The organism is Marinobacter sp. M-5 (assembly GCF_032911545.1).
GTDB classification, from domain to species: Bacteria; Pseudomonadota; Gammaproteobacteria; order Pseudomonadales; family Oleiphilaceae; genus Marinobacter; species Marinobacter goseongensis.
The window spans coordinates 1-115343 of record NZ_JAWJEK010000003.1; the positions used below are offsets into that span (position 1 = coordinate 1).

The following is a 115343-nucleotide window of genomic DNA, read 5'->3' on the forward strand; positions in this document are numbered from 1 at the left end:
CAGGTCGGACAGGTGTTCCGTCAGCTGGAAGCCGACAACGGAAAAATGATCAGAGGAAAATTCGCCAATGGTGGCGGTGAACTGCAGTCCGCTTGCCTGGGGCATGTCTTCGGTCCCTGAAGAGAGGTATGTATTTCCGGGGCTCATCCTGAGCGAAACCGATTATAACGATCAGGCCATGGAATGTAACCCCGCGGTCCACAGGTTGAGAGGTTGACCTCAAACCCGATCTGCTGCACTCTCTGCCCCACACAATCTGGTTTCATTATGCAACCGATAACCCGAACAGGCAACAATGGAGAATGTCAGTGAGCGACGTTAAAAACCACGCAGTTGTGCTAAAGCAGCGTCCGCAGGGCGAAATTCAGAACGGTGATCTGGTGATGGAAGAGCGCCCCGTTCGCGCACCGGGAGAAGGCGAAGTGGTCGCCCAGGTGCTTTGGCTGTCCCTGGATCCCTACATGCGCCCACGCATGAACGATGCCAAGGGTTATATGGATCCCATCGCCATTGATGAAGTTATCGTCGGTGAAAGCGTGGCGCGCATCGTGGAATCCCGCTCCGATACACTCAAGGTGGGTGACCTGGTGACCTGTTATTCCGGCTGGCAGGAATACGTCACCTTCCCGGCGAATGCGCCGATGGTCTACAAGATTGAGCAGAAAGAGCATGTGCCGCTGCAGACCTACCTCGGCGTGGCCGGCATGCCGGGTCGCACCGGGTACTGCGGCCTGGTGTATGTGGGCAAGCCCAAAGCTGGTGAAACCGTGGTGGTGTCTGCGGCATCCGGTCCGGTTGGCACCGTGGTTGGCCAGACAGCGAAAAAAGAGGGCTGCCGCGTTGTGGGCGTGGCCGGTGGTCCGGAAAAATGTCGGTTTGTGGTGGACGAACTCGGGTTTGATGCCTGTGTGGATTACAAAGCGGGGAATCTGGAGGGCGACCTGAAAGCCGCCTGCCCGGATGGTATCGACATCTATTTCGAGAACGTCGGCGGCGCGGTCACCCGGGCGGTTGCGCCATTACTCAATCCGGGCGCGCGCGTGCCCATCTGTGGTTATGTGTCCGCCTACAACGCCACCGATATGGCCGAAGTGGAGACGCCGTTCCACGTGCTGAAAGCCCTGGATCCGGTTCCGGAGCACCGTTTCTTTCTGGTGACCGAATGGCAGGACAAGCATCAGGAAATTACCAACATTCTTGCAGACCGTATCGCCAGCGGCGAACTGAAGTACCAGGAAACGGTGGCTGAAGGGTTGGAAAACGCGGTTGAGGCGTTTAAAGGTATGCTGAAAGGCAGGAACTTTGGTAAGCAATTGGTGCACATTGCTGATTGAGGGGATTGGTCGGATTGCGCTTCGCTAATCCGACCTGCACTCTTTGCTGATCCGGCCTACGTACAGCCGGGTCAGGAGTTTACGCTCAGCAGCACTTTGCCGGTGTTTTTGTTGGCGGCGACGTAGGCCATGGCCTCCGCGGCTTCTTCGATGGGCCAGGCGTGATCAATCATGGGTACGATCTGGCCGGAGCTCAGCAAGGGCCACACATGGCGCTGCAGCGCCTGCATCACCTCACCTTTTACCGCGACGGGCCGCGATCGCAGCGTCGAGCCGATCAGCCGATGGCGCTTGATCAACATTACCCCAAGATCCACTTCCGCGGTCCGGCCACCCATCAGGCCGATCAGTACAATGCAACCATCCACGTTCAGCACTTTCTGATTGTCGGCCATGTAGCTGCCGCCCACGGGGTCCAGCACCATATCGATACCGCCCCATTTCCGGACCGCGTCCACAAATGAGCCGTTGCGACGGTTCCAGATGCCCGACGCCCCCAGTTTCTGGCACACCGCCAGCTTCTCATCGTCCCCTGCCGTGGCAAACACCGGGTTGCCGAAGGCAGTGGCCAGCTGTATCACGGCCGTGCCCAGACCACTGGCTGCCGCGTGCAATAACACTTTATCGCCCGGCTGCAATTCCGCTTCCTGATATAGATTCAGCCACGCCGTAGCAAACACCTCCGGCACCGCCGCTGCTTCCTTCAGGGACAGACCTTTGGGAACAGGCAGCACCTGAACCGCAGGTACGACGACGCTGGTGGCATAGCCACCGCCGGTCAACAAGGCACACACTTCGTCACCCGGGCTGAAGTCGCTCACGCCCTCACCCACGTCGGCAATGGTGCCACTGACTTCCAGTCCGAGAATCTCGGACGCCCCCGGGGGTGGCGGATAGACGCCGGCTCTCTGCATCAGATCAGCACGATTGATAGCGGTCCACGCCACATCTATCCGGACATGGCCTTCTGGCAACTCGGCCGGGGCCTCGACTTGCTCCCAGCGCAATTCGTCACCGACAATCCTGATCGCTTTCATCATATGCGTACGCTCCGGTGGATCTTTCGTTAGCCGGAGAGCATACCGCGTCATCGCCGATGGTTACAGAGCCTCTACGCGCGATTGGACAACCACACGCTCTGATAGGGTTTGAGGGTAATGGCGCCACTCAGATCATCCAGGCGCAGCCCGGAGATCAGGTCGACCCACTCATCGGTACCGATCAGATTAATGTCACTGAGGGCAATCTGTTGCACCTCGTCGCTGATGTTGTGAATGCAGAATATGGACTGGTCCCGACGCATGCTCTGGCGCCAGAACCCGAACACCTGCAACCCCAGGTGCAGGGTGAACTGCGTGGCGTTCGGGTGAAATGCCGGCTGGCGGCGGCGGATGGCGATCAGCCGCTTCAGCTCCTTGAACGCCTTGCTGTGATGGCTGAGGGGATCGGCCAGCTCACTTTCGATCACGTCCAGGTTCCATTGACCGCGGTTGATGGAGCGCAGGCGGCCGGTGTGCTCTGCGCGCTCGTAATCGTTTTCGGTAGCCAACAGACTGTGGATATAGAACGCCGGGATGCCCTCGAGCGCCAACATCACGGTATGGGCACAGATGAAACGTGGTAACTGCCAGTGATCGGCGCCGCCTTTGACCGTGCCCTTCAGCGCATCGTAGAGCGCAATGTTCATCTCATAAGGCTGATCGCGGCCGTCTTCCGTTCGGCGATAGGACACTTTGCCACCAAAGGATTCCATGGTGTTGATCAGCCCCTGCTTCTCTTCCTCACTCAGCAGGCCATCGGTGGGGCGCAACCCCACGCCGTCGTGGGAGGCAATAAAATTGAGGTAGGTAGTGCCCATCTGGGCCGGCGGCATGCTCATCAGCCAGGTTTTCAAGTGGCGGCAGTTACCGGTTATCAGAGTATGGATCAGCAGCGGCGGCAGGGAGAAGTTGTAGATCACATGGGCTTCGTTGGCGTTGCCAAGATACGTGAGGTTTTCTCGGTTAGGCACGTTGGTCTCGGTGATCACCACCGCCTGCGGGCTGTGATGCTCAATCAGTAGCCGCAGAATCTTGATCAGCTCATGGGTCTGCTGCAGATGAATAGACGGTGTGCCCGGCTCTTTCCACAGGAACGCCACCGCATCCAGCCGGAACATGATGACGCCGTGCTCCAGGTATCGGCGGATGATGGCGACAAATTCCACCAGCACCTGCGGGTTGGCAAAATTCAGATCCACCTGATCTTCGCTGAAGGTGCACCACACGTAGCGCTCGCCGTCTTCAGTCATTACCGGGTTAAGCAACGGGGACGTGCGCGGGCGCACCACCGCGCTCAGATCGTCTGTCAGGCTGGCCTCAAAGAAGTAGTCCTTGCCCGGGTCCACACGCTTGCGGAAATTCTCGAACCAGCGGCTACGCGCCGACATGTGATTGATCACCAGGTCCGCCATCAGTTTGAAGTCCCCGGCAATGCGTTCGATGTCGTCCCAATTGCCGTGGGATTCATTCACCGCCAGATAGTCCATGACGGAAAAGCCGTCGTCGGAGCTGAACGGAAAAAACGGCAGAATGTGAACGGCCGACACTGTGTCTGCGAGGCAATCGGTCAGAAATTCGTGGAGGGTAACCAGCGGCTTTTCGTCGGCACGGCGGATGGTATCGGCGTAGGTGATCAGCACCACGTCGGATTCATCCCAGTTGTTCTGATGGGCCGGAGGCGGCTCCTGATTGGGGGCCAGGCGCATGGTTTTGAGCAGTTTTTCCGCCAGAAACCCACAGTCGAGATCCGGATAAACCACGTCCAGCATACCCGTGAGTTTGGATTTCAGTGGCTCGCTCATGGGCGGAACTCCTCGTTGTCCAGGTCCACCGCCTCCATCAGCTGTTCCTTGATGTCCGGGATGGCACTGGCCACCCGGTTCCAGCTGGGAATAAACGGCGTGTCCATAGGATTATCGAGGAAATAGGCCCCCGCGCGCATCACATTTTGCGCGAACAGCTCCACCGCTTTCTCTTCCTTGTGCCGATCAAACGTCAGGCCGTTGATGATGGCGTCGTTCTGGTAGGTTTCGACGAAATCCAGCGCAATGCGAAAGTACGCCGCCTTGATGGTGCGGAACTTTTCATTGGAGAAAATCTCACCGTTGGTGGCCAGTTTGCGGAACAGGGCCTTGGAGATGTCAGTGCTCATTTTAGACAGACCACGGCTGGCGTCTTCCGGTGACAGCTCCTGATGCTTGTGATCGTAGGTATCGGCGATGTCCACCTGGCACAGGCGATTGGTGGCGTAATTGCGCTTCATTTCTGACAGCACCCCCACTTCCAGCCCCCAGTCACTGGGGATACGCAGATCGTTGATCACGTCGGTGCGGAAGGAAAACTCGCCGGCCAGCGGGTAGCGATAGCTATCCAGATAGTCGAGAAAATCGTTGGGGCCGCAGACTTTCTTCAGCGCGCGAATGAGCGGGGTGACCAGCAGACGGCTGACCCGGCCATTCATTTTGCTGTCGGCCACACGGGCGTAATAGCCTTTGCAGAACATGTAATTGAAGGCCGGATTGGCGACCGGGTAAATCAGCCGTGCCACCAGATCCCGCGAGTAAGTCAGGATATCGCAGTCGTGCAGGGCCACCGACTTGCTGAGCCCGGACGCCAGCACATAGCCAAAGCAATACCAGACGTTGCGCCCCTTCCCCATCTCCGTGGGCGCCAGGTTCTGCTCACGCAGCTTCAGATCGATGGCGCGCAGTCTCGGGCCGTCGTTCCAGAGCACCTTGAAGTTCTGAGGGAGCTCGGAAAAATACTCCAGCGCATGGCGGTACTGCTCTTCGTTGGCTCGATCCAGGCCGATGACAATCTGTTCCAGGTAGGGCACCTTCGCCAACTCGCTGACGATGTGCTTGAGTGCCGGTCCTTCCAACTCCGAATACAGCGACGGTAAAACCAGCGACATGGGCCGCGCCTTGCGGAAACTCATCAGTTCCTGCTCAAGATCCTCAACCGGGCGCCGGGTAAGATTATGAAGGGTGGTGATGATGCCGTTCTGATAAAAGTCGCCCATGGCGGTCTTCCTCTGGTCCTGGGTGGAGAGTTCAGTAGCCGAACTCAACAAGAATATTCAGTAAACAGTCGTTCCAGCCTGCCGGGCCGGGTTTGAGGGAGCGCATGGCGTGGCGATCGGAGGTCAGCTCCACCTGATCGGACTGCACACCGCGGATAATCACCGGAATGTTCACCGCTTCCAGCATGCGCTGATCGTTGGGGCTGTCGCCCAGCCCGATGGTCACCCAGGACGTATCGCGCGACTGCTCCCGGTATTTACCCAGCAAGAAACGGACCCCATCGGCTTTGTCGAAATTCCCCATGGCGTGGAGAAAGCGCCCGCCTTGCACCAGTCGCAAACTTTCGGCCGCCAGTTTTTCCGTGAACTCCGCCAGCTCCTCGTCATTGCCCTGCCACAACAACGGCTCGGTTCCGAGGCGGTCTTTTGCAAGCTCCGCAGAGGCCAGTGAGAGCCCGGACATGTCCGCCAGCTCCTCAGCCGACATGTCGGCAAATCCGCGAAACTGGAATCCCTCAGCCCGAAAATCCTGCAACACCGCCAGCACCTGTGTGCGGGATGCCCCAAAATTCACCACCTGTTCCTCCCCCGGTCCAAAACAGTTCGCCGGGATCACCACGGCTGCACCGTTTTCGACAATGAACGGGTCGTGATTAGACAGCTGTGTCCGCACGTCACGAATCTCTGATGCAGTCTTGCTGGAGTTCAGAATCAACGGAACCCCCGCCTCGGCCAACCGCCCCAATGCCGGTACCGCAGCTTTCCAGTCGTAGGTGTCGTGATCCAGCAAGGTGCCGTCCAGATCAGTAAATACAAGCAGATGGGGCTGTTCCATAGCGTCTGACTCTGATCAGTTTGGTCGGGTTGTGAAAACGGGTAAGCCAAGCCGGTGATTCTCGGCGACGTCCACCACCACATCCGCCCGCGACGGCATTTCCGTCAGGCAACGGCGAGTGATGCGCTCGTAATGCATGATAAAACGGGCCACCTCGTCATCGCTCATGATTCTCAGAGTTCGCTCTCCGCCGCCCTCTTTTGGTGCGGACTCAATGCGGCGCGCCAGCTTGTGCTCCTGAAGTGTGCGCCATTCCAGAACACACTCCATGGACGGCGCTTTGAGCATGATCAGCGTATCCATCTGCCCGAAGAAAGACCGGTAACTTTCACTCAGGCACTCATTGACGTATTCACGCCACACCACGTCCGGGTCCTCCGCCAACTCAAGGGCGTTGACCGGGTTGGCCAGATCCCGGTGGTCCGTCTGCGGCACTGCCCCCAGACACCAGCCTTCCACCAGAATGACATCTGCGGGACCCTCGAACACCGGCCAGCGGCTCTCAGGACAGCGGTCGTCTGTGGCCTTATCAAAGGCGGGAACGGGCACGCACTCCCCGGGGCCGGCCGCTATTAACTGGTCCAGCAGCCGCTGGCCCAGCGCAACGTCGTGGGTGCCCGGCACGCCCCGGGTAATCAGCAGCGGATGCACGGTGTCGGCAAGGTGTTCGCGCTCGGCCCGGGTGAGGTAAATGTCGTCCAACGAAAAACTGGCGGTGCGGCAATCGAAATGCCGATCCAGTAACTGCCGCAAGAACAGGGTGAGTGTCGATTTCCCGGTACCCTGGGCGCCATGAAGCCCTACAACCACGGCTCGCTGCGTTGTCCGGCGTAGCTCGAGTATGTGCCTGGCCAGCGGCAGAATGGTCTGCTCCACCGTAGTCACGTAGGATGACGGAAGGGCTTCCTGATCAATCAGCGCCTGAACCATGGTCATAAGAGGTTGGTCAATCACGTAGTTGTTCCTGCACGCAGTGTGTTTGCATGGCGATGAGCGGGCCTCTTGCTGCTTTATAGCTATCACCAGCACGTTTTGTACCAGATGGGAGTATAGGCGTTACATGAGTCACAAGGGTTTCAAAGTGGAACATCGCTATCTGGAGCTGCCGGACAGCTTCTATACCCGGGTACAGCCAACGCCCCTGAAGGACGCCCGCATGGTGTGCTTCAATCACGCGCTGGCCAGCGAGATGGGATTTCACAGCGATCAGCCGGAAGACTGGACCGGCGTGGGCGCCGGCACCGAACTGCTCGACGGCATGGACCCGGTGGCGATGAAATACACCGGCCACCAGTTCGGCACATACAACCCGGATCTCGGGGATGGCCGCGGCCTGCTGTTGTGGGAAACCATCGGGCCGGACGGCCGCCGCTGGGACTGGCACCTGAAAGGCGCCGGCACCACGCCCTACTCCCGCTTCGGTGATGGCCGCGCCGTGCTGCGCTCCACCATCCGTGAATACCTGTGCAGCGAAGCCATGGCGGGCCTTGGCATTCCCACCACCCGCGCCCTGTTCATGGTCAGCGCCCGCGACCCGGTGCGCCGTGAGTCCATCGAAACCGCTGCGGCGCTGGTGCGCGTGGCCGAGAGCCACATCCGCTTCGGGCATTTCGAGTTTGCCGCCCATCACGAGGGTAAAGAGACCCTGAAAACACTGGCTGAGCATGTCATTGCCCTCCACTTCCCTCACCTCATCGAACTGCCGGCGGATGAACGCTACGCGCGCTGGTTCGAGGAGGTGATTCAACGCACCGCGCGGCTGATTGCCGATTGGCAGGCAGTAGGCTTTTGCCACGGGGTCATGAACAGCGACAACATGTCCATCATCGGCGACACCTTCGATTATGGTCCCTACGCCTTCCTGGACGATTTCGACGCCGGCTACATCTGCAACCACACCGACCAGGGCGGACGCTACGCCTACAATCGCCAGCCCAATATCGGTTTTGTAAACTGCCAGTATCTGGCCAACGCGCTGCTACCGATTATGGACGAGGACACCCTCCGCCGGAGCATGCGGCATTATGAAACCACCTACAACGGTCGCTTCCTGCAGAACATGCGGGACAAACTCGGGCTGGCACGGGAGGACGAGTCTGATCTGCCGCTGATCATGGACACCTTCAGCATGCTCCACGAGCACCACGTGGATTACACCCGATTCTTCCGCGGGCTTTCCAACCTGCACGGCCTTGGCACCGCACCCATCCGCGATCTGTTTGTGGATCGCAGTGTGGCGGACGAGTGGCTGCAGCGTTACCAGGAGCGCCTGCAGAAAGAGACCCGTGCCCACGATGAGCGCGAGTTCGCCATGCGCAAGGTGAACCCCAAATACATTCTGCGCAACTACCTGGCCCAACAGGTGATCCAGGAGGCACAGAACGGCGATTACGAACCGCTGAAGGAATTACTGACGGTGTTGCAGAAGCCGTTCGACGAACAGCCAAAATTTGAAGGGTATGCGGCGCTTCCCCCGGACTGGGGGAAGCACCTCAACATCAGCTGTTCTTCCTGAATTCAGGCAAGAACCGCTGACCGGCCTTACACGGCCTTGGCGGCGATGATCTTCTCGTGCCACTCGACCGGGCCGGTCTGGTGCACGGAGGAGCCTTTGGAGTCCACGGCGACCGTCACCGGCATGTCTTCCACTTCGAACTCGTAGATCGCTTCCATGCCCAGTTCCGGGAAGGCCACCACTTCGGCGTGCTTGATCGCCTTCGATACCAGGTACGCCGAACCGCCTACCGCCATCAGATACACCGCGCCAAACTCGTGAATGGCATCAATTGCCACCTGACCACGCTCGGCTTTACCGATCATGCCGGTGAGGCCGGTTTTCTCCAGCATGGTCCGGGTGAACTTGTCCATGCGCGTGGCGGTGGTAGGGCCGGCGGGGCCGACCACTTCCTCGCGTACCGGGTCGACCGGGCCCACGTAATAGATGAAACGACCTTTCAGATCCACCGGCAGCTCTTCGCCGCGCTCGATCATGTCCACCATCTTCTTATGGGCGGCATCGCGGCCGGTCAGCATCTTGCCGGACAGCAGCACAGTTTCGCCGGGCTTCCAGTCTTTGACATCTTCCGGGGTGACCGTGTCCAGGTTCACGCGGCGCACGCTGTCGCCCACTTCCCAAGTGATTTCCGGCCAGTCTTCCAGGCTCGGTGGGGTCTGCAGTGACGGGCCGGTGCCGTCCAGCACGAAGTGCGCGTGGCGGGTGGCGGCGCAGTTCGGAATGATCGCCACCGGCTTGTTAGCCGCGTGCGTGGGGTAATCCTTCACTTTCACATCCAGTACCGTGGTCAGGCCGCCCAGACCCTGGGCACCGATGCCGAGCTCGTTGACCTTCTCAAACAACTCCAGGCGCAGCTCCTCGGAGCGATCGGACGCGCCACGGGCCTGCAGGTCGTGGATATCGATGGGATCCAGCAGCGACTCTTTCGCCAGCTCCATCGCCTTTTCGGCGGTGCCACCAATACCAATACCCAGCATGCCCGGCGGACACCAGCCCGCGCCCATCTGCGGCACCATTTTCAGCACCCAGTCCACCACCGAGTCGGACGGGTTCAGCATGGCAAATTTGGTCTTAGCTTCCGAACCGCCGCCTTTCGCCGCGACGTGCACGTCAACCGTATTACCGGGCACAATCTTGTAGTGGATAATCGCCGGGGTGTTGTCTTTGGTGTTGGTGCGTTTGCCGTCCGGGTCCGCCAGAATAGAGGCGCGCAGCACGTTGTCCGGATGCATGTAGGCCCGGCGAACGCCTTCGTTGATGATGTCATCCAGCGCCATGTCGGCATCCCACTGCACGTCCATACCGACGGTGACGAACACCGTCACGATACCGGTGTCCTGGCACAGTGGCCGCTTGCCCTGGGCACACATGCGGGAATTGATCAGGATCTGCGCCATGGCATCCTTGGCCGCCTGGGACTCTTCTTTCTGATAGGCCTCATACACAGCCTGAATAAAATCTTTCGGGTGGTAGTAGGAAATGAACTGCAGCGCGTCCGCTACGCTCTCAATCAGGTCGTCCTGGCGGATTACGGTGGTCATAGGCGTCTCATCAGTGTTGGTTTAGTGATGACAAAATCGGAAGCCGGAGTTTACCAGAAACCGCCGGAACGGGGCATGCGACCGTGATGGAAAAAAGGTACTATCGAAAAAAAGGTACCATCCTAAGTAATTTACCAACAAAAAGATCAGGAGACACCGTGACCGACCTCGTCCTCACTGAACAACAGGGCCACGTGCTGGTGGTGCGCATCAACCGGCCAGACCGCAAGAACGCCCTGACTCACGCCATGTACACCGCCCTCGGCGACGCCGTTGAACAGGCCCACGAAAACGCTGCCATTCGGTGCGTGCTGTTCACCGGCAGCGAAGAGTGCTTCACCGCCGGTAATGACCTGAGCGATTTTGCCGCCGGCCTGCCCGGTGCTTTCGAGGAAACCCCGGTCGGCCGTTTCCTGTTTCTGCTGGCCACCGCCACCAAGCCCGCGGTGGCCGCCGTCAACGGCCCTGCCGTGGGCATCGGCACCACCCTGCTGCTGCACTGCGACATGGTGTTCGCCGGCAACAACACCCGCTTTCAGATGCCCTTCGCCAACCTCGGCCTGTGCCCAGAAGGCGGCTCCAGCCTTTTACTGCCCTCCTGGCTCGGGCGGGTGCGGGCCGCCGAACTGCTGATGCTAGGCGGCGCCTTCACCGCTGACGACGCTTACCGGCTGGGGCTGATCAACCGGATCTGCGAACCGGCAGACACCGAAGCCACCGCGCTGGACACCTGCCAGAAACTGGCCGCCCAGGCACCGGCCGCCCTTCGCGCCACCAAGGAACTGCTCAATCGGCCCACACTGGAAGAGCTCAAAACCACCATGCTGGTCGAAGGAAAGAAATTCAGCGAACGTCTGAAATCGCCGGAGGCAGCAGAAGCCTTCAAAGCCTTTATGGAAAAGCGTACTCCCGACTTCTCAAAATTCGACTGAGAGCCTTGTGGAAACTCGACAAACGTCTAAGCGCCAACTATTTTTCATTCAGGCCAATTTCCAACTGTGCGCCAAGTCTTTGAAACGCCAGAATCACACTTTTGGCTGATCAACAGTGGCCGTGCTGCCGCTATAGTCGAGGCTCCAGAAATTGGCACAAAGCGCTGACTACAATTTCAGAGATGAACAAAAGAAGAACAGGCCTCTGGCAAAGGGTTTACCGGACCATACCGGCCCCGTCATCGGCCGATCATAACGACACAACAACAGGAAAAGGTTCCACACCCATGTTCAAGAAAACACTAATCAGTCTTGCCGTGGCGTCTTCCCTTGGGCTGACGGGCTGCTTCGATAGCGCCGACTCAGGGTCGAATGCGAATCCGGATTTTAAGATCAATAACCCAAATTTTTCAGGCAAAACCTGGCCGGTGTTCAATCCCCTGACCAGTGAGCTGCCCGTTCCGTCTGATCTTCAGTTTGAACAGGGTGAGGGGGCCGACGGAACGCTCTCCGGATCTGCCGAAAACCCAATCACAAACGCACTGGACTTCATGGACGGTTCGTCCACCACGGCGCAGTTCGACATCAAGCTCTCAGGTTCCATCGATCCGGACTCGTTGAACTTTGCGCCGGTCATCCAAGGTGAGGGCGGTGCACCCGCACCCAACCCACAACAGAACGTGTTTCTTCTGTCTCTGGATTTCCCGGGCGGCGACTCCCTCCTCAACAGCGGGAGCTTCTATACAAACCTTATTGCCGAGCTGGTTGAAGATGGCGATATTTCTCCAGCACCAACTCGCACCTCGTTCCCCGGCGAAACGCCTACCTTTGACCTGGGACTGGCCTTCCGTGAAGCCCAACAGAACCCCGGTGCCGCGACAGCGGGCGCTGTTTTCGATTTTAATAACGAATTCCGGGCAGAAGTGGTCTCACTTGATGGTGGTACCGATAATGTTCTTCGCATTACCCCTCTCCGCCCGCTTGACCCGAAAAAGAAATATCTGGTCGTGGTCACTAACGAAGTCAAAGATGACAATGGCGATGCCATCGTAGGGTCACCTTCGTACCAGAATATTGGCAACCCGGATGAGCCGCTGGGCAACGCGGCGCTGGCTCCGGTTCGCGGGGCTATTCAAGGTTGGGAAACCCTTGCAACAGGCTATTTCAACGCGCTGACAAACCCCAGCCGTGAAGCCGCTGGCCTGTCGCCTCTCACTGACGAGAATCTGGCTCTGACTCTCACCTTCACGACGGGCGGAACCGAGGATGTGCTGGAGGCGGCAACATCACCAGCTCAATTCTTCTACAAGAGCGCCATCGTAACGACTCGCCAGGAGGCGATTGCCAAATACCTCGCCGAGAACGCAGATGAGTTCGAAACACTGAGCGCGTCCGAGCAGTACGCCGCTCTTGCAACAGCGGCAGGCACGGCCATCATGACTGCTACCGATGCCGGACTTCGCGGCGTAGCAAGCGCAACAGCCGGCAATTTGGCTATGGCAGGTGCCGATTTCAGCAATCCAGAGCCCCGTCCGATCACGCCGATTGAAGCAAGTCGCGTCCCAGCGAGTGCCGCTCTTGGGGCTTCCGCAAACGCGAGCACCATCTTCCAGGCAGGCATTGCGCTTCCATACTATTTGCCTGTCCCGACTCCCACTGACCCATCCAATCTGAATGCAACGTGGGAGGCCTCCGCAACGGTTGGCGGCATTATTGATGCGGGCGCTGGCAACGATGCCGGAACCACGCCCCCATCAGATAAGGTAACGTTCCGCTATCCTTTCGCTGAAGAAAAAGAAACGGTTTTTGCGCCGCTTCTGATATCAGTGCCCGATGACGGAACTTGTGGTGCTGCCAAGCCCTATGACGTTGTCATCTACCAACATGGCATTTTTGGCAACCGTTCCCATAGCCTTGCCTTGGGCAACCAGCTCGCGGGATCGTGCTTTGTCACTGTAGCAATGGATCTCCCGATGCATGGCATCGCACCTAAGCTCGCGACCGGAGCACTCGATCCCTCGCTGGCATTGAGCGTTGATGTTGCGCAGGTTGATGGCGCGTTTGTAGATAGTCCGCTGCCCATGAATGAAAGACATTTCGGCTGGGGTCAGACCGCAAACGGCACACCTGCTCGCATGCAATACTCCACCAGTGCTGACTCAGCTGTTGGCTCATCTGCCCAGTTTTTCCTGAACCTGGCTAACCTGCCTGCCGCACGGGATAACAATAGACAGGGCGTCGTCGATCTGCTCAACCTGAATGCCAGCCTCGTTAATCTGAATGGGCTCGACCTAGACAACGCCGACTCCGACTCAAACCCAGCAACGGGAGGCGGAGATGTAGACGTAGGCACTGGAAGCAAAGTCTACTTCGTGGGTCACTCTCTTGGCGGCATACTCGGCACCTCTTTTGTTACCCTCGTGAATGGTGCCGCTCAGGAAACCACAATTGGCAACAGCAATCTGGTTCCGTTCGCGGCAGCGGCTTACGTGACGCCTGGTGCAGGTATTGCCAAGCTTCTCGAAAACTCCCCGTCAATTGGCTCTACGGTGTTAGCCGGCCTCGCAGGCTCAGGGCTCACACAAGGAACCAGCAATCTGGAATTGTTCTTCAATGTGTCTCAAGCATCATTGGACAGCGTCGAACCTCATAACTTCGTAACCTCGCTGACCGACAGTGGGATCAAAGTCTACCTGAACGAAATCTACGGCGATGGTTCTAATCGCGCTACTCAGGACCAGACCATCCCTGTTGCCGCAGACGTCGCTTATGCTGGTGACTATACTGCGCCGCTTGGCATGGCACTGCCTGCGCCCCTTGCAGGTACTGAGCCACTGATCATGCAACTGGAAGCTGAGACGATCACTGGTAATGGCGCGTTAACAGCTGACGCGAACGTCGTCCGATTCACAGCTGGTACGCATACAACCATCATTCAGCCCACGGACGCAGCCGGAACCGCCGTATTTGCCGACATGGCCACTAACATCATTTCATTCTTCGCAAATGACGGTGGTGCCATTGCCTTCAATAACGGCAACTTCGTGAAACAAAACGAACCGAGCCCTCAGAACCCCTGATGTTTGTGAGGCGCTGAATTGAAAAAGCCCCGGCACATGCCGGGGCTTTTTTATTACCGTTGTGCTAAACGTTAGTTGGGCTTTATGTAGTGTAACTTCACTCCATACTCTCAAACTCATCCTGCGTAAGTTGCCCATCACTGTCCTGATCCAGCTCCATCATCATGTCGCGGGTATCCTGACCGGACATGCCAGCTTCATCGGGGTTGCCAGCGGCGGTACTGCCATACACGTTGAGTTCGTCTTCGGTAATCACACCGTCCTGGTTAGCGTCAAGTTCGTCAAAGGTTGCAGTACGTGCGCCCGGTCCGGCGGCGCCGGTTTGTTGTTCCATCGGGTCACTACTGCCAGTTGCGTCTTTTCCCATGTCGCCGGTGTCGTCGGCGGCGTAAACGGCAGGGACAGCGAGCGCCAGGGACATCATGGCGGACAGGCTCAGGGTTTTAATGCTCATCAGACACCTCCTTGATCATTTTTTGATCTATGGTTGACTGCCTTTCCATTAAAGACCGGGACCAGCCAAATTGCCAATGACTCTTTAGTAAGATCGGCGCGTTCTTAGATCATTAAAGTATGTCGTCGTTGTCTGCCCCCAGCTTTTTGCCTACATAACCGGCCGAACAGGTGGTCTGGCTGAACTTGATCGGAAAGCCGATCTGGCGTTGTTCACTGCCGTCATCCCGGGATACGCCGATCACCATATTTCTGGCCTTGAGTTGAGGATGTTCCGCGGCTTCGGTAATGGTCAGCACCGGTTCCACGCAGGCGTCCTGCTCGGCAAAAATCGCCTGCCACTCGGCCAGGGTTTTCTCGGCAATTCTGGATTTCAGCGCGGCTTTCAGTTTTTGTTGGTGTTCGGGGTTCTGGCTCAGTGCGTAGCTTTTCAGCTCGTCCAGCCCCAGTGTCGCGCACAGCCGGGTGGAGAATTGCGGCTCCAGACTGCCTACCGAGAGCCAGCGGCCGTCGGCGGTCTGGTAATAATCGTAGAAACTGCCGCCATTGAGCAGGCTGCTTTCCGGTTTCTGTTCCTGACCGCCCGCCAGGCAGGCGGCGCCCGACATGGCGTTCAGGGCGAAGGCGGCGTCCGTCATGCTGACATCCACAAACTGCCCTTCCCCGGTCTGCTGGCGATGAATCACCGCCGCGAGCAGGCCCATAACCGCGTGGTGAGAGCCACCCGCAACGTCTGCGATCTGGATGCCCATGGGGGGCGGGCCGCTCTCGGCACGGCCGCAATGGCTGGAGACACCCGCCAACGCCAGGTAGTTGATGTCATGGCCGGCGCGATCGCGGTAGGGGCCGGTCTGGCCGTAGCCAGTAATTGCACAATAAATCAGGCCCGGGTTGATGGCCTTGAGGGCTTCATAACCAATGCCTAACCGGTCCATTACCCCGGGACGGAATTGCTCGATCACCACATCGTATTCGCTGACCAGATTCTTGATGATGTCGGTGCTGCCCTCTTTTTTCAGGTCCAGCCCCAGCGACCGTTTGCCACGATTAAGAAAACCGTGGGCCGTGCTGACACCGCCGTCGTGTGGCGGCATCACCCGGGTCAGGTCCATGCGGTCCGGCGCCTCCACGCGCAGTACGTCGGCGCCCATGTCCGCCAGCAGCATGGTGGCGTAGGGGCCGGGCAACAGGGTGCTGAAATCAAGAATCTTGAGGGAGGTCAAAGGGCCTGCCATGGAATGTCTCCTTGTGGGTTGTTACCGCTATCGTGACCGTTTTTACTGAGCAGGCCAACTGCGGGTTCCGTCATTCCGGTTGGCCATTTCTACCAGCTTTCCGACGGTCCGGCGGTTGCATTGTGGCCCGGGGGTTTTATGATGGGCTTCGTTTTCCAAGGAATTGCGAGCGGCATGTCCAACCTGACGGTTTCACGGCATTTTGTAGAGGCATCTCTGATTGGCGCAGAGCGTGCCGGTTTCGATACCCGCGATATGTTGCGGGAAGCCGGTATTTCGCCGGATTTGCTGAAAATCGAAATGGCCCGCGTCAACAGCGACCAGTTCAGCCGCCTGATGCAGCTGATCTGGACCCGCATGGATGATGAGTTCATGGGACTGGGCCCTCGCCAGTGCCGGGCCGGCACCTTTGCCACCATGTGTGCACTGGTGATGGATTGCCCGAACCTGGAGTCCGTGTACAAACAGGCGTTCCAGTTCTCGCGGCTGTTCGAACCGATGGTGTGTATGAAACTCGAGGTGGACGACAAAGTGGCCAGGCTGGTCACGGTGATCGAAGGCGAGATCAACGATCCGCTGTATTTCATGCGGGAGAGTCTACTGGTGATCTGGCATCGCCTGGGCAGCTGGTTGGTGGGCCAGCCGGTCGAATTGCTGAAAGCGGAGTTTGACTACGCACGCCCGGACCACGGCGATGAGTACCGCCACATCTTCCGCTGCCCGCTGGAGTTTGAAGCGAGCCGCACCGCCCTCACCTTTGACAAGCGCTTCCTGAGCGCGCCGGTGATTCGCGACCGACCGGAAATGCACCAGTTTCTGAAGACCTCCCCCGCGGACCTGCTGTCACGACCCGACGAGAGCAACACCTTCACGGGTCGGATCCGCGCGCTGATCGGCCGGGATTTCTCCAAACCGCTGCCGGACTTCGAGTGGATCGCCGCGGAGCTTCATACCAGCCCGCAAACCCTGCGCCGCAGGCTCAAACAGGAGAACACCTCGTTCCAGGAGATCAAGGATCTGCTGCGCCGGGACATGGCCATCTACTACCTGGGCCGGCAGGACTTGCCCATCAACGACATCGCCAGCAAGGTGGGCTTTACCGAACCGTCAACGTTTCATCGCGCCTTCAAGAAGTGGACAGGGGTAACGCCCGGCGCCTACCGCGAGGGCGAACGGGCCAGCGCCGGCTAAGTCTTGTGCGGCGCTTGTCAGCCCGGGCTCTGCAGGATTCTGATCAACCGTCCGAGTGTGCTGGCAATGTCCTCGGCTCGATTCCGGTCGGGACCAAGCTTCAGCAACCTGGAACCGTCCCGGGGGTCATAAATCCAGCAGGTCGCTGCAGGAGCCGACTGGCAATCCCACTCCACTTGTGGGCTGATGCCATACACCTCGATAGCGTTGGTGTTCTTGGTGATCCGCTGTTCCCCTTCGCGCCGGGATTCCTGAATTTCAATGAGGTTCTCGCCAGCGGCAACCCGGTAGCTGACGTCTGCAGGCACGTCGAGCCTCACCACCCGCTGGTCGGCCCGCCACCCGGCCAGATCCAGCAGACTGTTGAGGTGCAACGTCAACGCCTCCCGGTCAGTGTCCACCAGGTACAAACGCTTCAGGTCACCCAGTACCTGTGAATCGGCAGGTTCAATGATCGCCACCGGCTCGCTCTGGGCCGACCGGTTCTGGTCCTTGCTGGATCGTTCCTTGCGCGCCTTTTCGATGGCGGTGATGCGCTTCAGCGATTCCTGATAATGCGCGCCCTCGGACCCGGCCTTCGCTACGTAGGCTTCCAGGGCCGATTGGGCTTCATTGAGATGATCGGATTCCTGCATCACCCGGCCACGAAAATAGTAATAGTCCACCGGCTTTTCACCTTCCAGACCCTGAAGCCGATTCAGGTATTCACCAGCCTCGCCCCAATTGTCGCTGTCGACAGCTTCCTCAGTGGCCAACATCAGGCGGCGCACTTCGTGCTCCGGTGCCAGCGATGTACCCTCCACACTGACGCTCACCAGCAATGAGGCCAACACCAGGCTGCGAAGCGCACTACGCCCTGTTCCGGATACCTTAATCATCGCCTCTACTCCTGCTGATTATCTGCGATTTCTTTTTTAACACGAACGCCAAGCTCTACAAAGCGGTTGGCCTGTGACACAAGATTCCCCCGCCCGCGGGTCAGGGTGTTCATGGCCGCATCGTAGCTGCCCTGTGCGGTATTCAGCTGCGTGCCCAGCTTCTCCATGGATTCCACGAAGACCCGCAGCTTGTCGTAGACCGCGCTGGCACGGTCTGCAATCCGCCGGGCGTTCTGGCTCTGGCGCTCATAGCGCCAGATATTCTCGATGGTCCGAAGCGTGGCCAGCAAGGTGGTCGGTGTTACTACAATAATCTTTCGCTCAAAAGCTTCTGCGAAAAGGTTCTCGTCCTGCTGAAACGCCGCCACAAAGGCCGGCTCAATGGGCATGAACAGAAACACAAAATCCGGTGAGTGAAGGCCGTTGAGTTGACTGTAATCCTTCTCGCTCAGACTGCGGATGTGGGTGCGAACGGCGTCCACATGCTGGCGTAAATGATCGCCTCGGACCGCATCGTCTTCTTCATTGACCCATTGCTGATAGGCCACCAGCGACACCTTGGAGTCCACAACCAGATGGCGCTTGTCCGGCAGGTTCACAATCACATCGGGTCGCAACAACTGGTGGTCGCTGTCGCGGAAGCTGCCCTGGGTTTCGTATTCAACGCCCTTGCGCAGGCCGGAACGCTCCAGCACCCGCTCCAGAATGAGCTCCCCCCAGTTACCCTGGACCTTCTTGTCGCCTTTCAAAGCGCGGGCAAGATTAGCAGCCTCTTCGGTGATCTGTCGGTTAAGGTCCTGTAACGATTTGATTTCACTTCGCAAGGCCTGCCGGTCCCGGGTTTCCGACGTGTACACATCCTCCACCCGTTTGCGAAAGTCCTGTAACTGGTCCCGGAACGGATTCAACAATGAATCCAGACTGGTGCGGGTCTGCTGGCTGAACCGCTCACTTTTCTGGTCGAAAATACGATTCGCCAGATTCTCGAATTCCTGCTTCAGGGCATCCCGGTTGCGCTCCAGCAACGCGACCTTCTCGGACGTGGCCCGCCGCTCGGAAGCCAGCGTCACCTCATGCTCCCGCAGCGCCATACGGGCATCTCCCAGCTCCGCTACCAGCGCATCAAGCTTGCGGGCCTGTTCCGCATTTTCGGCTTCCAGTCGGGCAATCTGCCCACGGCTGTTGCGCAGCAGCAGAATGATCAGCAAACCAACCAACAACAACAGGGCGGCAATAACAATGACGATGCTGGGTTGATTCCGGATGGTTTCTGCAATGGCCTCGGGCACGTTATCCTCCTGTGCGCTGCGTCCACTTATGGACTCAGACGGTAATATAAACTAAAACAACGATGTGTTCTGTCCAGGTAGTCATCATGTTAAAAGAACTCTGGAGAAAACTGGGATCGGAATTCTCGCGCTCTGGCTATGCTGGCGCTCAGAACCGCGGTCATGATGCCCGCGGCAGCGCGGGGTTCAGGCTCCTGCCACACATCACCCACACCGGAGAATTTCACCTTGAGCGTCTGACCCAACTGCTCAAGAGCCGCTATGGCAAGACCTTCGACAATTCCGGCGACACCGGCGATCAAGCGATCCGGGAGCTGATTCGCTATGCCGCACGCATTCAGGATAAGGACGTCCAAAGGGAGCTATTACTGTTCTATCTGAACTGCTCGCCGGTCATTCAGGAGTATCTGCGTTCCGAGGATGTTCTGGGACACCACCACTTCGTTAACGAACCCTGACATCCTCCCCAAAATCGTAAAATATTCTTACCCTTAACCAACTGTAAAGCGAACACACAGATCGGTTGTTGTATACTCCTGCAGCAAGTATCTTACTGCATTTGTTTGCAGGTCATAACGGCGAGCCCAAGCGGGTAAATTGAGGGTTCGCAGGCTCAGGGGTTTTAAATGTTTTCAAAGCGTTTTGGTTGCGGGAAGCTACTGGCTGTCTTCGCTTTTTCGATTGTGCTTACCGGTTGTTCAGCGAATCGATATCTGATGGTGCCCAAGGACAATCTTGATGATTTGAAGGGGGCAGTGCAGATTCAGCGGGCCACACTGGTCACCATGGAAAGCAACGCTCACGCCCGCCACGGGAAAATCGTTGAGGCCAACAGCGAATCCACCAAGACGATCCTGGAAGCGATCGAGCAGAAAATCGAGAAACCGACCTGCCCGGTGGTGCCGCAGCGGGCCTGTCCGCCTGCAGCTCGGGACACCCAGGCCAAAGGCCGTGCAGACCGGCTCAAAGGTAAGGTGATCGTAGGCGAGCTCGAAAAGTTCTATCTGGCCGGACCTGGACTGGTTTATGACGCCCGCATCGACAGCGGCGCCGAAACCTCATCGCTCGATGCCCGGAACATCACCCGCTTTGAGCGGGATGGCAATAACTGGGTTCGCTTCGATGTGCCGGTGCCAGGTACGGAAGATCTCGTTACCATGGAAAAGGAAATTTCCCGCAGGGTGAAAGTGATTCAGAGCAGCGCAGATGAGGCCGACCGCCGCGTGGTGGTCGAGCTTCAGTTTGCCATTGGCGATCACCAGCAAGTCGCGGAATTCACGCTGACGAACCGGAGCCACCTGACACACACCGTCCTGATCGGACGTAATATCCTCAGGGATGTCATGCTGATTGATGTCGGCAAAGAGTTCGCCACCGAACTTCCGGAATCACTCACCCAGAAAAACGGGGATGACTCGTGACCGCACGTTCCCGCATTCCGTTCTTTGCCGCCATCGTTCTGTTGATTGTGGCTGGCATCTCCATCGCCACCTGGCGGCATATTGAACTGGGCATTCCATGGCTGACCGGTGAGCAACAACCGGTGTGGATGGTGGAAGCCAGAATCAACTTCGAGGCCAACGGTGAGCCTGTGCTTGCCAGCCTGAACATCCCGGAGCAGTCCCCGGGCTTCCGTATCCTGTCGGAGCAGGCAGCCTCTCCCGGTTACGGGTTTTCGGTCGTCGATAAGAGCGGGAGTCGCCGCGCGGAGTGGTCCAAGCGTAATGTACTCGGTGAACAGACCCTGTACTTCAAGGCGCAATTCATCCCGGATCCCAACGCCAACCGCGACAGACCCCGGCGCGCACCGAAGCCGATCGCCATATTCTGGGAAGAGCCCCAGGCCACCGCCGTGCGGGAAATCCTGCAACAGGCCGAAGAGCGCTCCAGCACTCCGGAGAGCATGACGCGGGAACTGATCCGCCTGATGCAGCCGGAAGATGACCAGGCCCAGAACACCACGCTTCTGGTCGCCGGCACCAACTATCTGGACCTGCTGGTACGGATGCTGAACCACGCCGGCATTCCGGCCCGCACAGCTGACGGTCTGAAGCTTGAGGACGCCCGCCGCCGCCAGGCTCTCACCCCTTACCTTCAGATCTACAATAATGAGGAATGGCTGACCTTTGATCCCCGAACCGCCGAGCAGGGTCTCCCGGAGAACATACTGTTGTGGCGCCAAGGCGCAGAGTCGCTGCTGGACGTGGTGGGGGGCGACGGCTCTAATGTGAGCTTCTCGATCCTGCGACAGACCATCCCGGCACTGCAATTGGCCGCCATGCAATCGGAAAAGAACGGCCTGGGTTTCCTGAGCCTTTACCAACTGCCGATTGAGGAGCAGAGCATGTTCCGCATGCTGTTGCTGCTGCCCCTGGGCGCCTTGATGGTTGCCTTCATGCGAATCGTGATCGGTATTCGCACCTCCGGCACCTTCATGCCGGTGCTGATTGCCGTCGCCTTTGTCCAGACCACTCTGGTGCCCGGGCTCATCGCGTTCACGTCGGTGGTCGCTATCGGCTTGCTGATGCGCGGCTATCTGTCCAGCCTCAATCTGTTGCTGGTGTCGCGGATTTCCGCGCTGATTATTCTGGTGATTTTCATCACCGCCGGGCTGAGTATCGCCGGCTATCATATGGGCTTTAACACTGGCATGACCGTGACCTTCTTCCCGATGGTGATTATTGCGTGGACCATCGAACGCATGTCCATTCTGTGGGAAGAAGAAGGCGCCCACGAGGTGCTCGTTCAGGGTGCAGGCAGCCTGTTTGTGGCGGTCTGCGCATTCCTGGTGATGGACGCGCCCCTGTCACGCCACCTGACCTTCAACTTCCCCGAGTTGCACTTCGTGGTGCTGGGATTGATTCTGTTGATGGGTCAGTACACCGGGTACAAGCTCAGTGAGCTTCGGCGCTTCACGCCGATGAAGGTGTACGACTGATGGACTGGATTTCACCCCGCGCCCTCACACGCCTGGGCATGTTGAATATGAACCGTCGGAATGTGGATTACATTTCCCGGTACAATGAACGCACGTCCTACCCGATGGTAGACAACAAGCTGAAAACCAAGCTTGTCGTGGCGGAGTACGGCGTCAAGACGCCCAAGCTGCTGCAGGTCGTGCGTCAGCAGCACGAAATCCCCCACTTTCGCGACATGGCAGAGGACTTGACCGGCTTCGCCATCAAGCCCGCCAAAGGCTCCGGCGGCAAAGGCATCACTGTCATCACCGGCCGTGATGAGGACGAATTCGTCAAGGCCTCCGGTATGCGTGTGCCAGCCGCCTTTCTGGAACGCCACCTGTCCAACATTCTCGCCGGCCTCTACTCACTCGCCGGGACGCCCGATGTCGCCATTGTAGAGAGCCTGGTGCAGTCTGTGCCGGGCCTCGCCAAGTATTCGTTTCAGGGCGTGCCGGATATCCGCATCATCATCTTTCAGGGCTATCCGGTGATGGCCATGTTGAGACTGGCCACCAAAGCCTCTGACGGCAAGGCAAACCTGCACCAGGGCGCCGTAGGGGTCGGCCTGGACATCGGCACGGGACAGAGCCTTAACTCGGTACAGTTCAACCGGCCCATTACCCTGCACCCGGATACCGGGCTCGCCCTGGAGAACATCAACATCGCAGATTGGGAAGAGATGCTGACCATGGCCTCGCGCTGTTACGAAGCCACCGGGCTCGGATACATGGGTGTGGATCTGGTTGTGGATGCGAACGAGGGTCCACTGCTGCTGGAACTGAACGCCCGCCCTGGTCTGGCCATTCAGATGGCCAATGGCCGCGGCCTGCTGCCGCGACTGAACGCGATCGAGAACCTCAAGAAACACCACTTCACACCGGAAGCCAGAGCGCGTTACGCCATGGAAATCTTCGCCAGCCGTCGCTAACGGGCTAAACGCGCGTTCTGACACAAAAAAACCGGAGCAACTGCTCCGGTTTTTTTGTGTCAGACAAAGCTGCGGGTTACAGCTTGCCTTCCGCCATCAGCAATTTTCGCTCATGGGTAAGGCCCTTCAACAGACCCCAGGTCATGATCAACAGTATGACCGTGAACGGCAGTCCAGCGGATATGGCTGTGGCCTGAATGGCACCCAGGGCGTCAGCACCGCCGCCGAAGATCAGGGCGGCCGCGATAGCGCCCTCCATGACTACCCAGAACACACGCTGTGCAGTCGGTGCGTCCGTCTTGCCACCGGCGGTGATGCTATCGATCACCAGCGAGCCGGAATCCGAAGATGTCACGAAGAACACCAGCACCAGCACAATGCCAATAAACGAAATGATACCGGTCAGCGGCAGGCCCTCGAACATCTGGAACATGGCCAGCGGCACGTCCGTCAGGCCGTTCGCTGCCAGCTCACCGACATTCTGCTGAATCTGCTCCAGAGCGGTACCACCGAAAGCACTCATCCACACCACGGTGATCAGAGTCGGGATGACCAGTACCGCAGTGACAAATTCACGAACCGTGCGACCCTTGGACACCCGCGCGATGAACATGCCTACGAACGGTGACCAGGAGATCCACCACGCCCAGTAGAACACAGTCCAGCCGTGGAACCAGGTTTCGTCCTCACGACCGAACGGATTGCTCAGGGGAACTATGTTGGCCACGTAGGTGGAGGAAGTCACCCACAAGGTCTCGATGATCGCCATGGTCGGGCCGGCGAAAATAACGAAAAAGAGCAGAATACCGGCCAGCGCCATGTTGAAGTTACTGAGAATCTTCACGCCGCCGTCCAGGCCGCGGAGCACCGACATCAGCGCGACCGCAGTCACACCGGTAATGATGGCCATCTGGGTGTTGATGCCGGACGAAATGCCAAACAGGTAATCAAGACCGGAAGCCGCCTGTTGGGCACCGAACCCGAGCGAGGTCGCCAGACCGAAAATGGTGGCAACCACAGCCAGCACATCAATGATGTGGCCCGGCCAGCCCCAGACCCGGTCCCTCAGCAGCGGGAAAAAGGCGGAGCGGATAGTGAGCGGCATACCTTTGTTGTAAGCGAAAAACGCCAGTGACAGAGCCACAATGGCGTAGATCGCCCAGGGGTGGAAGCCCCAGTGATACATGGTACCGCCCATGGCCATGTCCAGCGCCTCAGGGGTATTCGCCTCAGTATTGAATGGCGTTCCATACCATCCGGTGTAGTAGGCAACCGGCTCAGCTACGGCCCAGAACATAAGGCCGATGCCCATGCCCGCGGCAAACAGCATAGCGAACCAGGACATTGTCGAGAATTCAGGCTTGGCGTCCATACCCCCGATCCGAATCTTGCCCACCGGCATGAAGATCAAAGCGAAGCACACCACCACAAACACGTTGGCGCTCAGCAGGAAAAACCAGTCAAACGATTCGATGATGCTGAGCTTGGTGCCATCAAGCAGGTCTTTCGACTCGCCGGGGAAAACCAGCGTTCCGATAACGAACAGAACCACCAGTATCGCCGTTATCGGGAATACCGGTGCATGAAGGTCGAGGCCGAAAGGATTTATATTATCCTGGCCTGCGACGTAATCCGTCTGGTACTCGTCTTTTACAACGTCGCCCACGTTTGGAGCCTCCTGTGCGGATGGATTACTGAAAATTAAGGTTCAATGGTCGTGAAAAAGCAAGTCTAATGTTTTGAGCTCAAAACATCAAAGACGTGATTTTGACACGGTCGACCCAGTCGGAGCGGGAGTCTGAACGACAGTGCAAGCCGTAGTTCGTTACACTGAGCGGAGATAGTCAACGGATAACAGAGGAAATCATGGAGAAAACCACCACGTTCCCGGTCAGATATAGCGCGTTTGCGCTGAGCATAGCAGGACTGTTCATCACCCTTCCCCTGGCGGTTTATCTTCAGGGGTGGTACCTGCTGCCGCTGATATTTGGGGGTTTGACGGCCTTGGGCCTGTGGGACGTCACACAGCGCAAACGCACGGTAAGCCGCAATTATCCGATTCTTGCTAACGTTCGCTATTTCCTTGAATCCATTGGACCGGAAATCCGCCAGTACTTCATTCAGTCCGACACGGAGGAGCGACCGTTTTCCCGGGAACAGCGAACCATCGTGTACCAAAGGGCCAAAGACGTACTCGACAAGCGCCCTTTCGGCTCTCAACTCGGAATGTACGACGAGGGCTATGAGTGGATGAACCACTCTCTGAGCCCGACCCGGTTACCCAACAACGACTTCCGCATCGTGATCGGCAAGCAGTGTGCCCAACCCTACAGCGCGAGCGTTTTCAACATTTCGGCCATGAGCTTTGGCTCACTCTCCGCCAACGCGATCCTCAGTCTGAACGCCGGCGCGCGCAAAGGGAATTTCTACCACGACACCGGTGAAGGCTCGATATCCCGCTACCATCGCCAACCCGGTGGCGACCTGGTCTGGGAGATCGGTTCCGGGTACTTCGGGTGCCGGCACCCGGACGGCAGTTTCAACGAGGACATGTTCGTTGCCAACGCCACCCTCGATCAGGTGAAAATGATAGAGCTCAAACTATCCCAGGGCGCAAAACCCGGCCACGGCGGCATTTTGCCCGGCGCAAAGGTTACACCAGAGATTGCCGAAGCCCGGGGCGTTGCCGAGGGAGAGGATGTGGTTTCTCCGGCCAGTCATTCCGCATTCAGCACCCCCGTGGAGATGCTGGAATTCATCGAGCGCTTACGGCAGCTCTCCGGCGGCAAGCCCGTTGGCTTCAAGCTCGCCATCGGTCACCCATGGGAATGGTTTGCCATCGTCAAAGCCATGCTCAAGACCGGGCTGAAGCCCGACTTTATTGTGGTGGATGGCGGTGAAGGCGGAACCGGTGCGGCACCCCTGGAATTCATTAACCGGCTCGGCATGCCGATGAAAGAGGCCTTACTGCTGGTTCACAACACACTGGTGGGCACCCACCTCCGGGACGACATTGCCATTGGCGCTGCCGGCAAGATCACCTCGGCATTCAATATCGCCCGCACACTGGCTCTGGGGGCCGACTGGTGCAACTCTGCCCGGGGCTATATGTTTGCGCTGGGCTGCATCCAGGCCCTGAACTGCCACACGGGGCGCTGCCCGAGCGGCGTGGCCACACAGGACCCCAGACGCGGCAACAAACTGGACGTGCCGGACAAGAGCGAACGGGTATTCAACTTCCACAAGAACACACTGGACGCCCTGCAGAACCTGCTGGAAGCCTCCGGACTGCGTCACCCCTCCGAACTGGGCCCTGAGCACATTATTCAGCGTACCTCGAAAACAGAAGTGCAGTCTTATATGGACTTGCTGCCCTTCCTCGCGCCGGGCGCCCTTCTGGAGGGAAAAACCGGGCTTCTGGTCTTCGACAAGTACTGGCGGGACGCTGACCCACACACCTTCGGGGCGCCGGAATTCGTCCTGCAATTGCGCGACACCAAGTTGCGCTAAAATTTGAACCAAAATGGCAAAACGCTGTTTATTTTTGATTTGGGCTGGTGTAGACTTCGCTCCCGCTAAGCCACTGAGATAACTCCCATCTTTGGTTGTTTAACAGTCTGGATTAGCGTTTCGGGGCGTGGCGCAGCTTGGTAGCGCACTTGCATGGGGTGCAAGGGGTCGTAGGTTCAAATCCTACCGTCCCGACCAAAATCCCTGAATAAAGCCCGGTACCGCAAGGTTCCGGGCTTTATTCGTCTTCAGACATAAAAAAACCGAAGGCTCACCTTCGGTTTTTTTATGTGCTCTTCGTCATCAGCGCAATGGCGCGTTCAGCACGTCCAGTACGTCCTCCAGTTCAGTGATCATCTGACGGATCAGCTGCTTGTACTGGGACGTATCATCCTTAACCTCGTGGCTGCTCAGCTTCTGCTTCGCGCCGCCGATGGTGTAGCCCTGGTCGTACAACAGGCTGCGAATCTGACGGATGGTAATGACGTCTGCCCGCTGATAATAACGCCTGTTACCCCGGCGCTTGACCGGCGACAGTTGCGGAAACTCCTGCTCCCAGTATCTCAGGACGTGCGCTTTTACCGCGCACAGCTCAGCGACTTCACCGATGGTGAAATAGCGCTTGCCCGGAATGGTGGGCAGCTCGTTGTTATGACTCGGTTCCAGCATACGTCTCTACTTTCTGTTTTAGTTTTTGACCTGGTCGGAACGTCACTACGCGTCGCGCACTAATAGGAATCTCTTCACCAGTTTTCGGGTTACGTCCCGGCCGCTGTTTCTTGTCGCGCAGGTCAAAATTACCGAATCCGGACAACTTCACTTGTTCGTTATGGCTGAGTGCGCCTCTGATTTCGTCGAAAAAAGCTTCCACCATTTCCTTTGCTTCGCGCTTGTTCAGGCCCAGTTCGTCGTACAAGCGCTCGGCCATTTCCGCTTTCGTCAAAGCCGCCATCTGCTTAACTCCTTAATGTTGCTCCCAGCTCCGCCTTCAGCGCGTCGATAACACCGTTGAAGAGCGAGTGCACTTCTTCTTCATTGAGCGTGCGTTCGGGATGCTGCCAGAACAGGCTGAGGGCAAGGCTCCGATTACCTTCACCCAGGCTTTCACCTTCATAAACATCAAACGCGCGCAAGGCCGTCAGGCGCTCACCGGCGTGCTGTTTCGCCACACGCTCAACATCCGCAAACGCCACATCGCTCCCGATAATAATAGCCAAATCTCGCCGAACTTCCGGAAATTTTGAAATTTCTTTGAAATTAGGCACATATCCCGAAACGATCGACTCCAAGAATAGCTCAAACATCAGGATCGTGCCATTAAGTTCAAGATTTTTCTGAACTTGTGGGTGCAACGTGCCAAACCAGCCGACGTGTTCGCCATCCCGGACCAGTTCCGCCGTTTGCCCCGGATGCAATGCCGGATGCTGGCTGGCGCTAAACTCGACCTGGATCCCCAGCAGGCGGAACAGGCTTTCCAACTCCCCTTTTACATCGAAGAAATCGGCGTTTCTGCGACCGTTTGCCCAGTTTTCAGGCAATTGACCGCCGACCACGACACCCGCCAGCATGGGCTGCTGATCAATACCAGCGCCGTTTTTCACAAATCTCAAGCCGGTTTCGAACAGCCGAATACGCGGTTGCTGGCGGTTCTGGTTGTGGGAGACCGTTTTCAGCAGTCCGCTCCACAGGCTCGTGCGCATCACTGACAGATCCGATGAAATCGGGTTCGCCAGCGCGATCCCTTCACGATCCGGATCGATAAGCTGCTGAACCCTGGGATCCACGAAGCTGTAAGTGATCGCTTCCTGGTAACCGCAGGCCACGAAATAGTTCTGGATCGCAGAAACCGGGCGCACGGCTTCTTCCTGCACGCGCAGGCCGAGAGCACCCACAGGCTCGGTGACCGGCAGATTGTTGTAACCGAAAATACGCCCGACTTCCTCGATGAGATCCTCCTCAATGGAAAGGTCCGGACGGAACGAGGGCACACTGACGCGCCAACCGTCTTTCAGCAGCTTGTCGATGTGAAGACCCAACCGGGTGAGAATCTCTTCGACGGTGGTGCGGTCGATGGCGAGACCGAGAACGTCCGCCAGGCGCCCCTCCCGGAGGTCGATCACTCTGGCATCCGGCAGGTGCGTGTCACTGATGACTTCCACGACGTCACCCGGCTCACCACCGACGATGCTTATCAACAACGACGTGCATCGCTCCATAGCGTCTCGCGCTAGCTGATAGTCAACACCCCGCTCGAAGCGGTGGGAGGCATCGGTGTGCAAACCGTAGTGACGGGCCTTGCCAGCAAGAGTAATGGGGTCAAAGTAGGCGGATTCGAGGACCAGATCCCGGGTGCCCGCATTAACACCGGAGTTCTCACCCCCCATCACACCCGCGATGGCCACAGGTTTTTCATGGTCGGCAATAACCAGTGTATCTGCTGTCAGCGCCACTTCCTGACCGTCGAGCAGAACCAGCTTCTCGCCCTGCTCCGCCATCCGGACCACGATGCCGCCGCTGATTCGATCACGATCGAACGCGTGCATGGGCTGGCCCAGTTCGAGCATAACGTAGTTGGTCACGTCCACGGCGGCATCAATGGAACGGATACCGGAACGACGCAGCTTCTCCTGCATCCACAGCGGCGATTCCGCCTCAAGGTTCACGTTGCGCAGAACTCGGCCTAGGTAACGGGGGCAGCCAGCGGGCGCCTTGACGGAGATGTTAGGCACTTCCGAGTGCACCGCTTCTACCGGCGCAATCTCGGGCATGTCCACAACCAGGCTGTTCAGCACCCCCACTTCCCGGGCAATACCCCGGATCGACAGGCAATCAGCGCGGTTTGGGGTGAGATCCACGTCAATGGTGACGTCATCAAGCTTCAGGTATTCGCTGAGTGACTTGCCCACCGGCGCATCCGCCGGCAACTCCATCAGGCCCTCGTGGTCCTCTGACAGCTGCAGCTCGGCGGCAGAACACAGCATGCCCTCGGAAGGCTGGCCACGGAGCTTCGCCTTCTTGATTCTGAAGTCGCCCGGCAGCGTCGCGCCCACCTCGGCAAACGGTACCTTGAGTCCGCTTCTCACGTTCGGCGCACCACAAACCACCTGTACGGTGTCGGTGCCGTTGCTCACCTGGCATACACGGAGTTTGTCAGCATCCGGGTGAGGCTCTACCCCAACGACTTCACCGACCACCACGCCCTGGAACTGGCCTGCCACCGGCTCGAAACCGTCCACCTCCAGACCTGCCATAGTGATCTGGTCCATCAATGCCTGGGTATTGAGATTCGGGTTTACCCACTCGCGCAGCCACTGCTCACTGAATTTCATGGTATTTGCCTTGTCCTGATGCGGTTTTGCCGGATAGATCGGTTGCCGTGAAAAGCGGTTTAACGGAACTGGCGCAAAAAGCGCAGATCGTTCTCGAAAAACATGCGCAAATCGTTAACGCCGTAGCGCAGCATGGCCAGGCGCTCCACCCCCAGACCAAAGGCAAAGCCACGGTATTCCTCGGCATCTATTCCGCAATGTTCGAATACTTTCGGGTGCACCATGCCGCAGCCCATCACTTCCAGCCACTTGATGCTGCCGTCGGCCTCCCGACCCCACTCGATGTCCACTTCCGCGGAAGGTTCGGTGAACGGGAAATATGAGGGACGGAAACGGACTTTCAGATCGCGCTCGAAAAACACCCGCAAGAACTCCTCAACGGTGCTTTTCAGGTCGGCAAAGCTGACATCCCGCTCAACCAGCAAGCCCTCCACCTGGTGAAACATGGGGGTATGGGTCATATCCGAGTCACACCGATACACCCGCCCCGGGCAGATCATGCGAAACGGGGGCTTGCCCGCTTCCATGGTGCGGATCTGTACCGGTGAGGTGTGGGTACGAAGCAGGGTGCCGGGATTAAAATAGAAGGTGTCGTGCATGGCGCGGGCCGGATGGTGGCCGGGAATATTGAGGGCTTCGAAGTTGTGGTAATCGTCCTCGATCTCCGGGCCCTGTTCCACGGTATAGCCCGCGCGGGCGAAGAACTGTTCAATACGCTGAAGGGTGCGGGTGACGGGGTGCAGGCCGCCCAGGTCCTGACCGCGGCCCGGCAACGTTACATCAATGGATTCACCGGCCAGCTTCTGCTCGATCGCAATACGCTCCAGATCGGAACGGCGGGCATTGATGGCTTGCTCAACCTGACCCTTGGCCTCGTTGATTTTCTGGCCGGCAGCAGGGCGTTCTTCCGCGGAAAGCTTGCCCAGGGTTTTCGCCTGCTGGGTAATAACACCCTTCTTGCCAAGGTATTCAACTCGAATATGATCAAGTGCCTGCAAGCTGTCGGCGCCTTCTACCGCAGCCAACCCGTCCTGAACCAGTTGCTCCAGGTTTTCCATTGACCCTGCTCCAAACCAGAAATGGGAGTACGAAAACAAATCTCTGTAAACAAAAATAGGGGAAGAGCGCGCCCTTCCCCTATTAGAGGACGTCTCCATGACCACATGGGGACGCCCGGATCGATCAGTAATCGATGAAAGAGCTTAAGCGATCACAGGGACGCTTTGGCCTTCTCAACTACGGCAGCAAAAGTCTGCTGCTCGTTCATGGCCAGATCGGCCAGAACTTTACGGTCGATCTCAACGTTAGCCTTCTTCAGACCAGCGATCAGACGGCTGTAGGACAGGCCGTTGGCGCGGGCACCCGCGTTGATACGGGCAATCCACAGGGCGCGGAATGCGCGCTTGCGGTTACGACGGTCGCGGTATGCGTACTGACCGGCTTTGATAACCGCCTGCTTGGCTACACGATAGACGCGGCTACGCGCTCCGTAATAACCCTTGGCCTGATTGAGAATCTTCTTGTGACGACGACGTGCTACCACGCCACGTTTTACACGAGCCATACTTTAATCCTTCTACCTTTAAACCTTTTCAGGAATGGTTAGCGGCTGAATCAGCACGCCGTCATACGCTTGATGGAAGCCACGTCAGACTTGGCAATCAGCTTGGTACCGCGGAGCTGACGCTTACGCTTGGGGCTCTTCTTGGTCAAGATATGACTGGTGAAGGACTGCTTGTGCTTGAAGCCAGTGGCGGTTTTCTTGAACCGCTTGGTGGCTCCGCTTTTGGTTTTCATCTTAGGCATTTTTTAAAACTCCGCATTCTATTTTTAAATAAAACAAAATGTGCCCCTGAACGACAAATCCCCCGCAGTCGCGGGGGATCATCACCCGATCAGGTTCACTTCTTTTTGCGGGGAGCCACAATCATGGTCATCTGCCGGCCTTCCATTTTCGGCCGCATCTCAACCGTTGCAATCTCTTCGATGTCCGTTTCAATCCGACCCATGAGCTTCATACCGATTTCCTGGTGTGCCATCTCACGGCCACGGAAACGAATCGTGATCTTGCCGCGGTCCCCGTTTTCAAGGAAACGTACCAGGTTGCGTAGTTTGACCTGATAATCCCCCTCTTCAGTTCCTGGACGGAACTTAAGCTCTTTGACCTGCGTCTGCTTCTGCTTTTTCTTGGCAGCCGCTTTGGCCTTCTTGTCTTCGAAGACCTTCTTGCCGTAGTCCATTATCTTACAGACGATCGGATCGGAATCCGTAACCTGCACCAAATCTAGAGTGGCTTCTTCAGCCAGCCTTATCGCCTCTTCGATCGAAACAACCCCAACCTGATTGCCTTCGGCATCGATCAGACGGACTTCAGTTGCATCGATATTCTCATTGATTGGTGCCTTTGGTGTACGACCCCGATTCGCTCGCTGTTTAATAATTAACTCTCCGTTTTGGTTCTGCCCTTGCGTTGAATGTCATCAGCCAGCAGCTGTTCAAACGCTTCAAGCGACATAGTTCCCAGATCTTCACCTTTGCGGGTTCTCACCGCAACGGCGTTGTTCTCGATTTCCTTGTCTCCGACAACAATCAAAAAAGGAACTTTATTAATAGTGTGCTCGCGGATTTTAAAGCCGATCTTCTCGTTTCTCAAGTCAGCATTAACCCTATAGCCCAAAGAATCCCACTTTTTCGCCAGATTCTGACAATAATCACGCTGATTATCGGTGATATTGAGGACCGCAACCTGGGTTGGTGCCAACCAGGTGGGGAATGCGCCTTCGTATTCTTCAATCAGAATACCGATGAAACGCTCGAACGACCCGAGCACCGCGCGGTGCAGCATGACCGGCGTCTTGCGCTCGGAATTGTCTGCCACATACTGGGCGCCAAGGCGGCCCGGCATTGAAAAGTCCACCTGAATGGTACCGCATTGCCACACCCGGCCGATACAGTCTTTCAGGGAGAATTCGATTTTCGGACCGTAGAATGCGCCCTCCCCCGGCAACAATTCCCAATCCACACCCTCGCGGTTGAGCGCTTCTTCCAGAGCAGCCTCTGCCTTGTCCCAGACTTCGTCGGAGCCAACGCGCTTTTCCGGCCGAGTCGACAGCTTGTACAGGATTTCAGTGAAGCCGAAATCCTTATAGATTTCGTGGAGCATCTCGATAAACGCCGAGACTTCCTGCTGGATCGCGTCTTCCTCACAGAAAATGTGCGCGTCGTCCTGAGTAAACCCACGCACCCGCATCAGGCCATGCAAGGCGCCGGACGCCTCATTTCGGTGACAGGAGCCGAACTCCGCCAAGCGCAGAGGCAGTTCCTTGTAGCTCTTCAGGCCCTGGTTAAACACCTGCACGTGGCAGGGGCAGTTCATCGGTTTGATTGCGTAGTCGTGCTTTTCGGACTCAGTGGTAAACATGTCGTCCTTGAACTTGTCCCAGTGCCCGGACTTTTCCCACAGCGCCCGGGAGACCACCTGGGGTGTACGAATCTCCTGGTACCCGTGGTCATGCTGCTTGCGACGCATGTACTGTTCAATTTCCTGGTACAGCGACCAGCCGTCCGGATGCCAGAACACCATGCCGGGGGCTTCTTCCTGCATGTGGAAAAGGTTGAGCTTCTTGCCGATCTTGCGATGATCCCGCTTTTCCGCTTCTTCGAGTCGGTGGAGGTAGGCTTTGAGGTCTTTCTTGTTGCCCCAGGCAGTGCCATACACCCGCTGAAGCTGCTCGTTGCCGGTGTCGCCCCGCCAGTAGGCGCCGGCTACCTTGGTCAGCTTGAAGGCTTTCAGCTTGCCGGTACTGGGCACGTGCGGGCCGCGGCACAAATCAATGAAATCACCCTGACGGTAAAAAGACAGATCCTCATTTCCGGGGATGTCCTCGATGATGCGCACTTTGTATTCCTCGCCCATATCATCGAACAGCTTCACCGCCTCTTCCCGGGACATGACCGAACGGGAAACCGGGATATCCTGCTTTGCCAGCTCTTCCATGCGCTTTTCGATGCGCTGGAGGTCTTCATTGGTAAACGGGCGGTCGAACTTGAAGTCGTAATAGAAGCCGTTATCGATAACCGGGCCGATGGTGACCTGGGCCGCCGGGAACAGCTCTTTCACCGCCATGGCCAGAAGGTGAGCGGTGGAATGACGGACAATGTCCACTCCCTCTTCATCGCGCTCAGTGATGATGGCCAGTTCAACGTCGTCTTCGATCGGGTAGCTGGTGTCCACCAGCTTACCGTTAACCCTGCCAGCAAGGGCGGCTTTGGCCAGCCCAGCACCAATATCGGCAGCTACGTCGTGAACAGTAACAGATTCGGCAAAACTGCGGTGACTGCCGTCCGGCAGGGTAATAACAGGCATGATGTGCTCCTAACGCGCAAAGGTCTCAGCGGTGATCCGTACCAAAGATCACATGGTGGCGACACAACGTGACACAAACCAAGGGTCGCATTCGCTGCGGAGTTTACCAGAAAAAAACCCGGCGGGTTAACGCCGGGTTTTCCGAGACAGCCGGATTGATCAGGCCGTTGCCACCTGCGCGTCTTCCCGGCTTTTGCGGCGCAGTTGACCGAAGGCGAGCAGCCCCAGGAGCATCAGGGCCGGTATGAACATCAGTTCCTTCGGCGGTCGATCGAGTTTTACCTGAACCGCGTCAATGGTCCACCCGAAGCCAATCCCGGCATCTTCGGCCTGGCTGCCGAACTCGACAAATTCCACGGCCATACGCTCACCGTCAGGCCGCAACTCGATGCCGGCCGCCATCAGACGCTCTTCCGGTGCATCGCCCGCGGGAATCTCGAGTTTGAGGTAGGTGGTGACATCGCTGCCGTCCAGCGACATTCCCGACGCTTTCAAGACGATGTTGTCGTCAGCGGGCACGGTCTCCACATACTCCATGATTTCTGCACCGGGACGCTCGTCCGTCGGCGGGTACACCATGTCCCACCAGAATCCCGGCCGGAACATTGTGAACGTAATCAGCACTAGCAACAGGCTTTCCCACTTGTAGCTCTTGGTAAACCAATAGCCCTGTGTCGCGGCCGAAAACACCAGCATCGCGGTAACGGCACCGAAAATGGTGACGAGCAAATCGAACCACCCGGTCAGCCCAATCAGCAACAACTGGGTGTTGAAGATGAACATAAACGGCAGAATGGCGGTACGGATGTCATAGGTAAAGCCCTGAATACCCGTTCGTATGGGGTCTGCGCCAGAAATTGCAGCCGCGGCGTAGGCCGCCAGCCCCACGGGCGGCGTATCATCCGCCAGGATACCGAAGTAAAACACAAACAGATGCACGGCAATGAGTGGCACCAGCAAGCCGTTCTGGGCGCCCAGCGTGACGATGACCGGAGCCATAAGAGTCGACACCACGATGTAGTTGGCCGTGGTTGGCAGCCCCATGCCGAGTATCAGACTGATGACAGCGGTGAAAATCAGCATCAGCAACAGATTGCCCCCGGACAGGAACTCCACGAACTCTGTCATCACAAGACCAATACCCGTGAGCGTGACCGTACCGACCACGATGCCCGCAGTCGCCGTAGCAACGCCAATACCCACCATATTACGAGCACCGGTGGCCAGCGAATGCACCAGATCGACGAAGCCGGTCTTGCTGTTATCGAACAACGCGCCCTGCTTTCGGAAGAATGCCAGTAACGGCCGCTGGGTAATCACGATAAAGATCATGAACAGCGTGGCCCAGAACGCCGATAACTGGGGCGAGAAACGCTCGACAGTCAGGCACCAGATCAACACCACCACCGGCAGCAGGTAATAAAGACCGGTTTTAACCGTCGGTCCCATCTCCGGGAGTTCGCCCATCGCTGCGTCCGGGTCATCGATTTCCAGTTCAGGGAAACGCGTGGCGTAGGCAACCAGGGCGACATACACCAGCAGCAGAACGGGCCCAAGGACCCAGATCGCAGCGTCGCCAAGCCAGGCCTTCGTCCAGCCGACGCCGTAGTATACCGCCAGGGTCAGTACGCTGAGCCCGATCAAAAGCACGACCCAATTGAGCATGCGCTGCGCCAGCGTCGGTCGATTCAGACGTTCCATGCCCTGCATGTTCAGCTTGCAGGCTTCGAGATGGACGATATAGATCAGCGCCACATAGGAGATCAGTGCCGGCAGAATCGCGTGCTTGATCACTTCCAGATAAGAAATACCCACATACTCCACCATCAGGAAGGCGGCGGCCCCCATGATCGGTGGTGTCAGCTGGCCGTTGGTGGAGGCAGCCACCTCCACGGCACCCGCTTTGGTCGCGGGGAAGCCCACACGCTTCATCAGCGGAATGGTGAACGTACCGGTGGTAACCACGTTGGCAATCGAGGAGCCGGAAATCACGCCGCTCAGGCCACTGGACACCACGGCCGCCTTGGCCGGCCCGCCACGCATGTGCCCGAGCCCCGCATACGCAACCTTGATGAAATAGTTGCCGGCGCCCGCGCGCTCGAGCAAAGCGCCGAACAGCACAAACAGGAATACAAAACTGGTGGAGACGCCCAGCGCTACCCCGAACACCCCTTCGGTGCCGAGCCACTGGTGCGACGCAAGCTTGTTGAGACTCACGCCCTTGTGCGCAATTACATCGGGCATGTAAGGGCCGGCAAGTGAATAGGTAATGAACACGCCGGCGACAATGGTCAGCGGAAGCCCCAGAGAACGGCGCGTCGCCTCCAGCAACAGCACCAGACCAATCATGGCAACCCACAGGTCCATGGTGGTTGGCAGGCCAGGGCGGGACGACAAGGCTTCGTAAAATACGTAAAGGTAGGATGCGCAGAAGGCCGCAACCAGAGCCAGAATCCAGTCATAGAACGGAACATCGTTAACATTCCGCCCCTTGATCATCGGGTACGCCGAGAACGCCAGGAACACCGCGAACGCCAGGTGTATCGACCGCGCTTCGGTGGAATTGAACAATCCAAAATTGAAGATATATGGCAGTGGTGACGCTATCCAGAGTTGGAACAACGACCAGACCAGGGGAACCATAAAAAGAACAATCGCGGCATTACCACTGGCGGCCCTGCCTCCGGTCTCGGTCTGCAGAATCTGCTCTACTTTGCCGCCATCTACACCAGCCCCGTTAGCCGGGTCGCTTGTTGCCATAAAAAGATTCCTGCTACATGAAAGATTAATCGCCCCAGAGACAACACAGCGGGCACGTGGCCCGCTGTGTTGAGGCGCAGACAGATCAGTCGATCAGGCCGGCTTCCTTGTAGTACTTCACAGCACCCGGATGCAGCGGTGCACTGTTGGCATCGGTCACCATCTCACTTTTGTCGAGATTACCGAAGGCCGGGTGCAGGCGTTTGAAGCTGTCGAAGTTCTCGAAAACAGCTTTCACAACGGCATACACCACGTCGTCCGGTACATCAGTGGAAGATACGAACGTTGCAGCCACACCAAACGTTGTCACATCGTCATCGCTGCCACGGTACATACCGCCGGGAATAACGGCTTTGCGGTAGTAGGGATTGTCATCGATCAGCTTTTTGGTTGCTGCGTTATCGACGTTGACCAGCACACTGTCACAGGAGGTCGTGGCTTCCTTGATTGCACCGGAGGGGTGGCCCACGGTGTAAAAGAAAGCATCGATATTGCCATCGCACAGCGCCTGGGACTGTTCCGCAGCCTTGATCTCAGCCGCCAGGGAGAACTTGCTCTCATCCCAGCCCATTTCCTTCATCAACACTTCGGCGGTGGCGCGCTGACCGGAGCCCGGGTTACCGATAGACACACGTTTACCTTCCAGGTCCTCAAAGGTCTTGATGCCGGAGCCCTTGCTGGCTACCACGGTGAACGGTTCCGGGTGCAGAGAAAACACTGAGCGCAGCTTTTCGTCCTTGCCGGCGCTCTCGAACTCGCTGGAGCCGTTGTAAGCATGGAACTGCCAGTCGGACTGGGCGACAGCCAGGTCCAGCTCTCCTTCGCGTATGGCGTTCAGGTTGTAAACGGAGCCACCGGTACTCTCAACGGAACAACGAATACCGTGCTCCTTACGGTCCATGTTGACCAGACGACAAATCGCGCCACCAGCCGGGTAGTAAACACCGGTCACACCACCGGTGCCGATGGTGACAAAGCGCTGCTCCTGAGCGGTAACCGCTGATGAAGCCGCGCCCAGGCTGACTGCCGCAGCAAGCGCGAGAACGGAACTCTTGATTTTTAGCGTCATGGGATCTTCCTTTTTTCTCATCGTTATCATTTATTGCCCACGGTCGATCGCGGACAAACTACCGGTTCGAATTGAAACATAGACCACATCGGATGATAAATAAAGGATGCATTAGCTGCCTAACCGGTTGAGCAGGAACCAAAAAAGCCCGCAAAGCGGGCTTTTTTGGTGGTTCAGGCAACGCTTATTTCGATGCGCGCGCCTTCGCCAACATGCGATCCGGGCGCAGCAGGAAGCGCGCCAGGGCCGGTAGCAGCCAGATGGCTCCGATCATGTTCCACAGGAACATAAAGAACAACAGGAAGCCCATGTCTGCCTGGAACTTGATGGGTGAGAAGATCCAGGTCACCACACCAAGACCGAGAGTCACGCCGGTAAAGATGACCGCCTTACCGGTGGAACGCAGCGTCTCGAAGTAGGCATCCTGAAGCGTCTTGCCTTCCAGCAGGAACTTCTCCAACTTGCTGTAGATGTAGATGCCGTAGTCGACACCGATACCCACGCCCAGCGCAATTACCGGTAGCGTCGCCACCTTGATGCCGATACCGGACACCGCCATGATCGCCTCACAAAGAATGGAGGTCAGGCCCAGGGGCACCACGATACACAGCACCGCCCGGATCGAGCGGAATGTCAGGAAGCACAGGAAGCTCACCACGCTGTACACGAAGATCAGCATCATGTTCTTCGCGCTGGAGATGACTTCGTTCGTCGCCGCCTCAACACCCGCGTTACCGGCTGCCAGCTTGAAGGTGTGCTCCTCGTTGCTGTTGGCCTGGGCAAATTCCTCGACACGCTCAACGACGGTCTGCAGGGTTTCCGCCTTGTGGTCCTCGAGGAACACCAGCACCGGCGTCAGATCGCAGTTGGTGTTGATCAGCCCGGCCGGAGCTTCACGGATAGACGCGTTGATGATGGTCTGGTTGCGGGAAATTTCATACCACTTCCAGCTGCCCTCGTTGAGCGCCTTGGTCACAATCTTGGAAACATCTGCCAGCGATGCCGTCGACTGGACGCCCGGGGTGTTCTGCAATTCCCATTGCAGATTGTCCATGGCCCTCAGCACGTTGTACTGGGTGCACTGCTCTTCAGGCGTCTTGACCATAACGACCATGACATCGGCGCTGGTCGAGTAGTTATCGATGATGTAAGCGTTATCCAGATTGTAACGGGAGTCCGCCCTCAGCTCGGGTGCACCCTGATCCAGATCGCCTACCTTGAGGCCCTGCTTGTAATACAGGCCCAGCCCAAGGCCGATAACGGCAATCAGCAGGGAGATAGGTGCCACGCCCGGATGGGCGAAGTAAGACATGACACGCCACTTGCGATCCTGTTTCTCGCCGCGGTTCTGAACGTTACGGATACCACCCTTGGTGATCCCGATGTAGGACATGATCAGCGGGTGCAGAACCAGATTGGTGATGATCACGATGGCCACACCCAGGCCAGCTGCAACGGCGAGATCCTTGATCACGTCAATTTCGATGTACAGCAGCGTGAGGAAGCCGAAGGCATCGGAAATCAGAGCGAGCATACCCGGAATGTACAGCGCCCGGAACGCAAGCCTGGCGGCAGTGATCGGATCGAAACCCTTGGCCGCCTCGGACGCCATGGCGTTCACTATCTGAACGCCGTGACTGATACCGATGGCGAAGACCAGAAAGGGAACCAATACCGAATACGGATCCAGACCGTAGCCGAGCAGTTTGAGTATACCCAACTGCCAGAACACCGCGATGATCGAAGAGAACACCGGGACCAGCGTGCCGGCGATGCAGCGGGAATACCAGAACAGCAAGAGCGTGGTCAGCAGGATGGTGATACCGGCGAAGTAAGCAATGGAGCCGATACCTTCAATCAGGTCACCCACTTTCTTGGCAAACCCGACAATGTGAATTTCGATGTTGGGGTTGTCGGCGCCGTACTTCTGGCGGATTTTTTCCTCAAGCTGGCGGGAAAACTCGCCGTAATCCAGCGGCTCACCCGTGTCCGGATTGTTCTCGTACAGCGGTGCGTACACGATGGTCGAGCGGAAATTGTCCGAAATCAGGCGACCGACTTCGTTGGAGCGCAGCACGTTCTGGCGCAAAGCCTCCAGGCTTTCCCGGGAACCGTCATAGTTATCCGGAATGACGGTACCGCCCTGGAACCCCTGCTCTGTGACCTCTACCCAGCGGACGTTGGCGGTCCACAGCGATTTGAGCCCGGAACGATCAACGCCGCTAAGGTAGAAAACCTCGTCGGTGATCTGCTTCAGGGTTTCCATATACTCTTCGGTGAAAATGTCGCCTTCCTTGACCTCCACCGCAATTCGCACAAAGTTGCCCAGGTTCTCCAGGTCATTTCTGTGTTCGAGCATGTTCACAATGTATGGATGCTCAAGCGGAATCATCCGCTCAAAACTGGCATCCGGCTGAATCTTGATGGCATTATAGCCAAGAAACAGTGTCAGTATAAAAAACGCAATCAGGATGATGGCCCGATTGTTGAAGATCAGACGTTCCAGGAACGGCTCCGCCTTCGGTGTCGTCAGGTAATGTTCGCCCTTGTCGTGCTTCGGGTTCGACATTCAAAAGCCCCTCTATTATCCGTTCTGTTGTTGCCGCATCAGGGCGTTATTGAAGGTTCTTGCCACGGGCATCGGTGAATTTGACCCCACCTTCACCAACCAGGAGCAGGTCTGTCCCAGATGTCGGAACCACACCCATCACGCTTTCCCGATCATTGCGGAAATACGGGCGAAACGATTCGCCGCCGTTCGTACTCATCAGCACAACGCCACCGTTACCCACTAGCGTAATGCGCCCGTCTTCGGCCACAGAGCCACTCATCAATGTTGCGCCAGCCTCGTTGGTGATCATGTTCCAGGAGCGCCCCAGATCGGTAGAACGCATCATGTTGCCACGCAGTCCGAAGGCAAGAACCTCGTTCACCTGGCCGGTTCCGATGACACCGAACAGGGAGCCTGGATAAGGGCTCTCGCGACGCTCCCAGGTGTCCCCGCCATCTGTCGAGACATGAATCTGGCCAGCTTCGCCCACGATAACCAGGGCACCGCCGGTAATCTGCGTAATGCTGTTCAGGTGGAAGTTCTGATCGTTCTCGATCTCAGCCGACATGTCCTGCCAGCTCTCGCCACCGTCAGTGGTGCGCAGGATCATGCCGTAGGCACCGATCACAAATCCGTGGCTGTCGTCCTCGAACCAGACATCCAGAAACGGATTCACCGGACCAATATCCAGATCGGCTTCCATGTTTTCGACCGCAAAGAAGAGGTCGTCCAGCGCCCACTCAAGATCGCCCTTCTCTTCCTCAGGCGCCTCTTCGATCCGCTCTTCCATCTCGGCAATCTGTTGCTGCTTGCTTTCGATCGCAAGCTCGGCAGCCTCAATACCAGTGAGTTGCAGCTCCCAGGTTTTCCCCTGGTCGGAAGAGTGCAGCACCACACCACTGTGGCCGACGGCCCAGCCGTGCTCATCTGTGCCGAAGTCGATGCCAGTCATGGTGACTGATACGGGAACCTGCCCCTGCACCCAGGTCTGACCTTCATCATCGGAAAAAATGATGTGGCCCCGCTCTCCGGTGGCCACCAGCCGGTCACCGGCCCTGGTCACATCGTTGAGCAGTGATTCCGGTGCCAGCAGCGTCGGCCGGGATGGGGTTTCGATGATATCTGCAAGCGCAAACACCGAGGGGGCGGACAATGCCATGGATACTCCAAGACACGCCGCACCCAGAGTCTTGCACATCAACCTTGTAGCCATTCAGATTGCCTATATGTTGTTTTGGACAGTGTCTCTCTGGTGCCGGAAACCGGCCAGCTTCATAAACATGCCGGCAACCTTTCGGTTACCGGCAGATCGGTTCGCCACGCCCTTTGGGCGAGGACATTGTCCGCGGGGCAAGATTGCCTCAGCGAACACTCCGACGGCGCAGGGACGCCGGCGAGAAGTAGCGTTTGTTGGGGGTCTCGTCTGTAAAAACCCGGGTATTGGGCTCTTCGGTATCAAGACCCAAGACATGGTAACGACGTGCCTGCAGGTCATGGTACACATCCAGTACCGTCCAGACGCCCGGCAGTTCATAATAGTTCTTTGGCAGGCCCATGGTGACGCGCCATAGTTCGCCGCGACCGTCGTACTGATCGACCAGAACGATATTCCAGCTGTCTGCGTCGATGTAGAAACGACGCTTGCCGTAGATGTGACGTTCCCCGTCTTTGAGCGTCGCTTCCACAACGTGAACGCGATGCAGCTCCCAGCGGGTCAGGTCCGGGTTGACGTGGGAGATACCGAGAATCTCGGAATATGAAGTACCTTTTTCACCGATACGGTAGTTATTGTACGGAATGTACAGTTCCCGCATGCCCTCATAGTCCCAGTTGTAGCGGTCGAGAGCTCCGTTGAAAATATCGGTGTCATCTGCCGTACGCAGATTATCGGCGGCAGCAATCGGCGAATCGTAACCAAGGTTCGGCGCACGACGCACCCGACGCTGGCCGGCATTGTAGCCCCAGCCGTTACGGGGATTGATGATCTGGTTCAGGGTTTCGTGAATCAGGATGGCACCGCCGGCCAGACGGGGCGGCGACTGGGTGAACGACAGATAATAGAATATGACGTTGTCCAGATCCTTTTCGCTGCCTTCCGGATTGTAGAAGTTGAAAAAAGCTTCCTGCTGAGAGGTTACCAGCGAATAATCGCCGTCGGTCTGAACAGCGACCTCACTGGACCGACGGGTCACGTTCACGCCGCGCCAGCGGGTGAGATGATTCCAGATAGCCTGCCACGCCTTTTCTTCATTTCCGCCGTGCAGGATCGGGAACGGGTAGCCACCGAAGGCCCCGTCAAGGCCCTCACCACGGCCTACGATCTCGGCGTTGACCGCGTTTTCACGGGTATTCCCCGCAACCCAGTCCGGCACCGCGTGCGTGCGACGGCTTTTATAAACCGGGATGTTGAACGTTGTGGGATAGGTGTCAATCAACGCTCTCACGCCGTCAGTCAGGAATTCGCTGTACTGATCCACGTTGGCAGCATTGATGGTAAACAGAACTTCGTCTTCGGGGAACGGATTGATGTGGTGTTGGCCGCTGCCGTCGTAACCGGACGGCGGCGTCGTCAGGCCACCGTCCCACGCCGGAATCGTCCCGGCGTCGTTGCCCGCCTTGACAGAGCCGAAGGGGGTCAGATCCTGCCCCAGCCGCGAAGCTTCGGCGGAGGAGACTGCGGCCATGGCGGGAGACGAGGCCACTGAAAATGCAAACAGACTGCCCAAAATGAAGTTCTTGTTATATCTCATTTTAAAACCTTAATTCCGTCTGGAGGCCCTTCGAAGGACCTTTTTATTGTCGTTTCATGGTTTACCGACTATTTCACAGAGTAGACGATTGGCCAATATTGTCTATCGACCGAAAGTGCGATTTTGTATCCGGGTTGCTCCCTCAGCCCGCCAGACTCTTGTGAACCACCTCATAGACGTCACGTGAGAGGCCGGTTTTGTCGCGGATCAGCTCCAGCGCTGTTTTCATCTGGTCGCCGTGAACCGGTGCGAATTTCCTCCAGCGAGTCAGTGGAGAAACCAGACGAGCGGCGATCTGCGGGTTGCTGTCATCAAGACGCGTCACCTGTTCCGCCAGGAACCGATAGCCGGAACCGTCAGCGGCATGGAACGACGCGAGGTTCTGGCCGGCAAACACGCCAATCACCGAGCGAACCTTATTGGGGTTTTTCCAGTCAAACGCGTCGTGAGTCATCAGCTGACGAATCTGCTCGAGGTTGCCGGTAGCTGGATTCGAGGCCTGCACTGAGAACCACTGCTCCACCACCTGCGGATCCTCTGAATAGCGCTGATAGAACTGTTCCAGGGCCTGCTCACGCTCACTGACAAAGCCTGAATTCACCAGCGCGCGCAGCGCACCGAGCCGGTCGGTCATATTATCTGCTTCACCGAACTGCCGGATGGCCAGGTCCCGCCCCTCTTTGTCGTCAATATGAAGCAGCCACGCCAACGCGGTATTGCGAAGGCTGCGCCCGGCAACCTCTTGCGGAGACAGACCGTAGTCGCCTTTAGCGCCGTGCCGCTGATAACAGTTGAGCAAATCCGGCCGCAGTGCGCCAGCCAAATGGCCGAGCACGCGCTCCCGCGCCTGGTGAATGGCCTGCACGTCCGGACTGTTTGCCAGTTCGATCAGATAGGCCTCTGACGGCAGCTGCATCATCTTGGCTACCAACGCCTGATCCAGAGATTCATCCGACAGCAGCTGGCGATAAGCGGCTGCCAGCCTGGGCTCTATCTCCGCATCGGCGGGAGCCCCAACCAATGACTGGATTACGTCAACCGCCAGCCGCTGACCGGCATCCCAGCGATTGAACCCGTCCGTATCGTGGCTCATCAGGAACAGCAATTGCTCCCGGGTCCAGGGGTAGACAACCCGCACCGGTGCGGAAAACTGTCGCAGCAACGAGGGCACCGGGCGCTCTGAAACGCCGGTGAATTCGAACGTGTGGCTGGCTTCTGTCAGATCCAGCACCCGTTCCGCCGGAGCCTCACCGCCCTCACCGGCCAGATTCAGCGCCATGTCCCCGCCCTGGCTGTCGAGCAGTCCGAGGGCAAAAGGTATGTGCTGGGGCTTCTTGCCTTTCTGCCCCGGAGTGTCGGGAATGTTCTGCGTAATGGTCAGGCTGTAGGTACCGCCCTCGTCGTCGTAATGGTCACTGACGTCAAGTACGGGTGTGCCGGCCTGTTCATACCACAATCGGAACTGGGAGAGATCACGCCCACTGGCGTCCTCCATCGCTGTCACAAAATCGTCGGTGGTGACGGCCTGGCCGTCATGCCGGTCAAAATACAGATCACTGCCCTTACGGAACAGGTCCGGCCCCAACAGGGTGTGGATCATGCGCACCACTTCCGCGCCTTTCTCATAGATCGTCAGCGTGTAGAAGTTGGAAATCTCCATATAGGAGGCGGGGCGCACCGGATGCGCCATGGGACCGCCATCCTCGGCGAACTGAGCCGTTCTGAGCAGCGTAACATCCTCGATGCGCTTGACGGTGGGCGACCCCATGTCGGAGGAGAACTGGGAATCCCGGAATACAGTGAAACCTTCTTTCAGACTGAGCTGGAACCAGTCGCGACAGGTCACCCGATTGCCGGACCAGTTGTGGAAGTACTCATGAGCGACGATTGCCTCGATGCGCTGGAACGCCAGATCGGTTGCAGTGTCCTGGCTGGCCAGCACGCAGGAGGAGTTGAAAATATTCAGCCCCTTATTCTCCATCGCCCCCATATTGAAGTCATCCACGGCAACGATCATGAAAATGTCCAGATCGTACTCACGTCCATAGACCTGCTCATCCCAACGCATGGAGCGCTTCAGGGAATCCATCGCGTAGTCGCATTTCTCGGCGTTGCGGGGTTCTACGTACATGCGCAGGTCAATAGCCCGATCCGATACGGTGGTGAAAGTGTCGCGTTTTTCCACCAGATTGCCGGCCACCAGGGCGAACAGATAGCAGGGTTTCGGGAACGGATCTTCCCAGGTCACATAATGACGACCGTCGGCCAGATCCCCCTGCTCGGTGTCATTGCCGTTCGAGAGCAAAATCGGATAGGCGGTCTTGTCGGCCTCAATCCGCGTGCGGAAGCGGGCCATCACATCGGGCCGGTCCGGAAAATAGGTAATGCAACGAAATCCCTCGGCCTCACACTGGGTGCAGAACATACCGGACGACTTGTACAGCCCCTCAAGACGGGTGTTGTTCTGGGGCTCGATCCAGGTCACCACCGCCAGCTCGAACGCCTCCGGGACGCCTGCCACCACCAACCGATCACCGAGATCCTCGTATTGCCCGGCGCTCAGGGGGGTGCCGTTGAGGGCCACGGATTCCAGCCTCAAGCTGTCACCATCCAGCTCAAGCGCGCCCGAGCGGTCACCCGAGTCCGGGTTACGTCGCAGGGACAACACGCTGTGCACGCGGGCACCGTCCTCGAACAGCTCGAAGCGGAGGTCGACGTGGTCCACCAGAAAGGCCGGCACGCGATAGTCGTTCAGATAAATGGTCTGTGGCTGGCTGGTACGCATTCGCTGTCTCCAGAAATTCGTTGCGGGCGGCACGGATACACGATGCTCTCGCCCGATCGGTAGTGACGGGGGTCAGGACTTGGGAAATACCCGGAAGCGCACGTCGTAGCCGGTGTACTTGCGGATATTGATCACACCGGTATCGAGCATCAGGTACTGCCCCTTGATCCCCTCAAGAACGCCTTCTGCCGACGGCGCCTTGTCGAGATTATGGGTTTTGATCTTCTGCGGCCAGACCTCAACCGGGTAACTGAGACCCAGTGCCGGCTCGTCTGTTGTCCGCAAGGCATCCTCGCCGTGGGCCGCTCTCAACTGCGCCAGATCATCGACAATCAGCGCCAGCAGACGTTCACGCTCTGCGGCCAGGTCCAGATCGGCGACGTCGCCTTTGAGCATAGCGCGCCAGTTGGTGCGGTCTGCCACATGCTGTTTGCAGGCGACCTCAACAAATCCCGCCAGTTGCCGCGTGGCGACCCTCAGCATCGGAATGGCATCCACCGCGCCCTGGTCGATCCATCGGGTGGGCACCTGGGAGCCGCGGGTAATCCCGACTTTCAATCCTGACGAGTTTGCCAGATAGACCACATGTTCCACCATACAATGGGTCTCGCCCCATTCGGGCTCACGACAGGTGCCCTCATGGTAGTGGCACTTCTCCGGACTCATGATACAGGTGTCGCAAGCCGCCAGTTTCCGGAAGCAGGGATAGCAGTAGCCCTGACTGAAACTCTTCTTAGTCTTGCGGTCACAGTGGATACAGCGAATGACACCGTCATAATCGATCTGCACCGGGTGGCCAATCAACTCGTTGAGCGGAACCCGGGTATCTCCAACGCGGACCACGTAATCCACCGGTTTACCCGCCTCTGCAGGCATTTTCCGCAACCGGCCACTGACATCCACCAGTGGGCTCAAGATTTGACCTCAACGAACTGTGACGGATCCACCGCGGCCTGACTCGAGCTCTGTTTCACCGACGGGTCACAGGCCGTTCCGGCTTTGCGGCCGCGGTCCAGGTAGCCGGTGCGCTCAGTTTCGGGAATGTTGTGGAGGTTCTCGTAATAAATCACCGCCTCCAGACTGATCTCCCGCTGCTCGGGGGTCAGCTTGCGGCCGTCGGGCCACTTGCCGAGCTCGAGTGAACGCCGCAGGTTGGCGTAAACCGTCGGGTCCAGCCGTTCGATCAGTTCTTCATAGGTCATCTTGGCCTCCTGTGGGCGTGCCCAGAAAAATTATATGCAACCGGTTGACAGATATAAATGATAACCATTATCATTATTGCACCAAATGACGAAGGTCGTATTCATTTGGTCTCTCTCATCAGGAGCTTTAAGCTCTTTTCATGCCTCGCCTTTTGGCGGGGCTTTTTTTTGCCGTCGTTATCGTGCGGGGCGGCGTACAGGCATCGTGACCGCCAGTGCCAGCCCGGCAATAAACCCGCCCAGGTGAGCCTCATTGGCCATGCGACCCAACCCGAGCATTTCCGGCAACGGTGTAAATCCGATCACCATCCAAACCACGGCGAACGTCACCAGCGCGGGCGGAAACTGGAATCGTGGCAGCCGGCGCTGGCTGAGCCAGCAATACCCGAGAATGCCGTAGACCACGCCCGACAGGCCGCCAAACAGCGGCCCGGACACGAAATACTGCAAGCCGTTAGAGACCAGGCTGGCAAACACAACCAACACCAGCAGCCGAGCCTTGCCATCAAACCATTCAACCTGGCTGCCGAGGAACCAGAGCATCACCGAATTGAAAATGATGTGGGTCCAGCTGAAATGCAGAAAATCCGGCGAAATCAGGCGCCAGACCTGGCCTGCGGTCAGCGTTTCTCTGAGCGCCTCTACCCTTGCTGACAGGGTGTTCCAGGCAAAGTTCTGGGGATCCACCATCATCAGCACAGTGGACAGCTGACTGCGCCCCATATCCGTGACCCAGGCCACTGTCGCGGCGATCACGATCATCGCCAGCACCAGCGGTGCATGGCGGGGTGACGGCTGCCATCGGCCAGCCACAAAAACCGGAGACTGGCTGGTCGCGTTGACCGCTTGCTGCACCTCTGGCTCGGAGAGGAAGCGATCCAGCGCCTCCAGCACCGGGTCGGTATGATCAGGGTTTTCCAGCCAGAGCACCTGGAACCCGCCCTCTTCGGTAATGCGGTGGCCTACCCCCTGCTCCCGCAACCACTGACTGAAACCCGCCAGGTCCAGGCTGGCATCCAACTGTTTGACACGATACACCGGCTACCTCGCCACGCTGTCTTCGCTGGTGGGGTAATCCGACCGCTCCGGTCGATCCACATCCACCCACACGAACTTGTCTTTGGACAACGTACGTTCACCATCCATGCGATAGGCCACTAACCGGCCATATTTTACGGCGCTGTAATCGATACAGGCGACATTGGCCTTGAGGGGTGCCGGGCTGCTGTCCATCCAGTAATGACCGACAAACACCGGTGGCTCCCCTGCGGGGTAGGAAATCAGCTGTTTGCGCTCCTCGTCGGTCAGTTTCATGCGTGCCACTTCCGGCGGCAGCGGGTCCGGCTGGAACACAACGTCAGCGTAGGTCTGCGGGTTGTCTGCCCAGAACTTGGTGCGGAAGAACTCCCGCACATAGCCGTCTTTACCCGTAATCTTTACCCCTTCGGGCAGGCGCAGATCCGTTCCCCGCAGCAGCGTATCCATGACCTGGCCGGCAAACGACTCAATGGCCGACGAGGCGTGCAGAAAGTCCTCATCAATGCAGGCACCGCCCTGGGATTGCTTGAATTTTTCAATCAGATCGCCGTCCCAGCATGCGTGCACCACCCGAAACCCGTCCTCTTCGATAAACAGAGGGATGGTGTAGAACCATTCAAGAAATTCATTCCACTCATGGGGGTAATGATCAAACTGCTCAAGGGTTTCCCGGATCAGACGGTCATGGCGGGCATTGTGTTCACGCAGCCACTTCCGGCCGCTGCCGGGGCGGGCGCGAGTGCAATAGCCCAACGCGTTGTATTCGTGGTTACCCATGACAATGCGCGCCGACCCATGCTCTACCATGTCCCGAACGAGGTGCAGCGCCTCACGGATGCGCGGGCCGCGATCGATGATGTCGCCAATGAAAATCGCCTGCCGCTTCGGGTGCTGGTAAACACCGTTGATCTTGCGGTAGCCCATCTGATCCAGTAGTCGGGTCAGTGTGTGGCCGCATCCGTGGATATCACCAATAATGTCGTAGCCGCGACTCGCGGCGTTTCCCTGTACTGGCATGCTCAACTCGCTGCAATCTCACTGGCCCAGCCCAGCTTATCGCGGCATGTGGCGTAAAAATTGTGATCAACCGGATGGATCAGGCGGATCTTGAACGGCTTTTTGGTGATACGGATGATGTCACCGGGCGCACAGGCAATGTTCATCTGTCCGTCGAAACTGATCTGGGGGTAGGTTTCGTTGGTTTCGCCGATCACCAGCTTGATCTCGCTTTTACCGTCGACCACGATCGGACGGCTGCTGAGAGTGTGGGGGAACATGGGAACCAGTACAACCGCGTCCAGCTTGGGGTGCATGATAGGGCCGCCCGCCGAGAGCGAGTAGGCGGTGGAACCGGTCGGTGTCGATACAATCAATCCGTCCGAGCGCTGGCTGTATACAAAATGCCCGTCGATAAACAGGTCGAACCCGATCATCCGTGTCGATTTACCAGGGTGCAACACCACATCGTTGAGCGCTGTACCAAAGCCCAGGGGCTGGCCGTTACGCTCCACATTGCCATCCAGCAGAAACCGGGTTTCCTCGATGAACTCTCCCTGCAGCACCTGGCCCAGACGCTCTTCCAGGTCAGAGGGCGAAATGTCCGTCAGAAAGCCCAGGCGACCACGATTCACGCCGAGCAAGGGGATTTTGGATTTTGCCAGCTCACGCGCGGCGCCCAGCAGGCTGCCATCACCCCCAACGACAATAACCAGATCACAGATTTCACCCAGCAGTTTCTTGCTTGCCACCTGGAGTCCATGGCCCGGCAACATACTGGCGGTGTCTTCCTCGATAATGACGTGATAATTATTGTTGACCAGGTATTGCTTGAGCTGGCGCAGGGATTCGACCACTTTGACGCTGCCCATACGGCCAATGACGCCGATATTCCTGAATTGATCCATGTAGCTTCCTGTGGTGTCGGGAATGGAGCCGGCCAATAACGCAACGCCGGTGACCGTCTCGGGACAGTTTAACGAAAGTTACCGGGAATCTGAAAAAAGACTCAGTCTGGAGGACAAATCCGTTCAGGCTGTGACCGGCTCACGGTGTTTTTCACAGCGGTCGTCGGTACCCGCCTGGAAATCCGCCGGCTGGCTTACGCGCATCACCGGCTCGCCACAGGGCTCGCCGTCGTCGCCCGGATGCAGGCACACCGGGTTTTCGTAATGCTCGAGCCATTCGCGATAGGCGGGTTCGTTGAGACCACACCGCTCGGCGGCGTAAGCCACCGGATTGCGAAAGTAGGTTTCAATATCCTCGTACGGCAGAGTCAGGTGCCCCACCCCGGCGTGATACGCCACCAGGAAAACCGACTGCCGCTGCAGCTGCTCCATCACCGAGTTCTCTACCGGCTCCTGGTGCCGGAGGTCATAGTTTTCCTGCTCGAGAGCCACGATCTTTTCGTCCCTGACCTCCAGCTCCCGCTTTTTGCGCTCCAATTGCTCCCGGATCAGAACCATTTCTGCATCGCTGTTGGCGTCCTGCCGAACATCCTGCTCTGCGTTACGGGCAATCTGCTCCTGCATGGTGAGGTACTGCTCGTTACGCTCAGCCAGGCGCGTCTTCAACTGCTCATTGCTCAACCGCTGGCGCTCATATTTCTGCTCAAGCGCCGACATCTCGCTGCGCAGCGCCTGCATTTCCAGGCGATGCTCGCGCTGGATATCAGCCAGTGAATCCCGGTGCACACTCTGCAGCGTCTTGATGCGCAGCCGCTGCTCACGAATCAGCTGGGCCAGGCGGGCCCGATCTGCAGTCTCTGCCTGCGGTGGCTCGGCGGCCAGGGTGGGAATCTGTTCTTCCTGTGCGGGCTCAACCTTGCGGAACTTGAGACTGTTAGCCTCAATCGCCTTGCGGATGAATTGAAAGGTATTGCTGCCCGGAGTCATATCCGGATCCCAGAGCTCTGGCGCTACAGCGGGATCCGGACATTGGCTGCGACATACGAGGCGGATAGGGCCGGCCCCCATGTCAGGCCCCTTGGCGCCCACCAGAGCCAGTTTTTCGATGGGGATATTCCAATGGCTATCGGCGCGGCCTTCCTCGTCAAAGTAAATCCGGAAAAACACCAGCGAGCGGACCAGAAGATCGCCCCCAAGGTTTACCAACACCGCCCTGACGTCGGTTTCCGCCAGGTCTGAAAGCCCGACATAACCGTCCAGAAAAGCACCAAACTCTGTCGCCCGCATTTGCCGCGACACGTTGCTGCCATCCATGAAAAACACCGCCGAATAACCATCACTTGCCTGGTCGGCAGATACCATCGTTGACTCCCCGCTCGTTCAAACCTGACACCAGAACGCCCGGCACCCCAGACTGTTCCATCTGAACGGTACGCCGCGAACATGGGTGCCAGCAACCCGGCCCGGACCCTGCAGGGTCTCGGGCCAGATTTTATTATCTGACTGCTCTAACCATCATAGTCTAGCGAGACTGACGGCGGGGGACAGCGAAAAACTGAAACGTTTTGTGATCAGATCTCCGCGGCGAGACGACTGCCCTGATCGATGGCACGTTTGGCGTCCAGCTCTGCCGCCACATCCGCACCTCCGATCAGGTGAACCGCAAGCCCGGCCGACTCCAGACCCTGTTGCAGCTCTCGCAGCGGCTCCTGACCGGCACAGAGGATGATGGTATCCACCGGCAGCAGTCTGTCTTCGCCCTGCTCTGCGCCCTTGGGAGTAACCGTAATGTGCAGGCCCTGATCATCAATCTTGCGATACGTCACGCCGGGCATCATCTGAACCTGCCGGTTCTTGAGCGAGGTGCGGTGAATCCAGCCCGTGGTCTTACCCAGATTTTTACCGACTTTCGACGCCTTGCGCTGCAGCAGATACACCTCACGGGCCGGCTCCGGTAATTCCGGCGTCACGCCCTGAATGCCGCCGCGGTGCTCAACACTGAGATCAACGCCCCACTCCCGCATGAAGTGGTCCGGATCCAGGGCCGCCGAGGAGCCTTTGTGGACAATGAATTCGGACACATCAAAACCGATACCACCGGCTCCGATGACCGCAACCCGCTGGCCGACCGGCTTACGCTCCAGCAAGGCATCCAGGTAGCCGATCACCTTGGGGTGATCCACACCCTCTATTTCCGGGATGCGCGGCATCACACCGGTAGCCAGCACCACATGCTCAAAACCGCTGGTCTTCAATTCCTCGGCATCAACTCGCGTATTCAAGCGAACGTCCACGCCGTGCTTGTCCAGCATGACGCGAAAATAGCGCAGGGTTTCATAAAATTCTTCCTTGCCGGGAATACGCTTGGCAACGTTGAACTGACCGCCAATCTCGCTGCCCGCATCGAACAGGGTCACCTGATGACCACGCTCCGCTGCCACGGTGGCGAAGGCCAGACCGGCAGGACCGGCACCGACAACGGCGATGTTCTTCGGCGCCGCGGTTTTCACGTAGGTCAACTCGGTTTCGTGACAGGCACGGGGGTTGACCAGGCAGGACGTCAGCTTGCCACTGAAGGTATGGTCCAGGCAGGCCTGGTTGCAGCCGATGCAGGTGTTGATCTCGTCAGCCCGGTCCTGAGCGGCCTTCAGCACCAGATCCGCATCCGCCAGGAATGGGCGCGCCATGGACACCATATCGGCGTCGCCGTCCGCCAGAATCTTTTCGGCCACATCCGGCATGTTGATACGGTTGGTGGTGACCAGCGGAATTGACACCTCGCCTTTCAGGCGCGCAGTGACCTTGCTGAACGCGCCCCGCGGAACCGAGGTGGCGATGGTCGGAACCCGCGCTTCGTGCCAGCCGATCCCGGTGTTGATGATGGTCGCGCCGGCCTTCTCGATTTCTTTTGCCAGGTGAACCACTTCATCCCAGGTGCTGCCATCTTCAATCAGGTCCAGCATGGACAGACGGTACACCAGAATGAAATTGGCCCCGACCCGCTCACGGACACGACGCACAATCTCGATGGGCAGACGAATTCGATTCTCGTAACTGCCACCCCAGCCATCGGTGCGGTGGTTGGTGTGGGAGACAATGAACTGGTTGATGAAATAGCCTTCCGAGCCCATGATTTCCACGCCGTCGTAGCCGGCCCGCTGGGCCAGGGCGGCGCAGTCTGCGTAAGCCTGAATCTGTTTCTCGATGCCGGCTTCGTCCAGTTCCCTGGGCGTGAACGGATTGATCGGTGCCTGAATCGCTGACGGTGCGACCAGGGATGGCGAATAGGCATAGCGACCGGCATGGAGAATCTGCATACAGATTTTGCCATCGGCGTCATGAACGGCTTTGGTAATGACCTTGTGCCGGTCCGATTCCTCTTCGTTGGTCATTTTCGCCGCGTGCTGAAACACACCACCCTCTTCGTTGGGCGCAATGCCCCCGGTCACAATCAGCCCCGCACCGCCGCGTGCGCGCTCGGCATAGAAAGCGGCCAACCGGTCGAAGCCGTTTTTGGCTTCCTCCAGACCGGTGTGCATGGAGCCCATCAGGGTCCGGTTACGCAGGCGGGTAAAGCCCAGATCCAGCGGCTCCAGCAGATTCGGGTACTTGGTCATGCCGGGTGTTGATGCTGCGGTCATTGTCTCTCTCCTCGGGGAACACCGTGGTCAGGAAATCTCGGTAGCCGGTCATGTCGCCGGCGCCTGTCTTGTTGGTGTCTCTAAATTACCGATGCCCCTTGCTTTGAACAATATCCCTGAATTACATTTTATTATCCCTGGATAACATGTAAGACAAAGGCATCCATACACACCATGATGAACCAGGCCGGCAGAAAGCCTCGAAATTCACTCGGCGACATCAGCGTGCTCTATGTCTCCGTGCTCATGCGGGCCATTGCCGAAGAGGGGCATGATGCTGCCGCCTTGATGGAGCGATTCGGTCTGACCAGTGAGACCCTCACCTCTCCCGATGCCCGCATCAGCATTCCGCGATTCATGCGGCTCGGGCAGGCAGCCATCGAACTGACTGGCAACCGGGCGATAGGCCTGACCATGGGTGAGCTGACGCGGCCAGTGGATGCAGGCATCGCCGGACTGGCCGCGCAATGCGCACCCACCACAGCAGGCGCCCTTGCCACCCTGATTCGCTACAGCCTGCTGACCAGCCGCAACAGCCGCGGCGCAGCCAGCACCACGGGAAACGGCGAGCAGGCGCACTTCTACTCCATTCGTCCCTACAATGTGTTCAATTATTTCGTGGTGGATTCTGTTCTGGCAGCCTGGACCCGCTTTGTGCGCATTATCAGCGGTGAACATCGGGCGCTGGAGCGGGTAACCATCGAGTACCCGTCCATCGGCCTCGATGACGCATTCGAAGCCTGGTTCGCCTGCCCGGTGCAGTTTGGCGCCCGTCATAACCAGTTGATCCTGGCTCCGGGCGTCGGGTCGCTGCCGTCGCGACAAGCCCAGCCTGCCATGTACGCGTCACTCACCCGGCAATGCGACGAGGCGCTGACACGTATACGCGGCGGCTGGACCACCGGGGACCGGGTACGGGATCTGCTCATGCCCTTGCTGCAGGGCACCACGCCCTCACTGGACACCGTGGCCACACGGCTGGGCACCTCCCCATGGACGCTACAGCGGCAACTGGCGGAGGAGCATACGGGATTCAGGGAGCTGTTGGACGATACCCGCAAAGATCTGGCCGGCGACTACATCCGGGAAACCCGAAACGCACTGGCCGAGATCGCCTGGCTTCTCGGCTTTGCCAACCCGGCGGCATTCCACAAGGCTTACAAACGATGGTTCGGCATCAGCCCGGGCGAGCACAGAAAACAGTTTCATGAGGAACAGACGCGCAAAGGGATACGCTAGAGAATAAGGAACAGGGAGAGAATCGGAATTCAGAGAGAAGGAAAAATGGCGGAGCGGACGGGACTCGAACCCGCGACCCCCGGCGTGACAGGCCGGTATTCTAACCAGCTGAACTACCGCTCCGCGTGAGCCATCACCTTCAGGATGCAACCGCTTTCTCGTTTAAGATCAAGCTCTTCCATCCACCACAATCAGGGGCCTGACTGCTTGGTGACAACGAGGGCGCATTATAAAGACGCCCCCGTTTATGTCAACGCTTTTTCCGAAAAAACTTCACAGACGTTGACCCAATTACATGGCATCAACCATCGCGTCCTTGCCCTGTGCGGTTTTGCGGTATTCGATCGGCGTCATGCCGGACCAGCGCTTGAATGCACGATAGAAGGTGCTGGGCTCTGAAAACCCCGTCAGATAGACGATCTCGTCAATGGACTCATCGGTCGTGGCCAGCAGCTGCCGCGCCAGGCGGTAGCGGAAATCGGCAAGCACCTGGTTGAAGCTGGTCTCGGCTTCGGTCAAACGGGTGCGCAACGTGCGGGGCTTGATGCCCAGCCTTTCGGCCACCGCATCCAGCGTGACCTCACCGCTATCCAGCAGCTCCGCCACGATACGTTCGACCTGGCCAACGATGTCTTTTTTCTCGAGCCGGGCAACCTGCTCACTGGCAAAACGTTCATGCAGGTCCAGCAGCTCGGGCTCGGCATGGGGCGAGGCGTGGGAAAGCATCTCGACGGGGAAGTACAGGCGGTTTTCCTCGGCGCCGAACACCACCTTACAGCCGAGAATCTCCTCCACATGTTCATGACCGGCTTCACGTTCATGTTCAAACTCAATGCGGGATGGCCCAAACTGATCGTTGGTGATCGATTTGAAGAAAATAATAATGCCCTGCACGAAACACTCGTTGAAGTGCCTCAGCCGGCTGATTACCTCGGAGGCGGCGTCCAGCACCATGCAGGCCTCATCGCCTTCGATGAAAAAATCGGTGTTGGCGGCATCGCTGAGCAGACGCTGATAGTTCTGTGCCCGGCGCAGACCTTCACCAAAGGTGGGACTGCTCAGAAACAGATACTCAAGCACCTGCCCTTTGTAGGCAGGGAGCAGCTGCCCCAGATGCAATCCGATGTCAGGGTCACGGGATACATCCTCGACGGCTTGCCAGAAGTAGACCTGAGCGCTATGGGGGGTTCTTAACTGATCGGTGTATACGTAATTTTCGTCAACACCCAAACGGCTGAATATCGCATGCGTGTCGATACCTTTCCTTTTCATCGCCTCGTAGATCAGACGTAACATCACTCCTGCGTCACGAAGTTCCTGCATAACATCCCGCTTTATAGTTGTGTTTGGATAACGCCTTGGCCCATCGGACACTCTCCGCTGTGAGCCAAGTCAATGTCGGATCTGGCCGGGTTTGCCAGACTTTGAGACTTTGGTCTCATATTAAAGCATATCAGGCCACGCGCGCACAGTTGTACCAGAATATGTAAAACGTCCTCGCTTTTCAGTCACCAAACGCCCTATAACTGTTTCAACGTGTTGGAGTTTCAATACCATGCCGGATATCTCGATCTATCAGAACACCCCCCCCTCGCTCTGGTCACTGTATGGCAAGGCCGTTCTGCCAAAGGGGCAGAGTGCCGGCTCCGACATCGTCATTCCCGACCTGCGGGCGCGGCTGGTGGGTGTCAGCACAGCCAACGATAACCTCGACCGCTATCGCAAAGTGTGCGGCTTTTCGTCGCAGACCAGCGTGCCCATCACCTGGCCGCACATCCTGGCATTCCCGCTGCACCTGAAACTGTTGACCGAAAAGACCTTTCCCCTGCCCTTACTGGGACTGGTGCACCTGCGCAACACCATCACCCAGCACCGTCCCATCGGCATTGGCGAAACGCTGGATATTGATGTGCGCCTGGGCGGCCAGAAACAGGGCTCGAAGGGACTGGAATTTGATCTGATCACCGAGGCGCGGTCCGCCGGCAGGCTGGTGTGGGAAGAAAACAGCACCACTCTGTTCCGCCAGCCCCAAGCCGGCGGTTCATCCGGTACAGGCCAGCCGCCCGAACTGCAACGCTTTCCCAATACCGTGAACATCAAGGCACCGGAATTCATCGGCCGCCAGTACGCCGGCGTTTCCGGTGACCGCAATCCGATTCACCTACACGCGCTGACGGCCAAGGCCTTTGGATTTCCCCGCGCTATCGCCCACGGCATGTGGAGTAAGGCACGGGCCCTGGCCTGCCTGGAACAACAGCCGGGCTGGAACGGCACCAATGTGACGGCCAGCTGCCAATTCAAGAAACCCCTGTTCCTGCCAGGCACTGCTCAACTGAACTGGCAAGCCGGCTCCGGAAACTGGGATTATCAATTGCTGAATGCGAAAGGGGATGCACCTCACCTGACCGGTGAGGTGAGCTGGGGCTAGTCAGCCCGGCAGGCGTTGGCGACAGCACCGGCAACGGGTAAAGTGAAATAGAAACGGGCGCCGCCATCCTCGGGGCGCTCGAAGCCGATGTCACCACCCTGCGCCTGGATCAGCGAGCGGCACATCGACAGCCCAATGCCCATACCGTCCTGCTTGGTGGTGTAGAACGGCAGGAACAACTTGTCCTCAGCGCCCTCCGGCAATCCGGTACCGTGGTCGCGCACCTCAATGCGCACACAGCCGCTGCCACACAGGGCCGCAGACACCTCCACCGGAACGGATGACCCCGTGCCGCGGGTTGACTCCAGGGCGTTACGGATCAGGTTGAGGGCCACCTGCTGGACCTGGATCGGATCCGCCAGCACCTCAGGCAGGCTGTCGTCCACCGTGACCTCAATGCCACCTTCGTTATTGCGCATATCCACTTCCGCAAACTGGCGGGTGTCTTCCAGCAGCGCCGGAACCGACAGCACCTCTTTGCCCGTCGCCGGTTTTTTCATGAACCGGCGGATGCGGCGGATGATCTCACTGGCGCGATGGGACTGAGCCTCGATTTTGTCGAGGGTTTCCTGCAGCAGCTCCCGGTCAAGGGTGTCTTTCGCCGTCATGCGTTTGGCAACGCGGGCGTAATTAGTGATCGCAGTCAGCGGCTGATTGACTTCATGGGCAAATCCCGCAGCCATTTCCCCCATGGTGGACAGCCGCGACGCGTGGGCCAGCTGATCACGTTGTTCCTGCACCAGCTCTCTGGCGGCATCCAGCTCCTGCTCGTTCTCCAGCTCGGTGGTAATATCCCGGAACACCACCACCGCGCCGTACAGGGTGTCCCCTTCCAGTTTTGGGGTAGAGCGGTACTCGGCCGGAAACGAGCTGCCGTCCGCCCGCAGCAGAGCAATGTCACGCTGGTTTTCAGCCACACCCTGCTGGCAGGTGGCCTGCACCGGCAAAAGCGCAAACTCGTCACCGCTGGTCGCCATATGCAATTTGAAGAAGTTTCGGCCAATCAGTTCCTCGACCGGGCTGCGCATGATGAGTGCCGCGGCCGGGTTGGCAAACACGATGTTGCCGCCCGCATCGAGCCCGTAGATCCCTTCGCTGATGGCATTCAGAATGCGGGCCTGATCGTTCTCGAGCTGACGGTTGCGGGCCTGCAGCTCTCTTTCAAGGCGGATAACGCGGGCGTGGGTCTTGACCCGGGCAATGACTTCCTGGGCCTGGAAAGGCTTGGAGATGTAATCGGCGCCGCCAAGTGAAAAACCTTTGACCTTGGCCTGGACATCGTCCAGCGCAGAGAGGAACACCACGGCGCTGTCGGAGGTCACGGGGTCGGCCTTCAGACGCTGACACACCTGATAGCCGTCCAGTTCCGGCATCATGATGTCCAGCAGGATCACCTCCGGCTGGTGACGATGCGCCAGATCCAGGGCCTTTTCGCCATCGTTTGCAATCAGCAGGCGATAACCTTTGTCTTTCAGGGTTTCATAGAGCACTTTCAGGTTCTGGGGATTGTCATCCACCAGAAGAACCGTTGTCTCTTCAGTCTCGCTGACAACTGCAGTCATATAAAAGGGCCGGTTGGAAAATTATCCGTATCATGCCGGCCGAATCAACGGGCGTCGATAAGGTCCTTTACGGACAGGACCATACGAACCAGATGCGCGAGGGAGTGGGTGCCCATCTTGTGCATCACCCGGGAGCGGTGAATCTCGACGGTACGCTGGCTGATCTCCAGCTCGATGGCGATCACCTTGTTGGCCTGACCGGCAATCATGCGATCCATAATCTCATGCTCACGCGGGGTAAGGCTCTTGATGCGTTTGATAATTTCCTGTTTCTCATCCAGCGACTTGCGCTGCTCCAGATCCTGCTCCAACGCCGCCTCTATCTTTTCCAGCAACGCCTCTTCCCGATAGGGTTTCTGGATGAAATCCACGGCCCCTTCTTTCATTGCATCGACCGCCATGGGCACGTCGCCGTGACCCGTCACAAAGATGATGGGCAGAATGGAGTGCTTTTCATTGAGCTTTTTCTGAAGCTCCATGCCGTCCATGCCCGGCATGCGGATATCCAGCACAATGCAGCCGGCCATCTTCTCGGAATAGTCTCCGAGGAACGCGGTCGCATTCTCATAGGTTTTTACTGGCTTGCCATCGGACTTCAGCAGCAATTCGAGGGAATCCCGAACGGCCTCGTCATCCTCGACCACGTAAACGGATTGCTGGATATCAGTCATGTGCACTTGCTCTCCTGTTCTTTATTATCAGGGCCGGTCAGTGGATCGACGGATCTTTATGCTCGTCCCGGGCGTGCTCCTGACGCTCGTGCTCGCGCATCTTTTCGAGCCGTTGCTGGATAATGCCAAAAACACTCTGCTTCGGGTACCGGCCGTTCTCATCGGCTTTACCGGCGGGTTTGCCCAGCAACAGGGTGATCGCCTCTTCCGCACGCGCCACAGAATATACGGCGAACTGGCCTTTTCGCGTTGCCTGGACCACCTCACTGTCCAACATCAGGTTCTGAACATTGGTAGACGGCACAATGACCCCCTGAGTTCCAGTCAGACCGCCCTTAAGCTGACAGGTATTGAAAAAACCCTCAACTTTCTCGTTCACGCCGCCAATCGGCTGTACTTCGCCAAACTGGTTTATCGAACCGGTGATCGCCAGATCCTGCCGCACCGGCAGTTCCGACAACGCGGATACCAGCGCACACAACTCCGCCAGCGACGCGCTGTCACCGTCGACTTCACCGTAGTTTTGCTCAAAGGTGAGACTTGCCGACAGGTGCATGGGGTCATTCACCGCAAAGTGCGCTGCCAGCCAGCTGCTGAGAATCATCACACCCTTGGAATGGATGTTACCGCCGAGTTTGACGTCTCGCTCGATATCCATCACCGCACCGTCTCCATAATAGCAGGTGGCCGTAATGCGGTTGGACAAGCCGAACTCGAAACCGCCGGTGGATAACACCGACAGCGCATTCACCTGCCCCACACAGGTGCCAACAGTAGACACCAGCGTTGAGCCGTCACGGATGGAATCGTAGAACTGATCGCGAATCCGGCTGCTGCGGTATTTGGCACTCTCCAGCGCCCGCTCCACGTGCAAATCCTGAATCAGCTTCGCCCCGGCCTGGCGGGCCCAGAAATCCGACTCCCGCAAGAGATTGGCAATATCCGCGGCATGCAGGGAGAGCCGGTCCTGGTGTTCCGCCATACGAGCGCTGTATTCAATAATTCTTGCCACCGCCTTGTTAGAGCAGTGCAACAGTTTCTTTTCACTGACCAGGCTGGCGATGAATTTGGCGTACAGAATCTGGCTGTCATCCGAGCGGTACATTTCGTTCTCAAAATCCGCCGTGACCCGGAACAGTTCGCTGAACTCCGGATCGTAATCCTGCAGCAGCAACCAGGTTTCCCGGTCACCGAACAGCACCAGTTTCACTTCCAGCGGGATGGCTTCCGGCTCAATGGAAATGGTGCCTGACAGCGTCAACTCCCGCTCCAGGGAGTTGATCTGTATCGACTTGGAACGCAAGGCCCGCTTGAGCGCGTCCCACACAAACGGCTGCTCCAGCACCTTGATGGCATCCATCAACAAGTAGCCGCCGTTAGCACGATGGATACTGCCCGGCCGAATCAGGGAAAAATCGGTGAACACAGTGCCTTTATAGGTGACGTTTTCCACGTAGCCGAACAGGTTGTGGTAGGTGGGGTTATCTTCCACAACCACCGGAACCTCGTCCGTTTTCTGATGCACCAGCACGTTGACCAGATAGCGGCGGGGCATCTTCTTATCGAGGGAGGCATAGGCAATCGCCGCCTGCTCCTCGTTGTCCTCGAGGAAAATATCGAGGTTTTCAGCCATATCCTTGCGAACCGCCTCGATATACTCAACCACTTCGGGCAGTTCCTTGTACCGCGCCACCAGCTCATCCAGCTGATGCCCGGAAATACCCTCGAGGGTTTCCTGATTCAGGGCCTGCTGTTCTTCGGCGTAGTCCTGCTCCCAGTCCGCCAGCTTGCGCAGCGCCTGACGCAGCTTTTTCTCGAGGCGATTAATGTCCTCTTCGAATTTGTCCCGTTGCTGATCCGTCAGGTTCTTGAACGACTCCGCCGTGTGTGGCTCGTCGCCGTTCATAGCCACCAGACGATACCCGCCGGGTGTGGAAATGGTCAGGCTGACTTTCTTGCGACGGGCCTGAGCGGCCACCTTTTCCAGCTCGTCTTCCTGCTTCTTGCCGTATTCGCTTTTCAGCTGTTCAGAGCGTTCCAGAAAACTGTCACTGTCGAACGTCTGGGGGATGATTTTCATCAGCCGCCCCATCAGCTTTTCCATGTCCTGCTTGAGCGTGGTGCCCTTACCAGCCGGCAGCCGCAGCACCTTGGGCACCCGCGGTTCCTCGAAGTTCGCCACATAGCACCAGTCATGGCTACTGTGTTCGGTGTCCACGTGATGCTCAAGGTAGCGAAGCATCATGGTGCGCTTGCCAAGCCCGTTGCGGCCGACCGCGTAGACGTTGTACCCGCTGTGGGGCATGGCGAGCGCGAAGCGCACGGCTTCCTGGGCGCGGTTCTGGCCAACAATTTCCGCCAGCGGCTCCAGTTGCCGGGTGGTTTTGAACGGCAGATCTTTTAGAACACAGGCTTTGTAAAGCTGGTGCAGGGACAGTGACTTCAAGGTTCGGTCCTGTAACGGTCAGAATGCCTGGCGATCACCCGCTCGGGGGCGGAGCCGCCTTCTGGTTTTGTTTATGGGCGGTCATTGTAGAATCTGCTGCCGGCTATGTCGCGTTCCAGCCAAACATTTTCCAACCGACGTCCGACAATCCGGTTTTTGTTATTCAGTTCACAATTTCAGCCCTGGTTATTTTTCAGACAGCTGTTCCAGAACTAAACTTCATCTCCCGGCGGACGTCCGGGCTACAACAATCATAAGAGTCGCAATGGATGCTGATTGATGATGAGTGATTCGGCAGACCGCAGAATCAAGGACCGTTACCCCGCCATGTGCCTGAGGGTCCGACTGCGTGAGCGCGGTTTTTTCGGCCGGGGGAAACACCCCACGGCGGTGACCTGTCTCGATATGAATCGTTATGGCATGGCCGTGTTGTGTCCGCGGCCGGTTGAGCCCGGCGCCCGGCTTCATCTGGATTTTGATGGCAAGTACATTTCAGAGTCGCGGGTGGCGGCGGAGGTGGTGAATTGTCAGGCGTTCCAGACCGGCTATCGGGTCAGTATCAGGTTCAGTTATTGCTGTGACAAGCGCGGCTACTCTCGGACCGTGGACAATGCCTTGTCGCGAATCGAGGGCTTTTACAACCGTTTCGCCGGTTAGCATCGGCGCCGGTATGAGCGCATCCGCATCAATTGTGCTTCTGTACCGCTTTTTGAAGTCGCTTCTAGAGAACTCCGGCATCCAGGCTGGCGGCTACATACATCCCCAGTTCCCGGCACTGTTCCTCGAATTCGTCTCGGTAATCACCGCGGCAAATCAAAGGTTCCTGAATTAGCTTCCAGCGCAGACCGGTGGTGATGCTCTCAATGGCGCGATGGGTGCCGGTACCGTCATGACCGGCGCGAATGCAGTAAGTAAAGGGCAGGCCCTGGGTTTGCTCCAGGCAGGGATAGTAGCTGCGATCAAAGAAGTCCTTGAGAGCACCACTCATGTAGCCGAGGTTTTCCGTGGTGCCAAGGATAATGGCGTCACAAGCGAGAACGTCATCGGGGCCGGCCTCAAGGGGCGGTAGAACGGTGACGTCAACGTTTTCGATATCCGGATGTCTGGCGCCCTGCTCTATGGCATTGCGCAACTTGAGGGTGTTCGCAGAGGGCGCATGGGCGACGATTAAAAGTTTCTTTGCCTCAGTCATGATTAAACCTCCCTATCGTAATCTCCGACTGCCCCCTCACCCCAACCCAAGTGCCTGATCAGCGCAGAGCCTTCCCTTCCGGACAACGCTACAAGCACATCCATGTGCGCTTGATCTCCAGGTTTGGCGCATGCCCCGCCAGAAATCTGGAGATCGACAAAAGACCAACCGATTAAATCAGTTCTCCGTTCGTTTCTGCCGACTCGGCTTTTTCAGCCTCGGCGGCGGCATCTTTCTTGGAAACCGGTTTCGGCATCAGCTTGTCGCGCACCTTGGCTTCGATTTCGTGGGCGATGTCCAGGTTCTCTTCCAGGAATTTGCAGGCGTTGGCTTTGCCCTGACCGATCTTGTTGCCGTTGTATGCGTACCAGGCACCGGATTTGTCGACGAAGCCTTCTTTTACGCCCATATCGACCACTTCCGCCATGTGGTAGATACCCTTGCCGTACATGATCTGGAACTCGGCCTGTTTGAACGGCGGAGACACCTTGTTCTTCACCACTTTAACGCGGGTTTCGTTACCCACCACTTCGTCGCCATCCTTCACCGCACCGATCCGGCGGATGTCGAGACGTACGGAGGAATAGAACTTGAGCGCGTTACCACCAGTGGTGGTTTCGGGGCTGCCGAACATCACACCAATCTTCATACGGATCTGGTTGATGAAAATCATCAGGCAGTTGGCGTGCTTGACGTTACCGGTCAGCTTCCGCAGCGCCTGGGACATCAGGCGGGCCTGCAGGCCCACGTGGCTGTCGCCCATCTCGCCTTCGATTTCGGCTTTCGGCGTCAGCGCCGCGACCGAATCGACGATGATGACGTCAACGGCGTTGGACCGTACCAGCATGTCGCAGATTTCCAGCGCCTGCTCACCGGTGTCCGGCTGGGACACCAGCAGTTCGTCCACGTTTACGCCCAGCTTTTCAGCGTAAACCGGATCAAGGGCATGCTCGGCGTCCACAAACGCGCAGGTTTTACCGGCTTTCTGGGCTTCGGCAATCACCTGGAGGGTCAGCGTGGTTTTACCGGAGCTTTCCGGGCCGTAGATTTCACAAATCCGACCGTAAGGCAGGCCACCTATACCCAGCGCGACATCCAGACCCAGAGAGCCGGTGGAGACCGCAGGAATGGCTTCGCGAGGCTGGTCGCCCATTTTCATGACAGCGCCCTTGCCGAACTGACGTTCGATCTGACCCAACGCTGCGCTCAGTGCTTTCTTGCGGTTGTCTTCCATCGGTGCAAAACCCTCATGCCTGTATATTTAAACAGTATTAAAACATAACCGGTTGGCAAGACCAACCCCTGTTTTCAGGATCGCTTCACATACTCGCTAACCCCTTGCAACGCATACAGAACCGCCTGTCGCCGCACAGCATCGCGATCGCCCTCGAAGCGCTCCCGCTTCGCTTCCGTGGTGTCGCGGCTGCTGCCCCAGGCAAACCAGACGGTGCCTACCGGCTTTTCGTCGCTGCCCCCACCGGGGCCGGCAACGCCACTGATGGCAACGGCGACATCAACGCCGGTGACGGCCAGGGTGCCGGCCACCATGTCCCTGACGACCGGCTCGCTGACCGCACCAAACGCCTCGAGGTTCTGCTCAGGCACGCCAAGCAGCTCGTGCTTCGCCGCATTGCTGTAGGTCACCAGACCACCCTGCACATAGGCGGATGAGCCGGCGCGATCGGTCAGCACCTTCGCTACCCAGCCGCCGGTGCAGCTTTCGGCCGTGGCAATGGTACATTCGTGCTGCATCAACAGATCGCCCAGCGTCGCGCCTGCCCTCTCAAGATCCGAATCGGTGACGGACATATTGATCTCCTTCGTTTCATCCGCGGCATTATTTTCTTACAATCCGGGGCTCCGTTTAAAGCCAATGGATCCGGACGCCTTCATGTCAGCAGCTCAGACCGACCTCTCCCACCACACGCCAGTGATGAGGCAGTACCTCAGGATTAAGGGCGAGCACCCCAACGAACTGGTGTTCTATCGCATGGGGGACTTCTACGAGCTGTTTTACGACGACGCCAAAAAAGCCGCCGAGCTGATGGACATTACGCTCACCGCCCGTGGTCAGTCCGGGGGCAACCCCATTCCCATGGCCGGTATTCCCTATCACTCCGCTGAAGGTTACATTGCCCGGCTGGTGCGGGCAGGTCAATCCATCGCCATCTGCGAGCAGATTGGCGATCCTGCCACCAGCAAAGGCCCGGTCGATCGCCAGGTGGTGCGCATTGTCACCCCGGGCACCCTGAGCGACGACGCCTTCCTGGAAGACCGGCGCGACAACCTGCTGGCGGCCATTTTTAACCAGCGGGAGCGCTTTGGCTTTGCCTCCCTGGACATATCCAGCGGGCGTTTCGCGGTGTCGGAACTGGACGATCTGGAAGCGCTGCAGGGTGAGCTTCAGCGCCTGCGCCCGGCGGAAATTCTGATCAGCGAAGACTTTCCCTACCAGGAAGTGCTGGACGGCTTTACCGGCGTGCGGCGCCAGGGGCCGTGGCTGTTTGAATCCGACACCGCACGCCGGGTAATTACCCAGCAGCTGCAGGTACGGGATCTGAGCGGCTTCGGCTGTGAAGAGCTGACCCTGGCCGTCTGTGCCGCCGGCTGCCTGCTCCAGTACGCCAAGGAAACCCAGCGTACCGCCCTGCCCCACATTCGCAAGCTGACTCGTGAGCGCCGGGAGGAAGCGGTGATTCTGGACGCCACCAGTCGCCGCAATCTGGAAATTGACACCAACCTGATGGGTGGCCATCAGCATACCCTCGCCTGGGTCATGGACCGCACCGCCACTGCCATGGGTGGTCGCGAGTTGCGGCGCTGGCTGAACCGGCCGTTGCGGGATGTGGACGTGGTGCAACAACGCCAGCAGGCGGTGTCGGCGCTGCTGGAGGGTTTCCACTACGAGCCGGTCCACGACCTGCTGAAAACGGTAGGCGATATCGAACGGGTTCTGTCGCGGGTTGCCCTGCGCTCCGCCCGTCCGCGGGATCTGGCACGGCTGCGGGACGCCTTTGCGGCCTTACCGGATTTGCAGGAAACCCTGAAGCCGGTGAATTCCCACCACATCGTCAAACTGGCCACGGTGATCGGCGAATATCCGGAACTGGCGGACCTGCTCGAAGGTGCCATCATCGACAACCCGCCGGTGGTGATCCGCGACGGCGGCGTGATTCGCGAAGGCTTTGACGAGGAACTGGACGAGCTGCGCAACATCAGCGAAAACGCCGGCCAGTACCTGCTGGATGTGGAGACCCGGGAAAAAGAGCGTACCGGCATCAGCACCCTGAAGGTGGGCTACAACCGCGTTCATGGCTACTACATCGAGATCAGCCGCGCCCAGTCCGGGCAAGCACCGGTAGATTACATCCGTCGCCAGACCCTGAAAAACGCGGAGCGTTTCATCACCCCGGAACTCAAGGAATTCGAAGACAAGGCCCTGAGTGCCAAAAGCCGTGCTCTGGCGCGGGAAAAATCGCTCTACGATGAGGTTCTGGAAACCGTCGCGGCGCAGCTCGCCCCCCTGCAGGATGCCGCCCAGGCTCTGGCGGAACTGGACGTACTGAGCAACTTCGCGGAACGGGCCACCAGCCTGCGCTTTACCGCGCCGGAATTCAGCGAGATGCCGGGCTTCGATATTGAGGAAGGTCGGCACCCGGTGGTGGAGCAACTGCTCAGCGAGCCGTATGTGCCCAATGACCTGCTGATGGATACCCAACGCCGCATGCTGGTGATTACCGGTCCCAACATGGGGGGCAAGTCCACCTACATGCGCCAGGCGGCGCTGATTGCCCTGCTGGCCTACACCGGCAGTTTTGTGCCGGCCAACCGCGCCATTCTCGGGCCGGTAGACCGCATATTCACGCGCATGGGCTCCTCCGACGACATCGCCGGCGGCCGCTCAACCTTCATGGTGGAAATGACGGAAACCGCCAACATTCTCCATAACGCCACCGAATACAGTCTGGTATTGATGGACGAAGTGGGTCGCGGCACCAGCACGTTTGACGGCCTGTCACTGGCCTGGGCAACGGCGGAGCACCTGGCGAAGGAAATTCGCTGCTACACCCTGTTTGCCACTCATTATTTCGAGCTCACTCAATTGGCGGACGACCTGCGCCACGCTGTGAACGTCCACCTGACGGCCACCGAACACGACGACAGCATCGTGTTCCTGCACAATGTCCACGACGGCCCCGCCAGCCAGAGTTATGGTCTGCAGGTGGCCAAACTGGCGGGCGTACCGCAGGATGTGATTCGCAACGCCAAGGTCCAGCTGGCCAACCTGGAAAGCGCCAACGCTGCGGCCCCGGCACAGGCCACGACTACCGCGGCGCCCGCCACTCGGGCTGTCCGTGAACTACTGGCCAGTGAGACCGCCTGGCAGAGCGACATGTTTGCAGGCGCGGAACCGAGCGCGGTGGAAGAAGCGCTGAAAGATCTCGATCTGGACGATCTCACGCCGCGGGATGCGTTAAACCGGCTCTACCTGTTGAAGGAAATGCTGCAAAATAAGCGGTAAAAGCGGCCAGATTGACCTATGTAATAACGTTATAGCAGGGTGACGCTTGCGGGACCGGGGGCTGCTCCCTACAATATCGCGCAATTATTATGACCAACTGATGAGACTGACCACTGGACCAGGGACCTGACTATGGCCTTTATCGTTACTGATAACTGCATCAAGTGTAAATACACCGACTGCGTAGAAGTATGTCCGGTTGACTGCTTTTACGAAGGCCCGAACTTTCTGGTAATCGACCCGGACGAGTGTATCGACTGCGCTCTGTGCGAACCGGAATGCCCGGCTGAAGCTATCTTCTCCGAAGACGAACTGCCGGCCGGTCAGGAGCAGTTTGTTGAGCTCAACGCCGATCTGGCGGGCAAATGGCCGAACATCACGGAAAAGAAAGACCCACTGCCGGATGCGGAAGAGTGGGACGGCAAGCCCGACAAACTCCAGTACCTGGAGAAGTAACGGTAGGCGTTTGAATGCAAAAATAAAAAGGGAAGCCTCGGCTTCCCTTTTTATTCGCCTGCCGGAAACCCGCTCAGTTCCCCGCCAACTTTACCCCCATGGCAACGAAAAAACCGCCAGTAAGCGCATTCAGGGTGCGCTTGAATCGGACACTGGCGCCCATGCCCCGAAAACGCACCACTACCCAGGCCAGACCACTCTGCCATACCATCGCCACCGCGAAATGCACCCCCGCCAGCACCATGGACTGCTGAAGTACACTCCCGGCCGGATCGACAAACTGGGGTAACAGTGCCATGTAAAACAAGGCGGTTTTGGGATTCAGAACGTTAGACAGCAGCCCCTCCCGGAACGACTGCCGACGGTTCACCCTGCGCCGCGGCGCCGGCTGCTCCGGCCGCCCAGGCTCATTTCCCCGGGCCATGGCCTGTCGCAAGGAGCCGATTCCCAGCCACACCAGATAACAGGCGCCCGCCCACTTGAGCACAGAGAACGCCCAGGCGGTTTCCACCAGCAGTATGGAAATACCCAGGGCAGACAGGGTGGCATGCAGAAACAGCCCGCTGCAGATGCCGGCACTGGTCACCCAGCCGTCCGCCAACCCGCCGCGACCCGTGTTTCGCATCACCAGCAGGGTGTCCACGCCGGGGGTGACGGTCAACAGGGTGATGGCCACCAGATAGGCCCAGAACAGCTCGGAAACCAACACGCTACGCCTCCATCAAGGTGCTGATGGGAGCCTTGGCGATCAGGCTCCCTGAGACAGAATCTTCTTCGCCGCAGCAGACTTGTAGAACGAGGACAGCCGGCGACGCAACAGCGCTTCAACATAACCCGCTTCACGCAACACGTCCACGATTGGCAGGGCGAGTGCGTCGACCTCGGCCATGATCACATCGCGGTTTACGCCGATGTCGTTGAGCAGATCCATGATCGGACGATCGCCATACTTGGCATACAGATGCGCGACCACCGCGCGGGCACAGCCCAGGAAGTACTCGGTCTTGCGGAACCGCAGCCAGAACTCATACCCCAGTACCACAAACTCCTGAAGCTGAACATCGCCCAAGCCTTCCTGCAGTTCGGCAATGGTACGATCCTCGACCGAAACCCACACGGCCATCACGCTGTCCCGGAGCTCATCGTCAGACAGTGCGCGGTGCAGAAACTGTTCACTGCGGGCGATCAGCCCCGGCAGGCTCTCCGACAGCCACGCCTTGAAGCGGCGTTCGAAAGTTTCATCCAGGCCGGGAACAGCCTTGTTGGCCATGCGCTTGCCGAACTTCATCATCGAACCCACGCCGGGCACGGATTTGGTGATCAGGTTGTCTTCGTAGAGGTAATTGACCAGACCGTGATACACCACGTTGGATACCAGTTCCTGGTATACCGGATGCGCCATGATTTCACTGATGATGCGCTCGCGCTGATGCCTGAGCTCGAGGAATTCTTCCAGCAGACCGGTGGCCTGCTCACGGGACATGATGTCGCCCAGCGTGGTCGTTTGCTGAACCGGCGCATTCAGCACCTCGGTGGCCATCTCCGCCGCCAGCTCCGGAATGCCAGCATCCAGTTCCATGTCCACCACGATGCGCTGGATCACACCCATGATCTGTTCTTCGGAGGTCAGCCCGCCCAGAGTAATCTCACTGGCGTGATTCAGCAGCTCATCGACTTCCTGCTCCAGAAACTTTCGCAGCTTGGCGCCTTTCAGGGCAGCCATTTCGTGCTTTACGTGCTGTTCCAGCAGTGCATTGGCCAGATCACCGGCTCCCTGCGTTGTCGTGTCTTGTGTCATGGTGTCGGCTGTCCTGTTATTAAAATGAAAATTCAGACCCCCAAGGCTATCACGAAGACCAGCGGTCGCGGTTTGCCAAAAATACAGCGGGGGAGTCGCAGGCCGGCCAGTTCACACTGACCGCCCGGACTTTTGGACTAGCGGGCGGGTTACTGGAAATCGTTGAATGTGTGTGGTTCCGCAGCCAGCGACAGGCACAGACTGCCGGGCCCGATATAGATGCTGCTGGTGATGCCCATCTGGGACAGGAGCAATTCCACACCGTTGCGCTCACAGGCATCGCGCAGCCGGTTCAGCCCGGGCAGATCTTCGATCTCTGTCCAGGTCAGGCCACAGGACAGGCTCACATAGGGCGTCAGCAGCCCGGCGTCCACCCGCGCCGCCGCGTAGTTCATGACCTTTTCCGCCGCCATGTCAAAACTGCGGGTTTTTGCCGCCGGCTGACCTTCCGCGCCCTGCCCAAAAATCACCGGCGTGATGTTCAGCGCCTTGCCCAGAAATGCCACCAGGGCGGACACACTCTTGTCACCGCGGCGACGGGCCCGTTCACGGATGTAATGCAGGTCCCGCGGGATCACACAGGTGTAGATCTTGTCTGTGAAAGTTTCCACCTCATGCCGCAGGGCGTTCTTCGACACCTTCTGATTGATCAGTCTCAGGGTGTGAGCCGCCAGCAGGCCTTGGCCGGCAAAGATCTGCTTGCTGTCGATCACCCGCATGGCAAATTTGCCTTCCCGACCCGATGCCTTACGCGCCTCCTGGTAATGGGACATCACGCTGTTCATCGCCTCGGTGGCGTTCTGGTAGATCAGGCTGCGGCTCCGGGTCACCGTCTCGCAGATAGCCACATCAAACTGGGTGACGATTTCCTCCATGAACAGGTCGTGAATCTGCTCCGCGCTGAACGCACGGGTTTCGGCCTGATGGCCCTTCTGCAGAAGGCCACTCTGGTAGAACTCCTGGGTCCGTACCGGGTCGTGATCGTCGGTGTAGGTCTGGCCGTCGATAACGGCCGTGACGGGGAGAATGAACAGGTCGTGCTTGCGGGTGAACTCGTAAGGTAAGTCACACGCAGAATCCACGATAAGACCAACTCGCATTGGGGTGCCTCCAGCTGCGGGATGTTCCCCTTCCCGAAAGAATCGGGAACTCCCTTTATTGTCATTGTTTTTAGCTTGGTCAAGTTTCACACAAAGTAATCAGAAATTCAGCAGCCGCAATTTATGGCCGCGGTATGGCCGCTTCAAGCTCCCTCAGATTGGCCCTCAGCAGCGCGCGGTTGTCTTGCTGCCAGGGGTGAAAGCCCTTGCGGAAGTAGGCCAGGAACTCGGGCAGGCAGTGCCGCAACACCCCCGGCTTCCCCCACAGAAAGTTCATCCCACCGAGCCAGGTGCTCAAACTCCATAGCTTGCCATCGGTTTTCAGCAGGCTGCAGGTGTTAAGGAAGGTGTACTTGAAGAAATTCCAGGTCACGAACAGGAAAACGATACGCCGCAGGCGCTCATTGCCAATGCAGTGGCGGTAGACATCAAAAGCCACGGACTTGTGTTCGGTTTCCTCGATGGCGTGCCAGCGCCAGAGCCTTCTCATGGTCGGCGTTGCGCCATCCATCCACTGCGGGTTGCGCAGTATCGCGTTGGCCAACACCGCGGTGTAATGCTCGGCGCCACAGGTACCAGCCAACTGCCGGCTGGGGGGCAGGCGCCCGACCCAGTCCATGTGTTTGCGGAACCGCTGATCCAGTTTGTCAATCTCGTAGCCACGGGCTTTCAGAGCTTCGTTGTAGCTCTTGTGCTCCCGACTGTGGAGGGCCTCCTGGCCGATAAAACCGCGGATCTCCTCCTTCAGTTTGGGATCGTCAATCTGGTCGCGGTACCGCCGCACCGCATTGATGAACTGTTGTTCGCCGTCCGGGAACTGCAGGGAAAGCGCATTGAAAAACGCCGTGCGGAACGCGTCGTTTCCGTGCCACAGGGTTTTCAGTTCGTCGGTCACATCAAAGCGAATGTGCCGCGGGGCGACGGACACGTCATCCGGCGTGGAACTGATGGTCATCACGAACTCCTGCTTCTTATGGTTGTGGAGCGGCGAGTGAAATTTTACCAGCTATAGCAGTGTAGACCTGGAAACAGTATGGACGAAAGCGGTGGGACCCGTGCGCCGACAGATTGTCATGAAATGACAGGTCGTCAAAACACGAGGGCCAGAAGGGGGCCTGACAGCACCACATTAACCGCCGGGGGGGGGTGCGGTTATTCGAGCTCTTTGGCCTGATCTCGCAACACGAATTTCTGGATCTTCCCGGTGGAGGTTTTCGGCAACTCCGAGAACACCACGGTCCGCGGTACCTTGAAGCGGGCAAGGTGCTCGCGACAGAACCCAATAATGTCGCTCTCACTGACCTCGCCGGCTTCGGGTTTCAGGGTCACGAAAGCGCAGGGCGTCTCTCCCCATTTTTCGTCTGGACGAGCGACCACCGCGGCCTCAAGCACGGCCGGGTGACGATAGAGTGTGTCTTCCACTTCGATGGTAGAAATGTTCTCACCACCGGAAATAATGATGTCTTTCAGGCGGTCCTTGATTTCCATGTAACCGTCCTCGTGCCACACCGCCAGATCCCCGGTGTGGAACCAGCCGCCACGGAAGGCCTCTTCGGTCGCCTTGGGGTTCTTCAGGTACCCTTTCATCACGGTGTTGCCACGCAGGAAAATCTCACCGATGGTTTTACCATCCCTGGGCACCGGTTCCATGGTGCTGGGATCACCCACCATGGTGCCGGCCAAAGTGTGATAACGAACGCCCTGACGGGCTTTCTTGCGGGCGCGATCGTGCAGCGGCAGCGCATCCCATTCGGTTTTCCAGGCACACACGGTGACCGGACCATAGACCTCGGTCAGCCCGTACACGTGGGTAACCGCAATGCCCATCTCCTCAACGGCGCCGATCACCTGGGCCGGCGGCGCGGCACCGGCGGTCATGGATTTCACCTCGTGGTCAATGCCGGTCCTGGCGGATTCGGGCACGTTCAGCAGTGCGTTGAGCACAATCGGCGCTCCGCACATGTGCGTGACCTGGTGATCGCGGATCAGCTGCAGGACCTTTTCCGGCTCAACCCGACGCAGGCACACGTGGGTGCCGGCCATGGCGGTGACCGTCCAGGGAAAACACCAGCCATTGCAGTGAAACATCGGCAGGGTCCAGAGATATACCGGGTGCATGTCCATGGACCACACGGCCTGGTTGCCCAGCGAGTTCAGGTAGGCGCCGCGGTGGTGATACACCACACCCTTGGGATTACCGGTGGTGCCGGACGTGTAATTCAGGGAGATGGCATCCCACTCGTTTTCCGGGAAACGCCAGACGTAACCGGGATCACCTTCCAGCAGGAAGGCCTCATAGTCCAGTTCACTGACCTGAACGCCCTCGCCGTATTCCGGGTCGTCCACGTCAATCACCAGCGGCGGGCTGTCCAGACGGCTGACCGCATCACGGATAACCTCACCGAATTCACGGTCGGCAATCACCACTTTGGCCTCGCCATGACCCAGCATGAACGCAATGGCCTCGGCATCGAGGCGCACGTTCAGGGTGTTGAGCACCGCGCCGATCATCGGTACGCCGAAATGGCACTCCACCATGGCCGGAATATTGGGCAGCATCACCGCAACGGTATCGCCACGCCCGATGCCGCGCCCTGCCAGCGCCGAGGCAAGACGACGGCTGCGGTCGTAGGTCTGCCGCCAGGTGTAACGCAACGCTCCGTGGACCACCGCCGGGTAATCCGGGTAAACCGTGGCGGTACGCTCAATGAAATCGATCGGAGACTGAACCGCGTAGTTAGCGCCGACGGGTGCGAGACCCTGGTCAAAAATCGAGGTCATGGATGTAGGTCCTCTGTGATTTGCATTGTTCTTGTCACGTCGTGAGGGGGCGTGCGTTTTAACAACGAGACTTCAAATGAGTAAAAGGGTATCCGACAGGCCGGCGATCAGAAATTGCACCTAGGTAGTACAGTGTAGCCGTCAGCAGGCCGATAACCATCACGCCCATTGACGGAGCCCGCTGTCGCTCAGACAGTTACCGGTTCAGGGACTCCCCGGCCAACTCCCCCAACCGGCGCACTGCCTGCTCAATCCGGTCCGACCAGGGATTCGCGCTGTTAATCCGCAGGCAATTGCTGTACTTATCCGCCGTGGAGAACATCATCCCCGGTGCCACGTTGATGTTTTCCTGTCGGGCCCGGTAATACACGTCCGTGCCGGTGTCCTTGCCCGGCAACTGCACCCAGATCACAAAGCCCCCCTGAGGCCGGCTGACGGCTGTGCCCTCGGGGAACCAGCGGGCCACTGCGGCGCGCATGCGCTCCGTGCTCTGGCGGTAGTGCTGCCGGGCCGACCGCAGGTAACGGTCGTATCCGCCCTGCTCGAGAAAATGCCCCACCGCCAGCTGAGGAATACTGGCGGTCGCCAGATTCACAAAATACTTGTGCTGCCTGGCCTCCGCCATATAGCGGCCCGGTACCATCCAGCCCAGTCGCAGCCCCGGGGATATGGTTTTGGAGAAGGAATTGCAGTAAATCACGTTGCCGGTTCGATCAAAGGCTTTCGCGGGTCGCGGGCGCTCGCCGCTGTGGAACAGGTCACCGTAGATATCGTCCTCGATGAGCGGGACTCCCGCGTCCTCCAGCATGGCGACCAGCTGCTGCTTGCGCTCGTCGGGCATGCACGCCCCCATCGGATTGCTGTGATTGGTCACCACCACGCAGGCTTTCACCGGCCACTGTTCCAGGGCCACCTGCAGCCCCTCGAGGCTGAGCCCTTCCGCCGGGTGGGTGGGCACCTCGATTACCCGCAGGCCGACCACCTCCAGCGCATGAAGAATGCCGGGAAATGAGGGTGATTCCACCACCACGATGTCACCGGGCACAGTCACTGCCCGCAAAGCCAGAATGATGGCTTCCTGAGCGCCGTTGGTGGCAAGCACGTCATCGGCGGTGATGGGCACGCCCAGAGTGGCCATGCGCTGGGCCAGCTGTCGCCGGTAGGACTCCTTGCCGGGGAACGCATAATCCTGATACTCCAGCCCTCGCCGCGCCGCCCACAGAATCGACTGCTGGATCTGGCGCACAGGCAGGAACTCCGGGTGCGGCACCGCGGCGGCAAGCGGCACCATGCGCTTCTGCTCATCCACACACAGCTCAAGCGCCATATCCCGAGCGCTGACGGGCATCGGCCGTGCCCGATATCGCTGCATGATCGGCTCAGGCGCGTCCCTCGCCGGCACGCGCACGAAGAAACCGCTGCGCTCCCGGGCCTGTACATACCCCCGGCCTTCAAGCGTCTGGTGTGCCTGCAATACGGTCGAGATGCTGACCCCGAACTGACGGCTAAGAACCCGCACGCCGGGCAGGCGCTCGCCTTCGCGATATACGCCATCGCGAATCAGGGCCTGGATCTGATCTGCCACCTGATTATAGAGAATCCCCATAACGCTATCCTGCCAGAGCCGCGGCTGTCACGGGCAGTACAGATCACCCGGATTCCGACCGGTACAGTTCTCCTGGCAGATCATCTGTACCGGTTCAAAAACAGGTTATCTGAATCTGTAATGGATGTCAGCGACGACTCAAAATGGCATCGTCAAACAACGGAAGAGGGACTTTCGCCATGAACGCCTTGAACCGGGGCTTGCCCGGGACCACCGAGCCATCATCGACAGGCATCAGCAGAAAAGATCTGCTGGCACTCTCCACCCACTTGCAACAACCTGCCGTGCTCAACGGCAACCGCGCCACAACACAATGGCTGACAGACCTCGGCTTCCGGATCAGCCAGCGGCGCCCACACCACTGGGTGCTGACCCACACCGATGCCCTGCCCGAATGGCACTTATACAGCGACGCGGAACTTGAGGGGTTTGCCACCGGCAAAGCCCACGAATACGCTAGACGACTTCTGAAGGAGACATGCCCATGAGTTTTCCGATCTACCAGCTTGACGCCTTCACCGGCGAACTGTTCGGCGGCAATCCGGCTGCCGTCATGCCTCTGGACCACTGGCTTGACGACGCCACCCTGCTGGCACTGGCGGGCGAAAACAACCTGTCTGAAACTGCCTTTTTCGTTCGCGATAACGTCAGTGCCGAGGCCGACTTCCACATCCGCTGGTTCACCCCAAGCGCTGAAGTGCCCCTTTGCGGGCACGCCACCCTGGCCAGTGCCTGGGTGATCTTCAACAAACTGGGCTGGTGCGATGAACGCATTCGCTTGCGCTCACAGAGCGGCATTCTCGGGGTGCGGCAAAACGCCGACGGGTGGCTAACGCTCAACTTTCCGCGACTCGATTGGCAGGAGGTGGCCACACCGGATCTGCTGAAACAGGCACTGCCCGGGGCACCCGGCACCGCCCTGTTCGTTCCCAACGACACCAACTACCTGCTGACCCTAGAATCGGAACAGGCGGTGCTGGACGCCAATCCCGACATGCGGCTACTGAAACAGCTGGGCAACCAGGGCGTGATTGTGACGGCCCGCGGCGAGAACTGCGACTTCGTCAGCCGCTACTTCGCACCCGGGTTCGGCATTGATGAAGACCCGGTCACCGGCTCTATCCACAGCGTTCTGGTGCCCTGGTGGGCCGATAAACTCGGGGGCACCCGCTTTCTGGCTCGTCAGCTGTCGGCACGTGGCGGTGAGCTTCGCTGCGAACTGAAAGGCGATCGGGTCGAGATTGCCGGCCAGGCCGCCTTTTACATGGAGGGACAGGTGCATCTTTAGCGCGGCAAGTTACAAAACCGACATGGTGTTGTGTGATAGCTTCCGGGTAACTCAGAGTATAACCCGCAACCATAGTCGAAAGGAGCCTGAACCATGACACAGACGAAAGCGTTCGCAGCGCAATCCCCCACCTCAGGCCTGGCGCCTCACAACATTGAGCGCCGGGCGCCCCGCCCGGATGACGTCGCCATCGAGATCGATTACTGCGGCGTATGCCACACCGACATCCATTTCGCACAGAACGACTGGGGCGTCACCGAGTACCCGGTGGTTCCGGGTCACGAGATTGTTGGCCGCGTGACATCGGTCGGGCCGCAAGTAAAAGCCTTCAAGGAGGGCGATGTGGTGGGTGTAGGTTGCATGGTGGATTCCTGCCGCACCTGCTCCGCCTGTGATGCGGGGCTGGAGCAATACTGCAGCAACGGTATGACCGGCACCTACAACGGCGAGGACCGTCACGACCACTCTATCACTTACGGCGGCTATTCCGAACGCATCGTGGTCAGCGAACGCTTCGTGGTGCGGGTGCCGGAGAAACTGGACATCAAGGCCGCCGCGCCGCTGCTGTGTGCGGGCATCACCACCTATTCGCCACTGCGCCATTACGGCGTCAAAGCCGGCCACAAGGTGGGCGTTATCGGTATGGGCGGCCTTGGTCACATGGGCGTGAAATTTGCCAAAGCCCTGGGGGCCGAAGTCACCATCTTCACCCGGTCCGAGAGCAAAGTCGGCGAAGCGAAGAAGCAGGGCGCCGACCATGTGGTGGTGTCCACCGACGAGGACCAGATGGCGGCTGTCGCCGAAACCTTCGACTTCATGCTCGATACCGTGCCGGTCCAGCACGACCTGAATCCGTACCTGAACTGCCTGACCTACGACGGCACTCATATCATCGTCGGCTTGCTGGAACCGGTGGAGCCACCGCTGGAAGCCGGAGCGCTGGTGTTCAAACGGCGGGTACTGGCAGGCTCGCTGATCGGTGGCATGCCGGAAACCCAGGAAGTGTTGGATTTCTGCGCCGAGCACGACATCAGCTGTGACGTGGAAATGCTCGACATCCACAACATCAACGACGCCTACGAGCGCATGAAGAAAGGCGATGTGAAATACCGCTTCGTCATTGATATGAAGACCCTGAAGAACGGATAATACCGTTTTTTAAGGAGTTTTCATGGCCGCACACTACGATGTCATCATTATCGGCGCCGGCGCGGCTGGCCTGATGTGTGCGGCAACGGCCGGTTACCGGGGCCGCAGGGTCCTGGTAATCGACCACGCCAACAAGCCGGGCAAGAAAATTCTGATGTCCGGTGGCGGGCGTTGCAATTTCACCAACCTCAACAGCACGTCGGCCAATTTTCTTTCCGACAACCCCCATTTCTGCATTTCTGCGCTGAAACGGTACACGCCCCAGCACTTTCTCGAGCTGGTGGACCGCCATGGCGTGGAATACGAAGAAAAAGCACCGGGTCAACTGTTCGGCAAACACAGCGCGAAAGACATTCTCAATCTGCTGCTGACCGAGTGCGAATGGGCCGGTGCAGATATTCGGCTGAAAACCCGAATCGGAGACATCACCGAGACCCCCACCGGTTTTCATCTGGCCACCGGGTCGGGATCGGTCACTGGCGACTCCCTTGTCGTTGCCTGCGGCGGACTGTCGATTCCCACCATGGGGGCCAGCGGTTTCGGGTATGACATCGCCAGACAATTCGGACTCACAGTGCTGCCAACACGGGCCGGATTGGTGCCCTTTACCCTGCACCCGGAATTGAAAGAGCAGCTGGCCCCGCTGGCCGGCATCAGCTGCGAGGTTGATGTGAGCTGTCGCAACGATCATTTCCGCGAACCCATGCTGGTGACCCATCGCGGCCTCAGCGGCCCTTCGATGCTGCAGATCTCCAGTTTCTGGCAGCCCGGAGACGGTCTTGCCATCAACCTGCTGCCCGCCTGTCCGGTTCAGCAGGACCTGCTCGACCTGCGCAAAAACAGGCCTCAAGCCACCGTCGCACACTATCTTGCTCAGCATCTGCCGAAACGCTTCGCCAGTGCCTTCAATGATCTGCATGGCTGGACCGGCCCCCTGCAGGGCTACAAGAACAGCGACATTGATCAGGTAGCAGCTACACTGAACCAATGGGCCATCAAGCCCGCCGGTACCGAGGGCTATCGCACTGCGGAAGTCACTCTCGGCGGCGTCGACACCCGTCAGCTGTCGTCCAGAACCATGGCGACATTGGAGCGTCCGAACCTGTATTTCATCGGTGAGGTGGTGGACGTAACCGGCCATCTCGGCGGCCACAACTTCCAGTGGGCATGGGCGTCAGGCGTGGCGGCAGGAAACAGTGCGTAATGGATGACATCACCCAGCAGTTTCTGAACACCAACCAGACCGCCCTGCGCCTGGCCCTGGCGCTGCTTCTGGGTGCGGTCATCGGCCTGGAGCGGGGCTGGGGGGCGCGCGAGCAGCAAGCCGGCGAACGCATTGCCGGCATTCGCACGTTCTCGCTGATCGGTCTGCTCGGGGGCATTTCCGCAGTTCTGAGCGCGGAGATCACCCAATGGGCATTTCCGGTTCTGCTGATCAGCGTGGTGGCAATGGCACTGGTGGCCTACAGCCAGCGCCTTTCCCATATTCGTAATTTCAGCATTACCGGCACCGTCGGCATGGTGCTCACCTTCTGCTACGGCGCCATCGCCGTTGCCGTGGACCCGGTCATCGCCATCGCGGCGGCCGTGATCACTGCGGTGATTCTGGACAGCAAACAGGAAATTCACGGCTTCGTTAATCGCCTACAGGCCCACGAACTGGACGCAGCGCTGAAGCTGCTGCTGATCTCGGTGGTGATGTTGCCGCTGCTACCGAACGAAAAGATGGGGCCCGGCGGTGTGCTGAATCCCTATGAAATCTGGTGGCTGGTGGTGCTGATTGCCTCTATTTCCTTTGTGGGCTACTTCGCCATCCGGCTCGCCGGCATGAAAAAAGGCATTCTGTTCACCAGCCTGTTTGCCGGGCTGAGTTCGTCCACCGCACTGACCCTGCATTTCGCCCGGCAGGCCACCCGGGCGCCCGAGCTGAGCCCGCAGTTCGCCAGTGGTATTCTGATTGCCTGCGGCACCATGTTTCCCCGCATTCTGGTGTATTGCGCGCTGATCAACCCAGCGCTGTTATCACTGCTGGTCTGGCCCGTGGTGATCATGTCCGCATTGCTCTATGTGCCGGCGCTGGTAATCTGGAAACGCCATGAAGCCAAGCTGGAGGTCTCTCAGCCGACACTGACCCAGAACCCGCTGGATCTCAAATCCGCAGTCGGGTTCGGCATCCTGCTCACAGTCATTCTGTTACTGGGTGAGCTGTTGCGGGACTGGCTGGGCAATCTCGGCATCTACATGCTGGCCATCACCTCCGGCATTGCCGATGTGGACGCCATCACCCTGTCACTGACCCGGATGTCCCAGGACGCCATTCCCATGACCACGGCGGTGATTGCCATCGTCATGGCCGCCGCCACCAACAATCTGGTCAAGGCCGGCATCGCGGGCAGCCTGGGCACCCGCCAGCTGGGACTGCTGGTGGGCGTGCCCATGACGGTGTCGCTACTCGCTGGTCTGACGACGGCGTGGCTGCTTTAACGAGCCCGGCGGAAGGTCAGGTTGTAGCGATTCTCGTCTGTCAGCGGATGCTGGCCGGCTTTCAGGCGCAGCACACCGTGGTAAAAACGCCGCGCCTCGCCACCCCATACAACCACGTCGCCACTGACTAACACCGTATTCAGCGGCCGCTCGCTGCGCCTGGGACCACCGAACTGGAAGGTGGCCGGCACACCGAGTGATACCGACACAATGGGCTGGTCAAAATCCTGTTCGTCCTTGTCCTGGTGCAACCCCATTTTGGCGCCCGGCTGGTAACGGTTGATCAGACAGGCATCCGGCTGGAAGTTGGCGTAGCCGGCCGCGGCGGCAGCACCTGCGGCAAGCCGGCGGAAACTCTCAGGCATGTCCGGCCACGGCTGCCCGGTTTGTGGGTCCGTTGCCTGGTAGCGATAGCCCGCCCGGTCCGTCACCCAGCCCCAGCCACCACAACAACTCATGGCCACCGACATGGTGTGGCCACCCGGAGTCTGCATCCGCCGGAACGGCGACTGCTCGGTGACCTCAGCAATACTTCCCAGCAAGGCTGCCTCCTGCGGCAATGCAAAATGCCGAAGGATCACCGCCCCCGGGCAGATGGCCTCTGTCCATGGCTCCGGCAGTTCGGCTGCAAACAGGTCCGACGTTGTCACATGGGCCTCCCGTTGGGTCTCCGGAAAAGAAAAAATGCGCGGCACGGTCTACCTCATCAATGTCCGGATACGTTCTCTCATTGGCTCAAGGATCAATGATGTCCGCAAAACATCAGTCAACACAGGCATCCTCGGATGCATATGGGCGCGGAAGGTCGATGACGTAGATGAAAGCCTGTTCATGAAAACTGACTGAAAACCCGTATACTTTAGCGCTTATCTATCGTCTTTGAAGGGATATCCATGCTGTTTGCAATCATCATTGGTGGTCTGATCGGGTACGCGTTCGGCAAATTTCCCGGCTTTCTGATAGGAGCGGCCATTGGCGCATTCCTGATGCAGCGGCTGAAACGCCGGCTGCTGGGTAAGCTGCAGAGCATCCAGTCCGGCTTTGTGGATTCGGTTTTCGCAGTCATGGGCGCCCTGTGCAAAGCCGACGGTGTGGTCAGCCAGGATGAAATCCAGATGGCGGAATCCCTGTTTGTGCGTTTCCGCCTGTCAGAACCGCAGAAGGCATCAGCCAAAGCAGCATTCAACCGCGGCAAAGAGGCAGACTTCGACCTCGAGGCCGAGCTCAGCCATTTCCTGACCGTGACCGGTGGCCAACCGGCACTGCTGCAGATGTTCCTGCAGGTGCAGGTCTCGGCCGTAGCCGCTGACGGCGTAGTACACCCGGCAGAGCACGAGATGCTGGTGCGTATTGCCCGCGGCCTGGGCTTGCCGGAGAGCCAGGTGGATCAGCTGGAAGCAATGCTCCGTGGTGCCCATGCAGGTCAGGCAGGCCGTGGCCAACCCTCATCCGCACAACAGGTAGACGACGCCTACAAGGCCCTCGGGGTTTCACCCTCCGCCAGCGATGCGGACATCAAGAAGGTGTATCGCAAACTGATGAGTGAAAACCACCCGGACAAATTGGCCGGGCGCGGATTACCGGAAAGCATGCGGGAAATGGCGGAAGAGCGCACCCGCGAGATCTCCCATGCCTACGACGTGATCAAAGACGCGCGCAAAGCCGGCTGAGTCGGTTTGCACTTCGGAGTTTCCCGATATGACATACCGTCACGTTAGGAATTGGACTAGAGTGTTGCAACAACGCTCAGGAGCCACACCATGACCATGCGGGAACAACCGGATACCATCCACGCCTTCCAGGACGATGCTCTCGGCGATCATGACGCCACAGCGATCGCCGATCTGATCCGGCGGGGCGAGATTTCAACAGCCGAAGTGACCAGCGCCGCCATCGCACGCGCCCGGCAGGTTGAGCCCTTTATTCAGGGCATCGTCTTCGAGGCGTTCGAGAAAGCCGCCAAAGGGCCGGTGCGTTCTGTCGATGGTTTCTTCCACGGCGTACCGACATTCATCAAGGACAACATGGATGTCATAGGCATGCCGACACGCCACGGCTCTGCCGCCGTTCCCCCCGAGGCCGCCACGACAACCGGCGCCTTTGCGGAACAGATGCTGGCCCAGGGCTATGTCTGCCTCGGCAAGAGCGCCCTGCCGGAGTTCGGCTTCAACGCCAGCACCGAGCATGCCGGAGCACCGCCGTCCCGCAACCCCTGGAATCTGGCCTACTCCACTGGCGCCTCGTCCGGAGGTTCCGCTGCCCTCGTTGCGGCGGGGGTGGTACCTCTGGCGCACGCCAACGATGGCGGCGGCTCCATTCGCATTCCGGCCGCCTGCTGCGGCCTGGTGGGCCTGAAACCCAGCCGTGGGCGGCTGGTGGACAACGAAGCGGCGAAAGCCCTGCCCATCAACATTGTGTGTGACGGCGTGGTGACCCGCAGTGTTCGCGACACCGCCCGCTTTTATGCCGAGGCGGAAAAGCACTTCCGCAACCGCAAGTTACCGGAACTGGGTCTGGTGGAGGGTGCGTCGTCACGCCCGATGACCATTGGTCTGGTGCTGGATTCCATCAATGGCCATCCCACCGACCCGGCAACCCGGGAGACCGTTGAACACACCGCGCGATTGCTGGAAGGTATGGGGCATCGCATCGTACCGATGGATGTGCCTATTGCCTCCACTTTTCCGGACGATTTCGCCCGCTACTGGGGAATGCTGGCTTTTGGCGTGAAGGCCAACGGTCGCAAGCTGATGCACCCCGGTTTCGACAAATCCAGGGTGGACGGACTGACCCAGGGGCTGGACCGGCTGTTCCGCAAACAGTTCTACAAATTGCCTGCCACGCTCTGGCGACTGCATCGCTCGGCGCAGGATTACGCCGCTGCGGTTGAGGACTACGACGCCATATTGACACCCGTGCTGGGCCACACCACCCCGGAGATTGGTTACCTCAACCCGGAGCAGGATTTCGACCAGCTTTTCGAGCGGCTGACCCGCTATGTCAGCTTCACACCGCTGGCTAATACCACCGGTGCACCGGCCATCGCCTTACCCATGGGCCAGACCCTCAATAACCTGCCGATTGCCGTGCACCTCATGGGGCGTCACGGTGGCGAACGAACCCTGCTGGAGCTGGCCTATGCCCTGGAAGAGGCCCGGCCGTGGCCATCACTGGCACGATCCATCACCCGATCGGTGACACCCCCTCCGGTTGCCGCCGTCTAGTGAAAGGTCCGAGGTAGTCTAGAATTAGACAGGTCAAAACTGCGCTGCCACTATGGAAGTGATGTGGCAGGCGCGAGAGAAAGGAACCAAACTGCCGCAAACACCGTAGTTTTCCAAAAGGATGGGACTGCAGCACAATGCGAGACAGCGACACCTTTGTGACCTATCACAAAGCCCTGATGGAACTGAGCCACGACTCACACTTCATCGGCCAGCGGCGGCACCTGAAACTCGAGGCGCTGACCGCGTTATGCGGTCGCCTGATGGGCGTCGAGCGGGTCAGCGTCTGGATCTTCCCACCGGAGCGGGATCGCATTACCTGTGAAACCCTGTTTGACGGCCATGAGGCTGCGAGCAGCGGTGAACCCTGCGCCTCGCCAGCCACCTCCAACACCCACAGCACTGACCCGAGCCCGATCAGCCTCTACCGCTCGGATCACCCCAACTATTTTCAGGCCATTGCCGAAGAGCGCATCATCGCCGTCGACGATGCCCACACCGACCCACGCACCGCCAGCTTCAACCCGGACTACCTTACCAGGGTCGGCGTTCATTCCATGCTGGACACCCCGGTTTTCGAGGGCTCGCGGCTGAGCGGCGTGATCTGCCTGGAGGCATGTCACCCAAGGCAATGGACGCTACCGGAAATGTCGTTTGCCGTCGCCATTGCCGATACCGTCAGCCTGATCAACACCCATGAACGCTGGATGAACTCCAAGCGGGCGCTGGACTACATCAGCCGCTTTGACTCCCAGACCGGGCTGGCCAACATGGACTCTCTGCGGGAGCGGGTCTCGTACCTGGCCGGGAAGATTAACAGGCGCGGTCAGGGCAGTCTGGCCCTGATCTGGATCGACGTCGACCGCCTGAAAACCATCAACGATGGCCTCGGCCCCCAGGTTGGCGATGCGGTGATTGCCGAAATCGGCCAGCGCCTGCGCAGCCTGCGGCTGCAGGGCAAGGATCTGCTGGCGCGAATCGGCGGTGATGAGTTTGCATTGCTGATCCGCAACCACACCAAGGCAGACTCCATTGGCGACACTGCGCTACAGATTCAGGACGTGATACGCCAGCCGATCCGGGTGGCGGGGCAATCGCTGAGCGTCAGCGCCAGCCTGGGCATCTGCCATTTGCCGGAGGACTGCCAACGAGCCCGGGAGCTGCTGCGGGGTGCCGAGGCGGCCATGTATCACGCCAAGCATCTCGGCCGGGCCCAGGCCACGGTGTTTGATTCCGCCATCCAGATCAGTGCGCAATCCCGCTTTGCTCTGGAGCGGGAACTGCGGGCGGCCATCAACAACCGCGAGCTGGACGTGTTCTACCAGCCGATCCTGGATGCCTCCGGCAAGCGTATGGTCAGCATGGAGGCGCTGGTACGCTGGAATCACCCGAACCGGGGCTGGCTTGCCCCCATCGAATTCCTCGACATTGCCCGCGGTGGCGGGCTGATGTATGCGCTGGGGGAATGCGTGCTGACGCGGGTGTGTGACAACTGGCGTGAAGCCAGCGACCGCGGCCTGCAGTTGCCGGTGATTTCCGTCAACCTGTCGTCGGAGCAGGTGTTGGTCGCCGAGCTGCCCGACAAGGTCAAAGCCCTGTGCGCGGAACACGCGATGCCGGTCAATGCCCTGCAGTTCGAGGTCACCGAAGACTCTATCCAGGGCGATTTCAACACCCTGGCCGGCGTGCTCGAGCGGCTGGTGGAGGCCGGGGCGGAACTGGCCATTGATGATTTCGGCACCGGCTACTCCTCTCTGGCGCGACTCAAAAGCCTGCCATTTTCACGCATCAAGATCGACCGTTCGTTTATCAACCAGCTGCCCGACGATGAAGACGATTGCGCCATCACGCTGTCCATACTGGGTCTCGCCCGCGGTCTCGGGCTGATGGTGGTGGCCGAAGGCGTCGAAACCAAAGCTCACGAACAGTGGCTGGTGGAGCAAGGCTGCGATTTTCTGCAAGGTTACCTGTACAGCAAACCCCTGCCTTTCACGGAGCTGACTGAACGCTTCTTTCAAGGCCACTGAAACCCGGGGAATATCGCCAACACCCGGGTAAAACTGTCTTCAAGAAAACTCTCGATTCTGACAGCCGCGCCCGTCACCGGGTGCCGGAACCCGATGCTGGTGGCCGCCAGCATCAGCCTACCCTCGCCAAAACGCTCGGCAAAATACCGGTTGTGGCGCCCTCGCCCATGATTGGCATCTCCAATGATGGGGTGGCTGATGTGTTTCATGTGCCGGCGCAACTGATGCTTGCGCCCAGTCTCCGGCTTCAGCTCGACCACCGCATAGCGGCTGGATGGGTAGGTCTCCACCTGCACGGGGACTTCCGTGGTCGCCAGCCTGCGGTAACCGGTAACGGCTTCCCGCACAGGGTGTTCCATCCCCTTCAGCCGCCGGTCCTCCGGTTCCTCCCGCAGCGGGTGATCAATTACCCCCTGCTCCGCCGGCCAGCCTCTGACGACCGCCAGATAGGTTTTGCTGACTTCCCCGGCCATCATCTGCTGGCCCAGCACCCGCGCGATTTCCGGATCACGTGCGAACACCAGTACACCGGACGTGGGCCGGTCCAGACGGTGCACCGGGTACACATGCCCGCCGCCGTTCAGGGCCCGGGCGTACTGCAGTGCAAACTCGGTTTCGTGGCGGTCAATGGGGCTGCGATGCACCAGTAACCCCGCCGGCTTGTGCACAACCAGCACCGCATCATCGCGATACAGCTCTGTCAGGGGATTGTTCGGCATGAATTCACGTAACTGTCATAAAGAAAGAGGTTGGACTGCCGATATTACCTTTTCACTCTTCGCGCTAACAGGACACACAACCATGAGCTGGTATTCCCGCAGCATTCTCAATCGCGTTCTATCGATCATTCTGGCTGCGAATCTGGTGGTTGCCCTGGTTGCCATCATCTACTTCAACCACTCGCTCCAGGCCCGGGACGACTACAACCACCTTGCCAGCGTGGAAATGGTTCATGCGCTGGAGGCCCAGGACATCCTGGGCGAATTCAAAACCCAGGTCCAGGAATGGAAGAACGTGCTGATCCGGGGATCTGATCAGGGCCAGAGGGAAAAATACTGGAAACAGTTCCAGTCCCAGGAAACGCTGATCCAGAGTCAGTTAAACAGCCTGATCCCCCAGCTGACAGACGACAACGCCCGCAATCTGATGACTCGTTTTCAAAGTGCGCACCGTGACATGGGCACGGCCTACCGTCAGGGTTACGAAGCCTTTGTGTCTTCCGGTTTTCGCGCAGGGGCAGGTGACCGCGCCGTACAGGGCATTGATCGTGAGCCGTCAAAGCTGATCGAGGAGGCATCACAACGGGTACGCACCATCGGGCTGCAAGACGCCGAAACCCTGAACACCACCGTAACCAAAAACACATGGCGGGTGGGTACGCTCATGATTGTTGCCATCGTGCTGGGCACTCTGGCCTGCGTTATCGTGCTGCTGCGCTCTGTGGTCAGGCCCACTCAGGAACTGATCGGACAACTGCACCGACTGGGTGAGGGTGACCTCTCCGAGCCCACACGGATTCACAGAAAAGACGAGCTGGGCAAGCTCGCGGACGCCGCCAGAAACCTTTACGCCTTCTTGTCAGAAACCGGACAGCTTATGTCGCAGAATGCGACCAGCCTGCAGAAAACCGGTGGGCTGATCAAAGCCAATGCCGATACCGTCTCCCACCAGTCTGATCAGGCGCACCAACGCATTGACCAGATTGCCACGGCGATGAACGAAATGTCAGCCACCGCGCAGGACGTGGCACGGCATGCTGCCCTGGTTGCCAGTGAAGTTCAGGATACGTCGGCCAGAACCGATGAGGCCGACCGGCAGATCAACAGTGCCATGGCCAGCATGGACCGCCTCGCTGACCAGATCCGCAGCTCGTCCGGTACTGTGAACAAGCTGGCGACGGACGGTCGTAAAGTTGGCGATGTCATGAAAGTGATCCGCGAAATCGCCGATCAGACCAACCTGCTTGCCCTGAATGCCGCCATCGAAGCCGCAAGGGCCGGTGAGGCGGGACGCGGCTTTGCCGTCGTGGCAGACGAAGTGCGCACCCTCGCCGCCAAGACACAGGACGCAACCGTCGAGATTGACCGTATTATCGGAACCATTACCATGGGTTCGAGAGACGCCACGGAATTCATGCAGGCCAGTGAAGTAGTGAGTCAGGAGAGCAGCGAAGCCGTCGCCGCCGTTCGCAACACGTTGATGGAGATCAACCAGCGCATGGTCAGCGTTAACGACGCCACTGCTCAGGTTGCCACCGCCGCGGAAGAGCAAACCAGCGTTACTGAGGATATTAACCGCAACATCACCGAGGTGGCGGATATCTCGGAGACAATGAACCGGGCCGCCGAAGAGAACCGTCACTCGGTGCCCGAACTGGAGCAGATGGCCTCCGCTGCGCGCCAACTGGCCGACCGGATCAGGCTGCCTTCCTGATCCGGGGGTCTGTCAGCGCCTGCGGAACAGGCGATGAACGCCCTGCCCCGCCTTGTCCCCCAGCACCAACAGGGCCGGGGTCAGCAGCAGCGTCAGTACCGTTGCGAAGGTCAGACCACCGGCGATGGCGCTGGAGAGCTGGGTCCACCATTGGGTAGACGGTGCACCGATGCCCAGTGACGGCGTCAGCAAATCGATATTGACGCCCAGCACCATCGGCGTCAGACCAAGCACAGTCGTCACCGCGGTCAGCAGCACCGGTCGCAGACGCAGACAGCCGGTCTCCAGTGCCGCCTCGTAGGCTGCCATGCCGCTCTTGCGCATCTGGTTGTAGGTATCGATCAGAATGATGTTGTTGTTCACCACAATACCGGCCAGGGCAATGATACCCATGCCCACCATTACAATGCCGAAAGACTGGCCATTGAGCAGCAGCCCCAGCAGCACGCCGGCAGTGGACAGCACAATCGCGGACAGGATCAGGAAGGTCTGATAGAGGGAATTGAACTGGGTAACCAGTATCAGCAGCATCAACGCGATGGCCACCAGAAAAGCCGTGGCCAGGAAATTGGCCGCCTGCTGCTGATCTTCATTTTCGCCAGCCACCTGCACAGTCACGCCCTGCGGCGGTTCCGGCATGTCGGCCTGCAGGCTGCGCAGCAATTCATCCACCCGGCGCCCGGGCTCAAGGTCTGACTTGATGGTGATGGTGCGCTGGCCGTCCACCCGCACAATGCTGCCGGTTTTCTGGCCGGGCTCCAGAGCCACAAACTCTGACAATGGCACCTGCCCGCGTGCGGTGTTGATGGTCTGACGCTGGAACTGGTCGAGTTCGCGCCAGTTATTGGGTACCCGCACGGCAATATCCACCTCATCGCGGACATCCTCCGGCCGGTAGGTGGCCAGCACCAGCCCGTTGGTAATCAGGCGAACGGCGCTCCCCACGCTCAACACATCGGTACCAAACAGCGCTGCGGATTCCCGGTCTACCTTCAACTGCCATTCAATGCCGGGCAGACTGCGATCGTCTTCGATATCCACGAATCCGCCCATCGCCGCCATTCGCTCCCGCAGCTGATCCGCATAGGCATTAAGCTTATTGCTCTCCAGACTGCTGACCTTCAGCTCGACAGGTTTGCCATCGGCGGGGCCGCCCTCCTGTTTGCGGAATTCCAGTTCGATACCGGGAATGTCTGCGGTGCGTTCCCGGAAGTCCTCGAGAATGTCGCTTGCCGGCCGGCGGGTGAACCAATCGTTGAACTGGAATTGCAGCACCCCGATCACATCCGGCGCCATCTGGTTACCGGCGGCGACCATGGAGCGGGCATACAGAGCTTTCACTTCAGGCATATCCTGCAGGCGTTGCTCGACAGTACGAACAATGCTGTCTCTCTCCCAAACCGACAGATCCCCCCGGGCTCTCACCTGCACCTGAGCGGAATCCGGCTCCACGCTGGGAAAGAACTCCACCCCGTAGTTGAAGCGGGCATAGCCGGCGTAGATCACCACAATCACCGCCAATACGCCCAGCAGGGTAAAGCCGGGATAACTCAGCAGAGTACCCAGCACCTTGCGGTAACCGGCCATCATGGCGCCGCCACTTGCACTGTGCCGGGCCCGGCGGCCACCGCTGACACCGCCAAGCACCGGCAGGAACACCAGCGCCATCAACAGCGAAGCGGCCAGGCAGATAATCACCGTGATCGGCAGGAATTTCATGAATTCACCCACCACCCCCGGCCAGAACAGCAAGGGCGCGAAAACCGCCAGCGTGGTTGCGGTGGAGGCAATAATCGGCCAGGCCATCCGGCTTGCGGCGTCAGCCCAGGCAGAGCGCACCGTCTGACCTTCTGACAGGTTACGGTCTGCCAGCTCCGACACCACGATGGCGCCGTCCACGAGCATGCCCGCAACCAGGATGAGACTGAATAACACCACGATATTCAGGGTCAGCCCCATGCCCCAGATCACCAGAATGCCGGTGAGGAATGCACCGGGAATGGTCAGGCCCACCAGCACCGCTGAGCGCGGCCCCATGGCGGCGATGACCACGATGATCACCAGCACGATGGCGGTCAGCACGTTGTTCAGCAGGTCACTGAGAATGTCCCGTACTTCGGTGGACTGGTCCATGATGTAACGCACTTCGAGTTCGTCCGGCAATTCAGATCCGGCCGCCTCGATCAGCCCGCGCACCTCGGCAATGGTTTCGATGATGTTGGCGCCTGCGCGTTTGGACACTTCCAGCACCAGAGCTGGCTCGCCATTGATACGGGCAAATCCGGTGGGATCCTTGAAGGTGCGCTGCAACATGGCAACATCACCAAACGTGACCACAGTGTCTTCACTGACCTTAATGGGCATGGACATCACGTCTTCGATATTCTCGATCACGCCGGGCACCTTGATGGCCATCCGCCCCGCGCCGGTGTCCAGGCTGCCCGCTGCCACCAGCTGGTTGTTGCGGGTGACCAGCGAGGCCAACTGGTCAAAATCGACGCCGTAGCTCTCCAGCACCTGCGGATCCACCACCACTTCCAGCAGGTCTTCCCGATCCCCGCCGATGTCCACTTCCAGCACTTCGGGGATGCCTTCAATCGCATCCTGTAACCGACGGGCGATGGTAATCAGTTCACGCTCGGAAAGCGGTCCGGAAAGCCCGATCGACAGCACCGGAAACAACGACACGTTGATCTCGTTCACCCGCGGTTCGTCTGCCTCCTGGGGAATCTTGGCGCGGGCAGTGTCGACTTTTTCGCGCACATCCTGCAATGCTTTGTCCGGATCAAAGCCGGCATCGAACTCCAGCATGACCGAAGCGTGTCCCTCGGAAGCCGTGCCACGCATTTCCTTCACCCCTTCCAGGGATCGCAGCTCCTGCTCCATAGGCCGTACCAGCAATCGTTCGCCATCCTCAGGGCTGATGCCCTCCAGCGTCATGGACACGTAGATCATTGGGATGGTGACGTCGGGGTTGGCTTCCTTGGGGATACTGTAAAACGCAGCCACGCCGCCCAACAGCAGAAAGGTCAGCGTCAGCAGTGTGGTGCGGCTGCGGTCAAGCGCCGCGTGAATCAGTGCGCGCATACGGATCAGCCCCGGTTACTGTCACGGTCAACCGGCTCAACTTCCTGGCCGATCGCGACAAATCCGCCGCCACGGGTGATCAGCCGGATTTCATCCGGCAACCCACTGACCCAGGCGCCATCGGTGGTCACGTTCAGCAATCTCACCGTGCGGAACACCACCTCATCGCGATCATTCACATAACGCACACCGGGGCGGCCGTCGTCACCGAGAGACAGGTAGGCCGGGGAAATAAACGTCGCGCGGGTTTCCGGCAGAGCAATGCGTAGGGTCGCACTGCCACCGGCAACGCGTTTCAGCTCAGGGTTTTCCACCGTCACTTCAACAGCGAAACTGCGGGTGTCAGGATCAGCGGCGCTGGCCACGAAGGTCACCTCGCCCTCCAGCGAACCGCCGTCCAGCAGCCGAACCATAACCTTCTGCCCCTCCTCGACCTGGCTTACCGACTGCTGTGGGACTTGTCCGGTTGCCTTGAGGCGATCCACCTGCACCAGATCCAGCAGCGCAGTGCCCTGCTGGACGAGACTGCCGAGATCCACATGGCGGCGGTTTACCACGGCGTCGAAGGGCGCGGTGGGCGTCAGATCTCTGGTCGCTTTGCGCACGGTTGCCAGCTCCGCACGGGCACCGGCCAGCTCGCTTTGCAACCCGAGGATGTCGGACTGGCTCGCCAGATTGCTCGCGCCCAGGCGTTGGGCGGCGGCAAGATCAGCCTCCAGTTTACGGATCTGCGATTGCCAGCGTTCAACGCCCGCCTGGCGACCATCATCAGACAGTCGCAACAGCGTCTGCCCCTGCGCTACACGCTCGCCCTGACGCACCATCAGCTCTTCAACTGTACCGCTCACCCCGGCACTGATGGCCACCGTCCGCCAGGGTTCCAGCTGCCCCTGCAGCATCAGCCCGGGCTCATACAGGCGAGCCGCAAGGGTTTCCACCTCAACCCGGGTGCGCTCCGGGGCCGGTGGCTCTTTCATCTCCGGCGCGTCCTGCTGCGCCACTTTGACCTCGCCACTGGCCATCCAGAGCACCAACCCGATTACGATCAGTAATGCCAACCCCAGGGAGCCCCACCTGCTCTTGCTCATGTTCTTCTCGTTTATTGCGCATGCGTTGTATTTGAAAGGAGACAAACGGTATCACAAAAAAGTGACATTAGGGGTTGCGTCAGTGGCCAGGCTCGGGTTAACTTTTGATGATTCTTAACCCAGCTTGAGTCGTCGCCCGAATCTCATGAATCTTAACGCTGTTATCGTCCTTGTGAAGCTTGTCCTGGTGGTCGTGGTACCGTCCGGGGGCTCTTGCGTGGACAAGCGGGTGAGATAGCGACAAACCTGACAAGACACCAAGAGCCCCCGGCACCGAAAGGTCCCGGGGGCTTTTTTTTGCAGCAAGAAAAAAGGGAAAAACGACCATGAACGGCGCACAGCACATTCTTGACGCGTTCCACCGCCACCACATCAGCACGGTTTTCGGTTATCCGGGCGGCTGCATCATGCCGCTCTACGATGCGCTGGTGGACGATGTGGGCGTAGAACACGTACTGTGCCGCCACGAACAGGCCTGCGCCCTGGCCGCCGACGGCTACGCCCGCGCCAGCGGCAAACTGGGCGTATGCATTGCCACCTCCGGTCCCGGCGCCACCAACCTGATCACCGGCGTCGCCAACGCCCACCGGGACTCCATTCCGATGCTGGTCATCACCGGCCAGGTGCCGTCCGGGCTCATCGGTACCGACGCCTTCCAGGAAACCGACGTGCTGGGCATGACCCTCGGCATCGTTAAACACAGCTACCTGATCGACGACGCCGACACCCTGCCCACCGTCATGGAAGAAGCCATGGCGCTGGCGCAGAGCGGCCGGCCGGGGCCGGTGTGGATCGACATTCCCAAAGACGTATTGTTGACCGAGGTTGCCGCTGCGCCCTTCCCTTCCAGCGAGCCACAGGAAAGCGGTTCCAGCTGCCCCGACCTGACCGATGCTCTGGCCATGCTCCACGCCGCCCGCAAGCCCTTGCTCTACAGCGGCGGCGGCATCAGCCTGGCCCATGCCGAAGACGGCTTCCGCGTGTTTGCCGAGTCATCCGCCCTGCCGGCGGTGGTCACCCTGAAAGGCATCGGCAACCCTGGCAAACACAACCCTCACAACCTCGGCATGCTCGGCATGCACGGCTCCCGCGCTGCCAATAAGGCAGTGGACGAGTGCGACCTGTTACTGGTCATCGGCGCCCGTCTGGACGACCGCGCCACGGGTAACCTGAATGGCTTTGCGCCCAACGCAAAGATGATTCACATCGACGCCGACGCCGCCGAGATCAACAAACTGCGCCCGGCGGATCTGGCCATAAAAGGCGAGCTGAACGTCATTCTGGAACATCTGACCGGCGCTCTTGAGCGCGAACCACTGACCATTCCAGACTGGCAGAAACAATGCCGCACCTGGCACACCACCGGCGGCTTCAGTGCTGCAGACAACGAGGAACCCCTGGCCCCGATCACCGGCCCGGCGTTCATCCGCCAGCTTTCCCGCATCGCACCGGACGACACCCTCGTGGCCTGCGATGTGGGCCAGCACCAGATGTGGGTCGCCCAGCACTACGAATTCGACCACCCCCGCCATCACCTCACCAGCGGCGGCCTGGGCACCATGGGATTCGGATTGCCGGCCGCCATCGGCGCGCAGTTTGCGGATCGTGCCAGCACCGTGATCAACGTCACCGGCGACGGCTCGTTCATGATGAACGCCCAGGAACTGGCCACCATCCGCCGTTACAACCTGCCGGTGAAACTCATCGTGATGGACAACCAGTGTCTGGGCATGGTGCGCCAGCAGCAGGAGCTGTTCTACGGCAACCGCGAAAGCCAGATCAACCTGGACGACAACCCCGATTTCGTGGCTATGGCCCGCGCCTTCGACATCCCGGCCCTGCGCATCGAGCGCACCGACCAGATCCGCCGCGGCATCGAAACCATCCTCGCCTACGACGGCCCGATGCTGCTGCACGTGGCCATCAGCCGCGAGGACAACGTATGGCCGATCGTCAAACCCGGCGCCAGCAACCGCGAGATGATCGACGAAACCCGACGCCCCAGCACGGCAAACAAGGAGCACGTAGCATGACCCCGCAAGCGGATACCTCGATACCGAGTTACACCCTCAACTGCCGCATGGCCCAGGAAACCGCCGCCCTGGAGCGCCTGTGCCAGGTGATCCGCATTCGTGGGTTTCGCATCGCCCGAATGGCAGTGGAATCCGCCGGGGAGCATCTCGACATCGCCCTGACCCTTGAGGGCTCCCGGCCGATTGCCATGTTGCAGTCGCAACTGGAGAAGTTGCATACGGTGGTGGACGTCGCCCTTGGTCAGGGTGCTGTTGCCCGGTCTCGGTCGGCGTGACCCGGGTTGGGAGTTGATTTCTGTAGCCTGTGGGTTGCGGGGCGGGTACGCGGGGATGCGAAGTAAAAGACAAGAAATGAAAAGCAGAAGGTGTCTGAGCGAAGCGAGTTCTTTTTCCAAGAAAAAACTCCACCTGCCACCCCGCAAGCCCGCCCCTAAACCAACAGGCTACAAGAGGCAGGCTACTCCCAAACCTACCAGGCCTTGTAGGGCAAAAACTTCCCATTCAAAGTAACAACCACGCGATCCCCCTTGGGGTTCTCCTCCTTCTCGATGTCCATGGTGAAATCGATCGCACTCATGATGCCGTCACCAAATTTCTCATGGATCAGTTCCTTCATGGTGTCACCATACACCCCCACGATTTCGTACAGGCGGTAAATCAGCGGGTCCTGGGGCACGGCGCTGTCCCAGGCTTTCTTCGGGCAGACCTGCAGTGCTTCGGCAATCGACTTCTCCAGTCCCAGGGTCTCACACACGGCAAACGCCTTGTCCTCCGTCATGCTGTTCATCCCCAGGCAGGCCGAGGTGGTGAACACCGGCGACATGCCGATGGCCTCGGCCAGGGCTTCCCAGGACACGCCTTTGGTGGCCTTGGCTTCCAGGATTTTTGCAGTCATCAGTTCTTTGTTCATCATGGGTGATTCCTCTCTTGGCAATTAACGTCAGGCGTTTACCGCGCGGGCGGCAGATTCGGCTTCAGACTCTGTGGCTGCGGACGCAGCGGTAGCATCCCCCCTGGCGGGCTCGACGAACTTCGGGCTGCCGTCTTTTTCCGGCAACGCCGAACCGCTGCGGTTGACCAGGAAGTCCACCAGGTAATCCCGGGTCTTGTGGTAGGCCGGGTTCTGGAAAATGGTGGCGCGCGCCCTGGGGTGCGGGATGTCGACTTTCACGCTCTCGGCGATACGGGCATTGGGGCCGTTGGACATCAGGAAGATGCGGTCAGAGAGCAGAATGGCTTCGTCCACGTCGTGGGTGATCATGAACACGGTCTGACGGGTTTCTTCCCAGATTTTGACCAGTTCGTCCTGAATCACCCCACGGGTAAGCGCATCCAGCGCACCGAACGGCTCGTCCAGCAGCAACAGTTCCGGCTGCGTGGCGAATGCACGAGCAATGCTGACCCGCTGGCGCATACCGCCGGAAAGCTGGGAGGGTTTGCGGTTCAGCGCGTGATCCAGCCCTACCATGCTCAGGTAGCGTTCGCTGTGTTCTCGAACCTGCTCCTTGGACCACTTCGGCCAGCGAGCGCGGACGGCGAACACAATGTTGTTAAGGGTGGTTTTCCAAGGCAGCAAGCTGTAATTCTGGAAGACCACGCCCCGCTCCAGCCCGGGGCCTTTCACTTCCTTGCCGTTCATCACCACGTTGCCGGAACTGGCTTCATCCAGCCCGGCCAGCACGTTCAGGATGGTGGATTTACCGCAACCGGAGTGACCGATGATGCAGACAAACTCACCTTTCTCCAGGGCAAAGCGGATATCCTCGAAGACGGTCAGATCGCCGCCCTGGCCGTCCGGATATACCTTCGACAGACCATCTACTTCCAGGAATGACTTATTCATAACAGCGCTCCCTTCGGAGGTTTGAGGCAGGTACCGGCTCGCCGGCACCGAACCGCTCATTCTTTGTACTCAACCATCTTCTGGGCCTTGCCCAGGGCAAGATCCAGCACCATACCCACCACCCCGATCATCACGATGGAGAAAATCACACTGGCCAGATCCAGGTTGTTCCACTCGTTCCACACGTAGTAGCCAATGCCGGTGCCGCCCACCAGCATTTCTGCCGCCACGATCACCAGCCAGGCGATACCGATGGAGATCCTCATACCGGTCAGGATGGTGGGCGCCGCAGCCGGCAGGATCACCGTGATGGCGGTGCGCAAAGGCCCCAGCTCGTGGGTACGGGCCACGTTCACCCAATCCTGCCGCACATTGGCCACGCCAAAGGCGGTGTTGAGCAACATGGGCCAGATCGAGCAGATGAAGATGACAAAGATGGCGGAGGCATCGGAATCCTGAATGATGAACAGCGCCAGCGGCATCCAGGCCAGCGGTGAAATCGGCCGCAACACCTGGATATATGGGTTAAGGGCTTTGTACATGAGCGGTGACATGCCGATCAGAAAGCCAATGGGCAGTGCGATGGCCATGGCCGCAAGGTAGCCGGTGAGCACCCGGTAAACCGAGTAACCCAGCTGAATGCCGATGCCCTTATCGTTCGCCCCGGCGTCATAGAACGGGTCGGACAGCTCGGCCCAGGCGAGCTTGATCACCGCTGACGGTGGCGGCACCCGGGATTCCTGATCAGCACCGCCCATCAGCATTTCATACTCGGTCATACCGGTCTGCGCTTCCGGAGGCTGGGTCGCCATCTCCCAGATGCCCAGGGCCAGGATCAGAAACGACACCGACAACAGCGCCGCCCGCACATTCAGGGAAGCCACGATCACACCCTCCCGATGGCAAAGCTGCGGGTGTACTCTTCCGCACTTTCCGGATCAAAGGTCTTGCCCATGATGGTGTGAGTCTTGTAGGTCTCGCTCGGAGCGCTGTAACCCAGCTCCTCCATAATCTTCCCGGTTTCGCCGGCCAGGTAGACTTGCTCGGCAATGCCCTTGTAGTCCACGTCGCCTTCGATATAACCCCAACGCTTCATCTGGGTCAGAATCCACACCCCCATGGAGTGCCACGGGAACGGGTCAAAGTCGATGCGGTCCGGCACGTTTTTCACCTCGCCCAGGCCATCGGCATAGCGACCCGTGAGAACCTGTTGAATCACCGGTACCGGCTGGTTCAGATAGTTCTTGGGCGCAATGGCCTCGGAAATTTCCTTACGGTTCTCGGGAATGTTGGAGTACTGGGTGGCGTCGATGATCGCTCGCAGCAGCGCACCATAAGTGTTTGGATTCTCGGTGGCGAACTTCTGGCTACAGGCAAAGGCACAGCAGGGATGACCTTCCCAGATATCCTTGGTGAGCATGTGGATAAAGCCTACTTTTTCCCACACGGCACGCTGGTTGAACGGATCCGGCGACAAATAACCGTCGAGGTTACCGGCCCGCAGGTTAGCGACCATCTCGGGTGGCGGTACCACACGGATCTGCACGTCTTTATCCGGGTCGATACCGTTCTCAGCCAGGTAGTAGCGAAGCAGGAAGTTGTGCATGGAGTACTCGAAAGGCACCCCGAACTTGAAGCCTTTCCACTGTTTGGGATCGCGCTTGTCTTTGTGATCCACATGCAGAACGATGGCCTGACCGTTGATGTTCTCCACCGCAGGCATGATAAACGGCTCCGGGGTCGACCCTGCACCCATGCTCATGGCCAGGGGCATCGGGGTGAGCATGTGGGAGGCGTCGTATTCGCCCGCCAGGGATTTGTCCCTCGCCACCGCCCAGCCAGCGGTTTTGGTCACGGTGACGTCAAGACCATAGCGCTCATAAAAGCCCATGGGATGCGCCATGATGATCGGCGTGGCACAGGTGATGGGCACGAACCCGACGTTCAGCTTGGTCTTCTCGAGCTTGCCAAGGGATTCCTTCACCGCCGCCTTGGCTTTATCGAGCGGGAATACGGTGGAGACCAGCGCAGCCGCTGAACCGGCGCCCATCATTTTCATGAAGCTGCGGCGAGAGTGGTCGTTGTGACCGAATACCGAGCGCACCACCGCGCTCTCAATCGCCCGGTCCATCATCGCCTCGGAGTCCATGGCGCCCTCGGTAGCGTCCTGGCGGGGGGCCGACTGCAGGTTCAACGAGGTCGACGGGGCGTTCTGCCCGGTCTTGCATTCCGGGCAGCCGCAGGTTTTTGCATGAATCAACGACTTGTCGCCGTCAAACGGATTGCCAAGGCTTTTCGTGGTCATGGGGCACTCTCCCTTCTCTCGGATGATGTTGTGCACTCTTGCAGTGCAACCAATTGGCGACTCTGACCCCCGAGCACATCAGGCCGGGGCGGTTGCGCGTTCTGGGAGAGATATCGCAGGGTTTGTGCCAACTACCGATATTTTTTTAAACCCATGTTTTCAAAGCTCTTTTATTTATCCTTTCTGAACACACCCACTACGAATTATCGTAATAAACGAGATTTCGTAGGCATCGCTACGATTTTTCATAGTTGGCACGGGGTTTGTTCTGTTGTTTTCATGATTAACGAGGACAGCCCCATGCACCCGGAACACCCCGTCAACAACCATGCCTGGATAGACCACCTGCCGGAGGCCGCATTGCTGGTGGATGCCGCCCAGGATCTGATCGTTGCTGCCAACAGTGCCATGGGCCGGTTGATGGGTATCGACCGGCAGTCCCTGAAAAGCACCCCCTGTACCCGCTTGTTCGCCGACCAACGCCCCCAGTTGATTGCTTTCACCGAGGAAACCCTGTTCCGCAGCCACGGCTGGAGCCGGGATTTCATGGTCAAACACCGGGACGGCCACACCGTTGAGCTGGAGATTTCCGCCTCACGGGTCGGTGAAGCAGAATCCCAGGAGCTGCTGCTGTTGCTGCGGGACCGTCGCCAGTTACGAACGCTGCGGGAGCGCCACGACGCCAACCATTATCATCGTGGCGGGCTGCTGGAGTGGCGGCGGGTAGAAGAGCTGTTCAAGGACATGGAGCGTGAGAACCAGCTGATTCTTCACGCCGTCGGGGAAGGTATTTACGGCGTGGATGCCGAGGGCCGCACCACCTTCGCCAACCCGGCAGCGGAGCGCATGCTGGGCTGGCGCATTGATGAGCTTATGGGTCGGGTCATTCATCGTGTGGTCCACCACTCTCACGAGGACGGCAGCCTCTATCCACTGAAAGAGTGCCCTATTTACGCCGCCTTTCGGGACGCCAGCATCAAACGGGTGGGCGAGGACTGGTTCTGGCGCAAGGACGGCACCGGTTTCCCGGTGGAATACACCAGCACGCCCATCCTGGACAACGGCCACCCGGTGGGCGCAGTGGTTGTGTTCCGGGACATCTCCCCGCGGCTGCAGGCCCAGAAGGAGCTGCAGAAAGCCCTGGAGGAAGTGGAGAGTCTCAAACACCGGCTGGAAATGGAAAACGCTTACCTGCAGGAAGAGCTCAGTGCGGAATACCACTTTCACGAGATATTTGGCCAGAGCGACGCCATCAAGGCCATCGTGCGCCGCATCGGTATGGTTGCCCCTACCGACGCCAATGTTCTGGTCACCGGCGAATCCGGTACCGGCAAGGAGCTGATCGCCCGCGCCATTCATCAGTCCAGCACCCGCCGTGACCGACCACTGATACGGGTCAACTGCGCCGCCATTCCGAAAGACCTTTTCGAGAGTGAGTTCTTCGGCCACATCCGCGGGGCCTTCACCGGCGCAGTCAGTGACCGGGTGGGCCGGTTCGAACTGGCGGACGGCGGTACCCTGTTTCTGGATGAGGTGGGGGAAATCCCTCTGGAACTGCAAGGTAAACTGCTGAGAGTATTGCAGGATCAGCAGTTCGAGCGGGTGGGCGAAAACCACACCCGCGCGGTGGATGTGCGGGTCATCGCCGCCACCAACCGGGACCTGAAGGCGGAAGTGCAGGCCAAAACCTTCCGTGAAGATCTCTACTTCCGCCTCAACGTGTTTCCCATCGAATCCGTGCCGCTGCGGCGGCGCCAGGAGGACATTCCCATCCTCGCCCAGGAATTCCTCAACCGCGCCTGCCAGAAATTCAATCGCCCGCCCCTGGCGCTGAAGGAAGGCGACGTGGAAACCCTGAAGGCCTACCACTGGCCGGGTAACGTGCGGGAACTGGAGAACGTGATCGAGCGCCAGGTGATCACCGCTGACGGCCACCTCGATCTCGACCTGGCCGGCTCCGACTCCAGCGCCCGACCGGTGACCGCGCAAGCGCCGCCGGCCCGCCATTATCAGGGCGACCTGATGACCGAGCGGGAACTCAGGGAACTGGAAAAACAGAATCTGACCCGCGCCCTGACGATGAGCGCCGGGCGGGTGTTCGGGGACGACGGAGCCGCGGCGCTGCTGGGGGTGAAGCCCACCACCCTGACCTCACGGTTGAAAAAACTGAAAATCGAGCCGCGACAGTTCCAGGTCAGGTCGGCGTGACACCGACCTGATTCAGGGCGTACGTAATCACGATCCAGAGCACCATCACCAGCGGCAGATAACGCCCGACGAGGTAGATGCGCCATTCCCACCAGCGGCTCTCGGTGCCCAACACCGTGCGGATCTTCGACGGTGGGATAAACCAGCAGAACATCGCAGCACCCAGCACCCCGGAGAAGATGATCACATTGCCGCCGGCCACCCGGTCAATCACATCCAGCACCGGCTCACCGGCAATGGTCCACTCCAGTGGCGTGAAGCTCAGGGCCGAGGCCGTACCCAGCACCAACATCACCACGGTGACCAGGGCCACCGCCGTGGTGTTGCGTAACCGGAACTCCTCCGCTACCGCCGCGATCATCACCTTCAGCCCGGCAAGGCTGGAACTGAATGCAGCCAGAAAGAACAACCCGAAAAACAGAACGCCAACCCAGTAGCCGCCCGCCACATCTGCAAACACACGGGGCAGGGTAACAAACGCGAGCTGGCTGCCCTCCGCCGGCTCCATGCCGAAACTGAAAACAAACGGAAAGATCATCCAGCCGGCCAGCAGGGCCACGCTGGTCTCCGTGCCGGCCACCACCAGGCAGGCCCGGGGTACGTGGGTCTGGCGCGGGATAAAGCTGCCGTAGGTCACCAGATAGCCCTGCCCGATGGCCAGCGTGTAGAACGCCTGGCCGAATGCAAACGCCCACAGCGTGCCACTGGCCAGCCGGCTCCAGTCCACCTGAAAAAAGAAATCCTTGGTCTGCTCCCAGCCAGGCGTGCGGCTGGCAAAGACCACCAGCCCGATCATCACCACCAGCAACACCGGCATGAGGATCTTGGACATCTGCTCAATGGCTTTCACATCCCGGGCCAGGATAATTGCCCCGAGCAGAGTGACTGCGATGAAATACCAGAGCGAGTTATAGCCGGCGCTGAATTCACCAAACACCCGCAGGTCGTCGGTGGCCGCGTCCACGGCATAGCCCAGCGTCCAACCGGTGATCACCAGGTAGTAGCTGGTAATGGCCATGGTAATCAGCACGACAAACCAGCCGTACACCACGCCAAAGCGGTTGACCTGCCGGTAGGTCTGCACCGTGCTGCCCTTGGAGAGCCGGCCGGCGGACACCTCCAGAATCATGATGGGCAGCACCACCACAATCAGCGCCAGCAGGTAAGCCACCACAAACGCGCCACCCCCGTTCTCCCCCACCATGTAGGGAAACCGCCACAGATTCCCGAGGCCGACTGCGGCAGCGGCCATGGAGGCCACAAAAGCGGGCTCCGAGCTCCATTGTTTGCGGGACTCTTCAATAAACTCGTGGCGTTTTGGCACGGCGCTCCGATCTCCGTTTGCGATGTCTTCCCTGCCTTGGAGCCTAGCAAATGAGCCGTTTTGGCGCATGATCGGGGTCAACGTGGCCCAGGTTTGACTCGTGCGGGCGGGTACGCGGGCTAAAGGTTAAAAGCAGAGGGGGTTTGCAGGTCGGAATAGTTCGTAGGTCTCTCGGCGCGGGCCTGCCACCCCGCAGGCCTGGCCCTCAACCGGCAGGCTACAAAGGACCGCGACCTCCCAGATCAAATCAACTCAAGAGCAACAGCAGTCCCCTCGCCACCCCCAATACACAGCGACGCAACCCCACGCTTGAGGCCACGCTGACGCAAAGCATTCATCAGGGTAATGATGATCCGGGAACCGGAGGAACCGATCGGGTGGCCCAGTGCGCAGGCGCCGCCGTGGACGTTGACCTTTTCCGCCGGAAGCTTGAGCTCGTTAATGGCCGCCAGGGTGACCACCGCGAAGGCTTCGTTGATTTCGAACAGGTCCACGTCGTCAACGGACCAGCCGGCTTTGTTCAGGACCTTCTCGATGGCGCCGATGGGGGCCAGGGTGAACTCGGCGGGCAAACGGGCGTGGGTGGCGTGGGCCACGATGCGCGCCTGGGGTGTCAGGCCCCGGGCGTCGGCTTCGGCGGCGGAGGCCAGAACCAGGGCGGAGGCGCCGTCGCTGATGGAGCTGGAATTGGCGGCCGTAACCGAGCCGTCCTTGGCAAAGGCCGGCTTCAGGTGCGGGATTTTCTCCGGTTTGGCGTTGCCCGGCTGCTCGTCCACGCCCACCTCGGTGTCGCCACCGCGGCCGGCGACGGTGACCGGGACGATCTCGTCGCGAAACCAGCCGTTTTCGATGGCCGCCAGGGATTTCTGCAGGGAGCCGATGGCAAACTCATCCATCGCCTGGCGGCTGATGTCGTACTTGTCGGCGGTGCGCTGGGCGAAGACGCCCATCAGGCCGCCCTCGTAGGCGTCTTCCAAGCCGTCGAGGAACATGCTGTCCATCACCTGGCCGTGGCCCATGCGCATACCGCCGCGGGCTTTCGGCAACAGGTACGGGGCCTGGCTCATGTTTTCCATGCCGCCGGCGATCATGATGTTGTTGGTGCCGGCCCTGATCTGGTCGTGGGCCATGATCACCGCCTGCATGCCGGAGCCGCACATCTTGTTGATAGTGGTGCAGCCGGAGCTGTCGGGGATGCCGGAGGCACGGGAGGCCTGGCGCGCCGGGGCCTGGCCCAGGCCGGCGGGCAGCACGCAGCCCATGATCACTTCCTGGATATCCGCCGGCTGCAGGCCGGAGCGCTCAATGGCCGCCTTGATGGAGACCGCCCCCAGCTGCGGCGAACGCACCGAGCTCAGGGAGCCCATCATGCCGCCCATGGGGGTGCGGGCGGAGCCTGCAATCACAACGCTGTTGTCACTCATAACGGTTCCTCACTCAATCAGGCTTTGCCCAGTACCGAACGGGCAATGATCTCTTTCATCACTTCCGAGGTGCCGCCGTAAATCCGCTGCACCCGGGCATCAATAAAGTTCCGGGAAATCGGGTACTCGGTGGTGTAACCGTAGCCACCAAACAGCTGCAGGCAGCCGTCCGCCACCCGGCACTGCATTTCCGTGGCACTGTACTTGGCCATGGAAGCCGTCGGGGCATCCAGTTCGCCGCGGTCGTACTGATCGATGCACTGGTCCACGAAGGCCTTGTTCACCCGGTAATCGGTTTCCATGCGGGCGATTTCAAAACGGGTGTTCTGCAGTTGCGCCAGTTTCTGGCCGAACAGCTCCCGCTCCTGGGCATAGGCAATGGTCAGGTCGAGGGAGCCGCGGGCCGCTGCCACACCAAGGGCGCCGATCACCAGCCGCTCGCGGGGCAGTTCCCGCATCAGGTACATGAAACCCTGCCCTTCCTCACCCAGAAGCGCAGAGGCCGGAACCCGCATATCGGAGAAGAACATCTCCGAGGTGTCGCCGGAGTGCTGGCCGATCTTGTCCAGATTACGGCCCTTGCTGTAACCCGGCAGCGAGGTGTCGACCAGGAACAGGCTGATGCCACGGGCACCGGCTTTCGGGTCGGTCTTGGCGGCCACGATCACCATGTCCGCGTGCTGGCCGTTGGTAATAAAGGTCTTGGAGCCGTTGAGGATGTAGCTATCGCCATCCTTCACCGCATGGGTGCGGATCGCCTGCAGGTCACTGCCGGCCCCCGGCTCGGTCATGGCGATCGCGCCAACCGCCTCGCCGGACACCAGCCTGGGCAGCCACTGCTGGCGTTGTTGCTCATTTCCCATGTGGCTGAGGTACGGCGCCACGATGTCCGAATGCACCATCACGTTGGTGGACAGAGCGCCGAACCCCAGACGGGCGAGCTCCTCGCCCACTACCACGGAAAACTGGAAGGGGGCCCCGATACCGCCCCACTCTTCCGGTACATCGACACACAACATGCCGGCGTTGCCGAGGGTGTTCCACAGCGCCCGCGGCACGATGCCGGATTTCTCCCAGGCTTCGTAATGCGGCCGCACCTCGGCTTCCAGAGCCTTGATCACCGACTCGCGGAACATCGCCAGTTCTTCTTTATCGACAGGCATGGTCATGAATCTCTCCTGCAATTGAATGCGATTACTTGGGCGCCATGCGCAGGGCGCAATCCAGACGAATCACCTCGCCGTTCAGAATCGGGTTGCGCACCATCTGGTCCACCATCATGCCGAACTCTTCCGGCTTACCCAGGCGCTTCGGGAACGGCAGCGTCGCCGCCAGGCTGTCCTGCACCTCCTGGGGCATGCCCGCCATCATCGGCGTCATGAACAGGCCCGGTGCAATGGTGTTCACCCGGATACCCTCACGGGCCAGCTCCCGCGCCGACTGCAGCGTCAACGCCACTACCCCGCCCTTGGAGGCACTGTAAGCGGCCTGCCCGATCTGGCCCTCGTAGGCAGCCACCGAGGCTGTGTTGATAATCACGCCCCGCTCGCCATCGCCGTTGGCGTCACGCTGGGCCATCTCGGCGGCGGCCAGACGCAGAATGTTGAAGGTGCCAATCAGGTTGACCTGAATCACCTTGCTGAAGTTCTCCAGCGGCATCACCCCGTCACGGCCCAGAATCTTTACCGCCGGTGCGATACCGGCACAGTTCACCGCAATGCCGCAGTGGCCGTGGGCCTCACGTGCGGCAGCGAGCGCCGCTTCCGCGCTCTCTGGGGAGCTGACATCACAGTGCACAAACAGCCCATCGATGTCCCGGGCCACCGCCTCGCCCTGCTCTTTCTGCAGGTCGAGAATCGCCACCTTACAGCCAGCGGCCGCCAGCGCACGGGCCGCGCCTTCGCCCAAACCGGAAGCGCCACCGGTTACAATGGCCGGTACATTCTGAAATTCCATCGTCTGCTCCTCGCAATATGTATCAGATCATTCAACTCGAAAAACGGGTTTTGACACCCAGAAATTACTTTACGTTTACGTAAACTTTATCTAACCTTACTATAAAAAGGAAATCGCCATGGCAGAAAAAACCACATACAGCATCAGTGAGCTCGCCAAGGAGTTTGACGTTACCACACGGAGCGTCCGGTTCTATGAGGATCAGGGCCTGCTGAAACCCGCCCGCAGGGGGCAGACACGAATTTTCAGTTCCAAGGACCGGGTTCGGCTGAAGCTGATCCTGCGGGGCAAGCGCATGGGCTTTTCGCTGGCCGAAACCAAGGAACTGTTCGACCTGTGGGACGAAACCCTCACGGGGAACGAAAAACAGTTACTGAAGATGCTGGCCATTCTGGACAACAAGCGCGCCCAGCTGGAACAGCAGAAAAACGACATCGCCCAGGCAGAAATGGAAATGGAAACCGCAGAAACCCGTTGTCGCGAAGCCCTGGCGGAACTTCAGAAACGTAAAGAGTCACAGAATAAACAACCATCATCAGAAAAAGCGGGGGCCTGATCCCCGCGTCAATCAATTCGGAATACCAAGGTAGCCAACCATGCAATCACAATACTCAGAGCTCAATTTCGGCCTCGGCGAAACCCTCGACATGCTGCGCGAACAGATCAACGGCTTCGCCGCCGCGGAAATCGCCCCGCGGGCGGAAGACATCGACCGCAACAACGAATTCCCCATGGACCTGTGGCGGAAAATGGGCGACATGGGCCTGCTGGGTATTACCGTCAGTGAAGAATACGGCGGCTCCGACATGGGCTACCTGGCGCACGTCATCGCCATGGAAGAAATCAGCCGCGCCTCCGCCTCCGTCGGCCTGTCCTACGGCGCCCATTCCAACCTGTGCGTGAACCAGATCCACCGCAACGGCACGGAAGAACAGAAGCAGAAATACCTGCCCAAACTGATCAGCGGCGAACACATCGGCGCGCTGGCCATGTCCGAGCCCAACGCCGGCTCCGACGTCATCTCCATGAAACTGTCTGCCCGCGACGAAGGCGACCACTTCGTACTCAACGGCAACAAAATGTGGATCACCAACGGCCCGGACGCACACACCTACGTCATCTACGCCAAAACCGACACCCAGGCCGGCTCCCGCGGCGTCACCGCCTTCATCGTAGAACGCGACGCCCCCGGCTTCAGCCGCCACCAGAAACTCGACAAACTCGGCATGCGCGGCTCCAACACCTGCGAACTGGTCTTCCAGGACTGCAAAGTGCCCCGCGAAAACATCCTCGGCGGCGAAGGCAATGGCGCCAAAGTCCTGATGAGCGGCCTAGACTACGAACGCCTGGTACTTTCCGGCGGCCCGTTGGGCATCATGCAAGCGGCCATGGACGTGGTGGTTCCCTACATCCGCGAGCGCAAACAGTTCGGCCAGGCCATCGGCGAATTCGAGCTGGTCCAGGGCAAAGTGGCGGACATGTACACCTGGATGAACACCGCCAAATCCTACGTCTACATGGTAGCCATGTCCGCGGACCGCGGCGAAACCACCCGCAAAGACGCCGCCGGCGCGATCCTCTACTCCGCCGAAATGGCCACCAAACTGGCGCTGGACTCCATCCAGCTGCTGGGCGGCAACGGCTACATCAACGAATACCCAACCGGCCGCCTGCTGCGCGACGCCAAACTCTACGAAATCGGTGCCGGCACGTCTGAAATCCGCCGCATGCTGATCGGCAGAGAGCTGTTCCTGAACAAGTAAGGCCAGCTCCTTCGTTCGCCTAGCGCGGACACCTGCACCCAATGTATGCCAAGGGGCTGGTGGGCTGTCCTTCCGGAAATTTCGAAGGCCATGGATGGCCTGAGGGAAGCGCACATGGATGTGCTCGCAGCGGTTTCCGGAAGGACAGTCCATCAGCCCCGCGCCCCCAACTTTTGAGGGATCAAAAAACCATGACCGTGCTACAAAGCAAAATCAACCCAAGGTCCGAAGAGTTCCAGGCCAACCAGGAATCCATGGCCAAAGCCGTGGCCGACCTGCGGGACAAAGTCGCCACCATCCAGCAAGGCGGCGGCCCCACCTACCAGGAACGCCACCTGGCACGCGGCAAACTGCTGCCCAGAGAGCGCATCAACCGCCTCCTGGATGAAGGTTCCCCCTTCCTGGAAATCGGCCAGTTCGCCGCCTACAACGTCTACGACGAAGAAGTCCCCGCGGCGGGCGTCATCGCCGGCGTCGGCCGCGTCTCCGGCACCGAGTGCATGATCATCGCCAACGACGCCACGGTGAAGGGTGGCAGCTACTACCCGCTGACCGTAAAAAAACACTTGCGTGCCCAGGAGATTGCCCTACAGAACCGGCTGCCCTGCATCTATCTGGTGGACTCCGGCGGCGCTAACCTGCCCCGGCAAGACGAAGTGTTCCCGGACCGGGACCACTTCGGCCGCATCTTCTACAACCAGGCGCGCATGTCGGCTGACGACATCCCCCAGATCGCCGTGGTTATGGGGCTGTGCACCGCCGGTGGCGCCTACATGCCGGCCATGGCCGACGAATCCATCATCGTGAAGGAACAGGGCACCATCTTCCTCGCCGGCCCGCCGCTGGTGAAAGCCGCCACCGGTGAAGTCGTCAGCGCCGAGGATCTGGGCGGCGCCGACGTACACTGCAAAATCTCCGGCGTAGCCGACCATTACGCCGAGAACGACGCCCACGCCCTGGACATTGCCCGGCGCTGCGTGTCCAACCTTAACCGCCGCAAACCGGCCGATGTGCAAATCCAGAAACCCCGTGCGCCGCTGTATGACGCCGAGGAAATCTACGGCATTGTCGGCACCGATCTGCGCAAACAGTTCGACGTGCGCGACGTCATCGCCCGCACCGTCGACGGCTCCGAGTTTGACGAATTCAAACGCTACTACGGCCAGACCCTGGTGACCGGCTTCGCCCACATCCACGGCTACCCGGTGGGCATCATCGCCAATAACGGCATCCTGTTCAGCGAGTCCGCCCAGAAAGGCGCGCACTTCATCGAACTGTGCTGCCAGCGCAACATCCCGCTGCTGTTCCTGCAGAACATCACCGGCTTCATGGTGGGCCAGAAGCACGAAGCCGAAGGCATCGCCAAGCACGGCGCCAAGATGGTTATGGCCGTCGCCTGCGCCAACGTGCCCAAGATCACCGTACTGATCGGCAGCAGCTACGGCGCCGGCAACTACGGCATGTGTGGTCGCGCCTACAGCCCTGATTTTCTGTGGATGTGGCCGAATGCCCGCATCGCCGTGATGGGCGGTGAGCAGGCCGCCGGCGTGATGGCCACCGTTCGCCGCGATGGGCTGGAGCGCAAGGGCGAAACCTGGAGCGAGGCCGACGAAGCCGCGTTCAAGAAACCCATCGCCGACACCTACGAACACCAGGGTCACCCCTATTACGCCAGTGCCCGGCTCTGGGACGACGGCGTGATCGACCCGGCCCAGACCCGTGAAGTCGTGGCCCTGAGCCTGTCTGCCACCCTCAACCGACCCGCCAAGCCCACCCGCTTCGGCGTGTTCCGGATGTAATCGGGAGGACTGACATGACAGACAACGACTCTGCAGTTCTGCTCAGACACCGCGACGGCGGCATTGCCGAGGTGGTACTCAACCGCCCGGACAAGCGCAACGCCTTTGATGACGTCATCATCCAGCAGCTGATCGGCGCCCTCACCGACGTGGACACCAACAAGCATGTGAAGGTGGTCATCCTGCGTTCAGAGGGCAAGCACTTCTCCGCCGGTGCCGACCTGGGCTGGATGCGCCGCATGGCGGACAACAGCCGCCAGGAAAACCTGGACGACTCCCGCGAACTGGCGCGGCTGATGAACGTTCTCAACCACCTGTCCAAACCGGTGATCGGCCTGGTTCAGGGGGCGGCGTTTGGTGGCGCGGTGGGCCTCGCCGCCTGCTGTGACATCGTGCTGGCCACCGAAAAAGCCAGTTTCTGCCTCAGTGAAGTGAAGCTCGGCCTGATTCCGGCGGTGATCAGTCCCTACGTGGTGCGCGCCATCGGCGAACGCCAGGCCCGCCGCTACTTCATCACCGCTGAGATCTTCTCCGCCCAACAAGCCGAACACTTCGGCCTGGTGCACGAAATTTGTGCCGACGTGGATGCCATGAACCGACGCTGCGACGAATTACTGCTTCAGCTTGCCCTCAACGGTCCCGAGGCCATGCAAGCCGCCAAGAATCTGGTGTTCGCCGTCAGCCACAAACCGATCAGCGGCGAGGTCATTGACGACACCGCGCACCGCATCGCGGATATCCGGGTGGGTGAAGAGGGTCAGGAAGGGCTCAGCGCGTTCCTGAACAAACGCAAGGCCAACTGGGTTCCGGAGGAAGACTAATGTTCAGTAAAATTCTCATCGCCAACCGTGGCGAAATCGCCTGCCGGATCATCCAGACCGCGCATCGCATGGGCATTCGCTGTGTAGCAGTCTATTCAGACGCCGACGCCAACGCGCGGCACGTGGCCATGGCCGACGAAGCTTTCCACATCGGCCCTGCGCCCAGCTCCGAAAGCTACCTGAAAGCCGACAGAATCATCGAAGTTGCGAAAAAAAGCGGTGCCCAGGCCATCCACCCGGGTTACGGCTTCCTGTCCGAGAACACCCGGTTTGCCGAAGCCTGCGAAACCAACAACATCGTGTTCATCGGCCCGCCCTCCTCAGCTATTGCAGCCATGGGTTCCAAATCCGCCGCCAAGGCGATCATGGAGAAAGCCGGCGTGCCGCTGGTACCGGGCTACCACGGCGACGACCAGAGCCCGGACACCCTGCGTAAGGGAGCCGAACAGTGCGGCTTCCCGCTACTGCTGAAAGCTGTGGCCGGTGGCGGCGGCAAAGGCATGCGGGTGGTGGAGCGTATGGAAGACTTCGACGACGCCCTCGCGGCCGCCAAACGGGAATCGAAGAACGCCTTCGGCAATCCGGACATGCTCATCGAGCGCTACCTGACCCAGCCGCGCCATGTGGAGATCCAGGTGTTCTGCGATCGGGACGGCCACGGTGTCTATCTGGCCGAGCGGGACTGCTCCGTGCAACGACGCCACCAGAAAGTGCTGGAGGAAGCCCCGGCCCCGGGCCTGAGCGAGGAAACCCGCAAAGCCATGGGCGAAGCGGCGGTCAAAGCCGCCCAGGCCATCAACTATGTGGGCGCCGGCACCGTGGAATTCCTCTACGACGTGGACGGCTCTTTCTTCTTCATGGAAATGAACACACGCCTGCAGGTGGAACACCCGGTCACCGAAATGGTCACCGGCCAGGATCTGGTGGAATGGCAGTTGAAAGTGGCCTGGGGCGACCCCCTGCCGTTGGAACAGGCCCAGGTGAAAACCCGCGGCCATGCTCTGGAAGCGCGGATCTACGCCGAGGACCCGGACCAGGACTTCCTCCCGGCCACCGGCACCCTGCGCTACCTGAGTACGCCGGATGAAAACGTCCATGTGCGCGTGGACACCGGCGTTACCGAAGGCGACGAGATCAGCATTCACTACGACCCGATGATCGCCAAACTGATCGTGTGGGACGAAACCCGCGACCAGGCCATTAACCGCATGGTGCAGGCGCTGGAGCACTACCGCATCGCCGGGGTGAAAACCAACATCCGTTTCCTGCATGCCCTGGCCGACGCCCAGCCGTTCCGGGAGGCCGAGCTGACCACCGGATTCATCGAGGACCACCGCGAGCTGCTGTTCCCCAAATCCCGCCTCGACCTGCACAAAGGGCTGGTACTGGCGGCCGGCTTCCTGCTGGAACAGCGCAAATCCCGCGAAGTGGTCAGCACCGACCCCTGGTCGCCGTTCGGCCGCCAGAACGGCTGGCGCATGAACTCCGAATACGCGCAGCCCATGCACCTGCTGGTGGGTGAAGAGGTGCACGAACTCAAGATCCTCGAGCGGGACGACCGCTACCAGGTAATGGTCGGCGGCAGCATCTACCACCTCAACTGCAAGCTGGATGACGACTCCCTGCAGGCGGTGATCAACGGCCACCGCATCAGCGTGCACGGCAACCTGCACAACCACCAGCTGGTGCTGTTCTACGAGGGCGACACCTTCCAGTGCAACGTATTCCGTGAAACCTTCGGCGCCGAGGAGCTGGCCGGCGAAGGCAGCCTGGAGGCCCCGATGAACGGCGCGATTGTCGCGGTGCAGGCCAAAGTGGGCGACCAGGTCACCGCCGGCCAGACCCTGGTAATCATGGAAGCCATGAAAATGGAACACGCCATCAAGGCCCCGGCCGACGGCGTGGTGACAGACATCTTCTACGCCGAGGGCGACCAGGTGTCCGAGGGCGCGGAGCTGATCGCCATCGAAACCAGCGACGAGGAGGCGGCGTAACATGGCCTTCCCGAACCGGGTCCGACTGGTGGAAATGAGCCCCCGCGACGGCCTGCAGAACGAGCCCGGTGACGTCATCGCCACCGCCATCAAAACCGGGCTGATCGACCGGCTGGCTGACTGCGGCCTCAGCCACATCGAGTCCGCCAGCTTTGTGTCGCCGAAATGGGTACCGCAGATGGGCGATGCGGCGGACGTGATGGCCGGCATCAACCGAAAATCCGGCGTGCGCTACTCGGTGCTCGCCCCCAACCTGAAGGGCTTCGAAAACGCCCTGGCGGCCGGGGCAGACGAAGTGGCGGTGTTCGGGGCCGCGTCCGAATCCTTCAGCCAGAAAAACATCAACTGCTCCATCGCCGAAAGTCTCGATCGCTTCCTGCCAGTGATGGAAGCCGCGGGCAAGGCAGGTATACCGGTGCGGGGCTATGTGTCCACCGTGCTCGGTTGCCCTTATGAGGGTGACATCGCCCCGGTACAGGTGGCCAAAGTCGCCAAAGCTCTGGCGGACATGGGCTGCTACGAAATCTCCCTGGGCGACACCATCGGCGTGGGCACCCCGCTCAAAGCCAAACGCATGCTGGCAGCCGTCGCCGCAGACGTACCCATCGAGAAACTGGCCGCCCACTTCCACGACACCTACGGCCAGGCCCTGGCCAATCTTTACGCCGTACTGGAAGAGGGCATTTCGGTGATTGACGCTTCCGTCGCCGGCCTAGGCGGCTGCCCCTACGCCAAAGGCGCCTCCGGCAACGTCGCCACCGAAGACGTGCTATACCTTCTGAACGGACTAGGCATCAAAACCGGCGTGGATCTGAGCAAGCTGGTTACCACCGGTGACTGGATCAGCAGCCAACTGAAACGCCACAACGGTTCCAAAGTCGGTCAGGCGCTCGGAGGACGCTAGCAGCGTTTCCTATTACAACAACAATGGAGGCAGAGACCATGATCAACACGCTCCCGAGCTACACCAGTGGCACCTCAGAGACGCCATTACTGGGGATGACCATCGGCGAAATGCTCGATCGCACCGCCGGTAAGTACCCCGACACCGAAGCCCTGGTGGCCCTGCACCAGGACATCCGCTGGACCTACAGGGAATTCGTGGAAAAGGTCAACGAAGCCGCCCGCGCCTTCCTCGCCATCGGCGTCAAACGGGGCGACCGCGTCGGCATCTGGTCTCCCAACCGCTACGAGTGGACCGTTACCCAGTTCGCCACCGCCAAGGTGGGCGCCATCCTGGTGAACATCAACCCGGCCTACGGCGTGCATGAGCTGGACTACGCCATGAATCTGGCCGGTATCTCGGTGCTGGTTACTGCCGACAGCTTCAAGGCCTCGGACTATCGCAAAATGGTCTACGATCTGGGCCCCCGAGCTGAAAACGGCCACACCGGGCAAGCTCAAAGCGCAAAAAGTGCCGGAGCTGCGCGCCGTGATCAATCTGGATAAAGACCAGCACGACGGCATGTGGACCTGGGCCGAGTTCACCGGCTTTGCCGATGACGTCAGCCAGCTGGAACTGGACAAGGCACAGAGCCAGCTGCAGTTTGATGACCCCATCAACATCCAGTTCACCTCCGGCACCACCGGCAATCCCAAGGGCGCCACCCTCACCCACCACAACATCCTCAATAATGGCTACTTCGTGGCCCACAGCCAGCGCTTCACCGAGAACGACCGGCTGGTGATCCCGGTGCCCCTGTACCACTGCTTCGGCATGGTGATGGGCAACCTCGGCTGCATCACCCACGGCGCCACCATGATCTACCCGGGCGAGGGCTTCGAGCCCAAGTCCGTACTACAGGCCGTGCACCAGGAAAAAGCCACTGCTCTGTACGGTGTGCCCACCATGTTCATCGCCGAACTGGCCGAGCCGGAGTTTGAAAGCTACGACCTCTCCAGCCTGCGCACCGGCATCATGGCCGGCTCTATTTGCCCGGCGGAAGTGATGAAGAAGGTCAACGGCAAAATGCACATGAAAGAAGTTCAGATTGCCTACGGCATGACCGAAACCAGCCCGGTGTCGACGCAGACCAGCTCCCTCGACCCGTTCGAGAAACAGGTCACCACCGTTGGCCGCACCCAGCCTCACCTGGAAACCAAAATCGTCGACCCCGGCAGCGGCAACGTGGTGCCCCGTGGCGAAATTGGCGAGCTGTGCACCCGTGGCTACAGCGTGATGCTGAAGTACTGGAACAGCGAAGAGAAAACCCGCGAAGCCATCGACGACGCCGGCTGGATGCACACCGGTGACCTGGCCACCATGGACGAGGACGGCTACATCCAGATCGTCGGCCGCATCAAAGATATGGTCATTCGCGGCGGTGAGAACATCTACCCGAAAGAGATCGAAGAATTCCTCTACACCCACCCCGCCATCGAGGAAGTGCAGGTCACCGGCATTCCCGATGACAAGTACGGTGAAGAACTGATCGCCTGGGTGAAGCTGAACCCGGACGCCGATCCGGTCACCGGCGACGAACTGCGGGAGTTCTGCAAGGGCAAGATTGCCCACTTCAAGATCCCGAGGAACTACAAATTTGTGGACGCCTTTCCGATGACCGTCACCGGGAAGATCCAGAAGTTCAAGATGCGGGAGATTGCTATCCAGGAGATGGAGCAGGGAAACTAGAGGCCACTTGAGCCTCAGCCAAGTTGCAACCCATTGTCAATGAAGCGCTGTAGCATAATGCCATAAGTACCATCAGGTACTTCGCGGGAGATTACCAGGGGGCTTCCCGAGGCCCCCGCAGGGTTGCCTGCAAGGTCAACCAGACGATACTTTTCGGGCCGTTGCTTTTTCTCGTCCCTGACGATCATCAGTTTCGGTTTACGTCGACTCTTCGGGTTCGCGGCGATCACGATGGCGACCTCACCCGTTTTGAGCTCAACAATGGCTCCCGGCGGGTAGATTCCAATCATTAGCACGAAGGCTTTTGCCAACTCAGGGTCGAACTGCGTGCCACTGCAGCGATGTATGATTTCCAGGGCCTCCATCGAGGAGCGACCACGGTCGTAAGAACGATTGCTTGTTATTGCGTCATAGGTATCGACGATCGCAACGATTTTGGCGAAATAGGGTATCTGATAATCAACCAGCCCTCTGGGGTACCCTTTGCCATCAAGGCGCTCGTGGTGGTTATAGGCAACATCA

91 protein-coding genes, 2 tRNA genes and 1 pseudogene (1 of these 94 running past the window's edge) are annotated in these 115343 nt (G+C 59.2%); 35 read left to right on the plus strand and 59 right to left on the minus strand.

Going from position 1 to position 115343, the window contains the following annotated elements; all coding sequences use genetic code 11:
- Positions 1-308 precede the first annotated feature (308 nt).
- A complete protein-coding gene (locus tag R0125_RS13145) occupies positions 309-1334 on the plus strand; it encodes an NADP-dependent oxidoreductase (protein ID WP_248184867.1) in 1026 nt (341 codons plus the stop codon).
- A gap of 71 nt (positions 1335-1405) precedes the next feature.
- Here R0125_RS13145 and R0125_RS13150 read toward each other — a convergent pair whose 3' ends face one another.
- The 5 genes from R0125_RS13150 to R0125_RS13170 all read right to left on the minus strand — a co-directional run bounded on the left by R0125_RS13150 (position 1406) and on the right by R0125_RS13170 (position 7185).
- Positions 1406-2371, minus strand: a complete 966-nt coding sequence (locus R0125_RS13150; protein ID WP_248184879.1) for an NAD(P)H-quinone oxidoreductase — start codon at positions 2369-2371, stop codon at positions 1406-1408.
- 74 nt (positions 2372-2445) lie between these two features.
- Positions 2446-4176 carry a sugar phosphorylase gene (locus R0125_RS13155; RefSeq protein WP_317238495.1) on the minus strand — a complete coding sequence of 577 codons (1731 nt, stop codon included), beginning with the start codon at positions 4174-4176 and terminating at the stop codon, positions 2446-2448.
- Complete coding sequence (locus tag R0125_RS13160) at positions 4173-5396, minus strand: glycosyl transferase (RefSeq protein WP_248184862.1); 1224 nt, start codon at positions 5394-5396, stop codon at positions 4173-4175. Before R0125_RS13160 ends, R0125_RS13155 begins: the two co-directional genes overlap by 4 nt.
- Before the next feature lie 31 nt (positions 5397-5427).
- Complete coding sequence (locus tag R0125_RS13165; RefSeq protein WP_248184860.1) at positions 5428-6231, minus strand: HAD-IIB family hydrolase; 804 nt, start codon at positions 6229-6231, stop codon at positions 5428-5430.
- 15 nt (positions 6232-6246) lie between these two features.
- Positions 6247-7185, minus strand: a complete 939-nt coding sequence (locus R0125_RS13170) for a hypothetical protein (protein WP_248184859.1) — start codon at positions 7183-7185, stop codon at positions 6247-6249.
- 106 nt (positions 7186-7291) lie between these two features.
- On the opposite strand from R0125_RS13170, the gene R0125_RS13175 reads away from it, so the two are divergent.
- Complete coding sequence (locus R0125_RS13175; protein ID WP_317238496.1) at positions 7292-8746, plus strand: protein adenylyltransferase SelO; 1455 nt, start codon at positions 7292-7294, stop codon at positions 8744-8746.
- Between the two features lie 26 nt (positions 8747-8772).
- Here R0125_RS13175 and R0125_RS13180 read toward each other — a convergent pair whose 3' ends face one another.
- The gene (locus R0125_RS13180; protein WP_317238497.1) at positions 8773-10287 is read right to left on the minus strand and encodes a fumarate hydratase; all 1515 of its coding nucleotides are present in this window, start codon (positions 10285-10287) and stop codon (positions 8773-8775) included.
- A gap of 158 nt (positions 10288-10445) precedes the next feature.
- Here R0125_RS13180 and R0125_RS13185 point away from each other — a divergent pair, with 158 nt between their 5' ends.
- Both R0125_RS13185 and R0125_RS13190 read left to right on the plus strand, forming a co-directional pair.
- A complete protein-coding gene (locus R0125_RS13185; protein WP_317238498.1) occupies positions 10446-11219 on the plus strand; it encodes an enoyl-CoA hydratase in 774 nt (257 codons plus the stop codon).
- Between the two features lie 287 nt (positions 11220-11506).
- A complete protein-coding gene (locus R0125_RS13190; RefSeq protein WP_317238499.1) occupies positions 11507-14299 on the plus strand; it encodes a hypothetical protein in 2793 nt (930 codons plus the stop codon).
- Between the two features lie 97 nt (positions 14300-14396).
- Here the strand turns inward: R0125_RS13190 and R0125_RS13195 are convergent, their stop codons facing one another.
- Positions 14397-14753, minus strand: a complete 357-nt coding sequence (locus tag R0125_RS13195; RefSeq protein WP_248184851.1) for an EF-hand domain-containing protein — start codon at positions 14751-14753, stop codon at positions 14397-14399.
- 112 nt (positions 14754-14865) lie between these two features.
- A complete protein-coding gene (locus R0125_RS13200) occupies positions 14866-15987 on the minus strand; it encodes a CaiB/BaiF CoA-transferase family protein (RefSeq protein ID WP_317238500.1) in 1122 nt (373 codons plus the stop codon).
- A 174-nt stretch (positions 15988-16161) separates the two neighbouring features.
- Here R0125_RS13200 and R0125_RS13205 point away from each other — a divergent pair, with 174 nt between their 5' ends.
- A complete protein-coding gene (locus tag R0125_RS13205) occupies positions 16162-17178 on the plus strand; it encodes an AraC family transcriptional regulator (RefSeq protein ID WP_248184839.1) in 1017 nt (338 codons plus the stop codon).
- A 17-nt stretch (positions 17179-17195) separates the two neighbouring features.
- On the opposite strand, the gene R0125_RS13210 is transcribed toward R0125_RS13205, so the two are convergent.
- Both R0125_RS13210 and R0125_RS13215 read right to left on the minus strand, forming a co-directional pair.
- Entirely contained in the window at positions 17196-18056 is an 861-nt protein-coding gene (locus tag R0125_RS13210; RefSeq protein ID WP_317238501.1) for a hypothetical protein, read from the minus strand.
- A 5-nt stretch (positions 18057-18061) separates the two neighbouring features.
- Positions 18062-19345, minus strand: a complete 1284-nt coding sequence (locus tag R0125_RS13215; RefSeq protein WP_317238502.1) for a DNA recombination protein RmuC — start codon at positions 19343-19345, stop codon at positions 18062-18064.
- Between the two features lie 86 nt (positions 19346-19431).
- On the opposite strand from R0125_RS13215, the gene R0125_RS13220 reads away from it, so the two are divergent.
- From R0125_RS13220 to R0125_RS13235, 4 genes are all read left to right on the plus strand, one after another.
- Positions 19432-19803 carry a hypothetical protein gene (locus tag R0125_RS13220; RefSeq protein WP_317238503.1) on the plus strand — a complete coding sequence of 124 codons (372 nt, stop codon included), beginning with the start codon at positions 19432-19434 and terminating at the stop codon, positions 19801-19803.
- Positions 19804-19971: 168 nt separating this feature from the next.
- Entirely contained in the window at positions 19972-20766 is a 795-nt protein-coding gene (locus R0125_RS13225; RefSeq protein ID WP_317238504.1) for an ATP-dependent zinc protease, read from the plus strand.
- A complete protein-coding gene (locus tag R0125_RS13230) occupies positions 20763-22283 on the plus strand; it encodes an inactive transglutaminase family protein (protein WP_248184833.1) in 1521 nt (506 codons plus the stop codon). Before R0125_RS13225 ends, R0125_RS13230 begins: the two co-directional genes overlap by 4 nt.
- Complete coding sequence (locus R0125_RS13235) at positions 22283-23233, plus strand: alpha-L-glutamate ligase-like protein (protein ID WP_248184832.1); 951 nt, start codon at positions 22283-22285, stop codon at positions 23231-23233. The genes R0125_RS13230 and R0125_RS13235 overlap by 1 nt, the downstream gene beginning before the upstream one ends.
- 76 nt (positions 23234-23309) lie before the next feature.
- Here the strand turns inward: R0125_RS13235 and R0125_RS13240 are convergent, their stop codons facing one another.
- Positions 23310-24899, minus strand: coding sequence for a BCCT family transporter (locus R0125_RS13240; RefSeq protein ID WP_248184831.1), 1590 nt, complete (start codon positions 24897-24899; stop codon positions 23310-23312).
- Between the two features lie 200 nt (positions 24900-25099).
- On the opposite strand from R0125_RS13240, the gene R0125_RS13245 reads away from it, so the two are divergent.
- Together R0125_RS13245 and R0125_RS13250 are read left to right on the plus strand one after the other, a co-directional pair.
- Positions 25100-26743, plus strand: a complete 1644-nt coding sequence (locus R0125_RS13245; protein WP_317238505.1) for an FMN-binding glutamate synthase family protein — start codon at positions 25100-25102, stop codon at positions 26741-26743.
- A gap of 121 nt (positions 26744-26864) precedes the next feature.
- Positions 26865-26941 (plus strand) — tRNA-Pro (locus R0125_RS13250).
- Between the two features lie 105 nt (positions 26942-27046).
- On the opposite strand, the gene R0125_RS13255 is transcribed toward R0125_RS13250, so the two are convergent.
- The 21 genes from R0125_RS13255 to R0125_RS13355 form a co-directional block, all read right to left on the minus strand.
- Positions 27047-27412 (minus strand): MerR family transcriptional regulator, encoded by a 366-nt coding sequence (locus R0125_RS13255; RefSeq protein WP_248184829.1) that lies wholly within the window; start codon positions 27410-27412, stop codon positions 27047-27049.
- A complete protein-coding gene (gene ihfA / locus R0125_RS13260) occupies positions 27393-27695 on the minus strand; it encodes an integration host factor subunit alpha (protein WP_213476749.1) in 303 nt (100 codons plus the stop codon). Before ihfA ends, R0125_RS13255 begins: the two co-directional genes overlap by 20 nt.
- A gap of 4 nt (positions 27696-27699) precedes the next feature.
- Positions 27700-30072: a phenylalanine--tRNA ligase subunit beta gene (gene pheT / locus R0125_RS13265; RefSeq protein WP_317238506.1), complete on the minus strand. Its 2373-nt coding sequence runs from the start codon at positions 30070-30072 to the stop codon at positions 27700-27702.
- 59 nt (positions 30073-30131) lie between these two features.
- Positions 30132-31130 (minus strand): phenylalanine--tRNA ligase subunit alpha, encoded by a 999-nt coding sequence (gene pheS / locus R0125_RS13270; RefSeq protein WP_317238507.1) that lies wholly within the window; start codon positions 31128-31130, stop codon positions 30132-30134.
- Positions 31131-31282: 152 nt separating this feature from the next.
- On the minus strand, positions 31283-31636 hold the full coding sequence (rplT, locus tag R0125_RS13275; protein WP_248184826.1) for a 50S ribosomal protein L20: 354 nt from the start codon (positions 31634-31636) through the stop codon (positions 31283-31285).
- 50 nt (positions 31637-31686) lie between these two features.
- On the minus strand, positions 31687-31878 hold the full coding sequence (gene rpmI, locus R0125_RS13280) for a 50S ribosomal protein L35 (RefSeq protein ID WP_007151842.1): 192 nt from the start codon (positions 31876-31878) through the stop codon (positions 31687-31689).
- 95 nt (positions 31879-31973) lie between these two features.
- Positions 31974-32510, minus strand: a complete 537-nt coding sequence (gene infC, locus R0125_RS13285; protein WP_248184877.1) for a translation initiation factor IF-3 — start codon at positions 32508-32510, stop codon at positions 31974-31976.
- A 2-nt stretch (positions 32511-32512) separates the two neighbouring features.
- Positions 32513-34438, minus strand: coding sequence for a threonine--tRNA ligase (gene thrS, locus R0125_RS13290; protein WP_317238508.1), 1926 nt, complete (start codon positions 34436-34438; stop codon positions 32513-32515).
- Between the two features lie 159 nt (positions 34439-34597).
- A complete protein-coding gene (locus tag R0125_RS13295) occupies positions 34598-37198 on the minus strand; it encodes a TRAP transporter permease (RefSeq protein ID WP_248184824.1) in 2601 nt (866 codons plus the stop codon).
- 85 nt (positions 37199-37283) lie between these two features.
- Positions 37284-38267, minus strand: coding sequence for a TAXI family TRAP transporter solute-binding subunit (locus tag R0125_RS13300; protein WP_248184823.1), 984 nt, complete (start codon positions 38265-38267; stop codon positions 37284-37286).
- Positions 38268-38451: 184 nt separating this feature from the next.
- The gene (locus tag R0125_RS13305) at positions 38452-40836 is read right to left on the minus strand and encodes an efflux RND transporter permease subunit (protein WP_248184822.1); all 2385 of its coding nucleotides are present in this window, start codon (positions 40834-40836) and stop codon (positions 38452-38454) included.
- Between the two features lie 46 nt (positions 40837-40882).
- Positions 40883-41977 (minus strand): WD40/YVTN/BNR-like repeat-containing protein, encoded by a 1095-nt coding sequence (locus tag R0125_RS13310; RefSeq protein ID WP_248184821.1) that lies wholly within the window; start codon positions 41975-41977, stop codon positions 40883-40885.
- Between the two features lie 202 nt (positions 41978-42179).
- Positions 42180-43568: a DUF1329 domain-containing protein gene (locus R0125_RS13315; RefSeq protein ID WP_248184820.1), complete on the minus strand. Its 1389-nt coding sequence runs from the start codon at positions 43566-43568 to the stop codon at positions 42180-42182.
- A gap of 142 nt (positions 43569-43710) precedes the next feature.
- Positions 43711-46353 carry an aminopeptidase N gene (gene pepN, locus R0125_RS13320; RefSeq protein ID WP_248184819.1) on the minus strand — a complete coding sequence of 881 codons (2643 nt, stop codon included), beginning with the start codon at positions 46351-46353 and terminating at the stop codon, positions 43711-43713.
- Positions 46354-46425: 72 nt separating this feature from the next.
- A complete protein-coding gene (locus R0125_RS13325) occupies positions 46426-47268 on the minus strand; it encodes a DUF2797 domain-containing protein (protein ID WP_317238509.1) in 843 nt (280 codons plus the stop codon).
- On the minus strand, positions 47265-47555 hold the full coding sequence (locus tag R0125_RS13330) for a YeaC family protein (protein WP_248184817.1): 291 nt from the start codon (positions 47553-47555) through the stop codon (positions 47265-47267). The genes R0125_RS13325 and R0125_RS13330 overlap by 4 nt, the downstream gene beginning before the upstream one ends.
- Before the next feature lie 177 nt (positions 47556-47732).
- Positions 47733-48593, minus strand: coding sequence for a rhomboid family intramembrane serine protease (locus tag R0125_RS13335; protein ID WP_317238510.1), 861 nt, complete (start codon positions 48591-48593; stop codon positions 47733-47735).
- A gap of 3 nt (positions 48594-48596) precedes the next feature.
- Positions 48597-49610: a metallophosphoesterase gene (locus tag R0125_RS13340; RefSeq protein ID WP_248184815.1), complete on the minus strand. Its 1014-nt coding sequence runs from the start codon at positions 49608-49610 to the stop codon at positions 48597-48599.
- 2 nt (positions 49611-49612) lie between these two features.
- Positions 49613-50497 (minus strand): NAD(+) kinase, encoded by an 885-nt coding sequence (locus tag R0125_RS13345; RefSeq protein WP_248184814.1) that lies wholly within the window; start codon positions 50495-50497, stop codon positions 49613-49615.
- A 123-nt stretch (positions 50498-50620) separates the two neighbouring features.
- A complete protein-coding gene (locus R0125_RS13350) occupies positions 50621-51859 on the minus strand; it encodes a DNA repair protein (RefSeq protein ID WP_317238511.1) in 1239 nt (412 codons plus the stop codon).
- Between the two features lie 209 nt (positions 51860-52068).
- Entirely contained in the window at positions 52069-54138 is a 2070-nt protein-coding gene (locus R0125_RS13355) for an NADPH-dependent 2,4-dienoyl-CoA reductase (RefSeq protein ID WP_317238512.1), read from the minus strand.
- A gap of 174 nt (positions 54139-54312) precedes the next feature.
- Between R0125_RS13355 and R0125_RS13360 the strand changes: the two genes are divergently transcribed.
- Positions 54313-55377: an AraC family transcriptional regulator gene (locus R0125_RS13360; protein ID WP_410797659.1), complete on the plus strand. Its 1065-nt coding sequence runs from the start codon at positions 54313-54315 to the stop codon at positions 55375-55377.
- 46 nt (positions 55378-55423) lie between these two features.
- On the opposite strand, the gene R0125_RS13365 is transcribed toward R0125_RS13360, so the two are convergent.
- A tRNA-Asp gene (locus R0125_RS13365) sits at positions 55424-55500 on the minus strand.
- Positions 55501-55668: 168 nt separating this feature from the next.
- The gene (locus tag R0125_RS13370; protein ID WP_317238513.1) at positions 55669-56700 is read right to left on the minus strand and encodes an AraC family transcriptional regulator; all 1032 of its coding nucleotides are present in this window, start codon (positions 56698-56700) and stop codon (positions 55669-55671) included.
- 232 nt (positions 56701-56932) lie between these two features.
- On the opposite strand from R0125_RS13370, the gene R0125_RS13375 reads away from it, so the two are divergent.
- Positions 56933-57805 carry a MaoC family dehydratase gene (locus R0125_RS13375; protein WP_317238514.1) on the plus strand — a complete coding sequence of 291 codons (873 nt, stop codon included), beginning with the start codon at positions 56933-56935 and terminating at the stop codon, positions 57803-57805.
- Here R0125_RS13375 and R0125_RS13380 read toward each other — a convergent pair.
- The 3 genes from R0125_RS13380 to R0125_RS13390 are packed head-to-tail and all read right to left on the minus strand — an operon-like array spanning position 57802 to position 62484.
- Positions 57802-59367, minus strand: a complete 1566-nt coding sequence (locus tag R0125_RS13380; protein WP_317238515.1) for a response regulator — start codon at positions 59365-59367, stop codon at positions 57802-57804. The genes R0125_RS13375 and R0125_RS13380 overlap by 4 nt on opposite strands.
- 44 nt (positions 59368-59411) lie before the next feature.
- A complete protein-coding gene (gene fixJ / locus R0125_RS13385; RefSeq protein ID WP_317238516.1) occupies positions 59412-60038 on the minus strand; it encodes a response regulator FixJ in 627 nt (208 codons plus the stop codon).
- Positions 60039-60075: 37 nt separating this feature from the next.
- Entirely contained in the window at positions 60076-62484 is a 2409-nt protein-coding gene (locus tag R0125_RS13390; RefSeq protein WP_248184806.1) for a Lon protease family protein, read from the minus strand.
- Positions 62485-62763: 279 nt separating this feature from the next.
- Between R0125_RS13390 and R0125_RS13395 the strand changes: the two genes are divergently transcribed.
- A complete protein-coding gene (locus tag R0125_RS13395; RefSeq protein WP_317238517.1) occupies positions 62764-63141 on the plus strand; it encodes a PilZ domain-containing protein in 378 nt (125 codons plus the stop codon).
- Positions 63142-63205: 64 nt separating this feature from the next.
- Here the strand turns inward: R0125_RS13395 and R0125_RS13400 are convergent, their stop codons facing one another.
- The 3 genes from R0125_RS13400 to pncC all read right to left on the minus strand — a co-directional run bounded on the left by R0125_RS13400 (position 63206) and on the right by pncC (position 65485).
- Positions 63206-63676, minus strand: coding sequence for a flavodoxin family protein (locus tag R0125_RS13400; protein ID WP_248184804.1), 471 nt, complete (start codon positions 63674-63676; stop codon positions 63206-63208).
- 172 nt (positions 63677-63848) lie between these two features.
- Positions 63849-64910 (minus strand): recombinase RecA, encoded by a 1062-nt coding sequence (gene recA, locus R0125_RS13405; RefSeq protein WP_317238518.1) that lies wholly within the window; start codon positions 64908-64910, stop codon positions 63849-63851.
- Between the two features lie 74 nt (positions 64911-64984).
- On the minus strand, positions 64985-65485 hold the full coding sequence (gene pncC, locus R0125_RS13410) for a nicotinamide-nucleotide amidase (protein ID WP_317238519.1): 501 nt from the start codon (positions 65483-65485) through the stop codon (positions 64985-64987).
- A gap of 82 nt (positions 65486-65567) precedes the next feature.
- Here pncC and mutS point away from each other — a divergent pair, with 82 nt between their 5' ends.
- Together mutS and fdxA are read left to right on the plus strand one after the other, a co-directional pair.
- Entirely contained in the window at positions 65568-68198 is a 2631-nt protein-coding gene (gene mutS, locus R0125_RS13415) for a DNA mismatch repair protein MutS (protein WP_317238520.1), read from the plus strand.
- A 132-nt stretch (positions 68199-68330) separates the two neighbouring features.
- Entirely contained in the window at positions 68331-68654 is a 324-nt protein-coding gene (gene fdxA / locus R0125_RS13420) for a ferredoxin FdxA (protein WP_248184800.1), read from the plus strand.
- Positions 68655-68727: 73 nt separating this feature from the next.
- Here the strand turns inward: fdxA and R0125_RS13425 are convergent, their stop codons facing one another.
- The 6 genes from R0125_RS13425 to R0125_RS13450 all read right to left on the minus strand — a co-directional run bounded on the left by R0125_RS13425 (position 68728) and on the right by R0125_RS13450 (position 75939).
- The gene (locus tag R0125_RS13425; protein ID WP_317238521.1) at positions 68728-69363 is read right to left on the minus strand and encodes a LysE family translocator; all 636 of its coding nucleotides are present in this window, start codon (positions 69361-69363) and stop codon (positions 68728-68730) included.
- A gap of 39 nt (positions 69364-69402) precedes the next feature.
- A complete protein-coding gene (locus R0125_RS13430; protein WP_248184798.1) occupies positions 69403-70452 on the minus strand; it encodes a hypothetical protein in 1050 nt (349 codons plus the stop codon).
- Positions 70453-70601: 149 nt separating this feature from the next.
- Positions 70602-71552: a DegV family protein gene (locus R0125_RS13435; RefSeq protein ID WP_317238522.1), complete on the minus strand. Its 951-nt coding sequence runs from the start codon at positions 71550-71552 to the stop codon at positions 70602-70604.
- A gap of 121 nt (positions 71553-71673) precedes the next feature.
- The gene (locus R0125_RS13440) at positions 71674-72507 is read right to left on the minus strand and encodes a metal-dependent hydrolase (RefSeq protein ID WP_317238523.1); all 834 of its coding nucleotides are present in this window, start codon (positions 72505-72507) and stop codon (positions 71674-71676) included.
- A 197-nt stretch (positions 72508-72704) separates the two neighbouring features.
- Positions 72705-74333 (minus strand): acyl-CoA synthetase, encoded by a 1629-nt coding sequence (locus R0125_RS13445; RefSeq protein ID WP_248184795.1) that lies wholly within the window; start codon positions 74331-74333, stop codon positions 72705-72707.
- 196 nt (positions 74334-74529) lie between these two features.
- The gene (locus R0125_RS13450) at positions 74530-75939 is read right to left on the minus strand and encodes a PLP-dependent aminotransferase family protein (protein ID WP_248184794.1); all 1410 of its coding nucleotides are present in this window, start codon (positions 75937-75939) and stop codon (positions 74530-74532) included.
- A gap of 179 nt (positions 75940-76118) precedes the next feature.
- Between R0125_RS13450 and R0125_RS13455 the strand changes: the two genes are divergently transcribed.
- From R0125_RS13455 to R0125_RS13475, 5 genes are all read left to right on the plus strand, one after another.
- Positions 76119-76427, plus strand: coding sequence for a hypothetical protein (locus tag R0125_RS13455; RefSeq protein WP_317238524.1), 309 nt, complete (start codon positions 76119-76121; stop codon positions 76425-76427).
- A complete protein-coding gene (locus R0125_RS13460) occupies positions 76424-77227 on the plus strand; it encodes a PhzF family phenazine biosynthesis protein (protein WP_248184792.1) in 804 nt (267 codons plus the stop codon). The genes R0125_RS13455 and R0125_RS13460 overlap by 4 nt, the downstream gene beginning before the upstream one ends.
- A gap of 93 nt (positions 77228-77320) precedes the next feature.
- Positions 77321-78376 (plus strand): NAD(P)-dependent alcohol dehydrogenase, encoded by a 1056-nt coding sequence (locus tag R0125_RS13465; RefSeq protein ID WP_248184791.1) that lies wholly within the window; start codon positions 77321-77323, stop codon positions 78374-78376.
- A gap of 22 nt (positions 78377-78398) precedes the next feature.
- A complete protein-coding gene (locus tag R0125_RS13470) occupies positions 78399-79580 on the plus strand; it encodes an NAD(P)/FAD-dependent oxidoreductase (RefSeq protein WP_248184790.1) in 1182 nt (393 codons plus the stop codon).
- Positions 79580-80860: an MgtC/SapB family protein gene (locus R0125_RS13475; RefSeq protein WP_317238525.1), complete on the plus strand. Its 1281-nt coding sequence runs from the start codon at positions 79580-79582 to the stop codon at positions 80858-80860. The genes R0125_RS13470 and R0125_RS13475 overlap by 1 nt, the downstream gene beginning before the upstream one ends.
- Here the strand turns inward: R0125_RS13475 and alkB are convergent.
- Positions 80857-81510 (minus strand): DNA oxidative demethylase AlkB, encoded by a 654-nt coding sequence (alkB, locus tag R0125_RS13480; protein ID WP_410797664.1) that lies wholly within the window; start codon positions 81508-81510, stop codon positions 80857-80859. The two genes, R0125_RS13475 and alkB, sit on opposite strands and share 4 nt — an antisense overlap.
- 243 nt (positions 81511-81753) lie before the next feature.
- On the opposite strand from alkB, the gene djlA reads away from it, so the two are divergent.
- The 3 genes from djlA (at position 81754) to R0125_RS13495 (ending at position 86111) form a co-directional block, all read left to right on the plus strand.
- Entirely contained in the window at positions 81754-82530 is a 777-nt protein-coding gene (djlA, locus tag R0125_RS13485) for a co-chaperone DjlA (RefSeq protein WP_317238526.1), read from the plus strand.
- Positions 82531-82620: 90 nt separating this feature from the next.
- Complete coding sequence (locus R0125_RS13490) at positions 82621-84084, plus strand: amidase (protein WP_317238527.1); 1464 nt, start codon at positions 82621-82623, stop codon at positions 84082-84084.
- Between the two features lie 137 nt (positions 84085-84221).
- Positions 84222-86111, plus strand: coding sequence for a sensor domain-containing phosphodiesterase (locus R0125_RS13495; protein ID WP_317238528.1), 1890 nt, complete (start codon positions 84222-84224; stop codon positions 86109-86111).
- Here R0125_RS13495 and R0125_RS13500 read toward each other — a convergent pair.
- Positions 86099-86830 (minus strand): pseudouridine synthase, encoded by a 732-nt coding sequence (locus R0125_RS13500; protein ID WP_317238529.1) that lies wholly within the window; start codon positions 86828-86830, stop codon positions 86099-86101. The two genes, R0125_RS13495 and R0125_RS13500, sit on opposite strands and share 13 nt — an antisense overlap.
- Before the next feature lie 82 nt (positions 86831-86912).
- Between R0125_RS13500 and R0125_RS13505 the strand changes: the two genes are divergently transcribed.
- A complete protein-coding gene (locus R0125_RS13505; RefSeq protein ID WP_317238530.1) occupies positions 86913-88544 on the plus strand; it encodes a methyl-accepting chemotaxis protein in 1632 nt (543 codons plus the stop codon).
- A gap of 12 nt (positions 88545-88556) precedes the next feature.
- On the opposite strand, the gene R0125_RS13510 is transcribed toward R0125_RS13505, so the two are convergent.
- Both R0125_RS13510 and R0125_RS13515 read right to left on the minus strand, forming a co-directional pair.
- A complete protein-coding gene (locus tag R0125_RS13510) occupies positions 88557-91631 on the minus strand; it encodes an efflux RND transporter permease subunit (RefSeq protein WP_317238531.1) in 3075 nt (1024 codons plus the stop codon).
- 5 nt (positions 91632-91636) lie between these two features.
- Positions 91637-92719 (minus strand): efflux RND transporter periplasmic adaptor subunit, encoded by a 1083-nt coding sequence (locus R0125_RS13515; protein ID WP_248184779.1) that lies wholly within the window; start codon positions 92717-92719, stop codon positions 91637-91639.
- A gap of 326 nt (positions 92720-93045) precedes the next feature.
- On the opposite strand from R0125_RS13515, the gene ilvG reads away from it, so the two are divergent.
- Positions 93046-94752: an acetolactate synthase 2 catalytic subunit gene (gene ilvG, locus R0125_RS13520; RefSeq protein ID WP_248184778.1), complete on the plus strand. Its 1707-nt coding sequence runs from the start codon at positions 93046-93048 to the stop codon at positions 94750-94752.
- Positions 94749-95027, plus strand: coding sequence for an ACT domain-containing protein (locus R0125_RS13525; protein WP_248184776.1), 279 nt, complete (start codon positions 94749-94751; stop codon positions 95025-95027). The genes ilvG and R0125_RS13525 overlap by 4 nt, the downstream gene beginning before the upstream one ends.
- A gap of 194 nt (positions 95028-95221) precedes the next feature.
- On the opposite strand, the gene cynS is transcribed toward R0125_RS13525, so the two are convergent.
- The 4 genes from cynS to R0125_RS13545 are packed head-to-tail and all read right to left on the minus strand — an operon-like array spanning position 95222 to position 98900.
- The gene (gene cynS, locus R0125_RS13530) at positions 95222-95665 is read right to left on the minus strand and encodes a cyanase (protein ID WP_248185806.1); all 444 of its coding nucleotides are present in this window, start codon (positions 95663-95665) and stop codon (positions 95222-95224) included.
- 27 nt (positions 95666-95692) lie between these two features.
- On the minus strand, positions 95693-96595 hold the full coding sequence (locus tag R0125_RS13535; RefSeq protein ID WP_248185808.1) for an ABC transporter ATP-binding protein: 903 nt from the start codon (positions 96593-96595) through the stop codon (positions 95693-95695).
- A 56-nt stretch (positions 96596-96651) separates the two neighbouring features.
- Positions 96652-97479: a nitrate ABC transporter permease gene (gene ntrB / locus R0125_RS13540; protein WP_248185810.1), complete on the minus strand. Its 828-nt coding sequence runs from the start codon at positions 97477-97479 to the stop codon at positions 96652-96654.
- Positions 97480-97481: 2 nt separating this feature from the next.
- On the minus strand, positions 97482-98900 hold the full coding sequence (locus tag R0125_RS13545; protein WP_317238532.1) for a CmpA/NrtA family ABC transporter substrate-binding protein: 1419 nt from the start codon (positions 98898-98900) through the stop codon (positions 97482-97484).
- Positions 98901-99200: 300 nt separating this feature from the next.
- Here R0125_RS13545 and R0125_RS13550 point away from each other — a divergent pair, with 300 nt between their 5' ends.
- Entirely contained in the window at positions 99201-101108 is a 1908-nt protein-coding gene (locus R0125_RS13550; protein WP_317238533.1) for a sigma 54-interacting transcriptional regulator, read from the plus strand.
- On the opposite strand, the gene R0125_RS13555 is transcribed toward R0125_RS13550, so the two are convergent.
- The 4 genes from R0125_RS13555 to R0125_RS13570 form a co-directional block, all read right to left on the minus strand.
- On the minus strand, positions 101095-102432 hold the full coding sequence (locus R0125_RS13555; RefSeq protein WP_317238534.1) for a sodium-dependent transporter: 1338 nt from the start codon (positions 102430-102432) through the stop codon (positions 101095-101097). The genes R0125_RS13550 and R0125_RS13555 overlap by 14 nt on opposite strands.
- Before the next feature lie 242 nt (positions 102433-102674).
- Entirely contained in the window at positions 102675-103856 is a 1182-nt protein-coding gene (locus tag R0125_RS13560) for an acetyl-CoA C-acyltransferase (RefSeq protein WP_317238535.1), read from the minus strand.
- 17 nt (positions 103857-103873) lie between these two features.
- Positions 103874-105025, minus strand: a complete 1152-nt coding sequence (locus R0125_RS13565; RefSeq protein WP_317238536.1) for an acyl-CoA dehydrogenase family protein — start codon at positions 105023-105025, stop codon at positions 103874-103876.
- A gap of 25 nt (positions 105026-105050) precedes the next feature.
- Positions 105051-105812 (minus strand): SDR family NAD(P)-dependent oxidoreductase, encoded by a 762-nt coding sequence (locus tag R0125_RS13570; RefSeq protein ID WP_317238537.1) that lies wholly within the window; start codon positions 105810-105812, stop codon positions 105051-105053.
- A 118-nt stretch (positions 105813-105930) separates the two neighbouring features.
- Here R0125_RS13570 and R0125_RS13575 point away from each other — a divergent pair, with 118 nt between their 5' ends.
- The 7 genes and pseudogenes from R0125_RS13575 (at position 105931) to R0125_RS13605 (ending at position 114821) form a co-directional block, all read left to right on the plus strand.
- A complete protein-coding gene (locus R0125_RS13575) occupies positions 105931-106368 on the plus strand; it encodes a MerR family DNA-binding transcriptional regulator (protein ID WP_317238538.1) in 438 nt (145 codons plus the stop codon).
- 40 nt (positions 106369-106408) lie between these two features.
- Positions 106409-107575, plus strand: a complete 1167-nt coding sequence (locus R0125_RS13580; RefSeq protein WP_317238539.1) for an isovaleryl-CoA dehydrogenase — start codon at positions 106409-106411, stop codon at positions 107573-107575.
- Between the two features lie 191 nt (positions 107576-107766).
- On the plus strand, positions 107767-109374 hold the full coding sequence (locus tag R0125_RS13585; protein ID WP_248182703.1) for a carboxyl transferase domain-containing protein: 1608 nt from the start codon (positions 107767-107769) through the stop codon (positions 109372-109374).
- Between the two features lie 14 nt (positions 109375-109388).
- Complete coding sequence (locus R0125_RS13590; RefSeq protein ID WP_317238540.1) at positions 109389-110195, plus strand: enoyl-CoA hydratase-related protein; 807 nt, start codon at positions 109389-109391, stop codon at positions 110193-110195.
- Positions 110195-112189: an acetyl/propionyl/methylcrotonyl-CoA carboxylase subunit alpha gene (locus tag R0125_RS13595; protein WP_317238541.1), complete on the plus strand. Its 1995-nt coding sequence runs from the start codon at positions 110195-110197 to the stop codon at positions 112187-112189. The genes R0125_RS13590 and R0125_RS13595 overlap by 1 nt, the downstream gene beginning before the upstream one ends.
- 1 nt (position 112190) lies before the next feature.
- Positions 112191-113093, plus strand: a complete 903-nt coding sequence (locus R0125_RS13600) for a hydroxymethylglutaryl-CoA lyase (RefSeq protein WP_317238542.1) — start codon at positions 112191-112193, stop codon at positions 113091-113093.
- Positions 113094-113131: 38 nt separating this feature from the next.
- Positions 113132-114821: pseudogene (locus tag R0125_RS13605) on the plus strand (AMP-binding protein).
- A gap of 14 nt (positions 114822-114835) precedes the next feature.
- Here the strand turns inward: R0125_RS13605 and R0125_RS13610 are convergent.
- Positions 114836-115343, minus strand: partial view of an HD-GYP domain-containing protein gene (locus tag R0125_RS13610; protein ID WP_248182693.1) — the 3' portion only. It continues 821 nt past the right edge of the window; only the last 508 of its 1329 coding nucleotides appear in the window; its start codon lies off the right edge, out of view; its stop codon occupies positions 114836-114838.

Coding starts and splice junctions, on each gene's coding strand:
- R0125_RS13150 (WP_248184879.1), bottom strand. CDS start 2,371: ATGAAAGCGATCAGGATTGTCGGTGACGAATTGCGCTGGGAGCAAGTC.
- R0125_RS13155 (WP_317238495.1), bottom strand. CDS start 4,176: ATGAGCGAGCCACTGAAATCCAAACTCACGGGTATGCTGGACGTGGTT.
- R0125_RS13160 (WP_248184862.1), bottom strand. CDS start 5,396: ATGGGCGACTTTTATCAGAACGGCATCATCACCACCCTTCATAATCTT.
- R0125_RS13165 (WP_248184860.1), bottom strand. CDS start 6,231: ATGGAACAGCCCCATCTGCTTGTATTTACTGATCTGGACGGCACCTTG.
- R0125_RS13175 (WP_317238496.1), top strand. CDS start 7,292: ATGAGTCACAAGGGTTTCAAAGTGGAACATCGCTATCTGGAGCTGCCG.
- R0125_RS13180 (WP_317238497.1), bottom strand. CDS start 10,287: ATGACCACCGTAATCCGCCAGGACGACCTGATTGAGAGCGTAGCGGAC.
- R0125_RS13190 (WP_317238499.1), top strand. CDS start 11,507: ATGTTCAAGAAAACACTAATCAGTCTTGCCGTGGCGTCTTCCCTTGGG.
- R0125_RS13195 (WP_248184851.1), bottom strand. CDS start 14,753: ATGAGCATTAAAACCCTGAGCCTGTCCGCCATGATGTCCCTGGCGCTC.
- R0125_RS13200 (WP_317238500.1), bottom strand. CDS start 15,987: ATGGCAGGCCCTTTGACCTCCCTCAAGATTCTTGATTTCAGCACCCTG.
- R0125_RS13205 (WP_248184839.1), top strand. CDS start 16,162: ATGTCCAACCTGACGGTTTCACGGCATTTTGTAGAGGCATCTCTGATT.
- R0125_RS13210 (WP_317238501.1), bottom strand. CDS start 18,056: ATGATTAAGGTATCCGGAACAGGGCGTAGTGCGCTTCGCAGCCTGGTG.
- R0125_RS13220 (WP_317238503.1), top strand. CDS start 19,432: ATGTTAAAAGAACTCTGGAGAAAACTGGGATCGGAATTCTCGCGCTCT.
- R0125_RS13225 (WP_317238504.1), top strand. CDS start 19,972: ATGTTTTCAAAGCGTTTTGGTTGCGGGAAGCTACTGGCTGTCTTCGCT.
- R0125_RS13235 (WP_248184832.1), top strand. CDS start 22,283: ATGGACTGGATTTCACCCCGCGCCCTCACACGCCTGGGCATGTTGAAT.
- R0125_RS13245 (WP_317238505.1), top strand. CDS start 25,100: ATGGAGAAAACCACCACGTTCCCGGTCAGATATAGCGCGTTTGCGCTG.
- R0125_RS13255 (WP_248184829.1), bottom strand. CDS start 27,412: ATGCTGGAACCGAGTCATAACAACGAGCTGCCCACCATTCCGGGCAAG.
- ihfA (WP_213476749.1), bottom strand. CDS start 27,695: ATGGCGGCTTTGACGAAAGCGGAAATGGCCGAGCGCTTGTACGACGAA.
- pheT (WP_317238506.1), bottom strand. CDS start 30,072: ATGAAATTCAGTGAGCAGTGGCTGCGCGAGTGGGTAAACCCGAATCTC.
- pheS (WP_317238507.1), bottom strand. CDS start 31,130: ATGGAAAACCTGGAGCAACTGGTTCAGGACGGGTTGGCTGCGGTAGAA.
- rplT (WP_248184826.1), bottom strand. CDS start 31,636: ATGGCTCGTGTAAAACGTGGCGTGGTAGCACGTCGTCGTCACAAGAAG.
- rpmI (WP_007151842.1), bottom strand. CDS start 31,878: ATGCCTAAGATGAAAACCAAAAGCGGAGCCACCAAGCGGTTCAAGAAA.
- thrS (WP_317238508.1), bottom strand. CDS start 34,438: ATGCCTGTTATTACCCTGCCGGACGGCAGTCACCGCAGTTTTGCCGAA.
- R0125_RS13295 (WP_248184824.1), bottom strand. CDS start 37,198: ATGGCAACAAGCGACCCGGCTAACGGGGCTGGTGTAGATGGCGGCAAA.
- R0125_RS13300 (WP_248184823.1), bottom strand. CDS start 38,267: ATGACGCTAAAAATCAAGAGTTCCGTTCTCGCGCTTGCTGCGGCAGTC.
- R0125_RS13305 (WP_248184822.1), bottom strand. CDS start 40,836: ATGTCGAACCCGAAGCACGACAAGGGCGAACATTACCTGACGACACCG.
- R0125_RS13310 (WP_248184821.1), bottom strand. CDS start 41,977: ATGGCATTGTCCGCCCCCTCGGTGTTTGCGCTTGCAGATATCATCGAA.
- R0125_RS13315 (WP_248184820.1), bottom strand. CDS start 43,568: ATGAGATATAACAAGAACTTCATTTTGGGCAGTCTGTTTGCATTTTCA.
- pepN (WP_248184819.1), bottom strand. CDS start 46,353: ATGCGTACCAGCCAGCCACAGACCATTTATCTGAACGACTATCGCGTG.
- R0125_RS13330 (WP_248184817.1), bottom strand. CDS start 47,555: ATGACCTATGAAGAACTGATCGAACGGCTGGACCCGACGGTTTACGCC.
- R0125_RS13340 (WP_248184815.1), bottom strand. CDS start 49,610: ATGCCAGTACAGGGAAACGCCGCGAGTCGCGGCTACGACATTATTGGT.
- R0125_RS13345 (WP_248184814.1), bottom strand. CDS start 50,497: ATGGATCAATTCAGGAATATCGGCGTCATTGGCCGTATGGGCAGCGTC.
- R0125_RS13350 (WP_317238511.1), bottom strand. CDS start 51,859: ATGGTATCTGCCGACCAGGCAAGTGATGGTTATTCGGCGGTGTTTTTC.
- R0125_RS13355 (WP_317238512.1), bottom strand. CDS start 54,138: ATGACCGCAGCATCAACACCCGGCATGACCAAGTACCCGAATCTGCTG.
- R0125_RS13360 (WP_410797659.1), top strand. CDS start 54,313: ATGATGAACCAGGCCGGCAGAAAGCCTCGAAATTCACTCGGCGACATC.
- R0125_RS13370 (WP_317238513.1), bottom strand. CDS start 56,700: ATGCAGGAACTTCGTGACGCAGGAGTGATGTTACGTCTGATCTACGAG.
- R0125_RS13375 (WP_317238514.1), top strand. CDS start 56,933: ATGCCGGATATCTCGATCTATCAGAACACCCCCCCCTCGCTCTGGTCA.
- R0125_RS13380 (WP_317238515.1), bottom strand. CDS start 59,367: ATGACTGCAGTTGTCAGCGAGACTGAAGAGACAACGGTTCTTCTGGTG.
- fixJ (WP_317238516.1), bottom strand. CDS start 60,038: ATGACTGATATCCAGCAATCCGTTTACGTGGTCGAGGATGACGAGGCC.
- R0125_RS13395 (WP_317238517.1), top strand. CDS start 62,764: ATGATGAGTGATTCGGCAGACCGCAGAATCAAGGACCGTTACCCCGCC.
- R0125_RS13400 (WP_248184804.1), bottom strand. CDS start 63,676: ATGACTGAGGCAAAGAAACTTTTAATCGTCGCCCATGCGCCCTCTGCG.
- recA (WP_317238518.1), bottom strand. CDS start 64,910: ATGGAAGACAACCGCAAGAAAGCACTGAGCGCAGCGTTGGGTCAGATC.
- pncC (WP_317238519.1), bottom strand. CDS start 65,485: ATGTCCGTCACCGATTCGGATCTTGAGAGGGCAGGCGCGACGCTGGGC.
- mutS (WP_317238520.1), top strand. CDS start 65,568: ATGTCAGCAGCTCAGACCGACCTCTCCCACCACACGCCAGTGATGAGG.
- fdxA (WP_248184800.1), top strand. CDS start 68,331: ATGGCCTTTATCGTTACTGATAACTGCATCAAGTGTAAATACACCGAC.
- R0125_RS13430 (WP_248184798.1), bottom strand. CDS start 70,452: ATGACACAAGACACGACAACGCAGGGAGCCGGTGATCTGGCCAATGCA.
- R0125_RS13435 (WP_317238522.1), bottom strand. CDS start 71,552: ATGCGAGTTGGTCTTATCGTGGATTCTGCGTGTGACTTACCTTACGAG.
- R0125_RS13440 (WP_317238523.1), bottom strand. CDS start 72,507: ATGACCATCAGTTCCACGCCGGATGACGTGTCCGTCGCCCCGCGGCAC.
- R0125_RS13445 (WP_248184795.1), bottom strand. CDS start 74,333: ATGACCTCGATTTTTGACCAGGGTCTCGCACCCGTCGGCGCTAACTAC.
- R0125_RS13450 (WP_248184794.1), bottom strand. CDS start 75,939: ATGGGGATTCTCTATAATCAGGTGGCAGATCAGATCCAGGCCCTGATT.
- R0125_RS13455 (WP_317238524.1), top strand. CDS start 76,119: ATGAACGCCTTGAACCGGGGCTTGCCCGGGACCACCGAGCCATCATCG.
- R0125_RS13460 (WP_248184792.1), top strand. CDS start 76,424: ATGAGTTTTCCGATCTACCAGCTTGACGCCTTCACCGGCGAACTGTTC.
- R0125_RS13465 (WP_248184791.1), top strand. CDS start 77,321: ATGACACAGACGAAAGCGTTCGCAGCGCAATCCCCCACCTCAGGCCTG.
- R0125_RS13470 (WP_248184790.1), top strand. CDS start 78,399: ATGGCCGCACACTACGATGTCATCATTATCGGCGCCGGCGCGGCTGGC.
- R0125_RS13475 (WP_317238525.1), top strand. CDS start 79,580: ATGGATGACATCACCCAGCAGTTTCTGAACACCAACCAGACCGCCCTG.
- djlA (WP_317238526.1), top strand. CDS start 81,754: ATGCTGTTTGCAATCATCATTGGTGGTCTGATCGGGTACGCGTTCGGC.
- R0125_RS13490 (WP_317238527.1), top strand. CDS start 82,621: ATGACCATGCGGGAACAACCGGATACCATCCACGCCTTCCAGGACGAT.
- R0125_RS13495 (WP_317238528.1), top strand. CDS start 84,222: ATGCGAGACAGCGACACCTTTGTGACCTATCACAAAGCCCTGATGGAA.
- R0125_RS13500 (WP_317238529.1), bottom strand. CDS start 86,830: ATGCCGAACAATCCCCTGACAGAGCTGTATCGCGATGATGCGGTGCTG.
- R0125_RS13505 (WP_317238530.1), top strand. CDS start 86,913: ATGAGCTGGTATTCCCGCAGCATTCTCAATCGCGTTCTATCGATCATT.
- R0125_RS13510 (WP_317238531.1), bottom strand. CDS start 91,631: ATGCGCGCACTGATTCACGCGGCGCTTGACCGCAGCCGCACCACACTG.
- R0125_RS13515 (WP_248184779.1), bottom strand. CDS start 92,719: ATGAGCAAGAGCAGGTGGGGCTCCCTGGGGTTGGCATTACTGATCGTA.
- ilvG (WP_248184778.1), top strand. CDS start 93,046: ATGAACGGCGCACAGCACATTCTTGACGCGTTCCACCGCCACCACATC.
- R0125_RS13525 (WP_248184776.1), top strand. CDS start 94,749: ATGACCCCGCAAGCGGATACCTCGATACCGAGTTACACCCTCAACTGC.
- cynS (WP_248185806.1), bottom strand. CDS start 95,665: ATGATGAACAAAGAACTGATGACTGCAAAAATCCTGGAAGCCAAGGCC.
- R0125_RS13535 (WP_248185808.1), bottom strand. CDS start 96,595: ATGAATAAGTCATTCCTGGAAGTAGATGGTCTGTCGAAGGTATATCCG.
- R0125_RS13545 (WP_317238532.1), bottom strand. CDS start 98,900: ATGACCACGAAAAGCCTTGGCAATCCGTTTGACGGCGACAAGTCGTTG.
- R0125_RS13550 (WP_317238533.1), top strand. CDS start 99,201: ATGCACCCGGAACACCCCGTCAACAACCATGCCTGGATAGACCACCTG.
- R0125_RS13560 (WP_317238535.1), bottom strand. CDS start 103,856: ATGAGTGACAACAGCGTTGTGATTGCAGGCTCCGCCCGCACCCCCATG.
- R0125_RS13565 (WP_317238536.1), bottom strand. CDS start 105,025: ATGACCATGCCTGTCGATAAAGAAGAACTGGCGATGTTCCGCGAGTCG.
- R0125_RS13570 (WP_317238537.1), bottom strand. CDS start 105,812: ATGGAATTTCAGAATGTACCGGCCATTGTAACCGGTGGCGCTTCCGGT.
- R0125_RS13575 (WP_317238538.1), top strand. CDS start 105,931: ATGGCAGAAAAAACCACATACAGCATCAGTGAGCTCGCCAAGGAGTTT.
- R0125_RS13580 (WP_317238539.1), top strand. CDS start 106,409: ATGCAATCACAATACTCAGAGCTCAATTTCGGCCTCGGCGAAACCCTC.
- R0125_RS13585 (WP_248182703.1), top strand. CDS start 107,767: ATGACCGTGCTACAAAGCAAAATCAACCCAAGGTCCGAAGAGTTCCAG.
- R0125_RS13590 (WP_317238540.1), top strand. CDS start 109,389: ATGACAGACAACGACTCTGCAGTTCTGCTCAGACACCGCGACGGCGGC.
- R0125_RS13595 (WP_317238541.1), top strand. CDS start 110,195: ATGTTCAGTAAAATTCTCATCGCCAACCGTGGCGAAATCGCCTGCCGG.
- R0125_RS13600 (WP_317238542.1), top strand. CDS start 112,191: ATGGCCTTCCCGAACCGGGTCCGACTGGTGGAAATGAGCCCCCGCGAC.